The organism is Pseudomonas sp. LW8, assembly GCF_041956865.1.
GTDB classification, from domain to species: Bacteria; Pseudomonadota; Gammaproteobacteria; order Pseudomonadales; family Pseudomonadaceae; genus Aquipseudomonas; species Aquipseudomonas siliginis.
Map to the genome: position 1 here is coordinate 3,075,104 of NZ_CP168138.1, position 115,343 is coordinate 3,190,446.

Annotated in this window: 97 protein-coding genes, 1 tRNA gene and 1 pseudogene (1 of these 99 cut by a window edge); 56 read left to right on the plus strand and 43 right to left on the minus strand. The window is 59.4% G+C overall.

What is annotated here, in order from left to right; genetic code table 11:
- The first annotated feature begins 10 nt into the window (after positions 1-10).
- Together AB9L16_RS13905 and AB9L16_RS13910 are read left to right on the plus strand one after the other, a co-directional pair.
- Entirely contained in the window at positions 11-652 is a 642-nt protein-coding gene (locus AB9L16_RS13905; RefSeq protein WP_375122252.1) for a DUF1345 domain-containing protein, read from the plus strand.
- A 167-nt stretch (positions 653-819) separates the two neighbouring features.
- Complete coding sequence (locus AB9L16_RS13910; protein WP_315435125.1) at positions 820-1,329, plus strand: hypothetical protein; 510 nt, start codon at positions 820-822, stop codon at positions 1,327-1,329.
- Between the two features lie 49 nt (positions 1,330-1,378).
- On the opposite strand, the gene AB9L16_RS13915 is transcribed toward AB9L16_RS13910, so the two are convergent.
- The 3 genes from AB9L16_RS13915 to AB9L16_RS13925 form a co-directional block, all read right to left on the minus strand.
- Positions 1,379-3,820: an autotransporter outer membrane beta-barrel domain-containing protein gene (locus tag AB9L16_RS13915; RefSeq protein WP_375122253.1), complete on the minus strand. Its 2,442-nt coding sequence runs from the start codon at positions 3,818-3,820 to the stop codon at positions 1,379-1,381.
- Between the two features lie 249 nt (positions 3,821-4,069).
- On the minus strand, positions 4,070-6,154 hold the full coding sequence (locus tag AB9L16_RS13920) for a hypothetical protein (protein ID WP_375122254.1): 2,085 nt from the start codon (positions 6,152-6,154) through the stop codon (positions 4,070-4,072).
- Positions 6,155-6,259: 105 nt separating this feature from the next.
- Positions 6,260-7,105, minus strand: a complete 846-nt coding sequence (locus AB9L16_RS13925; RefSeq protein ID WP_375122255.1) for a hypothetical protein — start codon at positions 7,103-7,105, stop codon at positions 6,260-6,262.
- 237 nt (positions 7,106-7,342) lie between these two features.
- On the opposite strand from AB9L16_RS13925, the gene AB9L16_RS13930 reads away from it, so the two are divergent.
- The 5 genes from AB9L16_RS13930 (at position 7,343) to AB9L16_RS13950 (ending at position 12,647) form a co-directional block, all read left to right on the plus strand.
- A complete protein-coding gene (locus AB9L16_RS13930; RefSeq protein ID WP_375122256.1) occupies positions 7,343-8,371 on the plus strand; it encodes a LacI family DNA-binding transcriptional regulator in 1,029 nt (342 codons plus the stop codon).
- Between the two features lie 149 nt (positions 8,372-8,520).
- The gene (locus tag AB9L16_RS13935) at positions 8,521-9,303 is read left to right on the plus strand and encodes a sugar phosphate isomerase/epimerase (RefSeq protein WP_150740936.1); all 783 of its coding nucleotides are present in this window, start codon (positions 8,521-8,523) and stop codon (positions 9,301-9,303) included.
- A complete protein-coding gene (locus AB9L16_RS13940; RefSeq protein WP_375122257.1) occupies positions 9,296-10,315 on the plus strand; it encodes a sugar kinase in 1,020 nt (339 codons plus the stop codon). The genes AB9L16_RS13935 and AB9L16_RS13940 overlap by 8 nt, the downstream gene beginning before the upstream one ends.
- 57 nt (positions 10,316-10,372) lie before the next feature.
- Complete coding sequence (locus AB9L16_RS13945) at positions 10,373-11,671, plus strand: MFS transporter (protein WP_041480189.1); 1,299 nt, start codon at positions 10,373-10,375, stop codon at positions 11,669-11,671.
- Positions 11,672-11,684: 13 nt separating this feature from the next.
- Positions 11,685-12,647, plus strand: coding sequence for a 2-hydroxyacid dehydrogenase (locus AB9L16_RS13950; protein ID WP_375122258.1), 963 nt, complete (start codon positions 11,685-11,687; stop codon positions 12,645-12,647).
- A 149-nt stretch (positions 12,648-12,796) separates the two neighbouring features.
- Here AB9L16_RS13950 and AB9L16_RS13955 read toward each other — a convergent pair whose 3' ends face one another.
- The 4 genes from AB9L16_RS13955 to AB9L16_RS13970 form a co-directional block, all read right to left on the minus strand.
- Entirely contained in the window at positions 12,797-13,984 is a 1,188-nt protein-coding gene (locus AB9L16_RS13955; protein WP_252876395.1) for a pyridoxal phosphate-dependent aminotransferase, read from the minus strand.
- A 41-nt stretch (positions 13,985-14,025) separates the two neighbouring features.
- Positions 14,026-15,651 carry a methyl-accepting chemotaxis protein gene (locus AB9L16_RS13960; RefSeq protein ID WP_375122259.1) on the minus strand — a complete coding sequence of 542 codons (1,626 nt, stop codon included), beginning with the start codon at positions 15,649-15,651 and terminating at the stop codon, positions 14,026-14,028.
- A gap of 305 nt (positions 15,652-15,956) precedes the next feature.
- Positions 15,957-17,096 (minus strand): glycerate kinase, encoded by a 1,140-nt coding sequence (locus tag AB9L16_RS13965; RefSeq protein WP_375122260.1) that lies wholly within the window; start codon positions 17,094-17,096, stop codon positions 15,957-15,959.
- A 238-nt stretch (positions 17,097-17,334) separates the two neighbouring features.
- The gene (locus AB9L16_RS13970) at positions 17,335-18,456 is read right to left on the minus strand and encodes a sugar diacid recognition domain-containing protein (RefSeq protein ID WP_150635138.1); all 1,122 of its coding nucleotides are present in this window, start codon (positions 18,454-18,456) and stop codon (positions 17,335-17,337) included.
- Positions 18,457-18,627: 171 nt separating this feature from the next.
- Between AB9L16_RS13970 and AB9L16_RS13975 the strand changes: the two genes are divergently transcribed.
- Both AB9L16_RS13975 and rarD read left to right on the plus strand, forming a co-directional pair.
- Positions 18,628-19,938, plus strand: coding sequence for an MFS transporter (locus AB9L16_RS13975; RefSeq protein ID WP_039762752.1), 1,311 nt, complete (start codon positions 18,628-18,630; stop codon positions 19,936-19,938).
- A 288-nt stretch (positions 19,939-20,226) separates the two neighbouring features.
- Positions 20,227-21,108, plus strand: coding sequence for an EamA family transporter RarD (rarD, locus tag AB9L16_RS13980; RefSeq protein ID WP_056789655.1), 882 nt, complete (start codon positions 20,227-20,229; stop codon positions 21,106-21,108).
- A gap of 173 nt (positions 21,109-21,281) precedes the next feature.
- On the opposite strand, the gene hppD is transcribed toward rarD, so the two are convergent.
- Positions 21,282-22,358, minus strand: coding sequence for a 4-hydroxyphenylpyruvate dioxygenase (hppD, locus tag AB9L16_RS13985; RefSeq protein ID WP_016774910.1), 1,077 nt, complete (start codon positions 22,356-22,358; stop codon positions 21,282-21,284).
- Positions 22,359-22,709: 351 nt separating this feature from the next.
- Between hppD and AB9L16_RS13990 the strand changes: the two genes are divergently transcribed.
- Positions 22,710-24,245, plus strand: coding sequence for an EAL domain-containing protein (locus AB9L16_RS13990; protein ID WP_375122261.1), 1,536 nt, complete (start codon positions 22,710-22,712; stop codon positions 24,243-24,245).
- Positions 24,246-24,472: 227 nt separating this feature from the next.
- Positions 24,473-24,838 carry a histone-like nucleoid-structuring protein, MvaT/MvaU family gene (locus tag AB9L16_RS13995; protein ID WP_041480175.1) on the plus strand — a complete coding sequence of 122 codons (366 nt, stop codon included), beginning with the start codon at positions 24,473-24,475 and terminating at the stop codon, positions 24,836-24,838.
- A gap of 215 nt (positions 24,839-25,053) precedes the next feature.
- Here the strand turns inward: AB9L16_RS13995 and AB9L16_RS14000 are convergent, their stop codons facing one another.
- Positions 25,054-25,572: a DUF4946 domain-containing protein gene (locus AB9L16_RS14000; protein WP_095180140.1), complete on the minus strand. Its 519-nt coding sequence runs from the start codon at positions 25,570-25,572 to the stop codon at positions 25,054-25,056.
- A 137-nt stretch (positions 25,573-25,709) separates the two neighbouring features.
- Here AB9L16_RS14000 and gloA point away from each other — a divergent pair, with 137 nt between their 5' ends.
- Positions 25,710-26,231: a lactoylglutathione lyase gene (gene gloA / locus AB9L16_RS14005; RefSeq protein ID WP_039762746.1), complete on the plus strand. Its 522-nt coding sequence runs from the start codon at positions 25,710-25,712 to the stop codon at positions 26,229-26,231.
- A gap of 252 nt (positions 26,232-26,483) precedes the next feature.
- Here the strand turns inward: gloA and ahpF are convergent, their stop codons facing one another.
- The 3 genes from ahpF to AB9L16_RS14020 all read right to left on the minus strand — a co-directional run bounded on the left by ahpF (position 26,484) and on the right by AB9L16_RS14020 (position 29,810).
- Positions 26,484-28,046, minus strand: a complete 1,563-nt coding sequence (gene ahpF / locus AB9L16_RS14010; RefSeq protein ID WP_375122262.1) for an alkyl hydroperoxide reductase subunit F — start codon at positions 28,044-28,046, stop codon at positions 26,484-26,486.
- 124 nt (positions 28,047-28,170) lie between these two features.
- Positions 28,171-28,734, minus strand: a complete 564-nt coding sequence (gene ahpC / locus AB9L16_RS14015) for an alkyl hydroperoxide reductase subunit C (protein WP_016774916.1) — start codon at positions 28,732-28,734, stop codon at positions 28,171-28,173.
- A gap of 137 nt (positions 28,735-28,871) precedes the next feature.
- Positions 28,872-29,810 carry a site-specific integrase gene (locus tag AB9L16_RS14020; protein ID WP_252876399.1) on the minus strand — a complete coding sequence of 313 codons (939 nt, stop codon included), beginning with the start codon at positions 29,808-29,810 and terminating at the stop codon, positions 28,872-28,874.
- A 177-nt stretch (positions 29,811-29,987) separates the two neighbouring features.
- Between AB9L16_RS14020 and AB9L16_RS14025 the strand changes: the two genes are divergently transcribed.
- The gene (locus AB9L16_RS14025; protein WP_150740946.1) at positions 29,988-31,004 is read left to right on the plus strand and encodes a DNA-binding protein; all 1,017 of its coding nucleotides are present in this window, start codon (positions 29,988-29,990) and stop codon (positions 31,002-31,004) included.
- On the opposite strand, the gene gorA is transcribed toward AB9L16_RS14025, so the two are convergent.
- Together gorA and galU are read right to left on the minus strand one after the other, a co-directional pair.
- Positions 31,001-32,359: a glutathione-disulfide reductase gene (gene gorA / locus AB9L16_RS14030; RefSeq protein WP_375122263.1), complete on the minus strand. Its 1,359-nt coding sequence runs from the start codon at positions 32,357-32,359 to the stop codon at positions 31,001-31,003. The two genes, AB9L16_RS14025 and gorA, sit on opposite strands and share 4 nt — an antisense overlap.
- 129 nt (positions 32,360-32,488) lie before the next feature.
- Complete coding sequence (galU, locus tag AB9L16_RS14035) at positions 32,489-33,328, minus strand: UTP--glucose-1-phosphate uridylyltransferase GalU (RefSeq protein ID WP_024013124.1); 840 nt, start codon at positions 33,326-33,328, stop codon at positions 32,489-32,491.
- Between the two features lie 258 nt (positions 33,329-33,586).
- Between galU and AB9L16_RS14040 the strand changes: the two genes are divergently transcribed.
- Together AB9L16_RS14040 and AB9L16_RS14045 are read left to right on the plus strand one after the other, a co-directional pair.
- A complete protein-coding gene (locus AB9L16_RS14040) occupies positions 33,587-33,772 on the plus strand; it encodes a hypothetical protein (RefSeq protein WP_016774922.1) in 186 nt (61 codons plus the stop codon).
- Between the two features lie 140 nt (positions 33,773-33,912).
- Complete coding sequence (locus tag AB9L16_RS14045) at positions 33,913-34,200, plus strand: hypothetical protein (RefSeq protein ID WP_016774923.1); 288 nt, start codon at positions 33,913-33,915, stop codon at positions 34,198-34,200.
- Positions 34,201-34,203: 3 nt separating this feature from the next.
- Here the strand turns inward: AB9L16_RS14045 and AB9L16_RS14050 are convergent, their stop codons facing one another.
- Entirely contained in the window at positions 34,204-34,434 is a 231-nt protein-coding gene (locus AB9L16_RS14050) for a hypothetical protein (RefSeq protein WP_016774924.1), read from the minus strand.
- A 72-nt stretch (positions 34,435-34,506) separates the two neighbouring features.
- A complete protein-coding gene (locus AB9L16_RS14055; RefSeq protein WP_016774925.1) occupies positions 34,507-34,863 on the minus strand; it encodes a hypothetical protein in 357 nt (118 codons plus the stop codon).
- Between the two features lie 211 nt (positions 34,864-35,074).
- Here AB9L16_RS14055 and AB9L16_RS14060 point away from each other — a divergent pair, with 211 nt between their 5' ends.
- From AB9L16_RS14060 to ada, 4 genes are all read left to right on the plus strand, one after another.
- Positions 35,075-35,377: a DUF1883 domain-containing protein gene (locus tag AB9L16_RS14060; RefSeq protein ID WP_007912251.1), complete on the plus strand. Its 303-nt coding sequence runs from the start codon at positions 35,075-35,077 to the stop codon at positions 35,375-35,377.
- A 28-nt stretch (positions 35,378-35,405) separates the two neighbouring features.
- Entirely contained in the window at positions 35,406-35,576 is a 171-nt protein-coding gene (locus AB9L16_RS14065) for a hypothetical protein (protein WP_016774926.1), read from the plus strand.
- A gap of 7 nt (positions 35,577-35,583) precedes the next feature.
- Positions 35,584-36,255, plus strand: coding sequence for a DNA oxidative demethylase AlkB (gene alkB, locus AB9L16_RS14070; protein ID WP_375122264.1), 672 nt, complete (start codon positions 35,584-35,586; stop codon positions 36,253-36,255).
- 80 nt (positions 36,256-36,335) lie between these two features.
- A complete protein-coding gene (gene ada, locus AB9L16_RS14075) occupies positions 36,336-37,397 on the plus strand; it encodes a bifunctional DNA-binding transcriptional regulator/O6-methylguanine-DNA methyltransferase Ada (protein WP_375122265.1) in 1,062 nt (353 codons plus the stop codon).
- Here the strand turns inward: ada and AB9L16_RS14080 are convergent.
- Entirely contained in the window at positions 37,387-38,370 is a 984-nt protein-coding gene (locus tag AB9L16_RS14080; protein ID WP_375122266.1) for an MDR family oxidoreductase, read from the minus strand. The two genes, ada and AB9L16_RS14080, sit on opposite strands and share 11 nt — an antisense overlap.
- 206 nt (positions 38,371-38,576) lie before the next feature.
- On the opposite strand from AB9L16_RS14080, the gene AB9L16_RS14085 reads away from it, so the two are divergent.
- The 10 genes and pseudogenes from AB9L16_RS14085 (at position 38,577) to AB9L16_RS14130 (ending at position 45,899) form a co-directional block, all read left to right on the plus strand.
- Positions 38,577-39,641 carry an NAD(P)H-dependent flavin oxidoreductase gene (locus tag AB9L16_RS14085; RefSeq protein WP_375122267.1) on the plus strand — a complete coding sequence of 355 codons (1,065 nt, stop codon included), beginning with the start codon at positions 38,577-38,579 and terminating at the stop codon, positions 39,639-39,641.
- 133 nt (positions 39,642-39,774) lie between these two features.
- Positions 39,775-40,542, plus strand: coding sequence for a molybdate ABC transporter substrate-binding protein (gene modA / locus AB9L16_RS14090; protein WP_252876404.1), 768 nt, complete (start codon positions 39,775-39,777; stop codon positions 40,540-40,542).
- A complete protein-coding gene (modB, locus tag AB9L16_RS14095) occupies positions 40,543-41,223 on the plus strand; it encodes a molybdate ABC transporter permease subunit (protein ID WP_065616245.1) in 681 nt (226 codons plus the stop codon).
- 3 nt (positions 41,224-41,226) lie between these two features.
- Complete coding sequence (modC, locus tag AB9L16_RS14100; protein WP_375122268.1) at positions 41,227-42,306, plus strand: molybdenum ABC transporter ATP-binding protein; 1,080 nt, start codon at positions 41,227-41,229, stop codon at positions 42,304-42,306.
- A 71-nt stretch (positions 42,307-42,377) separates the two neighbouring features.
- Complete coding sequence (locus AB9L16_RS14105) at positions 42,378-43,415, plus strand: DNA topoisomerase IB (protein WP_056789610.1); 1,038 nt, start codon at positions 42,378-42,380, stop codon at positions 43,413-43,415.
- A gap of 161 nt (positions 43,416-43,576) precedes the next feature.
- Positions 43,577-43,807: a hypothetical protein gene (locus AB9L16_RS14110; RefSeq protein ID WP_076562638.1), complete on the plus strand. Its 231-nt coding sequence runs from the start codon at positions 43,577-43,579 to the stop codon at positions 43,805-43,807.
- Positions 43,808-44,116: 309 nt separating this feature from the next.
- Positions 44,117-44,233, plus strand: a pseudogene (locus AB9L16_RS14115) (general stress protein); the annotation flags it as partial.
- A 376-nt stretch (positions 44,234-44,609) separates the two neighbouring features.
- Complete coding sequence (locus AB9L16_RS14120) at positions 44,610-45,161, plus strand: ATP-dependent Clp protease proteolytic subunit (RefSeq protein WP_041480149.1); 552 nt, start codon at positions 44,610-44,612, stop codon at positions 45,159-45,161.
- A 232-nt stretch (positions 45,162-45,393) separates the two neighbouring features.
- A complete protein-coding gene (locus AB9L16_RS14125; RefSeq protein WP_041480147.1) occupies positions 45,394-45,651 on the plus strand; it encodes a DUF6555 family protein in 258 nt (85 codons plus the stop codon).
- Complete coding sequence (locus AB9L16_RS14130; protein ID WP_095180153.1) at positions 45,648-45,899, plus strand: hypothetical protein; 252 nt, start codon at positions 45,648-45,650, stop codon at positions 45,897-45,899. The genes AB9L16_RS14125 and AB9L16_RS14130 overlap by 4 nt, the downstream gene beginning before the upstream one ends.
- A gap of 12 nt (positions 45,900-45,911) precedes the next feature.
- On the opposite strand, the gene AB9L16_RS14135 is transcribed toward AB9L16_RS14130, so the two are convergent.
- The gene (locus AB9L16_RS14135) at positions 45,912-46,325 is read right to left on the minus strand and encodes a cupin domain-containing protein (RefSeq protein ID WP_056789598.1); all 414 of its coding nucleotides are present in this window, start codon (positions 46,323-46,325) and stop codon (positions 45,912-45,914) included.
- Positions 46,326-46,540: 215 nt separating this feature from the next.
- Between AB9L16_RS14135 and AB9L16_RS14140 the strand changes: the two genes are divergently transcribed.
- Complete coding sequence (locus tag AB9L16_RS14140) at positions 46,541-46,921, plus strand: RidA family protein (protein WP_024013136.1); 381 nt, start codon at positions 46,541-46,543, stop codon at positions 46,919-46,921.
- Between the two features lie 164 nt (positions 46,922-47,085).
- Here AB9L16_RS14140 and AB9L16_RS14145 read toward each other — a convergent pair whose 3' ends face one another.
- Complete coding sequence (locus AB9L16_RS14145; RefSeq protein ID WP_252876408.1) at positions 47,086-47,562, minus strand: hypothetical protein; 477 nt, start codon at positions 47,560-47,562, stop codon at positions 47,086-47,088.
- Positions 47,563-47,786: 224 nt separating this feature from the next.
- Here AB9L16_RS14145 and AB9L16_RS14150 point away from each other — a divergent pair, with 224 nt between their 5' ends.
- Positions 47,787-49,775: a U32 family peptidase gene (locus tag AB9L16_RS14150; RefSeq protein ID WP_375122269.1), complete on the plus strand. Its 1,989-nt coding sequence runs from the start codon at positions 47,787-47,789 to the stop codon at positions 49,773-49,775.
- 115 nt (positions 49,776-49,890) lie between these two features.
- Here the strand turns inward: AB9L16_RS14150 and AB9L16_RS14155 are convergent.
- Positions 49,891-49,965, minus strand: a tRNA-Gln gene (locus AB9L16_RS14155).
- Between the two features lie 306 nt (positions 49,966-50,271).
- On the opposite strand from AB9L16_RS14155, the gene AB9L16_RS14160 reads away from it, so the two are divergent.
- Complete coding sequence (locus tag AB9L16_RS14160; RefSeq protein WP_375122270.1) at positions 50,272-51,306, plus strand: alpha/beta fold hydrolase; 1,035 nt, start codon at positions 50,272-50,274, stop codon at positions 51,304-51,306.
- 219 nt (positions 51,307-51,525) lie between these two features.
- On the opposite strand, the gene AB9L16_RS14165 is transcribed toward AB9L16_RS14160, so the two are convergent.
- The 3 genes from AB9L16_RS14165 to AB9L16_RS14175 all read right to left on the minus strand — a co-directional run bounded on the left by AB9L16_RS14165 (position 51,526) and on the right by AB9L16_RS14175 (position 54,824).
- The gene (locus tag AB9L16_RS14165; protein WP_191636952.1) at positions 51,526-52,536 is read right to left on the minus strand and encodes a GlxA family transcriptional regulator; all 1,011 of its coding nucleotides are present in this window, start codon (positions 52,534-52,536) and stop codon (positions 51,526-51,528) included.
- A gap of 115 nt (positions 52,537-52,651) precedes the next feature.
- Positions 52,652-53,812 (minus strand): radical SAM protein, encoded by a 1,161-nt coding sequence (locus AB9L16_RS14170; RefSeq protein WP_375122271.1) that lies wholly within the window; start codon positions 53,810-53,812, stop codon positions 52,652-52,654.
- A 118-nt stretch (positions 53,813-53,930) separates the two neighbouring features.
- Positions 53,931-54,824 (minus strand): LysR family transcriptional regulator, encoded by an 894-nt coding sequence (locus tag AB9L16_RS14175; protein ID WP_252876409.1) that lies wholly within the window; start codon positions 54,822-54,824, stop codon positions 53,931-53,933.
- Between the two features lie 113 nt (positions 54,825-54,937).
- Here AB9L16_RS14175 and AB9L16_RS14180 point away from each other — a divergent pair, with 113 nt between their 5' ends.
- The 9 genes from AB9L16_RS14180 (at position 54,938) to AB9L16_RS14220 (ending at position 61,605) form a co-directional block, all read left to right on the plus strand.
- The gene (locus AB9L16_RS14180; protein WP_041480136.1) at positions 54,938-55,336 is read left to right on the plus strand and encodes a RidA family protein; all 399 of its coding nucleotides are present in this window, start codon (positions 54,938-54,940) and stop codon (positions 55,334-55,336) included.
- 157 nt (positions 55,337-55,493) lie between these two features.
- Complete coding sequence (locus AB9L16_RS14185; RefSeq protein ID WP_056789576.1) at positions 55,494-56,357, plus strand: putative selenate ABC transporter substrate-binding protein; 864 nt, start codon at positions 55,494-55,496, stop codon at positions 56,355-56,357.
- Complete coding sequence (locus AB9L16_RS14190) at positions 56,354-57,151, plus strand: phosphonate ABC transporter ATP-binding protein (protein ID WP_252867702.1); 798 nt, start codon at positions 56,354-56,356, stop codon at positions 57,149-57,151. The genes AB9L16_RS14185 and AB9L16_RS14190 overlap by 4 nt, the downstream gene beginning before the upstream one ends.
- Positions 57,145-57,972, plus strand: coding sequence for an ABC transporter permease (locus tag AB9L16_RS14195; protein ID WP_150635119.1), 828 nt, complete (start codon positions 57,145-57,147; stop codon positions 57,970-57,972). Before AB9L16_RS14190 ends, AB9L16_RS14195 begins: the two co-directional genes overlap by 7 nt.
- On the plus strand, positions 57,969-58,736 hold the full coding sequence (phnE, locus tag AB9L16_RS14200) for a phosphonate ABC transporter, permease protein PhnE (protein ID WP_252884320.1): 768 nt from the start codon (positions 57,969-57,971) through the stop codon (positions 58,734-58,736). Before AB9L16_RS14195 ends, phnE begins: the two co-directional genes overlap by 4 nt.
- A 178-nt stretch (positions 58,737-58,914) precedes the next feature.
- A complete protein-coding gene (locus AB9L16_RS14205) occupies positions 58,915-60,594 on the plus strand; it encodes an MFS transporter (RefSeq protein ID WP_038861763.1) in 1,680 nt (559 codons plus the stop codon).
- 108 nt (positions 60,595-60,702) lie between these two features.
- Complete coding sequence (locus AB9L16_RS14210) at positions 60,703-60,921, plus strand: hypothetical protein (RefSeq protein WP_042606898.1); 219 nt, start codon at positions 60,703-60,705, stop codon at positions 60,919-60,921.
- Positions 60,922-61,151: 230 nt separating this feature from the next.
- Positions 61,152-61,346 (plus strand): hypothetical protein, encoded by a 195-nt coding sequence (locus AB9L16_RS14215; protein WP_056789559.1) that lies wholly within the window; start codon positions 61,152-61,154, stop codon positions 61,344-61,346.
- Entirely contained in the window at positions 61,279-61,605 is a 327-nt protein-coding gene (locus tag AB9L16_RS14220) for a type II toxin-antitoxin system RelE/ParE family toxin (protein ID WP_375122272.1), read from the plus strand. Before AB9L16_RS14215 ends, AB9L16_RS14220 begins: the two co-directional genes overlap by 68 nt.
- Positions 61,606-61,661: 56 nt before the next feature.
- Here the strand turns inward: AB9L16_RS14220 and AB9L16_RS14225 are convergent, their stop codons facing one another.
- From AB9L16_RS14225 to gspG, 9 genes are all read right to left on the minus strand, one after another.
- Positions 61,662-74,147 (minus strand): filamentous haemagglutinin family protein, encoded by a 12,486-nt coding sequence (locus AB9L16_RS14225; protein WP_375122273.1) that lies wholly within the window; start codon positions 74,145-74,147, stop codon positions 61,662-61,664.
- 173 nt (positions 74,148-74,320) lie between these two features.
- Positions 74,321-75,424, minus strand: coding sequence for a substrate-binding domain-containing protein (locus AB9L16_RS14230; protein ID WP_150740966.1), 1,104 nt, complete (start codon positions 75,422-75,424; stop codon positions 74,321-74,323).
- A gap of 437 nt (positions 75,425-75,861) precedes the next feature.
- Positions 75,862-77,070 (minus strand): type II secretion system inner membrane protein GspF, encoded by a 1,209-nt coding sequence (gene gspF, locus AB9L16_RS14235; RefSeq protein ID WP_323620292.1) that lies wholly within the window; start codon positions 77,068-77,070, stop codon positions 75,862-75,864.
- Positions 77,070-78,476 (minus strand): type II secretion system ATPase GspE, encoded by a 1,407-nt coding sequence (gspE, locus tag AB9L16_RS14240; RefSeq protein ID WP_252876416.1) that lies wholly within the window; start codon positions 78,474-78,476, stop codon positions 77,070-77,072. Before gspE ends, gspF begins: the two co-directional genes overlap by 1 nt.
- 2,882 nt (positions 78,477-81,358) lie before the next feature.
- Positions 81,359-83,740, minus strand: a complete 2,382-nt coding sequence (gene gspD / locus AB9L16_RS14245) for a type II secretion system secretin GspD (protein WP_375122274.1) — start codon at positions 83,738-83,740, stop codon at positions 81,359-81,361.
- Positions 83,737-84,285 (minus strand): type II secretion system protein GspM, encoded by a 549-nt coding sequence (gspM, locus tag AB9L16_RS14250; protein ID WP_375122275.1) that lies wholly within the window; start codon positions 84,283-84,285, stop codon positions 83,737-83,739. The genes gspD and gspM overlap by 4 nt, the downstream gene beginning before the upstream one ends.
- Positions 84,278-85,399, minus strand: coding sequence for a type II secretion system protein GspL (gspL, locus tag AB9L16_RS14255; protein WP_375122276.1), 1,122 nt, complete (start codon positions 85,397-85,399; stop codon positions 84,278-84,280). The genes gspM and gspL overlap by 8 nt, the downstream gene beginning before the upstream one ends.
- A complete protein-coding gene (gene gspK, locus AB9L16_RS14260; RefSeq protein WP_375122277.1) occupies positions 85,396-86,316 on the minus strand; it encodes a type II secretion system minor pseudopilin GspK in 921 nt (306 codons plus the stop codon). Before gspK ends, gspL begins: the two co-directional genes overlap by 4 nt.
- Positions 86,317-86,363: 47 nt before the next feature.
- Positions 86,364-86,822, minus strand: a complete 459-nt coding sequence (gspG, locus tag AB9L16_RS14265) for a type II secretion system major pseudopilin GspG (protein WP_076562599.1) — start codon at positions 86,820-86,822, stop codon at positions 86,364-86,366.
- A 148-nt stretch (positions 86,823-86,970) separates the two neighbouring features.
- On the opposite strand from gspG, the gene gspI reads away from it, so the two are divergent.
- Positions 86,971-87,357, plus strand: coding sequence for a type II secretion system minor pseudopilin GspI (gene gspI, locus AB9L16_RS14270; RefSeq protein ID WP_375122278.1), 387 nt, complete (start codon positions 86,971-86,973; stop codon positions 87,355-87,357).
- A 366-nt stretch (positions 87,358-87,723) separates the two neighbouring features.
- Here gspI and AB9L16_RS14275 read toward each other — a convergent pair whose 3' ends face one another.
- The 4 genes from AB9L16_RS14275 to AB9L16_RS14290 form a co-directional block, all read right to left on the minus strand.
- Positions 87,724-88,083, minus strand: a complete 360-nt coding sequence (locus AB9L16_RS14275) for a DUF6124 family protein (RefSeq protein WP_375122279.1) — start codon at positions 88,081-88,083, stop codon at positions 87,724-87,726.
- Between the two features lie 422 nt (positions 88,084-88,505).
- Positions 88,506-89,219, minus strand: coding sequence for a hypothetical protein (locus AB9L16_RS14280; protein ID WP_375122280.1), 714 nt, complete (start codon positions 89,217-89,219; stop codon positions 88,506-88,508).
- Positions 89,220-89,433: 214 nt separating this feature from the next.
- Positions 89,434-92,046, minus strand: coding sequence for an AAA family ATPase (locus AB9L16_RS14285; protein ID WP_375122281.1), 2,613 nt, complete (start codon positions 92,044-92,046; stop codon positions 89,434-89,436).
- A 272-nt stretch (positions 92,047-92,318) separates the two neighbouring features.
- The gene (locus AB9L16_RS14290; RefSeq protein ID WP_375122282.1) at positions 92,319-92,750 is read right to left on the minus strand and encodes a type II secretion system protein N; all 432 of its coding nucleotides are present in this window, start codon (positions 92,748-92,750) and stop codon (positions 92,319-92,321) included.
- A gap of 120 nt (positions 92,751-92,870) precedes the next feature.
- Between AB9L16_RS14290 and AB9L16_RS14295 the strand changes: the two genes are divergently transcribed.
- Together AB9L16_RS14295 and AB9L16_RS14300 are read left to right on the plus strand one after the other, a co-directional pair.
- Positions 92,871-93,317 (plus strand): GspH/FimT family pseudopilin, encoded by a 447-nt coding sequence (locus AB9L16_RS14295; RefSeq protein ID WP_375122283.1) that lies wholly within the window; start codon positions 92,871-92,873, stop codon positions 93,315-93,317.
- The gene (locus AB9L16_RS14300; protein ID WP_375122284.1) at positions 93,314-93,922 is read left to right on the plus strand and encodes a prepilin-type N-terminal cleavage/methylation domain-containing protein; all 609 of its coding nucleotides are present in this window, start codon (positions 93,314-93,316) and stop codon (positions 93,920-93,922) included. Before AB9L16_RS14295 ends, AB9L16_RS14300 begins: the two co-directional genes overlap by 4 nt.
- 612 nt (positions 93,923-94,534) lie before the next feature.
- On the opposite strand, the gene AB9L16_RS14305 is transcribed toward AB9L16_RS14300, so the two are convergent.
- The 3 genes from AB9L16_RS14305 to AB9L16_RS14315 are packed head-to-tail and all read right to left on the minus strand — an operon-like array spanning position 94,535 to position 96,776.
- Positions 94,535-95,473: a FecR domain-containing protein gene (locus AB9L16_RS14305; RefSeq protein ID WP_375122285.1), complete on the minus strand. Its 939-nt coding sequence runs from the start codon at positions 95,471-95,473 to the stop codon at positions 94,535-94,537.
- A gap of 32 nt (positions 95,474-95,505) precedes the next feature.
- Positions 95,506-96,057 carry an RNA polymerase sigma factor gene (locus AB9L16_RS14310; RefSeq protein WP_041480103.1) on the minus strand — a complete coding sequence of 184 codons (552 nt, stop codon included), beginning with the start codon at positions 96,055-96,057 and terminating at the stop codon, positions 95,506-95,508.
- Positions 96,054-96,776 (minus strand): secretin and TonB N-terminal domain-containing protein, encoded by a 723-nt coding sequence (locus AB9L16_RS14315; RefSeq protein WP_375123772.1) that lies wholly within the window; start codon positions 96,774-96,776, stop codon positions 96,054-96,056. The genes AB9L16_RS14310 and AB9L16_RS14315 overlap by 4 nt, the downstream gene beginning before the upstream one ends.
- 164 nt (positions 96,777-96,940) lie before the next feature.
- Here AB9L16_RS14315 and AB9L16_RS14320 point away from each other — a divergent pair, with 164 nt between their 5' ends.
- The gene (locus tag AB9L16_RS14320) at positions 96,941-97,228 is read left to right on the plus strand and encodes a hypothetical protein (protein WP_375123773.1); all 288 of its coding nucleotides are present in this window, start codon (positions 96,941-96,943) and stop codon (positions 97,226-97,228) included.
- 180 nt (positions 97,229-97,408) lie between these two features.
- On the opposite strand, the gene AB9L16_RS14325 is transcribed toward AB9L16_RS14320, so the two are convergent.
- The gene (locus AB9L16_RS14325) at positions 97,409-97,849 is read right to left on the minus strand and encodes a carboxymuconolactone decarboxylase family protein (protein ID WP_375122286.1); all 441 of its coding nucleotides are present in this window, start codon (positions 97,847-97,849) and stop codon (positions 97,409-97,411) included.
- 444 nt (positions 97,850-98,293) lie between these two features.
- Here AB9L16_RS14325 and AB9L16_RS14330 point away from each other — a divergent pair, with 444 nt between their 5' ends.
- The 4 genes from AB9L16_RS14330 to AB9L16_RS14345 all read left to right on the plus strand — a co-directional run bounded on the left by AB9L16_RS14330 (position 98,294) and on the right by AB9L16_RS14345 (position 102,312).
- Positions 98,294-99,727, plus strand: a complete 1,434-nt coding sequence (locus AB9L16_RS14330; protein ID WP_375122287.1) for a PLP-dependent aminotransferase family protein — start codon at positions 98,294-98,296, stop codon at positions 99,725-99,727.
- A 123-nt stretch (positions 99,728-99,850) separates the two neighbouring features.
- Positions 99,851-100,144, plus strand: a complete 294-nt coding sequence (locus tag AB9L16_RS14335) for an antibiotic biosynthesis monooxygenase family protein (RefSeq protein ID WP_064363423.1) — start codon at positions 99,851-99,853, stop codon at positions 100,142-100,144.
- Positions 100,145-100,336: 192 nt separating this feature from the next.
- A complete protein-coding gene (locus AB9L16_RS14340; RefSeq protein ID WP_375122288.1) occupies positions 100,337-100,738 on the plus strand; it encodes a cupin domain-containing protein in 402 nt (133 codons plus the stop codon).
- Between the two features lie 275 nt (positions 100,739-101,013).
- On the plus strand, positions 101,014-102,312 hold the full coding sequence (locus AB9L16_RS14345) for a hypothetical protein (RefSeq protein WP_375122289.1): 1,299 nt from the start codon (positions 101,014-101,016) through the stop codon (positions 102,310-102,312).
- Positions 102,313-102,373: 61 nt separating this feature from the next.
- On the opposite strand, the gene AB9L16_RS14350 is transcribed toward AB9L16_RS14345, so the two are convergent.
- The 3 genes from AB9L16_RS14350 to AB9L16_RS14360 form a co-directional block, all read right to left on the minus strand.
- A complete protein-coding gene (locus AB9L16_RS14350; RefSeq protein ID WP_041480093.1) occupies positions 102,374-107,269 on the minus strand; it encodes an NAD-glutamate dehydrogenase in 4,896 nt (1,631 codons plus the stop codon).
- A gap of 479 nt (positions 107,270-107,748) precedes the next feature.
- Positions 107,749-109,143 (minus strand): hypothetical protein, encoded by a 1,395-nt coding sequence (locus tag AB9L16_RS14355; protein WP_252876434.1) that lies wholly within the window; start codon positions 109,141-109,143, stop codon positions 107,749-107,751.
- Between the two features lie 79 nt (positions 109,144-109,222).
- Complete coding sequence (locus tag AB9L16_RS14360) at positions 109,223-109,438, minus strand: hypothetical protein (RefSeq protein ID WP_252876435.1); 216 nt, start codon at positions 109,436-109,438, stop codon at positions 109,223-109,225.
- Between AB9L16_RS14360 and AB9L16_RS14365 the strand changes: the two genes are divergently transcribed.
- From AB9L16_RS14365 to AB9L16_RS14395, 7 genes are all read left to right on the plus strand, one after another.
- Entirely contained in the window at positions 109,437-109,793 is a 357-nt protein-coding gene (locus AB9L16_RS14365; protein ID WP_056789468.1) for a hypothetical protein, read from the plus strand. The two genes, AB9L16_RS14360 and AB9L16_RS14365, sit on opposite strands and share 2 nt — an antisense overlap.
- 519 nt (positions 109,794-110,312) lie before the next feature.
- The gene (locus AB9L16_RS14370) at positions 110,313-110,726 is read left to right on the plus strand and encodes a hypothetical protein (RefSeq protein WP_375122290.1); all 414 of its coding nucleotides are present in this window, start codon (positions 110,313-110,315) and stop codon (positions 110,724-110,726) included.
- On the plus strand, positions 110,692-111,498 hold the full coding sequence (locus AB9L16_RS14375) for a YcaO-like family protein (RefSeq protein ID WP_375122291.1): 807 nt from the start codon (positions 110,692-110,694) through the stop codon (positions 111,496-111,498). Before AB9L16_RS14370 ends, AB9L16_RS14375 begins: the two co-directional genes overlap by 35 nt.
- A 26-nt stretch (positions 111,499-111,524) precedes the next feature.
- Positions 111,525-113,231, plus strand: coding sequence for an ATP-binding cassette domain-containing protein (locus AB9L16_RS14380; RefSeq protein WP_095180311.1), 1,707 nt, complete (start codon positions 111,525-111,527; stop codon positions 113,229-113,231).
- A gap of 167 nt (positions 113,232-113,398) precedes the next feature.
- Complete coding sequence (locus AB9L16_RS14385; RefSeq protein ID WP_007913915.1) at positions 113,399-114,358, plus strand: MoxR family ATPase; 960 nt, start codon at positions 113,399-113,401, stop codon at positions 114,356-114,358.
- 5 nt (positions 114,359-114,363) lie between these two features.
- On the plus strand, positions 114,364-115,308 hold the full coding sequence (locus AB9L16_RS14390; RefSeq protein ID WP_016774988.1) for a DUF58 domain-containing protein: 945 nt from the start codon (positions 114,364-114,366) through the stop codon (positions 115,306-115,308).
- A protein-coding gene (locus tag AB9L16_RS14395; protein WP_065616204.1) for a DUF4381 domain-containing protein crosses the window boundary here: on the plus strand, positions 115,305-115,343 show its beginning. 459 nt of this gene lie beyond the right edge of the window; only the first 39 of its 498 coding nucleotides appear in the window; the start codon lies at positions 115,305-115,307; its stop codon lies off the right edge, out of view. The genes AB9L16_RS14390 and AB9L16_RS14395 overlap by 4 nt, the downstream gene beginning before the upstream one ends.

Sequence of the window (115,343 nt, forward strand, 5' to 3'; positions counted from 1 at the left end):
CCGAGCTTTCATGCCCTTCCTCGCCCGCACCCACCCTCGCCTCTCCGCCGCCGCTCTGCTCGGCCTCGCCAGCGGCCTGTTGGTCCCGGCCGGTTCCATCGTCAGCAAAATCCTCATTGGCTGGAACGTCGGTGTCTGGACATACCTGATTCTGATGTTCTGGCTGACCATACGCGCCAAGGCCCCGGACGTGCGACGCATCGCTGAAGTCGAAGACGAGAACGCCGGGCTGGTGCTGTTTGTGGTGTGCATTGCCGCGTTGGCCAGTCTCGCCACCATCACCCTTGAACTGGCCGGCAGCAAAGACCTGGAAACCTCACGCAAACTCATGCACTACGGGTTCACAGCGCTGACAGTGACCGGCTCATGGCTGCTGATAGGTGTGATCTTCTGTGTGCACTACGCCAGATTGTTTTACACCTGGGACGGCAAAGAGCCGGCGCTGCGTTTTGCTGAAGGACTGACCACCCCCAATTACTGGGATTTTCTGTACTTCTCGTTCACCATCGGCGTGGCTGTGCAGACTTCGGATGTGGGTGTTGCAACGCGGAATATTCGAAAGATTGTGCTGGCGCAGTCGTTGATCGGTTTTGTGTTCAATACGGCGATCCTCGGGTTCTCGATCAACATTGCAGCAGGATTGTTCGGCTGAAAAACACGGCTTGTTCTGGCAGTTCAAAGCTCACAAAAACGTACGCCTGTAAACTGTCAACACTGACAGTTTACAGGCGTACTGTATTCACGCTTCCATACAACATCCAGAAGTAGGACGGGTCAGTCTTTGGATGTCCCCAACCATATTGTATGGAGATAAAACTCATGAGCTATGCAGCCCGAGCCTACACGACGATCTCTCCGGTTTTAGCGCCGACCTATTTGTCAGCCACTATCAACGGCGATGCCAACCCAAACTACAGGTTTGTCAAAATCCCTCAATTCATGGAGTTTCGATCTACCTCTGTACCTTCCTTCGGGCCGAAGCCCTACCCGGAAGGCCTGCGTTACGTTCTGACAGCCGGACACACTAAGGATGGTGTGACGCGTACGCTTGAGTTTGTGTTCCCTTTTAAACCCCAATCGTCGACCTATGAACTCTCCAAAGATAGCGATGATGTCAGAAGTACCTACTATTCCAATCCTGCGACGGGTGATCTGCACGTCTCTGTGAGCGGGAGCCTGACATTGAAATATGACGACATTGAAAAAACCCTGAGTGGCACTTGGTCCGGCACATATGACCATGGTGGAGAGAGCGGCAACGAAGAGTTTCCGATCACTGGGGAGTTTGTCGCTAACGCAGACCTGAGCAAGAGAAAAAACGCTTACTGACTACGACAAAAAGGAAGCTGCGAGGCTTCCTTTTTTAATGCTGATGCAATCAGAAACTGAAGCTCAGCCCAACACTCCCTCCTAGCTCCTGGTCAGCTTTGCTGCCCCTGCTGGTCCCTATCTCGCCATACAGTTGCCATTTGTTATTGGCCGGAACCCAATTGAGGCCCCCGGTCAGTTCGAGGCTGGTGCTGGACAAATCGTTGTTGAATCCAGTGTCATTCACGCTGACACGATTATTGTTGACGAATTCATGACTTAACGCCGCGTGCAGCCTGGGTTGCAATTTTCCGCCATTGTTCAGCACCACCTCGCGACCAACGGTCATTCCGACCTTGCCGAGCAATGAGCGGGTCTCGTTGCTGTCTACCTGCAGTCCGTTGTCCAACTTGTAGTCCTTGCCTTTTACCGTCGCAACACCAACCTGAGCAGAGGGCTCGATGAAGTAACCTCGGTTAAAGACTATATGCTTACCCACTTCGACGGTTCCACTGATGCCGAGATTATCGAAGTCACCCTTTGTTCGAGTGTCATCGCTCAAGGTGACTTTGACGTCATTACTGAAACGGTTGATTTTGCCAACGGTATCCACGTAATACCCGGTCGTTTCGTCATACCAGGACAGATACATCCCGCCATAGGTGCTGTTGATCGTGCCGGCGCTGCCGCGGGCCAGGTTAAGGCGAGTGGTGCTGTAGCCACCAAAAACCCCGATCAACCATTGGCCATCACCTATCGGTAGTGGCGTGTCCACCCCCAATGAGACGCCAGTCTGATTTTGTTTATAACCATCACCGTAGGCATTCTTGACGTTGTACTGATTGGCATGAGTGCGTATCCACAGGCCGCTGGTCGCGTTTTGATTATCTGAGTCCAGTGCCGCAATCGATCGCGATCGCGGCTGAGTGCCGGCCATGCGACGGTCGCCGAGGCGAGTATTGAGAGTGGTCATTTCCGAATAGATAACCGTAGGAGCGGTACCGGCAATAGCCAATGCTGTTTGTGAACCTGTGCTCGGCGTTGTCCCATCAGTCCGCAGGAAAATACCTTCGCCCTCTCGCACCAGTTTGTACGCCAAAGCACCACGATCAACCTGACCGTTTCTCAGATCGAACTCAGCATCCCCGCCAGCGATGTTAGCCACTTGAAGCGGTGCACCGGTGACAGGTTCGCTGGCGCTTGCACCAACTACCAGCTCGTGACGGCCACTGGCTGATTCCGTGACATTGAGAAAGTCCGTTTCACCGGTGGACACGTCAGCATCCAAAAAAAACCGGCCGTTGCCTGACAGGTTGGCAACGTCCAGGCGGACGAACTCGGCGGGCGTGCCGAATCTGACGTTCCCGCCCTGCATTTCGAGATTCGATAACGAATTGCTGCCAACCAGGTTCCATTCAGCGCCACGCCCGATGGACATAGCGCTGACGCCAGTAACCGAACCGTGCAGGATCGAGTCGTTATCCAGCATCACGACGCCAGCCCCGGAGCCCTGAATGTTACCGGTGAGTATGCTTCGGGTATCGAGCGAAACAGAATCGACGTTGGTCAAATCGCCGTCAAGGCTGGCATTGTTTTGCAAGAAAACCGCGGCGGTCCCGCCGTCAGCAACCGCTACATTGCCGGTCAACTGGCTGTCGTCGATTTGAAAGCGCGCTGCTGCGCCATCCATGACCTCGAGGATATTACCGTTGCCGCCGATCAGATTCGAACGGTTAGCTATCTCGATCAATACCGGTTGATCGTCCGGCGTCGCAAAATCGACTTTGATCGCTGCGCCGGTGCGGCCCTGCACGGTTGACCCATCAATCTTCAGTACACTCTGTGCGGTGACATCGCTCGGGTTCAGGACAGTATCCTCGCCAAAGATGATCCCATCCAGTTCTCCGATGACCTCGCTGGCTGCACTGATGTTGGCGTTGCCGCCGTAAAGTTCGAGGCCAACACCGTCTGCGTCGGTCCCTTCAACCCGGCTGTCCACCAGATTCAACGTACTGAGGGATGTCACCGCTGCACCCGAAAAACCGCCTGTCAACGTACTGCCAGTGACGGTCGCTGTTGAGCCAACGGGTATATTCAGGTCGCGCGCAAGCGACATTGCTCTGCCATCGCTGGACAGCGTACTGCCGGATACCACTGCCGAGCTGTCGGTCAAGCTCAGCGCAGTGTCGAAATTGCTAGCCGTCACCGTTGCCGCGTCCAGAGACACTCGGGCGTCTGCTGAGGCTTCAATCTGTGAAGTGCTGGCGGAAATCGCGTTTAACGTCCCACCGCCGACAACGATGTTCAGCGTATCACCGCCATTGACGTTAAGCGTGGCAGTGGCAGGGATGAACCAGGCTTCTGGCGTAGCTCCGACGGATACGGTTTCGACTTCACCAGGATTGAGATTTCGGGAAAAGGCCGTCTCGGATATTGCGATCAGTAATGCTGCACAAGAGAGCGTGCCAGTGAGTTTCAAAACTGTCGGTCCCAAGCTATTTTCAAACGTCATATACACTTCTCGTTGAGGTTTATCGGGACGGAAGAAGGACGGTTCAGACGTACATATTCCATCAGACGACCTTTGTAGGCGACGCCGGAGAATACCTGCTAGTCTGGACTTTCTCTGTAGGACTAATCCTCTTAGTAGGTGGGCTTAATCGCCCACTCGCGACATTTCGAGATATTTCTTGCTTCCCCAATTAAATTGCATTGCCTGAAGAGGCTGGCTCTCCGGCAATGCAATGATCGCGAATGCCGTTTATGGAGCAGGCGCAGGATCCCAGCCCGGTTCCGATTCGCAGTACAAGAAGTCAGCATTGAGCAAGTAGACAATCATTTCCTGAACTTCTGACGTCGTTACAATTGGCGTCGAATACCAGATTTTTACATAACCTGCGTAAAAGTCGGTCGGATCAGGCGTGGTAGCAGGTGGACGAGGAAGATTGCGAATAAAAGGTGCGTTTGGCACTTCCCAAAGCATCCCCTCCGTTAGCTCGAGCGCAGTGATCGCACGAGTACGGGAAAAAACCGTATCCGACGGTGCGTCTATGGTGTATTTATCGTCATGCCAGCCTTGCCAATTGAATGTGATGTTCATCCCATCGGTGAAATGATCATTAGGTTTGATCTTGAACGTCGCAACGTGATCATCCCCCGTCAAGCTCTCGCAAATAATGTATGGATCTTCGGTGCCATCTGTCGGTGGACGTTGGAATTCCGGCTTATCGAGAACAATGACTACAGTATTGACAGTTACCGTCTCCTTTGCCGAGTCTTGAGTATTATTCCGGGCGGGGTTTTCATATGTCCACCAAGCCTCTTTAAGCCCGATACCACCCGGACCGACAACGGTATATGGCAAATCTACCTGAATGACTGTATTGATATTCGACGGAGTCATTTGAATGGAGTTGACGATAATTTCGCCTTGATCCCCGAGATACTTCAAAGTAACCAGATCGCCCGGTTCGGGATCGGGAAACGTCGTCCCGGCGGTGATAGGCGAGACATCGATGTGAGCCTTGGCAGTCTGGTCGACATCCTGAGGGCCCAGTAAGTTATCCGTGACAGGTGGCTGTCCGCGGACGATCAGTTTCCGGAATTCGGGATTAACTTCAGGGGGCGGGGTCGTCGGGTCGACGGTATAAGGCGGATGCGTCGAGAAATCTGTTTTTACAGTTGTTGTTCCATCGTCGATGGATAAGCCGCCACGCATCAAGTCAGCTTTGACGACCACGTCCAATTCGAAATTCGTACCCGTCTGGTTATCAAAGTATTGTTTGCTCAGACTCGACCAAGGAATGGTGAACTCCAGCTCCGTGAGTGCGTTGAATGGCAGATCCTGGGCTGGTTGAGCGCCGTATGTCAGGCTCACTACGTCGGTGCCGATTGTATCTACCAACCGGCTGACTTTTACCTTCACACCTGCACGCGCATCTTTTAAATCGATCAGACCGTCTTCGTTTGCCGGGACGGTAATGACGCCCAGTTTGGGCAGTGGCAGAAAACGCACGTTTTTGAAATACACGCCCCATGCGCTCTGGTTGCCAGCAGCGTCAGTAATGATGAACCAGATGAAGGCCCGGCCGCTCGTTACCTTGCGTAGCTCTGCGGTCGGGATGGACAGCTTGCCATCGGTGGGCATCGGTCCGTTGAAAAAAGGGGGCACCTGCGGAGGGTTGGTACGTGTACCTGCCACGTACAGGGTCAACGTGTCATCCGGCTGAACGTTGGCGTAGCCGGTATCAATTTGTACCTGCAATCCCCCTTCGTTACCTGGCTGACCTGCCCATGTGTCATCCAGATCCCCGGGGGCATTTGGAAACGTGGCTGGCGGAATTGTTCTGGCGCCTGGAACCTGTCCTGGATTTGTACCTGTTTGTGCAGGTTTCGCTTGCCAGGCACCAGTACGGTCGATAAAAAACTTCATCACCGGACCGGTCAGCGGGTTGAGCCCCCGCTCATACAGCACGCTACGCACCCAGATCGGCGTCGGCCCCACCGGGGTTGCATCCTCACCCAGAAATTCGGTAGGCACTGTGATCGGAAAATCTACAGGACGGCTGGCCACGTCGCCGAGGTTTACCCTGTTTAACCGCGTGAAGTCTGTCGGCAGCGGATTGGCAGGAGGCTGGGTTCGCGTAACGTCAAGGGCGATCTGATCTCTGCTGTTAGGATTCGACCACACATTGGTCTTGACCATAAGTGTCAGCGCGGCGCCCACAGGTATCGCAGCTATCGGAATGATGTCCTTGTTCGTGCCGCGCCCGTCTGGCAATTCGGGGGTAGGTGCGACCAGAACGCCCAAGGGTGTGCCTGACTCCGCAGTTTGAATACTTGTCATGTGCCTTCTCCATTGCGTAGAAAATGTTTTTTGATCCATGCATCTTCGACAATGGCGAATGTCGCCAACTGCAGTCGTAATATCGCTGCTACTGTTGCGGCCTGATCACTTCATCCAACTTGCATCCGAGCAATACTTGTTTTCTCCCGGAATTTTCCTGTCTACCTTCACCAGCCCGGTAAACGAGCGAAAGATAGGTACACCGTCGCGCAATAGCTGGTAATTAACTAAGGCCGAATCGTTTTCCTCCATGGGTTCTATATGTGAAGCAAATGGTCTGATTACGATCTTGACTGGCTCCTTGGTCACAACATCTGTCACAACCTCAGTAAAGTTAAACACCTGTGTCAAAGGGTTTCCCGACCCGTTTAAAGAATCCCATGCCTGCCAATCCAGGCTGAGGACATCCGCAAGCTGAAACAAGTCATCGAAAGGAATTTCGATACGTACCCCTTCCCAGATAAACAAGGCTTCCGGATCGCCGGGATGGTTCTTGTAACATCCGATATATCCCCAAGCATCCGCATCGGGAAAAGTAACCTCCTTCAAAAGTTGCGGCGGCTTAACTATCGCAAAAGTCAGGTGTCGTGAAGGTGACGTAGTAGGGTTGATCGAACGTACTGTGTAGAAAAGCTCAAACGAAGCCACATCCGGAAGTTTCTCGGGAGCTACTGGAATACGAAACTCCGGCGCATCGTCCGCGGCCCCATACTCGCCAAAGGCGACGAAATCAGGGTTACCAACAATGAAAATTTCAACACGATCTTTATTCACGCCTGAAACAGGAAAGTTCGGCCAGCGGTCAATAATACAAACGATGCCCACCTGTTTTGCGTCCGGCGGCAATGTTCCGGCCGGGTCAAGCGGATCGACGCCTTCCACTCGTGGCAGGCTCAGAAGCACGCCGGGATTCAATGGATTGCTGGAGGTAGTCGGCGTTTCGATCGGCATGGAATTTCTCACTGGCTGGTCATCTAGGCCTGAAAGAAATTAAGCGCTGGTATTGGAAAGATGCCTACTGTCAGATCTGACAGGTAAAGCAACCGTTTGTCGGAAATCCATTTTGCCGTGACTGCTTCCGCTGCATTTGAAGGTTGACGGCTCAAGGTCAGATAGTGTCTTCTGAAACCGGTTTCAGCGGTATCCATGCCGTTAAAACGCTACATTTCAAAAATAAGGTCTGACCCATTGAACGACTTCTCCGCCGCCCAGCGCAGCCGCGTGACCATGCTTGATGTTGCCGAACGCGCTGGTGTATCCAAGGCCAGCGTCTCGCGCTTCATTGGCGACGACCGCGCGCTGCTCTCCGATGCCATTGCCCGGCGCATCGAGCAGGCGATTGATGAACTCGGTTACCGCCCCAACCAAATGGCCCGTGGCCTGAAACGCGGACGCACTCGGCTGATCGGCATGCTCGTCGCCGATATCCGTAACCCCTATTCGATTGCCGTGATGCACGGGGTGGAAACCGCCTGCCGTGCGCACGGCTACAGCCTGGTGGTGTGCAACACCGACCGCGATGACGAGCAGGAACGCCAGCATCTGGCGCTGTTGCGCTCGTACAACATCGAAGGGCTGATCGTGAACACGCTGGGCCATCACCGTGACGAATTGCACGAGCTGCGCCGCGAGATGCCGCTGGTGCTGGTGGACCGCAAGGTCGACGGGCTGGACAGCGACATGGTCGGACTGAATAACCCGCAAGCGGTTGAAATGGCACTCACACACCTTGAGCAGCGCGGATATCGGGACCTATTGATGGTCACCGAACCGTTTGACGGCACCAGCTCGCGGATCGAACGGGTCAGCAGTTTTCAAGCGCAGATTGCCCAACGCTCGGCCCTGACCGGGGCGGTGCTGGAAACCGGCGATGATCTGAAGGCGCAACTTCAAACTTTTTTAAACACCCACGTTGACGGTCCGAAAGCACTGTTTTGCGCCAATGGCGTGGCGGCGCTGGCGGCGACTCACGCGTTGCGCGCACTCGGTGTGCGCTTGTTCGAGGATGTCGGGCTGATCGCCCTTGATGATCTGGATTGGTATCCGCTGGTGGGCAGCGGGATTACCGCGCTGGCACAGCCGACGCAAGAGATAGGCGCGCGGGCGTTTGAGTGTCTGCTCAAGCGCTTGCGCGGGGATGATGAGGTGGCGCGAATTGTGGATTTTGCGCCGGTGCTGATTGAGCGGGGTTCGACCCGAGGGATTGGCGGCGTCTGATCTGGCGCTTTCGCGAGCGGGCTCGCTCCCACAGGTGACCGTGTTGCAAATGTGGGGGCGAGCCTGCTCGCGAAAGGGCCTGCAAAAAACTACAGAATCACCTGATTTTTTTTGAACAAAAATGAAACCGGTTTCAGAGGTCAATAACAATGAATAAACCCGCCGTTTCCATCAGTTTGTCCAGCTACGGTGCCGAGCTCGTGCGCCAGCGTGGGCAAGATTGTTTTATCGACATCCTCGCGGCAGCCGGGGCGAATCGCATCGAGTGGCGTGAAGAGCTGCTGACCCGTGAAGACCCGGCGCAACTGGCTCAGGCTACCCAGGCGCAGGGCCTGCAAAGCATTTATTCCTCACCCACCGAACTCTGGCTCGCAGGGCAAGCGCAGCCAAATCCCGAACTGATTACCGCGCTGCAACAGGCCCAGGCATTCGGCTCGAAATGGCTGAAAGTGTCCCTCGGTTATTTCACCGACAACTCTGACTTGCAGGCACTGGCCGAGCGACTCAAGCAAAGCCCGGTGCAACTGCTGGTGGAGAACGACCAGACCTTGCACGGCGGACGTATCGAGCCGTTCCAGCGTTTCTTTGCCGCCGTCGAGCAGTACAACCTGCCGATCAAAATGACCTTCGACATTGGCAACTGGCACTGGCAGGACCAGTCCGCCGCCAGCGCCGCACGCGCGCTCGGCCGTCACGTCGGTTATGTGCATTGCAAAGCCGTTGCGCGCCGCGCCGACGGCAAACTGATCGCCGTACCGCCGGCCATCAGCGATCTGCATCTGTGGGAACAACTGCTGCGGCACATGGACCAAGGCGTTATGCGCGCCGCCGAGTACCCGCTGCAAGGCGATGATCTGGTGCAACTGACCCGCGAACACGTCGCCGCCCTCGCCCGCCTCGGTCAATCGCGCCTGGAGCCAGCTCATGTCTGAGATCGATATTCTTTCTTTCGGTGAAACAATGGCGATGCTGGTCGCCGAGCAGACCGGCGATCTGGCCAAGGTCGAGCAGTTTCACAAACGGATTGCCGGGGCCGACAGCAACGTCGCGATCGGCTTGTCGCGCTTGGGTTTCAACGTCGCGTGGCTGAGCCGGGTCGGTAACGATTCGCTCGGACGCTTTGTGGTCGAGACGCTGATCAAGGAAGGTCTGGATTGCAGCCACGTCGAAGTCGATAAAAACCATCCAACGGGTTTCCAGTTCAAATCGCGCAACGACGATGGCAGCGACCCGCAGGTCGAATATTTCCGGCGCGGTTCGGCGGCCAGTCATTTGTCGCCCAACTCCATCAGCGACAACCTGCTGAGCGCCCGTCACTTGCACGCCACCGGTATTCCGCCGGCGCTGTCAGGTTCCAGCCGGGAAATGTCCTTCGAGCTGATGACCCGGATGCGCAACGCCGGGCGCAGCGTGTCATTCGACCCGAATCTGCGCCCGAGCCTGTGGGCCAGCGAGGGCGAGATGATCCGCCAGATCAACCGCCTCGCCGCCCTTGCCCACTGGGTCCTGCCGGGGTTGAGTGAAGGTCGCTTGCTCACCGGTTTCGACGACCCGGCCGACATTGCTGCGTTCTATCTGGATCAGGGCGCCGAGGCCGTGGCGATCAAGCTCGGGCCTGCGGGTGCTTACTACCGCACGCAGCTGGATCAGGGCTTCGTTGCTGGCGTGCCGGTGAGCAACGTGGTCGATACCGTGGGCGCCGGTGACGGCTTTGCGGTGGGGATGATCAGCGCCCTGCTCGAGCATCAGAGTTTTGCCGAGGCCGTGCAGCGGGCGAACTGGATTGGCAGTCGCGCGGTGCAGAGTCGTGGCGACATGGAGGGGTTGCCGACCCGCCAAGAGTTATCGGTTGAATTTGAATCCGCCTTCGCGAGCAGGCTCGCTCCCACATTTGGAATGCAATCCTCTGTGGGAGCGAGCCTGCTCGCGAAGAGGCCCGCCTGATCACCGCAAATCAATGAACCTGCTGCGACAAAAACAACAAGCTCAGGAGTCACACCGATGAAAACCGCTACCCTCGCCACCCGCCGCTGGTGGTACATCATGCCGATTGTGTTCATCACATACAGCCTGGCCTATCTTGATCGCGCCAACTACGGTTTTGCCGCCGCATCGGGCATGGCCGAAGACCTGATGATTACACCGGGTCTGTCCTCGCTGCTCGGTGCGCTGTTCTTTCTCGGTTACTTTTTCTTCCAGGTTCCCGGCGCGATCTACGCGCAAAAGCACAGCGTCAAGAAGCTGATTTTCGTCAGCCTGATCCTCTGGGGTGGTCTGGCCACGTTGACCGGCGTGGTGTCCAACGCCTATTGGCTGATCGTCATTCGCTTCATGCTCGGCGTGGTCGAAGCGGCGGTGATGCCGGCGATGCTGGTGTATCTGTGCCATTGGTTCACCCGTGCCGAACGTTCGCGGGCCAATACCTTTCTGATCCTCGGCAACCCGGTGACGATGCTGTGGATGTCGGTGGTGTCGGGCTATCTGGTGCAGCATTTCAGCTGGCGCTGGATGTTCATCATTGAAGGTCTGCCGGCGGTGCTGTGGGCGTTTATCTGGTGGCGTCTGGCCGACGACCGCCCGGCCCAGGCCAAGTGGCTCAATGAGCAGGAAAAACACGATCTGGAAAGCGCGCTGGCCGCTGAGCAGGTCGGGATCAAAGCCGTGAAGAACTACGCCGAGGCGTTCCGTTCGCCGAAGGTGATCATCCTGGCGCTGCAGTTTTTCTGCTGGAGCATCGGCGTCTACGGTTTCGTTTTGTGGCTGCCATCGATCCTCAAGGCCGGCGCGCAGATGGACATGATCGAGGCTGGCTGGCTGTCGGCGCTGCCGTATCTGGCGGCGGTGATCGGCATGCTCGCGGTGTCGTGGGGTTCGGACAAGTTGCAGAAGCGCAAACGCTTCGTCTGGCCACCGCTGCTGATCGCTTCGATTGCGTTTTATGGCTCGTATGCCTTGGGCGCCGAACATTTCTGGTGGTCGTACACGCTGCTGGTGATTGCCGGCGCCTGCATGTACGCGCCGTACGGGCCATTCTTCGCCATCGTTCCCGAGATCCTGCCGGCCAACGTCGCTGGCGGCGCCATGGCGCTGATCAACAGCATGGGCGCGCTCGGTTCTTTTGGCGGCTCGTATCTGGTCGGTTATCTGAACAGCTCCACCGGCTCGCCCGGCGCTTCCTATCTGCTAATGAGCGGCGCGCTGTTGCTGTCGGTGGTGTTGACCATTTTCCTCAAGCCCGGCGCCAGTGATCGCGTCGTCGCCAAAGCCGTCGCCACACCGCGTGTGCCGGCGCATTCCTGAAAGGACTTTTGCCATGAAAAAACAGGTCGTGTTGTACAAGAAACTTTCGCCCGCGCTGATGGCGCGCCTGCAAGAGCAGTTTGACGTAACGCTGATCGAAAGCCTCGACGCCGATGGCCTCATGCAGATGCGCGATGCCCTGCCCCGCGCCCACGGTTTGCTCGGCGCCAGTCTGAAACTCGATGCCGCGCTGCTGGATCTGGCGCCGCAGCTGGAGGCGATTGCCAGCGTCTCGGTGGGTGTTGACAACTACGACATCGAGTATCTGAACCGGCGCAAGGTTCTGCTGACCAACACCCCCGACGTGCTCACCGAAACCACCGCCGACACCGGTTTCGCCCTGATCCTCGCTGCCGCGCGGCGGGTGGTCGAACTGGCGGACATGGTCCGTGGTGGGCAATGGAGCCGCAACATCGGCCCGGCGCATTTCGGCACCGATGTGCACGGCAAGACGCTGGGCATCATCGGCATGGGCCGCATCGGCGAGGCCCTGGCCCAGCGCGGGCATTTCGGTTTCGGCATGCCGGTGATCTACCACAGTCAGTCGCGCAAACCGGCGGTCGAGGAGCGTTTCGACGCACAATATCGCAGCCTCGAAGAGTTGCTCCAGCAGGCCGATTTCATTTGCCTGACCTTGCCGCTGACGGCGCAGACCGAACGCTTGATCGGCGCCGAGCAATTTGCGCTCATGCGGCCGGAAAGCATCTTCATCAATATCTCGCGGGGCAAGGTGGTTGATGAGGCGGCGATGATCGAGGCGTTGCGCAGCAAGCGGATTCGCGCGGCGGGGCTGGATGTGTTCGAGCGCGAACCGTTGAATCATGACTCGCCGTTGTTGCAGTTGAGCAACGTGGTGGCGACGCCGCACATGGGCTCGGCGACCCATGAAACGCGTGAGGCAATGGCGCGGTGTGCGGTGGAGAATCTGTTGGCGGCGTTGAATGGACAGCCGCCGGCGAATCTGGTGAATCCTTGATGCTGATCGTTCCCACGCTCAGCGTGGGAATGCAGCCCGGGACGCTCCGCGTCCCTTCCGAAAGTTGGAACGCGGAGCGTCCCTAGAGGCATTCCCACGCGGAGCGTGGGAACGATCAGCAAGGCGCCGGTTCAGGCAATGCAAGACCCTCAGGCACTGCGCGCCTGCAACAGCTGCACCGCACACAACGCAATCCGCGCGCAGGCATCCGCCAGTTTGACCCGATCCACCACCAGCCCGATGCGAATATGCCCCGCCGCGCTCGGCCCGAACGCTTCACCGGCCAACACTGACACCCCGTAACCTTCCAGCAAGCGCTCGGCAAATGCCTGGGCGCCGAGGCCAGTCTGGCGCACATCGACCATCACGAACATGCCGCCATCCGGGCGAATCGGCTGCAACCCAGGGCAACCGTGCAAACGTTCGCAGACCAGATCGCGGCGCAAGCGATACTCCTCGCGCATCTGAGAGACTTCCGGCAGATCACTTTGCAGCGCCACTTGCGCGGCCTTCTGTACAAAATCCGGCAGACCGAAGAGCATGCTCAGCGACAGATTCACCAGATGCTCGGCCAAGGGTTTCGGGCCGATCATCCAGCCGATACGCCAACCGGTCATCGCATGGGATTTCGACAGACTGTTGATCGTTGCGGTGCGCTCGGCCATGCCCGGCAGGCTCGCCGGGCTGATGTGCTCGCCTTCATATAACAGCTCGCTGTACACCTCATCGCTGATCAGCCACAGATCATGACGAATGCACAGCGCTGCCAGCTCCTGCCAGATCAGCAAGGGCAAACTCGCGCCGCTGGGATTGTTCGGACTGTTGAGCAGCATGGCGCGCGTTCGCGGGGTAATGCGCTCGGCAACATCGGCCGGGTCGACACGGAAACCGTTCTCCGGGCGCACCGGCACCGCAATCACCTTGGCACCGCAGGCGCCAAACACACCTTCGTAAGTGACGTACATCGGCTCGGCGACGATCACTTCATCGCCCGGATCGAGCAGGCACTGCGCCACCGAGTACACCGCGCATTGTGCGCCGGGCAGGACAATCACCTGATCAGGATCAACCCGTTGACCACTGCGCTGGCGATGACGCTCGGCAATCAGCCTGCGCAGCTCAAACCGCCCACGCACATCGGCGTAATGGGTATCGCCGGCCAACAGGCTATCGATCGCGCCATGGACGATCGGCAACGGCGTATCGAAATCCGGATCGCCGACGCTCAACAACAAAACATCAACGCCCTCGGCGCGCAGTTCCAGCGCTCGGTCGTGAATCTGCCAGGCAGCGGCACCCTCCCCGGCGATTCGTTGGGTCAAGGCTGAATAGCGCATGTACGTCTCCTGTTAGCGCGGTTTCCAGCCTTCACCGTATCTCAAATCACGAAACGCGCCACCATGGCGTTCAAATCCACTGCCAGTCGCGACAGTTCGTGGGTCGCGGCGCTGGTCTGGTTGGCGCCGGCGGCCGATTGCGTGGCGAGGTCGCGGATGTTGACCAGATTGCGATCGACTTCGCGGGAGACTTGCGCCTGCTCTTCCGAAGCGCTGGCGATAACCAGGTTGCGTTCGTTGATCTGGTGAATCGATTGCGTGATCTGCTCCAGCGCCACACCGGCAGCGCGGGCCATTTCCAGCGTGGACTGAGTGCGCTGATTGCTTTGCTGCATCGACGAAACCGCTTCACCGGTGCCGTTTTGAATGCCGGCGACCATTTTTTCGATTTCCTGAGTCGACTGCGCGGTGCGATGCGCCAAGGCGCGCACTTCGTCCGCCACCACGGCGAAACCACGGCCAGCCTCGCCGGCACGCGCCGCTTCAATTGCAGCGTTGAGCGCCAGCAAGTTGGTCTGCTCAGCGATGGCGCGAATCACGTCCAGCACCTTGCCGATGTCACGGCCCTGCGCGGCGAGGCCTTCGATCATCTGTGCGGTGTTCTGCACGTCGTGGGTCATGGTCTGGATTGCGTCGACGGTTTTCACCACCTGATCACGACCTTCGCGGGCGGCGTGGGTCGACTGGTTTGACGCTTCGGAAGTCGACACGGCGTTGCGCGCCACCTCTTCCACCGCAGCGGTCATCTCGTTGACGGCCGTGGCGGCCTGTTCGATTTCATTGTTCTGCTGCTGCAGCCCGCGCGACGCTTCTTCAGTGACGGCGCTGAGTTCTTCGGCAGCGGCGCCCAGTTGCGTGGCGGAACCGGCGATCTGCTCGATGGTTTTGCGCAGGTTGGACTGCATCGCTGCCAAGGCTTCAAGCAAGCGCGCCGGTTCGTCCTTGCCGTCGACTTCGATGGCTTTGCTGAGGTCGCCGTCGGCAATGGTTTGCGCAGCGAGCACGGCGCGGTTGAGCGGCGTGACGATGCTGCGGGTCAGCAACCAGGCGAGCAACACGGTGGCCAGTGCCGCAATCACGGCGACGATGATGATCCCGGTGATGGCGCTGTCATAGTTTTCACCGGCCTTGGTGGCAGCCGCTCTGGCCCCGGCGGTATTCATGCCGATCAGCTTGTTGAGCTGCTCGCCCATCTGATCGGTGCCTTCCTTGATGCGCGTGTTGATCAACGCACGCATCGCTTCCAGATCGCCCTTGCGCGATAGCTCAATCATCTGATTCTGCGCTTGCAGGTAATTATCGAGCGTCGTCGAAAACGTCTGGAAAACGGCGTGCTCTTCAGGACCTGCCGGCAACGCAGCGTAGCTGGCTTGCGCTTTGCGCACCTTGTCGACCAGCACCGCGATGCGGGTTTCTGCCTCTTGCAGGCTGGCCGGTTCGCGATTGACCAGCACACGGAACGAGAGAATGCGCATGCGCAGGACGTTTTCCGTGACCACGCTGAGGTGGGTCACGCTTGGCAACTGGTTGGTGTCCATGTCGATCGACGCCTGACGAATGACCGTCATGCGGCTGGCGGCAAACACGCCGAGGACAATCACCAGCAAGGCGATAAAGGCAAAACCGAGGAAAGCACGGGGCGCGATATTCAGGTTACGCAGGGACATGGTCGGACTCTCGAAAGAAAGAAACTGCGAGCGTCCATGCCGTGAGCACTGGCCCATAGCGGGCGACAGTCCGGCGGCACTGAGTTGTGGTTTTGTGTGCGCCTGACCGTTGTATCGGCCAGGCTTGAGGAAGGTTTCGGGTCTGCGGTAAATATTTTTCAGGACGTGGCAACAATCAAAAACTGCTCCGCTGCCCTTGGTAGGAGCTGTCGAGTGCAACGAGGCTGCGATCTTTTGATCCTGCTTTTAAAAGTCAAAAGATCGCAGCCTCGTTGCACTCGACAGCTCCTACATAGGCAAGCCGATCAGCGTTGGGCGGCGAGTTGCCAGACCCGAGCAATATCGGTGGCGCGTTCACGCAGCAGGCGCGGAGCTTCGGCGCAGGCTTGTTCGAGCGTCATCGGTCCGCTGGTCACGGCGAAAGCGGCGTCGATGCCGTGTTGATAGAGCTCCTGATAGCCCTCGCCCAAGGTCCCGGCAATCACGATCACCGGCACAGCGTGTCGTTTGGCAACTCGCGCAACACCGAACGGCGTTTTGCCGCGAAGGGTTTGCGCATCGAAGCGGCCTTCTCCGGTAATCACCAGATCCGCACCCTTGACCGCGTCAGCGAGCCCGACCAGTTCCGCTACCACCTCGACGCCCGCCTGAAACTGCGCACCGAGAAAAGCCTTGGCGGCAAACCCCAGACCACCCGCCGCGCCGCTGCCCGGTTCATTGCGCACGTCCTTGCCCAATGCTTGCGCGCAGAGTTTGGCAAAGTGCCCCAGCGCCTGATCGAGTTGCTCAACCTGCGCGGGCGAAGCGCCCTTCTGCGGGCCGAAAATGGCCGAGGCGCCATGGGGTCCGCAGAGCGGATTATTGACGTCGGCGGCGATGTCGAAACGCACATCGGCCAGACGTGGATCAAGTCCACTCAGGTCCAATCGCGCCAGTTGCGCCAAGGCCAGGCCGCCGGGCACCAGCGACTGATTCTGCGCATCCAGCAACTTCACACCCAATGCCTGCATCGCCCCGGCACCGCCGTCATTGGTCGCGCTGCCGCCGATCGCCAGGATCACTCGTTGCGCGCCGGCATCCAGCGCTGCACGAATCAATTCACCCGTGCCAAACGTGCTGCTGATGCAGGCATCGCGCTGTCCCGGCGGGACCAGTTGCAGACCGCTGGCCTCGGCCATTTCGATGATCGCGGTGTGGTTGTGCGGCAGCCAGCCCCATGCGGCTTCGACCGGCGCGCCCAGTGGACCGCGCACGCGGGTGCGGCGTAACTCACCTTCGCAGGCTGCGAGAATCGACTCGACCGTACCTTCGCCGCCATCGGCCATCGGGCATTTGATCAGCGTCGCCTGCGGCCAGACCTGGGCCAGTCCGAGGGCAATGGCTTCGGCAACGCCTTGGGCACTCAGGCTGTCCTTGAACGAGTCGGGGGCGATGACGATTTTCATGGGAGTTCTCCGGTTGCAGTGGCATTCATGCTGCCAGTCGGCCTGCGCCTTGACGCCGGTCGAGTGCACAAGTGGCGTCGGCGTTTATTGTTCATTTCCACAAAAGATATGTGTTGGTCGTACCGGCCTCATCGCTGGCAAGCCAGCTCCAACAGGGTTCTGCGGTGACTATGGACGTTATGAACGCCTTCTGACCTGTGGGAGCTGGCTTGCCAGCGATGGCGGCCTCAAGGACAACTCATGGCAATGGATCAGTCTGCGGCAGCAGCTGCACCCCCAGATACAACGCCAGCATCCCGTCCAGCTTCAACGGATCAACCCCGCTCAACTCGGCAATCCGCTCCATGCGATAACGCAGACTATTGCGATGAATGCCCAACGCCTCGGCGCAGGCCTGGCTCTGCCCGTCGTGCTCGCACCAACTGCGCAGGGTCGCCAGCAACTGGCCGTTGCTGTCCTTGGCGATGACCTGGCGCAGCGGCTTGAGCAGTTCGTCCAGCGCATCATCGTTGCGATGACGCCACAGCATGACCGGCAAGCGATAACGATTGAGCGTCAGCAGTCTCGAATTCGGCAGCACGTCACGACCATAAGCGAGCAAATCGCCGACTCGTCGGTAACAGCGACGCAACCCGGCCAGACCATCCGCCTGCCCGCCGACGGCGATGCGCAAAATCTTCCAGCCGAGGCCATCGAGTTTTTCCAGCAGGCGATCATGCTCGACGTTCTGGCTCGCCGGGCGACACCACAACAACGAAGACTTCGCCGAACTCACGCACCAACTGTCCGGGTAACGCGAGGTCAGCCACGCACTCAGTGCCTCGACGGTTTGCCCCGGGCCGTGCTCGAGCCCCAGCTCAAACAAATACGGCACCCGGGTCAATTGCGGCTTGAGCCCTAGTTGCTGCGCCTCATCGATCAGACGCGGCGAATCCCCCGCCTCGCTCAGCAGCAACGCCAGCAGATCATCGCAACGCTGCCGTCGCCATTGTTGCTCGGCCTGCTGGTTGCGCTGGCCGACCAGCATTTCAGCGGTCATGCGCACCAGCTCGGCGTAGGTGCGCAATTGCTCCGGCTCGCCGGTGATGCCGAGCACGCCGATCAAGCGCTGATCGAGCAGCAGCGGCAGATTGATCCCCGGTTGCACACCTTTGAGATGCACCGCCGTCTGCGCGTCGATTTCCACCACACGCCCGTTGGCCAGCACCAGTTGCGCGCCTTCATGCCGGGTGTTGATGCGCTCCGGTTCACCGCTGCCGAGGATCAGGCCCTGACTGTCCATGACATTGACGTTGTACGGCAAAATGGCCATGGCCCGGTCGACGATGTCCTGGGCAAGGTCGTGATCGAGTTCGAACATAGCGGCGGCAATCCTTCAGTTCAGGCACGAACGGTTGTTCAGCCGCACAGGGTCTGGCGGCAAACCCTGTGCTCAGGCACAAAGACAATCCGGCCAAAGGTGGCCGAGACTCTCAGGGCGATCAACGTTACCCTTTGCATCGCAAAAAATCATAATAAAGAGAGAGCCGCTATGTCGCAGAGCGCCGCAGCTACCCAGACCATCGACGACGGTAAAAACGCCGTCTACAAACGCATCACCCTGCGTTTGATTCCCTTCATTTTCATCTGCTATCTGTTCAACTACCTCGACCGGGTCAACGTCGGCTTCGCCAAACTGCAGATGCTCGATGCACTGAAATTCAGCGAAACGGTGTACGGCCTCGGCGCCGGGATTTTCTTCATCGGTTATGTGCTGTGCGGCGTGCCGAGCAACCTGGCACTGACCCGCTTCGGTCCTCGGCGCTGGATTGCCTTGATGATGATCACCTGGGGCACGCTGTCGACCTGCCTGTTGTTCGTCACCACCCCGACCGAGTTCTACACCCTGCGCTTTTTCACCGGTGCCGCTGAAGCCGGTTTCTTCCCGGGCGTCGTGCTGTATCTCTCGCAGTGGTTCCCGACCTTCCGCCGTGGCCGGATCATGGCGTTGTTCATGTCGGCAATTCCGGTCTCCGGTTTGCTCGGCAGCCCGTTTTCCGGCTGGATTCTCAACCACTTCGCCGCTGGCCAAGGTGGCCTGGCCGGCTGGCAGTGGATGTTCCTCCTGCAAGGCATTCCGACGGTGATCCTCGGCGCACTGGCGTATTTCCTGTTGAGCGACAGCTTCGCCAACGCCAAATGGCTGACCGCCCATGAACGTTCCGTGCTTGAAGCCGACCACGCCGAAGACCTCGCCAACAAACCGAAAACCGCGACCGACTCGCTGCTCGCGGTGTTCAAGAACCCGGCGATCTGGGCCTTCGGCCTGATCTATTTCTGCATCCAGAGCGGCGTGTACGCGATCAACTTCTGGCTGCCGTCGATCATCAAGAACCTCGGCTTCAGCGACAACCTGGTGATCGGCTGGCTGAGTGCGATTCCGTACCTGCTCGCGGCGGTGTTCATGCTGGTCGTCGGGCGCTCGGCGGACTTACGCAAGGAGCGCCGCTGGCACTTGGTGGTGCCGATGCTGATGGGCGCTGTCGGGCTGGTGATCGCGGTGAATTTCGCGGCCAATCCGGCGATTGCGATTCTCGGCCTGACCATCGCGACCATGGGCGCACTGACCGGCCTGCCGATGTTCTGGCCGGTGCCGACCGCCATGCTGAGCGCGGGCGCAGCGGCTGGTGGGCTGGCGCTGATCAACTCGATGGGGCAGATGGCCGGGTTCCTCAGCCCGTACCTGGTGGGTTGGGTCAAGGACAGCACGGGTTCGACGGATGCAGCGTTGTACGTGCTGGCGGCGGTAATCGTCGGCGGGAGTCTGCTGGCGTTGCGGATGACGCGGACGTTGCGGGCCTAATCAGACGCGCAGATCAAAAGATCGCAGCCTTCGGCAGCTACTGTGGAATGCGTTCCCTGTAGGAACTGCCGAAGGTTGCGATCTTTTGCGTTTAAGCGATGCAATCATGCATAGCGCCAGCCGACGCAACATCTATGCTGAATCTGCTGACCTCTTCGCGAGCAGGCTCGCTCCCACAGGTTTTGTGCTTGGCTCCAGGATGTGGGAAATAATGAGCATCCGCTCAATATTCAGCACAAAACCACGTATCCTGCGCGCCCCGTTCAACCATCACGTCGCGAGGACAGTTTGTCTAAAGGTATCGCTCTATCGGTTTCAGCCTCCGTGCTGTTTGCCGTCATGTATTACTACACGTCGCTGCTGACCCCTCTGAGCGGCGTGGAAATCTTCGGCTGGCGCATGCTTCTGACCGTGCCGTGCATGACGGTGTTCATGCTGGTTTCCGGGGAATGGCGGCGGGTGCTGGAGCTGTTCCGATTGATGGCAGCCAGGCCGAAGCTGATTGCCGGGCTGCTGGTTTCTTCAGCCCTGCTCGGGGTTCAGCTGTGGCTGTTCATGTGGGCACCGCTCAATGATTACAGCCTGGATGTATCACTGGGCTATTTCCTGTTGCCACTGGCGATGGTGCTGACCGGGCGGATTGCCTATGGCGAGAGCCTGTCTTACCTGCAGAAAATCGCGGTATTTTTCGCCAGTCTTGGCGTGTTGAACGAGCTGTATCAGGTTGGCGGATTTTCCTGGGCGACGCTGATGGTCGTGGTCGGTTATCCGCTGTACTTCGTACTGCGCAAATACCTGCAAACCGACAACCTCGGTGGCCTGTGGGTCGACATGACCCTGATGCTGCCGGTCGCCTACTGGTTTGTGCAGGGCGGCGAACAGGGCCTGGCCGTGTTCGATCAATATCCGGGGCTGATGTGGCTGATTCCACTGCTCGGCCTGATCAGTGCGTCTGCGCTGGTGGTGTATATCATCGCCAGCCGCTTGCTGCCGTTCAGTCTGTTTGGGTTGTTGAGTTATGTCGAACCGGTGCTGTTGCTCGCGGTGGCATTGTTGCTGGGAGAGAGCATCAAGTCGGGCGAGTGGCTGACTTACATCCCGATCTGGCTGGCGGTTGTGGTGCTGGTGTTCGAAGGCTTCAAACACTTGATGCGCCAACGCCGCTCTTGAATGCAACACAAGACAAATGTGGGAGCGAGCCTGCTCGCGAAGTCGTCAGACCAGTCAACATGAGTGTTGAATGAAAGTCCGCATTCGCGAGCAGGCTCGCTCCCACAGGTTTTGTATGAAGCAAAAAAATCCCGGCCCTGCATTTCTGCAGGCCGGGATTTTTTCATTTCAGATTACTCGGTGGTCAACACACCACGACGCACCTGGTCACGCTCGATCGATTCGAACAAGGCCTTGAAGTTGCCCTCGCCGAAACCATCGTCGCCCTTGCGCTGGATGAATTCGAAGAACACCGGCCCCATCAGGGTTTCCGAGAAAATCTGCAGCAGCAGACGCTTGTCGCCCTGCTCCGATGCGCCATCAAGCAGGATGCCGCGCGATTGCAGCTGATCGACCGGCTCGCCGTGATTCGGCAGGCGACCTTCGAGCATTTCGTAGTAGGTATCCGGCGGCGCGGTCATGAAGCGCATGCCGATTTTCTTCAGTTGATCCCAGGTCTTGATCAGGTCGTCGGTGAGGAACGCGACGTGCTGGATACCCTCACCATTGAACTGCATCAGGAACTCTTCGATCTGCCCGGCGCCCTTGGACGACTCTTCGTTGAGCGGAATGCGGATCATGCCATCCGGTGCGGTCATGGCTTTCGAAGTCAGACCGGTGTACTCGCCTTTGATGTCGAAGTAACGGATTTCACGGAAGTTGAACAGCTTCTCGTAGAAGTTCGCCCAATAGGCCATGCGACCGCGATAAACGTTGTGGGTCAGGTGGTCGATGATCTTCAGGCCGGCACCGACCGGGTTGCGATCAACGCCTTCGATGAACACGAAGTCGATGTCGTAGATCGAGCTGCCTTCACCGAAACGGTCGATCAGGTACAGCGGCGCGCCGCCAATGCCTTTGATTGCCGGCAGGTTCAGTTCCATCGGACCGGTCTCGATGTGAATCGGCTGGGCGCCGAGCTCCAGCGCGCGCGAGTAGGCCTTCTGCGAATCCTTCACGCGAAACGCCATGCCGCAAACGGACGGGCCGTGTTCGGCGGCGAAGTACGAGGCGACGCTGTTGGGTTCGTTATTGAGGATCAGGTTGATTGCGCCCTGACGATACAGGTGCACGTTCTTGGAACGGTGGGTCGCGACTTTGGTGAAGCCCATGATCTCGAAGATCGGCTCCAGTGTGCCAGGAGTCGGCGCTGCGAACTCGATGAATTCAAAGCCCATCAGGCCCATTGGGTTTTCGTATAAATCTGCCATGGTGACGCCTCATCATTTCTTATCAATTAACCAGGGTTATTTGTCAGGAAAGTGATGTGGAGGGCGGCGCACAGGAGATGCCACGCACGCTGCGCGCGAGGAAGTCTCCGTAGATCAGTTGAAACCCGAATATCTTCATTGTCGACCCAAGGCTCTTGCGGGCGAGGCTTCTGCTGCCAGAAGACGATTATTATTGTATGCGTAACCCGATTCTACACAGCGTAACCAGACCTGTCTGCCCTCTGTATAAAATCCTCTTTTTTACCTACGGCGCAAGCGCCATCAGCCATCTATTCTCCTCTCTGGCTCAATTGTTTATCGGGTCAGATTTCTAAACCACAGGATGTGTCCATGCCACTGACCCACCGATCCCGCCGCAAACGCAGCACCCGAATCGCCGTGACTTTGCTCAGCGGTCTGCTGCCAATCGTTCTGGGCAGTGGGATTCTTTATATGCAGGCAAAACGAACGCTGGAGCAAAGTGCCGGGGAAACGGCCGAACAAGCGTTGCAACAGTTCGATCTGATGCTCGACAACACGGCAGAAGCCGCTCGGGTTCTGCTGCCTCTGGCCGGGAAAAATTGCGAAGACGTGAAACTGGCCCTGCGCGAACAAGTGACCCGCCGCCCCTTCGTGCGCTCGACCAATCTGGTCTGGGACAACACGCTCTACTGCAGCTCACTGTTCGGGCAGTTCAAGGAAGCGGTCAATGCCGGGGACTATCATCAAGGCAAACTGTGGTTGATGAACGGCAATCCCGTCACTCCCGACACGGCATTGTTGATCTACCGCCTCAGCGACGGTCGTGGCGGCGCGCTGACCACGCTTGATGGTTATCACCTGAGCAACATCCTGCGCCTGATCGGCCGCCAGACATTACTGATGTTGCAAGTGGGCGATAACTGGCTGTCCGCCGACGGCAGAGTGCATCAAGGGCCCCTGCCCGCTTTGCCAGTCGCGCATAGCATGCTCGAATCCGAACGATACGGTTTCAACGTGTCGGCGGGTTTCCCCGAGGGAGAAACCTGGCGTTACATGGCGGCCAATTATCCGCCGTTGTTCAGCCTGCTGATATTTTTCGGCGTGATCTCGGGCGCCATCGGCCATGTCGTGCAGAAACGCTCGAACTCGCCCAGTCACGAAATGCTTCGCGCACTCGAGGCCGGGGAATTCATTCCTTATTTCCAGCCGGTGGTTCACGGTGACAGCAAGCAGTGGTCCGGCGCTGAAGTGCTGATGCGCTGGAATCACCCGAAAGAGGGCCTCGTACGCCCGGATCTGTTCATTCCATTTGCCGAGCATTCAGGCTTGATCGTGCCGATGACCCGCGCGCTGATGCAACAGACTGCCGCCCTGCTGGGACCGCATTCTGCGGCCTTCGCCAAACCTTTCCATATCGGCATCAACATCACTGCCAGCCATTGCAAGGATCTGGAACTGGTCGAAGACTGTCGCGACCTCCTGGCGGAGTTTGCGCCCGGCAGCGTCGAACTGGTGCTGGAATTGACGGAGCGCGAGCTGATCGAACCGAATGAGATGACCCTGCAACTGTTTGAGCAATTGCACGCACTTGGAGTGAAAATCGCGATCGACGATTTTGGTACTGGCCACTCAAGCCTCGGCTACTTGCGCGCCTTCAAGGTCGACTTTCTCAAGATCGATCAGAGCTTTGTCGCCATGATCGGCATCGATGCGCTATCACGACATATTCTCGACTCCATCATTGAACTGTCGGCAAAGCTGGATCTGGCCATTGTTGCCGAAGGTGTCGAAACACAGGCCCAAGCCGATTACCTGACGGAGCATCAGGTGGATTTCATGCAAGGCTATTTGTTTGCCAAGCCAATGCCGGCAGCAGATTTCATCAGCGCATTAAGTGATCGTTAACTCATTAGCATAGCCCGTCCAACAACCGCACCAAATTGATACAAAAAGTCATTGTTGTTACATGGCGACAACATCAGGATTTACTCTTGTCGCATTAACTACTACAATTTTTTCAACCTGAGCCAGACTGACAGGTGAGCCAATTATCACCGAGTCGCTTCCAGGCTCTTGGCTTATAGCTTTGTTTGCGGTTGGTATCAGCCAAACACACTATTGGAGTAAAGATATTGTCCAGACTCGCTGAATTTCGCGCAGCTGAAAAGGCCCTTCAGGAACAGCTCAAACAGCTGGAGTCACTGAAGAATGACGCCGGGCTCAAGAAAGAAATCGAATTCGAAGAAAAGCTCCAGGGACTGATGAAAACCTATGGCAAAGGCCTGAAAGATATCATCGCTATCCTCGACCCGAACCCGGCGAAGTCCGGTCTGCAGGCCGCCCCAGCGCCGAAGACCCGCCGCGCCCGCGTCGTCAAGGTTTACCAGAACCCGCACACTGGCGAGCTGATCGAAACCAAGGGCGGCAACCATCGCGGCCTGAAAGCCTGGAAAGAACAGTACGGTGCGGCCACCGTGGATTCATGGTTGCGCGGTTAATCTGACGCCAACAAAAAGCCCTGCGCGATGCAGGGCTTTTTTATTGACAATATCTAACAAATGAAATGATTTTCATCGAACAAGTTGGAAAATTGTGTAACGTTACTGAGTCATCACGCTAAACATTTTGCTGCGCGATGTTGCTGCAAACGATGAATCAAACTTTGTGCTTAATCCTTTCCGGCATTCAAAACACCGCGAGTTAGTACGGACGTTTATAATTTCAGGCTGTTACGTGCCGCCTCTATGTCGTCGGCGCTCGCCTTATAAACCTCAGCCTGACCGGCATATGAAAGTACATAAGCCTTGTCTGTTTCCACGGCAGCCACCAGCGTTTGTGATAATACGTGCCGGCCGTTCTCGGTGATCGTGCAAGTCGTCTCCAACCCGGTCAATGATCCGAACGCAGCCGGATGGATTCGGTTGCAGACGCTCTGATAACCACTGCGGAAGAAATCCTTCTGGATGGATTTACGCATCTCCAGCAGCACGCCTTGCAAATTGACCTGATGCCCCGCCTCCACTTGCGTCATGGTCAACTCCATCACCATCACCTGATTGCCGTCGGCATCGAGCTTCACTGCCCTTTGCCGCGAGACTGGCGGCGCGGTATCCGGCAACACTTCAACCTTCCAGCCCGCTGGCCAGGTGATGCTCGGTTCGGCCATGGCCGGGAAAACCACGGCCAATGACAAAGCAAAAAAAACAAACACGGATTTGAACAGTCGGATCATTGCCGGACGCACTCGAAGGTAGAGAGCAAAGTCTGAGCCCCGCCCTCGCGCAGGGCAAGCCCGCCTTGCATTTGGCGATGCCGGCCGGCATGCGTATCATTGCGCCCATTCACTCGCCCATTGTTATTGGAGGGCCCATGAGCCTCAACGAACTGAACACTTTCCCCGGCGTGACCGCCACGCCAGACAGCGCAACCCGCAACTTCGTGTTCAACCACACCATGCTGCGCGTGAAGGACATCACCAAGTCGCTGGATTTCTACACCCGCGTCCTGGGTTTCTCGCTGGTCGAGAAGCGTGATTTTCCGGAAGCCGAATTCAGCCTGTACTTCCTTGCGCTGGTCGATAAAGCGCAGATCCCGGCCGATGCTGCTGCGCGTACCGAATGGATGAAATCGATTCCAGGCATTCTCGAATTGACCCACAACCACGGTACCGAAAACGATGCCGACTTCGCCTATCACAATGGCAACACCGATCCGCGTGGCTTTGGTCACATCTGCATTTCGGTGCCGGACATCGTCGCAGCGTGTGCACGCTTTGAAGAGCTGGGTTGCGATTTCCAGAAGCGCCTGACCGACGGCCGGATGAAGAGCCTGGCGTTCATCAAGGACCCGGATGGCTACTGGGTCGAGATCATTCAGCCTGCGCCGCTGTAAAAGCTGAAAGCCCCTCACCCTAGCCCTCTCCCAGAGGGAGAGGGGACTGATTGCGGGATGTTGGAGAATTACGCCGACTTGAACGATTGGCGGTGAATCCATAATCGACCGGCTCTCTCAGGTCGATGGATGACTTCAGACACCTCGGTCGGCTCCCTCTCCCTCGGGAGAGGGCTGGGGTGAGGGGTGGCTTTCCACGCGCAATAAAAAACCCATGATCGCTCATGGGTTTTTTCGTTTTCGACCTGGCAGTTACGCCGGCGCCGAAGTCCGGATCAAGTGATCGAACGCACTCAGCGAAGCCTTGGCGCCCTCGCCTACCGCAATCACGATCTGCTTGTACGGCACAGTCGTCACGTCACCCGCTGCAAAGATCCCCGCAATGGAAGTCTCGCCACGGTTGTCGACAATGATCTCGCCACGCGGCGACAGCTCAATGGCGCCCTTCAGCCAATCGGTGTTCGGCAGCAGACCGATCTGCACGAAGATGCCTTCCAGCTCAACCGTGCGCAGTTCATCGGTAGTGCGGTCCTTGTAGCGCAGGCCGTTGACCTTCTCGCCATTGCCGGTGACTTCAGTGGTTTGCGCACTGGTGATCACGGTAACGTTCGGCAGGCTGTGCAGCTTGCGTTGCAGCACGGCGTCGGCGCGCAGTTGCACGTCGAATTCCAGCAGCGTTACGTGCGCCACGATACCGGCCAGATCGATCGCCGCTTCAACGCCGGAGTTACCGCCGCCGATCACCGCTACGCGCTTGCCCTTGAACAGCGGGCCGTCGCAGTGCGGGCAGTACGCCACGCCTTTGTTGCGGTATTCCTGCTCGCCCGGAACGTTCATTTCGCGCCAGCGTGCGCCGGTCGCGAGAATCACGCTCTTGGCTTTCAGGGTTGCACCGCTGGCGAAGTGGACTTCATGCAGCTCGCCATTCTTGCCCGAGATCAGCTTGTCAGCGCGTTGCAGATTCATGATGTCGACGTCGTACTGCTTGACGTGTTCTTCCAGCGCCGTGGCCAGTTTCGGCCCTTCGGTTTCCTGCACGGAAATGAAGTTCTCGATGGCCATGGTATCCAGCACCTGACCGCCGAAGCGCTCAGCCGCGACACCGGTGCGGATGCCTTTACGTGCGGCGTAGATAGCGGCCGAAGCACCCGCCGGGCCACCACCAACGACCAGCACGTCAAAGGCTTCTTTGGCGCTGATCTTCTCGGCCTGACGCTCAATAGCGCCGGTGTCGAGTTTGGCGAGAATTTCCTCCAGGCCCATGCGGCCCTGACCGAAGTTTTCGCCATTGAGGTAGATGCTCGGCACAGCCATGATCTTGCGATCGTTGACTTCGTCCTGGAACAGCGCGCCGTCGATGGCGACGTGGCGGATATTCGGGTTGAGCACGGCCATCAGGTTCAGCGCCTGAACGACGTCCGGGCAGTTCTGGCAAGACAGCGAGAAGTAAGTCTCGAAGCTGAACTCGCCTTTGAGCGAGCGGATCTGCTCGATCACTTCAACGCTGGCCTTCGACGGGTGGCCACCGACTTGCAGCAGAGCCAACACCAGCGAGGTGAATTCGTGGCCCATTGGAATGCCGGCGAAACGCAGGCTGATGTCGGCTCCAGGGCGATTGATCGAGAACGATGGCTTGCGGGCATCGTCACCGCTGTCGATCAGAGTAATCTGGCTCGAAAGACTGGCAACGTCTTTCAGCAGTTCCAGCATTTCACGGGATTTCGCACCGTCGTCGAGGGATGCAACGATCTCGATCGGTTGGGTGACCCGTTCCAGGTACGATTTCAACTGGGCTTTAAGATTGGCGTCCAACATACGGGCGATTTCCTTTATTTGAGGCGAAAAAAAGCCCGAGCGAATCTCGCCCGGGCATTTTTATTGGGCGGTGCAGCTAACTTAAGAAGGTGCGGCGTGCCGCCCTGCGTTGCATGTCACAGACTTAGATCTTGCCGACCAGGTCCAGCGACGGAGCCAGAGTGGCCTCGCCTTCTTTCCACTTGGCCGGGCAAACTTCGCCTGGGTGTGCAGCGACGTACTGAGCAGCCTTGATCTTGCGCAGCAGCTCGGAAGCGTCACGGCCAACGCCGCCATCGTTCAGTTCAACGATTTTGATCTGGCCTTCAGGGTTGATCACGAAGGTGCCACGGTCAGCCAGACCAGCTTCTTCGATCAGCACGTCGAAGTTGCGGGAGATGACGTGGGTAGGGTCGCCGATCATGGTGTATTCGATTTTGCCGATGGCTGGCGAAGTGTTGTGCCAGGCAGCGTGAGCAAAGTGGGTGTCGGTCGAAACACTGTAGATTTCCACGCCCAGCTTCTTGAACTCAGCGTAGTTGTCAGCCAGGTCTTCCAGCTCGGTTGGGCACACGAAGGTGAAGTCGGCTGGGTAGAAGAACACTACGGACCACTTGCCTTTCAAGTCAGCATCCGAGACTTGAACGAAGTCGCCGTTTTTGAACGCGGTAGCTTTGAACGGTTTTACTTGGCTGTTGATGATAGGCATCGATGACTCTCCGTCAGGGGTTATGAAGTTGATGGGTGAATCCTACCCACTCACTCGACGGAAGGCTCATTGGCAAACCTGATACTGCTGATTTGTTTTCGCTATTAGCTGACTGTATTAATAGAAGAAAACGATCTCTACGGCTGATCCGGCTTATCCATAATCCGAGCCATTCCCTGGAATGGGCTGACCTCAACATAGCGCATGGCGGATTTCATGTCCTTCCAGCCAACATAACTCATCAACGATTTCAGATCCCAGCCGCTCTGATGCGCCCAGGTTGCAAAACCGCGTCGCAACGAGTGACTGGTATAACCGGCGGCGACAATCCCGGCGCGCTGCAACGCCTGGCGGAGCAGCGGAATAATGCTGTTGGCGTGCAGGCCCTCCTCGCTCAGATTGCCCCAGCGATCAATGCTGCGGAACACCGCGCCGCGCACCAGCGCAGCTTCTGTAATCCAATCGATATAGGCCTGCACCGGGCACAACTTCAACAGCGCCGGGGCCTGGTAGGTCTGCCCGAGGTTTTCCCGGTCGCCCTTGCTGCGCGGCAGATACAGAGTGATGCCCTTGCCAGCGCTCGCCTGCACATGCTCGATTTGCAAACGGCACAATTCGTCGCTGCGAAAGCCGCGCCAGAAGCCCAACAGAATCAGCGCGCGATCCCGATACGCCTTGAGCAAGGTCGGGCGGTCCTGTTCTTCCCGGGCCGTCTGCGCCTCCTGCTCAAGCCAATCGATCACGCGCTGCAGATCCTGCAATTGCAGCGGCTCAGCCTGTTTTTCCTGCGCCGGGTGCAAAGCACGAATGCCCTTGAACACCTTGCGCACCACTGGCGCCTTGGTGGGATCGGCAAACCCCTGACTGTTGTGCCACTGCGCCAGCGCCGACAGACGCAGCTTCAGCGTGTTGATCGACAGCACGCCAGCGTGCGCCACCAGATATCGCGCAACGCTGTCGGCAGTAGCCGGCAGAAATCCGCCCCACGTCACCTCGAAGTGCTCGATGGCCATGCGATAGCTGCGGCGAGTGTTGTCCCGGGTGGCGGCTTGCAGATATCGATCAATGTCGCTCATGGGCAGTTTTCTCGCTGGCGTACGGGTTCAGGCATGCAGGTGCGCATTTTGCCCCCTGACATTGGGTAATACCAGTATATCCCGCCTGTTTTATCTCAAAGATTTACCTATATTTTCAGCATGGTACACTGCGTACTTTAGTGGCATGTACCACAGTACGTAAACGTAGGAGTTCACATGGCCCGTGGCGGCATTACCAAAGCACTGGTGCAAATCGCACGCACAGCGATCCTCGCTCGCGGCGAACACCCAAGCATCGATGCAGTACGCATTGAAATGGGCAACACCGGCTCGAAAACCACGATCCATCGCTATCTGAAAGAACTGGACGACGGTGCCCAGCCGAATGAGGCGTCAGCAGAACCGATCGATGATGAGCTCACCGCCCTCGTCTCTCGACTCGCCCAGCGCCTGAAAGAACAAGCACAGGAACCCATCGAGCAAGCCCGCGAACAGTTCGAGGAGCAACGCGAAGCACTGGAAACCGAGCTGAAACAGGTTCGCCAGGCGCTGGAAAAACTCGAGCACGACCACGACATTCAAGGCGCCGCGCTGCAACGCGAATCCGAAGCGCTGGGCAACACCCGCTCGATGCTGCAAACCGAACAGACGCGCAACGCCGGCCTCAACCAGGCATTGGCCGACTTTGAATTGCGCTTGCAGGACAAGGACGAACAGATTCGCTCACTGGAAGAGAAGCACCTGCACGCCCGCGATGCGCTTGAGCATTACCGTAACGCAACCAAGGAACAGCGCGAGCAGGAGCAGGCCCGCCATGAAGGGCAACTTCAGCAGATACAGGCAGAATTGCGTCAAGCCCAGCAGAGCGCGTTGGTGCGCCAGGACGAGATCACGCAGTTGCACCGCGACAACGAACGCCTGCTCACCGAAAACCGTGGCACCCAGCGCGAGCTGAATCTTGTGCAGGATCAGCTCAAGCACAGCAATCAGCGTCAGGATCAGTTGCTCGAGCAGGCCACGCGCATGGATAGCGAGCGCACCCTCCTCCAGGAACGTCTGCGCGTGGCGGCACTGGAAAGCCAGGCGCTCAAGCAGAGCGTCGACGAACAAACGCAGCTCAATCAGTCATTGGAAAAGGAATTGCTCAAGGTTCAGGCAAGCCTTGAAGACAGCCAGCGTCTGGCGGCTACCGTTGCGGCAGCGCCAGACTCGGCCAAAGCGACAGACGCTTAAGCGCTGACCGGCGTACGCATGGTGACGAACTCTTCGGCGGCCGTCGGGTGCACCCCGATGGTGTCGTCGAAGTCGCGCTTGGTTGCGCCAGCCTTCAAGGCGATCGCCAGACCTTGCACGATCTCGCCAGCGTCCGGGCCGACCATGTGGCAGCCAAGCACCCTGTCGGTTTTGGCGTCGACCACCAACTTCATCAGGGTTTTCTCCTGACAGTCAGTCAGGGTCAGCTTCATCGGCCGGAAGCGGCTCTCGAAAATAACCACCTCGTGGCCGCATTCGCGCGCTTCCTCTTCGCTCAAACCGACCGTGCCGATGTTCGGCAGGCTGAACACGGCGGTCGGAATCATCTTGTAGTCCACCGGACGGTATTGCTCCGGCTTGAACAGACGCCGCGCCACGGCCATACCTTCGGCCAGAGCGACCGGGGTCAGTTGCACGCGACCAATGACGTCGCCCAGCGCCAGAATCGACGGCTCGGCGGTTTGATACTCGTCGTCGACTTTGATAAAGCCCTTGTCGTCGAGCTGCACATTGGTGTTTTCCAGGCCCAGATTGTCCAGCATCGGACGCCGGCCGGTGGCGTAGAACACGCAGTCGGCTTCGAGTACGCGACCATCCTTGAGCGTCGCCTTCAAGCTACCGTCGGCCTGCTTGTCGATGCGCGCAATGTCGGCATTGAATTGCAGATCGAGGCCACGCTTGGTCAACTCCTCTTGCAGATGCTTGCGCACCGCACCGTCGAAGCCGCGCAGGAACAGATCGCCGCGATACAGCAGCGTGGTGTTGGCGCCGAGGCCATGGAAAATTCCGGCGAACTCGACGGCAATATAACCGCCGCCGACCACCAGCACACGCTTGGGCAGCTCTTTGAGGAAGAACGCTTCATTCGAACCGATCGCATGCTCATGCCCCGGAATTTCAGGGATCTGCGGCCAGCCGCCGGTGGCGATCAGAATGTGCTTTGCGGTGAAGCGCTCGCCATTAACCTCGACCTCGTGCGGCCCGACGATTTTCGCGTGCGCCTCGTGCAGGGTCACGCCGCTGTTGACCAGCAGATTGCGATAAATGCCGTTAAGGCGATTGATCTCGCGATCCTTGTTGGCGATCAGCGTGGCCCAGTCGAAGTTGGCTTCGCCCAGGTTCCAGCCGAAACCGGACGCCTGCTCGAAGTCCTCGGCAAAGTGCGCGCCGTAGACCAACAGCTTTTTCGGCACGCAGCCGACGTTGACGCAGGTGCCGCCCAGGTAACGGCTTTCGGCCACCGCCACTTTCGCCCCGAAGCCTGCGGCAAACCGCGCAGCCCGCACACCGCCGGAACCGGCACCAATCACATAAAGGTCAAAATCGTAGGCCATTTCTATCTCCTCGGCAGGCCATCAGCATACCCGCAGCCATTCATTGGGCAAGCACTGCCATCCATATAAGGGCGGAAAATGAAAAAGCCACCCGAAGGTGGCTTTCTTTTGCAGACGAGGCGAAGACTATTAGTAAGCCTTGCCAGTCTTGTAGAAATTTTCGAAGCAGAAGTTGGTCGCGTCGATGTAGCCTTCAGCACCACCGCAGTCGAAACGCTTGCCCTTGAACTTGTAGGCCATGACGCAGCCGTTCTGGGCCTGCTTCATCAGGGCGTCGGTGATCTGGATTTCGCCGCCCTTGCCTGGCTCGGTCTGTTCGATCAGGTCGAAGATGTCCGGGGTCAGGATGTAACGACCGATGATCGCCAGGTTCGACGGCGCGTCTTCCGGCTTTGGCTTCTCGACCATGCTGTGCACGCGGTAGATGTCGTCGCGGATCATTTCGCCAGCGATGACACCGTACTTGTTGGTTTCCTGCGGATCGACTTCCTGGATCGCGACGATCGAGCAGCGGAACTGCTTGTACAGCTTGACCATCTGGGTCAGTACGCCGTCGCCGTCGATGTTGACGCACAGGTCATCCGCCAGGACCACGGCGAACGGTTCGTCACCGATCAGTGGGCGGCCAGTCAGGATTGCGTGGCCCAGACCTTTCATTTCGGTCTGACGGGTGTAGGAGAACGAGCACTCGTCCAACAGCTTGCGGATACCGACCAGGTATTTTTCCTTGTCGGTGCCCTTGATCTGGTTTTCCAGCTCGTAACTGATGTCGAAGTGGTCTTCCAGAGCACGCTTGCCACGGCCGGTGACGATGGAAATCTCAGTCAGGCCCGCGTCCAGTGCTTCTTCAACGCCGTACTGGATCAGTGGCTTGTTTACCACCGGCAGCATTTCTTTAGGCATGGCTTTGGTCGCTGGGAGGAAGCGAGTGCCGTAACCGGCTGCTGGAAACAAGCATTTCTTGATCATATAAGTCCTTGAAAAGGCTGTGTGTACGAGTTTCGGGGCAGTCTAATCAGGCGGCGTGCGCCTTACAATGCCCCGCGCTGGCTAACCGATGCCAACATAGAGAAATATTCGCGCGGATAGTTCCATCCGGGTATTTCAGCGGCGGAGTCAGCGTAGCTCAAGATCCGGGCAAACAGGATCACCATACGCTTATCAGCCCCCATTGCGAGCATTTGCCGCTATCATGGCGCCTTTGAACCAGCGAATGAGACAGACTAGATGGCTGCGGTAAAAATCATCAACGGGTATGTGATCGACAAGAAAGACGGCAAGTGGACGCTGACCACTACCAATGGCGAACATATCGCCGGGCCTTTCGACAGCGAGCAGATGGCGACAGATGTGGCCTCGGTGTTCACTGATACGCCTGCTTCTTCCAAGCGCCGAGGCAAAGATCAGGACTGATCCTTTTAGCACTTGCGCCAAGCCCTGCCAGCATGCAGGGCTTTTTTGTGCTTTGTTGGCAAACAAGTGGCCAATCGCTATAACCTTTTCATCGCGGCGCTGTCAGAGCAACCAGTCCCCCACTTGAAGACCTCGCAACCATGAACCTGAACAAACTGCAGCCGCTTTTCGCGGTATTGGTACTGAGCGGCTGTGCCACTTCGCAGCCCACCTATCTGAACAATGGCGAACAGGGTCTGAGCATCGACTGTTCCGGCGAAGCCAACTCATGGGCCATGTGCTACGAAAAGGCCGATGCATCCTGCGCCGGCACCGGCTATCGCATCGTCGGCACTGATGGCACACCGGCGCCCAAGGAAGATGACAAAACCCTGGGCGTTGACGTTGGCAACTACAAGACGCGCAACGTCGTGGTCGTCTGCAAGTAAGCCTTACATGTGGATTTCGGCGAATTTGATCCCGAGGCCACGGACGACCTCGATCAGGTCGTCGAGCCGATTGAAGGACTCGACTTCATCATTGTCATCCACCAAAAAGTAGCTGCGCCCTGCACTCTTCTTGAAAAACACGATCCATTCACCCGGATTCGCCGGGTTCTGGATGACATGAGTGGCAGAGATAAGGCCCTCTGCGTGGCGCTCCCGCACGTGCTCTCGCTTCATTGCGACTCCATAAATGACAATGCCGCCACAGCAGGACTGTGACGGCATCGGGTGCTGATGTTCGATAGTCTATCAGCCGGAAATACAGGCGTTCGCAGCTTTCTGTACATCGCGAGGGCGAACCGGCACGTTGGACATGCGCTCATGCAGCTTGATGCTGCTGCCGCCGGCGCGATCTTCGATATCAAACACGGCTGCCGGGCCTGACGAAAGTTTGCCGGGAACGATGACTCGTACACCGTCCTTCTGCGGCTGGACTTGCAACGCACCACGACTGTCAGCGAGCTTGTCGGTCAGACACTGCGCATACTCCTGGGGCTTTTTGCCGGAGATCACGCTCATGGTTGGCAGCGTTTCATTGATTTCGGAAACATTTGCACAACCGGCCATCGCCAGAATCAACGGCACACACACCACACCCCACTTCATAGAAATCCTCCGTTAAAGACCGTCCGACAGCACAAATGCCGCTTTTCTCCGGGGCCTTGTGCATTTAACCCGCCCGCCATGGCGAAGTTCTGTTCAAAATTTGTCAAAGCAACGCCCGACGGCCAGATAATAACCCGTGCGGGCTGATAAACTGCGCCCATCGACAAGCTATCGTTTTGATTTAGTAGAAAAAGCCCTTCTGGAGGCGCCCATGAAATTCATTCACCAGCGCGAGCACCTCAACGAAGACGACATCGTCGTCATTCAATGCTCGCAGATGTGCAACATCCGTTTGATGAACGACGCCAACTTCCGCAGCTTCAAAAACGGCGGCCGTCACACCTACCACGGCGGCGCGTTCGACACGTTCCCGGCACGCATCACCGCACCGAGCACCGGCTTCTGGAACATCACCATCGACACCGTCAACCGCCGCGCAATCAGCGTGACGCGCAAGCCGACGCTGACCCACTCGATCAAGATCATCCGTCGCTCCAGCACTAAACTGAGCTGAGACGCGCAGCCTATTCTGAAAGGGAAACATGACCGTGGCGCAAAAAACCAAATACGTGATCAAGTACAAACTGGACGGTGAACAGCGTTTCGAATTCGCTGAACTGGAAACCGGCACTGACGAGGAAGCGAAAGCGGCGCTGAAGAAAATGCACGCTGACGAAGAACTCAGTGACATCAAGGTCAGCAAAGCGCTGTAACCGAGTCATGCAACCGACCACGTTTGACCTGTTCGCCGACAACGAACCCGTACAGCAGCCCCGCGCCGAGCAGATCGGCGAACAATCGTGGGTGCTGCGCGGATTCGCCTTGCCACAGGTCGAGCAACTGCTGACCGAGCTCGACGCCATTCTTGCCGCCGCCCCGCTACGCCACATGGTCACGCCCGGCGGTTTCAGCATGTCGGTCGGCACCAGCAGTTGCGGACAGCTGGGTTGGATCACCGATCGCAGCGGTTACCGTTATTCCAGCGTCGATCCACTCAGCGGCTTGCCGTGGCCGTCGATGCCGGCGGTGTTTGCCGAACTGGCACACCAAGCGGCTGAGCGCGCCGGTTTCCCGGATTTTCAGGCCGACTCCTGCCTGATCAACCAGTACGTCCCCGGCGCCAAGATGTCGCTGCATCAGGACAAAGACGAAAAAGGTTATGCCGCGCCCATCGTTTCGCTGTCGCTAGGTTTGCCGGCAATGTTTCTGTTCGGCGGCTTCGAACGCAGCGATAAAACCCAGCGCATTCCGCTGTTGCATGGCGACATGGTGGTCTGGGGCGGCGTGGACCGCCTGCGCTATCACGGCGTGCTGCCAATCAAACCTGGCCATCACCCGCTCTTGGGCGAACGGCGCATCAACATCACCTTCCGCGTTGCTGGCGATCAATGAAAGTTTGACCGCAAGGCGCGGAGTGTTGCGGGTTACGATGCTGGTTAACCTGACTCAAACAGGTCAACGGATCCCCTCTCATGGACAAGCTTTCGAAGACAATCAGCATTGAACACGATCCCCGCTGGGCCGCTGTGGTGGCGCGCGATCCGCGTGCCGACGGGCAATTTGTCTATGCGGTCAAAACCACTGGCATCTACTGCAGACCGAGCAGTCTGGCGCGCCTGCCGAAACCGCAGAACGTCGAGTTTTTCGACACCGCCGAACTGGCCGAAGCTGCCGGATACCGGCCGAGCAAACGCGCCAGCAAGGACCAGAATGATGCGCAGCACGCGGCGATCATCGCAGCGGCATGCCGGCAAATCGAAGCGTGCGAGACATTGCCCGCGCTCGACAGCCTCGCCGCCAGCGCCGGCCTTAGCCCTTTCCATTTTCATCGAGTATTCAAAGCCGCGACCGGCCTGACGCCCAAGGCTTACGCCACGGCGCATCGCTCACGCAAACTGCGTGCGCGCCTGGCGGACGGCGGCTCGGTGACCGACGCGCTGTATGACGCTGGCTTCAATTCCAACAGCCGCTTTTACGAATCAGCCGATCAACTGCTGGGCATGAAGCCCACCGACTATCGCGCTGCCGGGCAGAACAACGACATTCGCTTTGCCGTTGGCCAATGCTCGCTGGGGGCGATTCTGGTGGCGCAAAGCGAACGTGGGATCTGCGCGATTCTGCTCGGCGACGATCCGCATCAGCTGGTCTGCAACCTGCAGGATCAGTTTCGCAAGGCCAACCTGATCGGCGCCGACCGCGAATTTGAACAGTTGATCGCCAGCGTCGTCGGCTTTGTCGAAGCGCCCGCGACGGGCCTGAAATTGCCGCTGGATATACGCGGCACAGCGTTTCAGGAGCGCGTCTGGCAGGCGCTGCGCGAGATCCCGCCAGGCAGCACGGCCAGTTACGCCGAGATCGCGCAACGCATCGGCGCGCCGACTTCGATGCGTGCGGTGGCCCAGGCTTGCGGGGCCAACCGTTTGGCGGTGGCGATTCCCTGCCACCGCGTGGTGCGCAGTGACGGCAATCTTTCCGGCTACCGCTGGGGCGTCGAGCGCAAACGCCAACTGCTTGAGCGCGAACTCAACGATTGACGTCGACCACCACCCTGCCCCGCAGTTGCCCGGCGAGTAATCTGGGCGCGGCCTCAAGGGCTTCGCTCAAGCTGATTTCGTGACTGATCAATTGCAATAACGAGAAATCCAGATCCTTGGCCAGTCGGCCCCAGGCCTCGATACGGCGCGCCTTGGACTGGGTCACGCTGTTGATCCCGGCCAGCGTTACGCCGCGCAGAATGAACGGTGCTACCGAGGCCGGGAAATCCATGCCTTGCGCCAACCCGCATGCCGCGACCACGCCTTCCGAGCGTGTGCTGGCGCAAGCATTCGCCAGCGTATGACTACCGACCGAATCGACCACCGCCGCCCAGCGCTCTTTCGCCAACGGCTTGCCCGGTTCGGACAAGGTGGCTCGATCGATGATGTCGGCAGCACCCAATTGCTGCAGGTATTCATGCTCGGACACCCGCCCCGTGGACGCCACCACCCGATAGCCCAAATTGCTGAGCAAGGCGATGGCAAAGCTACCGACCCCGCCATTGGCGCCGGTGACCAGCACTTCGCCGTGATCCGGTGTCAGGCCATGGCGCTCCAGCGCCAGAATGCACAGCATTGCCGTGTAACCTGCGGTGCCGATGGCCATGGCTTGCGCCGGCGTGAAAGCTTCGGGCAACGGAATAAGCCAGTCACCGTTGAGCCGGGCCTTTTGCGCCAGTCCGCCCCAGTGGCTTTCACCGACGCCCCAACCGTTGAGCAGCACCCGATCGCCCGCCTTGAAATCGGCATGCGAACTGGATTCGACAGTCCCCGCCAGATCGATCCCCGGCACCATGGGAAACTTGCGTACCACCGGGCTACTGCCGGTGATGGCCAGGCCGTCTTTGAAATTCAGGGTGCTGTACGCGACGTTCACGCTGACGTTGCCTTCGGGCAGTTGCTGCTCATCGATTTGCTGCAGATTGGCGCGATAACCGCTGTCGTCTTTGTCGATCAGAATGGCATTGAACATGACGGCCCCTCGAAAATAATGGGAAGAAAGCGTGCCCTGAAATAACACATCGCAACACATTGCCACACTCGACTTTCGCTAAGCCACCCGCACCGACGCTGAAAAACTGCACGTAATGTTCAGAATTTCAGACTGGCCCCGCAGCCGGTTTTGCTGCTAAAACCGCTTGCCGTCCCTGCCCGTTTCATCGTTCGGAGAATTGCTTTATGAGCCAGTGGCCAGACACCCGTATCCTTGATCTTCTCGGTATCGAACTGCCGATCATCCAAGGCCCGATGGCCGGTGCGACCAATTCTTCGATGGTGATTGCCGTGTGCAATGCCGGCGGCCTCGGTTCAATGCCGGCAGCGATGCTGAGCATCGAGCAACTGCGCGAAGAACTGAAGACGATTCGCCAGCACACCACCAAGCCGTTCAACGTCAATTTCTTCTGCCATCAGCCACCGGCGCCTGATGAGCAGCGAGCCCGGGACTGGAAAAATCTGCTCGAACCTTACTACCGCGAACTCGGTGCCGATTTCGAGGCGCCGACGCCGGTGTCCAACCGTGCTCCGTTCGACGAGGCCGCGTGTGCCGTGCTCGAAGAATTCCGCCCCGAAGTGGTGAGTTTTCATTTCGGGCTGCCGGAGAAAAATCTGCTCGATCGGGTCAAGGCAACCGGGGCGAAAATCCTTTCGTCTGCCACCACGGTCGAAGAAGCGATCTGGCTGGAGCAACACGGCTGCGATGCGATCATCGCCATGGGTTATGAGGCGGGCGGGCATCGCGGGATGTTTCTCAGCGATGATCTGAGCAGCCAGGTCGGCACCTTTGCACTGGTGCCGCAGGTGGTCGACGCGGTGAAAGTGCCGGTGATTGCGGCGGGCGCGATCAGCGATGCCCGGGGTGTTGCGGCGGCGTTGATGCTCGGCGCCTCGGCGGTGCAAGTCGGCACGGCGTTTCTGTTTACCCCGGAGGCGAAGGTCAGCGCCTCGCACCACAAGGCCCTGCGCACCGCCAAGGAAAGCGAGACCGCCATCACCAACATTTTCACCGGACGTCCGGCGCGGGGCATTGTCAATCGGGCGATGCGCGAACTCGGCCCGATGTCAGCGCAAGCGCCAGCCTTCCCGTTGGCCGGCGGTGCGCTGATGCCGCTGCGGGCCAAGGATGACGCCGATTTTGCCAATCTGTGGGCCGGTCAGGCGCTGACGTTGGGCAAGGATATCGGCAGCGCTGAACTGACCCGGCAACTCGCCGAGGGCGCATTGGCGAAACTCAACCGTCATTGAATCTACGCGGCGAGCGGATTTATTCCCTCGCCACTTGGCGGCATATCGCTATATATTTCCGTATACAGCGATTGCGCCCGTGTATCGGCGTTATCCAAAGCAAAGCATTCAATGCCGATCACGGAGCCTTTACATGACACCTGCTGCCACACGCCTCGCCCCTGCCTGTCTCGCCTCATTCCTCACATTTTTCAGCATCAGTGCCGCGCAAGCTGACGAAGTGCAAGTGGCGGTCGCCGCCAATTTCACCGCGCCAATCCAGGCCATCGCTGCCGATTTCGAAAAAGACACCGGGCACAAATTGGTTGCTGCTTACGGCGCAACCGGCCAGTTCTACACCCAGATCAAAAACGGCGCGCCCTTCCAAGTGTTTCTCGCAGCTGACGACAGCACCCCGGCAAAACTCGAACAGGAAGGCGAAACCGTCAAAGGCTCGCGCTTCACCTACGCCATTGGCACCCTGGCGCTGTGGTCGGCAAAAGAAGGTTATGTGGATGCACAGGGTGACGTGCTGAAAACCAACCAATACCAGCACTTGTCCATCGCCAACCCGAAAGCCGCGCCATACGGTCTCGCCGCCACCCAGGTGCTGGAAAAACTCCAGTTGAGCGAAGCCACGAAAAGCAAAATCGTCGAAGGCCAGAACATTACTCAGGCCTACCAGTTCGTCTCCACCGGCAACGCCGAACTAGGCTTTGTGGCGCTGTCGCAAATCTTCAAGAACGGCAAAATCAGCAGCGGCTCGGCATGGATTGTTCCGGCCACCCTGCATGATCCGATCAAACAGGACGCGGTGATCTTGAACAAAGGCAAGGACAGCGCTGCTGCCAAGTCCCTGATCGATTATCTCAAAGGGCCGAAAGCCGCTGCGGTGATCAAGTCCTTCGGATATGAACTGTAAATGTCGCTGACCAGTGCCGACTTCGCCGCGATCTGGCTGACGCTGAAACTGGCGTCGCTGACCACCGTGATCCTGCTGGTGATCGGCACACCGATCGCGTTATGGCTGTCGCGCACCTCGTCGTGGTTGCGTGGCCCGATTGGCGCCATCGTCGCCCTGCCGCTGGTGCTGCCGCCGACGGTAATCGGTTTTTATCTGTTGCTGGCGCTGGGGCCGCACGGTTTTCTCGGCCAGTTCACTCAATGGCTGGGGCTGGGCACGCTGACGTTCAGTTTCACCGGGCTGGTGATCGGCTCGGTGATCTATTCCCTGCCGTTCGTGGTGCAACCGCTGCAAAACGCTTTCTCGGCAATCGGCACCCGCCCGCTGGAAGTCGCCGCGACGTTGCGCGCCAATCCTTGGGACACGTTCTTCAGCGTGATCCTGCCGCTGGCGCGACCCGGCTTCATCACCGCAGCGATTCTCGGCTTCGCCCACACCGTCGGTGAATTCGGCGTGGTGCTGATGATCGGCGGCAACATTCCCGACAAGACCCGCGTGGTCTCGGTGCAGATTTACGACCATGTCGAAGCGCTGGAATATGCCCAGGCGCACTGGCTGTCCGGGGCGATGCTGGTGTTCTCGTTTCTGGTGTTGCTGGCGCTGTATTCCAGCCGCAAAACCCGCGCAGGCTGGAGCTGATCGATGATTGATGTACGCCTGAAACGCACTTATCCGGGGTTCGAACTGGATGTTGATCTGCAAGTGCCGGGCCGGGGCGTCACTTCGCTGTTTGGCGATTCCGGCTCGGGCAAAACCACTTGCCTGCGCTGCATCGCCGGGCTGGAGCGCGCCGAGCAGGGTTTTGTGCAGATCAATGACGAGATCTGGCAGGACAGCGCCAACGGCATCTTCGTACCGCCGCATAAACGTGCGCTTGGCTACGTGTTTCAGGAAGCCTGCCTGTTCCCGCATCTGTCGGTGCTGGCCAATCTGGAGTTTGGTCTCAAACGCATCGCCAAGTCGCAACGCCGGGTCAATATCAACCAAGCGACCGAACTGCTCGGCATCGGCCATTTGCTTGAGCGTCACCCGCAGCATCTGTCCGGCGGCGAACGGCAGCGCGTCGGCATCGCCCGCGCCCTGCTGACCAGCCCGAAACTGCTGCTGATGGACGAACCACTGGCGGCTCTCGACAGCCGGCGCAAGAGCGAAATCTTGCCGTACCTGCAACGCCTGCACGACGAACTGGATATTCCGCTGCTGTACGTCAGCCATGCCCAGGATGAAGTCGCGCGTCTGGCTGATCATCTGGTATTGCTCCGTGACGGCAAAGCCCTCGCCAGCGGCCCGATCGGTGAGACCCTCGCACGCCTGGATCTGCCCTTGGCAATGGGTGATGACGCCGGGGTGATCATCGAAGGTCAGGTCAGCGCCTACGACGCCACCTATCAATTGCTCAGCCTGCAACTGCCAGCTACCGAAATGAACATTCGCGTCACCCACGCGCCGATGGCCGTGGGCCAAGCCCTGCGCTGCAAGGTGCACGCCCGTGACATCAGCCTGGCGCTGAACAACGATGCAGCCAGCAGCATTCTCAATCGTCTGCCCGTTACCGTCATCAGCGAACAGGCCGCTGACAACAGTGCCCATGTGCTGATCCGCCTCGATGCGGGCGGCACGCCGCTGCTGGCGCGGATCACCCGCTTCTCGCGTGACCAATTGGGCGTGCACCCGGGCCAGCGGCTGTGGGCGCAGATCAAGGCAGTGGCGGTGCTCGCGTAAATCATTCGGCACGACGGCCAGCGACTGCGGTCAATCAGTTACAGACTGCCGTATGACCGAAGGAAACCGCCATGCCCGATACCGTGCTGACAGATGCCCTGCCCGCCGATCTGCATTACGTCGATGACACTCAGCCTGGTATCACCCGGAAAAAACTGCGCGGCAAGTTCGTCTATTTCGAACCGTCGGGCCAGCGCATCAGCGATCCGGACGAAATCAAACGCATCAATGCCCTCGCGGTGCCGCCGGCTTACACCGATGTGTGGATCTGCGCCGACCCGTGCGGTCATCTGCAAGCCACCGGCCGCGATGCGCGCGGGCGCAAGCAATACCGTTATCACGCACGCTGGCGCGAAGTGCGCGACGCCGACAAATACTCGCGCCTGCGCGAATTCGGCCTGGCCCTGCCCAAACTGCGGCGCCAGCTTGAGGCGCTGCTCGACGCCCCGGGCTTCAGCCGCGACAAGGTCATGGCCACGGTCATCACCTTGCTCGACGCCACGCTGATCCGCGTCGGCAATACCCAATATGCGCGGGACAATCGCTCTTATGGCCTGACCACGTTGCGCAGCCGGCATGTCGAGGTCAATGGCAGCGCGATCCTGTTCCAGTTCCGTGGCAAGAGCGGCATCGAGCACCAGATCACCGTCAAGGATCGGCGTCTGGCGCGAATCATCAAGCGCTGCCTGGAGATTCCCGGGCAAAACCTGTTTCAGTACCTTGATGAACACGGCGAACGGCACACTGTCACCTCCTCCGACGTAAACGCCTATCTGCAAAAGCTCACCGGCGCTGAATTCACCGCCAAGGACTACCGCACCTGGGCGGGCAGCGCATTGGCTTTGGCAGTGCTGCGCGAGCTGCAGCATGAGTCGGAAACCGAGGCCAAGCGCCATGTGGTCGAAGCCGTGAAGAACGTCGCCAAACAGCTGGGCAACACGCCAGCGGTGTGCCGCAAATGCTACATCCACCCTGCGGTGCTCGAACATTTCATGCTCGGCGCGCTCGCCGAACTGCCCCGCCCGAGAGTGCGCAAAGGCCTGCGCGCTGAGGAAGTAGCCTTGGCGATGTTTCTCGAGCGGATGTGTGAGGTGAGCGAGGCGTCCTGAGTCGCACAAACCCCCTGCAGGCTCACTCCTACAAGATTTGCCGATGAGCTGAGCCGGGTATTTTTTGCACGATCGCGCAGGGCTTCTATAGTTGATCTGAAGGTTCGCGCCATGCGGGCTTTTTGTTGCAACTCAGCCGTTTCAGCGAACGGAGGTGTTTCATGTCCGAGAAAGAGTCCATCACCACCCTCCTCACCCTGCTCGACGCCCGCCAGGCGCGCCTGGCAGCCGCCTGCAAAGAGATCGCCGACTGGGTTGATCATCAAGGCGGGCATCCGACAGCACTGCGCATCCGCGATCGACTGCACGACATCGAGAAAGATACGCCGCTGATTCGCGATACGCTTTCGACGCTCAAGCCAATTGATCGGCCGTTGCCACGATTCAGATAGTCGAGGTTCAATTAACTTCAACAACCGGCTCGGCATCGGTGTAAGTGTTTTTCTTTATTATCCAATGCGATTGAGCGTAGCCCTTTTAGTTATATATGCACTACTGGCCGATACAAGTTGAAAGTGCAGGCACCGCTCATCGGATCAATTAAAAAAAATCAAAACACCGTGAACCGATATGTAATCGAAGTAGGTGTCCATGACGAAAACGGACATCACTAGCGAAACGTTAATAGATATCGGAGAGCTATCATGACCACCGGAAATAAAAATACAGGTAACGCCGGCAACGATCGTGACAAGATGCAAGAGTCCGGGAAAAAAGGCGGACAGTCTGGCGGCAACTTCGCCAACGATCGTGAAAAAGCATCCGAGGCTGGTCGCAAAGGCGGACAATCCAGCCACAGTGGAGGTCGCAAGTCGTAAATGAGCGGTACAAGGGCAGCCTCGCTGCCCTTGTAATATTCGACGGAGCGCATAGATGACCACCTCCATACATACTCCTCCAAGCCAGTTACACCAACACGAAGGCGCTGAAGTTGTACAAGAAGCGACGCGCAGCTCTCCGGAGAAACTGCCGGACGACGCTGGGTCTTCGTGCATTGAAAGAAAACCTGGCCACCCGCAGCACAGCGATCGTGCACAACATGAATGTTACGAGCGCAGGCAGTTGAACGTTGACTCTGAAAACTCTCGAGAAACGCAAACGACGCCAACGTACGAACGCTGCTCCTGACTGACGGGCACCAGTCCTTGCGCAAAGAGCCCGTTCGCAGAGCCCCGGCCCGTCGAGGAAATTGCCATGCCTGTTCACGTGATTAACTTTACCGGCCCGATCAATGCTTCAACCTGCGGTCAGCTGATTGACAGAGCCTCGCGTGCGGTAAAGGAAGATGCACCCAGGTTGATTCTGAACATCGCTACCATGGGTGGCGAATGCAGTTACGGTTTCACGATGTACAACTTTCTGATGGCGCTGCCCGTCCCGGTACACACGCATAACCTGGGAACGGTCGAGTCGATGGGCAATATCGTTTTCCTCGCCGGCCAGCGCCGCACTGCGTGCACTCATAGCAAGTTTCTGTTTCACCCTTTTCATTGGCACTTGCAGGGAGCGGTTGATCATTCGCGCATGTCGGAATATGCCATGAGCCTGGATTACGACTTGCATCTGTACGCGCAGATTGTCGCCGAGCGTACCAGTAACGGGAAAAATGCGTTGGAGACAGAAAAATACCTGACAGCGGCTCCGCGCATTATCAATCCTGAAGAAGCTTTGCATGCCGGGCTGATCACAGCGGTTGAAGACACCGAGATTCACGCCGACTTTGTCTGCTCATGCATTTACTCCTGAAGCCCCTCCTGAATAACGCGTCGTTTTAGATGCGTTTCATTCTATTCAGATCGCCACTCTCAGCAGCGACATTACAAGATCATGTAGTGCATTGGCGCCTCAACTTGTACACGCCCCAACGCGCGGTATAACGCTAAACAAGCGGCGTATGCCGGTCATCCCAGCCAAAAGAATTTTCTCTGAATTATTCATTTCGCCAGACATCCCTCTTTTTAACAGACGGAGGAAATGTATGAGCGCAGTGGACTTGTACGTGATCGAGTACCTGTTACATGGAAAGCCCAGGTCATTCGTCATTCGCACAAAAAACATGAACAACGCCGAAGCGTGGCAGTGGGCAAGTTGCGACGCAGGAATCGCGCCCATCCCGCGCCCCGGTCGGCCTCCGTTGAAACGTTTTTCCAAACCAATGGCGGAACGCTTCGGCGTAACCGAGGTGCAATGGCGCGAGTCGGTGCCTCTGGTGTGGGAGGAGGATCACGCAAAATGAATGAGCGCACGTTGAAATTCGGTTTCGGCCGATCGTGGGATGACGAGATGGCAGAAAACGCCGCGATGTTCCGCGAGGCCGACCTGCTGGAAGAGGCGGCCTACAGAATCATTGAGCATGACGCCGACAGCCCTGAGTCTTGGGCTCGCTTCAGCGAAGCAAAAGCCTTGGCCGACGCCAAGCGAACGGCGGCCTATCAGGATTGGATGCGCATCAAGCGCGCAATGAGCAAGCCGCGCTCGAAATAGCAGCCTGGCAGGTCATGGTTTGAGGATCAGCAGCGGCTCGCCTTTCGGCACGACGTAAGTGGCCAGTTCCACGCCCTTTTCGCTGCCAATGTTTTTCGCCACATGCGCCACGCCCGCCGGAATGAACAACGAATCACCGGCCTTGAGTATTACCGGCGCCCGCCCTTCGAGCTGATACTCGAACGTGCCGCTGATGACATAGGCCACTTCCACGCCGGGATGAGCATGCCGAGGCGAGGTGACGCCAGCGTCGAAATCGATACGCGCCTGAATCACCTCGCGATTGTCAGCGCCGAGATCCTGGCGAACCAGATCAGTACGGCTCAGACCTTTCTGCCAGCTCGTCGCCGGCGCATCTGCCGCATGGGCGAAACCGGCAAGGGAGGCGAAGACAACGGCAGAAGCCAGAAACAGTGGACGGTACATGGTGGTGCCCTCTTGAACGTAGTGTTGGTGTGAGGGCTACTTTGGGCTCGGCATGTAAGGCGGATGTGTCTCGAAAGCGCAGTTTGGTGTTGCCGTGTGTATCCGCTGAGGGCTGATACACGCTTATACAAACGTGTCGCGGTCCCCGTCCGGGCCATGGTGGGAAAGAATCTGTAAACTGCCGCAATCTTCATTCACCCAAACAAGAGATGCCCATGGCCAATCAAGACATCATCTTCACGCCTGATCCGGACACCGATTCGATTTCTTCCGACGTCGCCACCTTTGGCGGGATCATGGTCTCGACGCAAATCCCGACCCGCGCCGATGGCAGCCTGGAACTCGGCGGCATCACCGAGCAAAGCGAGTGCACGCTGCAAGCGCTGAAAGTCGCCTTGGAACGTGCTGGCAGTTCGATGGACCGGGTGCTGCACCTGACCATTTACCTCACCGACATGGGCGATCGCGGGGCTTTCAATGAAGTGTACAAACGCTATTTCGCCAAGCCTTGGCCAGTGCGGGCAGCGGTGGGCGTCGCCTCGCTGGCGGTTGAAGGGATGCGTGTGGAGGTGACGGCGATGGCGGCCAAGGGCTGATTTGCGGAAATACTGCGTAGGCTGCCGCCACGATTCCGGTTGCGGCGTACGCAGTGAAATACTCAAGGGCGCGCGCCAAACACAGCAGCCACCAGGATGCGGCCGTTTGGCATGCGCTGGCTCGCTCGTTGAGCGAATTGGCGTCAACGGTCTATTCACAAAACTTAAAGGGGACCACTAGCTATAACAAACAGTTTACCTTCTGATACCCGGTATGTTTGCCCGCGGTGCTCGATTTCAAAATTGAATGTTGCCGTAATCGAATCGATGCCTTCTTCGTGTTTGCGAGCAAACTCTATTGTTCCTGTTTTCGCATATAAAATTTCATGCGACATAGTCATCAATCCCGCCACAGGGCTTCCGAACCCGCCAACTTCATGTCTACCGTCCGCAAGGGAGCGATCTATCACAAATGAAATAATCTCACCCACCTCGTCCGTAAAATATTGACCAATAACGCTGAACGTCTCCTTTGTGCCGAAATAGAGATGCCGAGTAGCGGAGAATATTGGCTTGCCTATGCCCGGATGATCGGGTGAAACGACCGCTTTGTAATACACTTCGGCCTTCTTCTGCGGACGCGATTTAAACGACGCGAAATCCGAGATACCAATCGTCGCGAAGGCGTTATTACCTTTCATGATATTAATCTCCAATGTCTTGCGTGATATAGGCCAGAGCGACTTTCCCGCTCCCACCTGATGTTCACGCTTTGGACGCGGACGGACAACTGACAGACTTTACAGTTATGCATTGCCTCGTATTGTGCTAGGTCCTTCGTACCTGATATCGGCACGCTGATGCCGCCCAGGTGTTTCACAGGTACAATGCGCCCCTTGCCCGTGACCGCCTGACTAAAAAAACTATGTCCTTGCCCAAGCATCACCTGGAATTGCTCAGCCCTGCCCGCGATGTCGCCATTGCCCGCGAGGCCATCCTGCATGGCGCTGACGCCGTGTACATCGGCGGCCCGAGCTTCGGCGCACGCCACAACGCCTGCAACGAAGTCAGCGAAATCGCCGAACTGGTCGAGTTCGCCCGCCGTTACCACGCGCGTATTTTCACCACCATCAATACCATCCTGCACGACAACGAACTGGAGCCGGCGCGCAAGCTGATCCATCAGTTGTACGACGCCGGTGTCGATGCGCTCATCGTCCAGGATCTGGGCGTGATGGAGCTGGACATTCCGCCGATCGAGCTGCACGCCTCGACCCAGACCGATATCCGCACGCTGGAGCGGGCGAAGTTCCTCGATCAGGCCGGTTTCTCGCAGCTGGTATTGGCCCGAGAACTGAACCTGCAGGAAATCCGCGCCATCGCCGATGAAACCGACGCGGCCATCGAATTCTTCATTCACGGCGCGCTGTGCGTGGCCTTCTCCGGTCAGTGCAACATCTCTCACGCGCAAACCGGCCGCAGCGCCAACCGTGGCGACTGCTCCCAGGCTTGCCGCTTGCCGTACACCTTGAAAGACGAAAAGGGTGGCGTGATCGCTTACGAAAAACACCTGCTGTCGATGAAAGACAACAACCAGAGCGCCAACATCCGCGCGCTGGTCGAAGCAGGCGTGCGTTCGTTCAAGATCGAAGGTCGCTACAAGGACATGGGCTATGTGAAGAACATCACTGCCTATTACCGCCAGCGTCTGGACGACGTGCTCGAAGACCGCCCTGACCTGGCCCGCGCCTCCAGCGGCCGGACCGTGCATTTCTTCCTGCCCGACCCGGAAAAGACCTTCCACCGTGGCAGCACCGATTACTTCGTCACCGATCGCAAGATCGACATCGGCGCCTTCGATTCACCAACCTTCACCGGGCTGCCGGTCGGCACGGTGGAAAAAGTCGGCAAGCGTGACATGCAGGTTGTCACTCACGAGCCGCTGTCCAACGGCGACGGCCTGAACGTGCTGGTCAAGCGCGAAGTGGTCGGCTTCCGCGCCAACATCGCCGAGGCCAAAGGCGAGTTCGAAGAAGACGGCGAGAAGCGCTACCGCTACCGCGTCGAGCCGAACGAAATGCCCGAGGGCCTGTTCAAGCTGCGTCCAAGCCACCCGCTCAATCGCAACCTTGATCACAACTGGCAGCAGGCGTTGCAGAAAACTTCTTCGGAACGTCGCGTAGCCCTGAGCTGGTTCGCCCGCCTGCGCGAAGAACAGCTGGAAGTGACCGCGACCAGCGAAGAAGGCATCAGCGCCAGCGTCACCCTCAACGGGCCGTTTGGTGTCGCCAACAAGCCTGAACAAGCGCTGGAGCAATTGCGCGACCTGCTTGGTCAGCTCGGCACAACCCAGTACCACGCCACCGACATCAAGCTGGATGCGCCGCAAGCGTTCTTCATTCCCAACTCGCAGCTCAAGTCCCTGCGTCGCGAAGTGATCGAAGCGCTGACTGCGGCACGTGTCGCCGCGCATCCGCGTGGCAGCCGCAAGCCCGAGACCACGCCGCCGCCGGTGTACCCGGATTCGCACCTGACCTTCCTCGCCAACGTCTACAACCAGAAGGCGCGCGACTTCTACCACCGTCACGGCGTCAAGCTGATCGACGCGGCGTACGAAGCTCACGAAGAGCCAGGCGAGGTGCCGGTGATGATCACCAAGCACTGCCTGCGTTTCTCCTTCAACCTGTGCCCGAAGCAGGCCAAAGGCGTGACCGGCGTGCGCACCAAGGTCGCGCCGATGCAGTTGATCCACGGCGATGAAGTGCTGACGTTGAAGTTCGATTGCAAGCCGTGCGAGATGCACATCATCGGCAAGATGAAAGGCCACATCCTCAACCTGCCGCAGCCGGGCAGCGTGGTCGGCCACATCAGCCCTGAAGACCTGATGAAAACCATCCCGCGCGCACCGCACTAAGTGGCCGGCGTGCGCGGTGCTTCGGCATCGCGCACGCCTGCTTGGCTCCAAACGCGGTAAATCGCAGGCATAAAAAAACGCCAACTTCTTGCGAAGTTGGCGTTTTTTTCGTAGATGGCAGGGGCGGCTGGATTCGAACCAACGCATGGCAGGATCAAAACCTGCTGCCTTACCGCTTGGCGACGCCCCTGTAGCTCTGTCAGCGGCTCCGTTAGGATCGCTGTGAGAACGGGGCGCAATTTAACAATATTCATTTCATTTGGGAAGCCCGAAATAAATTTTTTTTTGTTTTAAAACAGCCACTTATTATTTTCGCGCGAAAACTCACCGTTTCATCGCCATGTATCACACTGTGTACGCGCCCCGCTGCTACACAACCCAATGCAAAAACGCTCTCTGGCGACACAGAGCAGATACCTCGCCACGCTTCAATGCACCCAGGGTTTCAAGGGTTCATCCAGCCCCTTGGCCACAGGCTCGCAAAGGAGACGTCAGCATGAAACAGGCTCTGCACACCTCTAAAATCACCGCCGCGCTCGGCTTGTCAGTCCTGGCGCTGTCACTGTTCGGCGCCGTCGGCAGCGCTCAGGCGCAAACCACAGAACCCGCCGCCGTCAGCTATTCCGCACCCTCGCCCTTCGGCGCGCTGAAGCACATCAAGGCTGGCTTGCTCGACGTAGCCTACGCCGAAACCGGTCCTGCCGATGGCCCGGTGGTGATCCTGCTGCACGGCTGGCCCTACGACATTCACAGCTACGACGATGTCGCACCACTGCTCGCGGCCAAGGGTTACCGCGTGCTGATGCCGTATGCACGGGGTTATGGCGACACGCAGTTCCTGTCCAAAAACACCCTGCGCAACGGCCAACCGGCGGCGCTGGCCAGCGACGTGATCGACTTCATGGATGCGCTGAAGATCAAGCAAGCAGTGCTGGGCGGCTACGACTGGGGCGCGCGTTCGGCGGACATCGTCGCAGCATTGTGGCCGGAGCGCGTCAAGGCGTTGGTGGCGGTCAGCGGCTACCTGATCGGCAATCAGGCCGCCGGGCAAAACCCGCTGCCGCCGAAAGCCGAATTGCAGTGGTGGTACCAGTTCTACTTCGCCACCGAACGCGGCCGTGCCGGCTATGAAAAGAACACCCACGACTTCGCCAAACTGATCTGGCAGCTGGCTTCGCCGCAGTGGAAGTTCGACGACGCCACTTTCGACCGCAGCGCCCAAGCGTTGCAGAACCCCGATCACGTCGAAATCACCGTGTTCAACTACCGCTGGCGGCTGGGCCTGGTGCAGGGCGAGGCGAAATATGCCGCGCTGGAAGAAAAATTGGCTACTGCGCCTTCGATCAGCGTGCCGACGATTACCCTGGAAGGCGACGCCAATGGTGCGCCACATCCCAAGCCTGAGGACTATGCCAAGCGTTTTACCGGGAAATATCAGTTCCGGTTGATTGAGGGTGGGGTTGGGCACAATTTGCCCCAGGAAAGCCCGGCGGCGTTTGCGCAAGCTGTAATCGATGCTGATCGTCTCTGACAGACCCGCCCTCAATACCCCTCACCCTAGCCCTCTCCCGGAGGGAGAGGGAACTGATTGGGGGATATTCGAGATTTACGCCAACCTGAAAGCGCTGTATTGAATCCAAAGTCGACGTCCATCTTTCAGGTCGATGTACAGCGCAAGATACCTCGGTCGGCTCCCTCTCCCTCTGGGAGAGGGCTGGGGTGAGGGTTTTTGGGGATTGCACCGGTCGATCTATTTAACCAGCCGTTTTTCCTTCGAAGGCCGATAACCAAAGTACGAGCTATAGCACTTGCTGAAATGGCTCGGCGAGACAAAACCACACGCCACCAGCACTTCCACCTGCGACAGCTCGGTATGTTGCAGCAGGCGCCGTGCTTCGGTGATGCGCAGTTCCAAATAGTAGCGCTGCGGCGTGGTGCCCAGTTGCTCCTTGAACAAGCGCTCGAGCTGGCGCCGCGAGCGGCCGGCGTAGACCGCCAATTGTTCCAGCTCCAACGGTTCTTCGAGGTTGGCGTCCATCAGCTTGATCACTTCCCGCAACGGCGCGCTGACGCAGATGTTTTCATCCGGCTTGATCCGCCGGTAGCGCGATTCCTCAAACGCCAGAATGTCCTCGACACCCTCGACCAGCGCTTTGCCGTGCAGGCTTTTGATCCAGTCCAGCGCCATGTGGAAAGCCCCCGATGGGCTCGACGCGGTGAGACGGTCGCGGTCGATCACATAAGGCTCGCTGCTGACGTGCGTAGCCTTGGCAATTTCCGTCAACGCGGGGCGATGTTCCGGGTGAATCGCGCAACGGTAGCCGTCGAGCAACCCGGCGCGCCCGAGAAACCACGAACCGTTCCACAACCCGGCCAGACTGACGCCCCGCTCCGCCGCGAGTTTGAGCAAGTGCACAAACCCATCGCTCGCTCGCAGTTCAGTGCGATAACCGCCGCAGACCACCAGCAGATCCAATTCCTCGAGCGCTGCTGAGTCCAGACGCGCATCGGGGCGGATCACCAGCCCCAGGTCGCTGATGACCTCGCCCTCACCCAGCCCGAAGGTGCGCGAGGTAAACAGCCCCGGGCGCAACAGATTGGTAGTCACCACGGCGTCCAGCGTCTGCGTAAAGGCCGGTAGCGAAAAGTGTTCGAGCAGCAGAAAACCGGTGCGCGTCAACTGCGCGTTATCGCTTTGCTCATTCAGATAGCGGAGGTTTTTCCCCTTCATGCCTCCGCTGAATTGGCGTCGTTCGGTCAAGTTTCAATCCATCGGTCACATTGTTGTGCGCCGATAGTTGGCCGGAACCGGTAAAGAGTCAATCACGTCATCAGGCCACACCTTCAAACAACCCATGGCCGTCGCCCCGGGTATCTCAAACGATCGTATTCAACCCCGCCCCGAGCCGACCTTCGAGGCGCCCAAACAGGACGTAGTGTTGATAGCCACTGGAGAAGGCGCCTGTGGCGATTGCAGTCTTTACGTCGGCATTGAGGCGCAAATATTGCTCCTCATCGAAGTGCTCGGCGCTGACTTCACCTGTACGGCCCAGACGTTCGCTATCGATCGGCTGTTCGAGAATCGTGCGTCGTTGAAAGTCGATGATGCGATTGACCGCATGACTTTCCAGCGGCCCCTTGTTGGGCGAGGCGGAGTAGATGTGCAGACCGTTCTTCGCGCAGCGGTTGCACAAGTCCACGCAGTTCTTTTGCGTGGATTTGCGACTCATCAATTCCTGTACCGGCATGTCCAGATACTTGCCGACGCTGTATTCCGCCTGATTGAAAATCGTGCAGCACAGCACGGTATTGCCATTGCAATCGAGTACCAGCCAATCATCTTTCAGGGTGCACGCCTGTTTGGGGTATTGCTTGACCAGATTGACCAGGTCTGCATACGGTGGCAACGCCAGGCGCTTGAGGGTTTCCCGGTCCGTGTCGGTGACCGAGGCATCGTCTTCGACGATAGCGAAGGTTTTTTCCAGCGGCATCATCACCGAGTAGCCGGTGGAGAAATTGAAACCCAGGCGCTCGCTGAACTCGCGCATCAGCCCCTCTTCTTCGAGGTTATCCAGATAGCGGTGGTAATAGACCTCGATAAGCGTATTCAGGCCGTGACGCTGCTTGAGGTCATGCAGCTTGATCATGTTCTGCTTGACCACTTCGATGTCGCCGCCGACATGCCCTTGGCGGTAGGTATCCTGGTGGAACCCGGACAGGGAGACACGGAAGAACCAGGGATTGGCGAGCATCGCGCTTTCAATGTTCTTGGCCAGGTTAAGGTTGGAGCTGATGCCGCTTTGCAAACCTGCAGCGTTAATGATTTCGACGAACTCACCAATGCGCGGGTGAATCAACGGCTCGGTCCAGTTGTACAAAAAGATCGCCTTGACCCCTTCACGCCGTGCCTTGTCGACAATCTGCGTGAACATATCGAGCTGCATGGCTTTCTTGAAATTGGTATTTTCCGAATTACCCATCGGGCATGACGGGCAGCTCAGATTGCAGGCGCCGACGATATCGATGTACATATTCATTACGCGCATAGCTCCTTGGGTCGAACGTGCGCCTCTCATCACGAGCACGTTCGGGTCGTCGGGTTGGTTGTTTTTCTGACGACCTGCCTTCACGTAAAGCAATAAGCGCACCAGAGCCCTACGCCATTAACGCCACAATCCAGTCGATAAACACCCGCAATTTCAAGCTGACATGCCGGTTCGGCGGATACGCGACGTAAAGCGGCATGCTTTCCAGGCGCCAGCCCTCAAACAACGGCACGAGCTCGCCGCGCGCGACATGCGCATCGGCCATATACGTCGGCAACCACAGCACACCCATGCCCGCCAGTCCCGCCGCCAGATAGGCATTGCCGTCATCCACCGCAAGCACATGCCGACCCTTGATCTGCAGGCGCTCGGTGCCATTGTGCAACGTGTACGGAAGAGGTTTACCAGTGCGAGCCCAAAGAAACGCGACCACCCGATGATGGGAGTCTTCCAGTTCGCGTGGATGATCGGGCGTACCTTCGCGAGCCAGATAAGCCGGCGCGGCAAATACCCCCAAGGGCAGATCGGCGAGCTTGCGCGCCATCAGCGATTGATCGAGCAATTCACCGCCGCGCACCACGCAATCGACGTTCTCATCGATGATGTCGACGATGCGGTCGCTGACGCCCATGTCGATCTGAATGTCCGGGTAGCGCGCATGAAACTCCGGCAAGGCTGGCACCAGAATATGCCGCGCGAACGGGCTCGGCACGTCGATGCGCAAGCGCCCCCGTGGCCGTGCGGCGGCACCGGGAAGGCTGGTTTCGGCGTCGTCCATGTCGGCCAGCAACTTGATCACCCGCTCGTAATACGCCGCACCATCGGCGGTGACGTTGACCTTGCGCGTGGTGCGATTGAGCAGCTTGACCCGCAGCCGCGCCTCCAACTGCTGCACCAGTTGCGTCACCGTGGTCTTGCTCATGTGCAGGGTTTCGGCAGCTTTGGTGAAACTCCCCGCCTCGACCACCCGGACAAAGGCCTGCATCGCATCGAACCGGTCCATCCGCGCCTCTCGATTGTTTGGAATTTGCAAACAGTGAACGCCAAGCTTGCGCGTTTATCCAGCAGCTGCAAATACCTAAAGTCACTCCATCAACCACTGATGGAGTCAGCCCCATGTCCAAGCGCGATGTAGTGTTCCCACCCGCCCGCCACGCCCTGTATGAACGTCACCGTTACTCGCCGGCGATTCGCTCCAACGGTTTCCTGTTTGTCTCCGGACAAGTCGGCAGCCGTGAGGATGGCTCGCCCGAGGCCGATCTGCGCGATCAGGTGCGCACCGCCTTCCACAACCTCAACGCGATCCTCGCTGCGGCCGGTTGCAGCTTCGATGATGCGGTGGATGTCACCGTGTTCATGGTCGATCCGCACTCGACGTTCGAAACGATCTGGACTGTGGTGCCGGAGTTTTGGGGCGAAGCGCCGTTTCCGACCATCACCGCTGTCGGCGTGACCTGGCTGGCGGGTTTCGATTTTGAAATCAAGGTGATTGCCAAACTGCCGGAAGCGGCTTGACCGCAACCGTACACAAACAGACACACCGCGCCGGCACGGAGGCTGGCCAATCTCCTCGCGAATGCGTATAACCTCGCCGTTTCGTCTACCCTGACGTGGCGCGCCGCCCGGTAGCGGCTGCCCTTCGAATGTTGACGCTTACGAAACGGAGAATTCTATGTTCAAGCGTACCCTCGCCCTCACCGCCGGTCTGGCGCTGTCCTTTTCTGCCCTGATGACGCAAGCCGCTGATGTCCTGCGCGTCAGCGCGATTCCCGACGAAGCCCCGACCGAGCTGCTGCGCAAGTTCGAACCGCTGGGTGCCTACCTTGAGCAGCAGTTGGGCATGAAGGTGCAGTTTGTGCCTGTCGCCGACTACCCGGCGGTGGTTGAAGCGCTGGCCACCGATCGCCTCGACATGGCCTGGCTCGGCGGTTTCACTTTTGTGCAGGCTCGTTTGAAGACCGACGCCACTACACCAGTGATCCCGCTGGTGCAGCGCGAACAGGATGCGCAGTTCACCAGCAAATTCATCACCGCCGACCCGAACGTGAAAAGCCTCGCCGACCTGAAGGGCAAGACCTTCGCCTTCGGTTCGGTGTCGTCCACCTCGGGCAGCCTGATGCCGCGTTACTTCATGCTGAAAAACGACGGCATCAAGCCTGAAGGCTATTTCAGCCGCGTCGCCTACTCCGGCGCGCATGACGCCACCGTTGCCTGGGTGCAGGCCGGCAAGGTCGATGCCGGGGTGTTGAATGCCAGCGTCTGGCAGAAACTGGTCGACGCCGGCAAGGTCGACACCAGCAAGGTCAAAGTCTTCGCCACCACGCCGACCTACTTCGATTACAACTGGACCGTGCGCGGCACCCTTGATCCGAAGCTGGCCGCGAAGATCAAGCAAGCCTTCCTCGACCTCGACCCGGCCAATCCTGAGCAGAAGAAGATCCTCGATCTGCAGGCCGCCAGTCGCTTCATCGAGACCAAGCCCGAGAACTACAAGGGCATCGAGGAAGCCGCCCGCGCCGCCGAACTGCTGAAATGACCCTACGCCTCACCCAGGGCAGCCTGCGCCATGCCAATGGCGTCGATGCCCTTCGTAACATCGACGTGCAGATTGGCGCTGGCGAACAGGTCGCAATCATCGGCCCGTCCGGCGCTGGCAAGTCGAGCCTGCTCAATCTGCTGGCCACCGCGCTCAAGCCCAGCAGTGGCGACATCGAAGTGCTTGGCGAACGCGCCTGGCACTTGTCGGCGCACCAGCGGCAGCGCCTGCGTGCGCGCATCGGCCTGGTGCATCAGGCGCCGCCGATTCCGCCGCGTCAGCGGGTCATTACGGCGGTGCTGGCCGGCAAGCTCGGTCAGTGGAGTCTGGGCAAAAGTCTGCTGAACCTGCTGCATCCGCTGGATGTGGCGGGCGCTCGCGCGGCGTTGGCGCGGCTGGATCTGGGCGACAAACTCTTCGCCCATTGCCAGCAGTTGTCCGGCGGGCAGTTGCAGCGCGTCGGCATTGCGCGGGTGCTGTATCAGGCGCCGGAAATATTGCTCACCGACGAACCTGTCTCGGCCATGGACCCGGTGCTTGCCGGCCATACGCTGTCGATCCTTTCGCGCCATGCCCGCGAGCACAACGTCACGCTGGTGGCGAGCCTGCACGCGGTGGATCTGGCGCTGGAACACTTTCCACGGATCATCGGTTTGCGCGACGGGCAGATTCTTTTTGATTGCCCATCCGATCAAGTTAGCCGCGACAAGCTCGATGCGCTGTACGCCAATGAACAACTGCAATCGCCAGCGCCGGCGGTCGCGCCTTTGATTGTGCAGATTCCGCGATGCTGAAAGCCGATTCACGGGACCCGGCGGCGTGGCCGCGATTGTTGCTGACGCTGCTGGCGCTGGCCCTGCTGTGGCCGGGCATTCAGCTCAGCGAGCTGGACCTGGGCGTGCTGTTTCAGGCCGATAGCCAGAACGAAATGGGCCGTTTCGTTTCGGCATTCTGGCCACCCGCGCATGATCAAGCGTTCCTGCAACTGCTGCTCAAAGCCACCCTGCAAACCCTGGCGATTGCCACGGCGGGCATGGCCTTGGCGTTGCTGCTGGCGGTGCCGGCGAGCCTGATCGCCAGTCGCGCGTTGTCGCTCTCGGCGGCGTCACGGGGCGGCGTGCCGAGCCTGCCCGGGCGCTTGCTGCGCTGGCCGGTACGCGGCTTGCTGATCTTTTTGCGCAGCGTGCCGGAGATCGTCTGGGCGCTGTTGTTCGTGCGCGCGGTCGGCCTCGGCCCGGCGGCTGGCGTGTTGGCCATCGCCATCACCTACAGCGGCATGCTCGGCAAGGTCTACGCAGAAATTTTCGAATCCACCGACCAACGCCCGGCGCACGCATTGTTGCAGGCCGGCAGCGGTCGACTGGCGGCGTTTGCCTACGGCACGCTGCCGAATGTCGCCGCCGAACTGCTCTCGTACACGGTGTATCGCTGGGAGTGCGCGATCCGTGCCTCAGTGGTGATGGGCTTTGTCGGTGCCGGTGGGCTGGGGCAACAGATCGACCTGTCGATCCGCATGTTCGCCGGCGGTGAAGTCGCCAGCATGTTGCTGACGTTCCTGCTGCTGGTGCTGTGCGCCGATCAACTCAGCCGCTTGCTGCGCTGGAGGCTGGCATGAGGCGCCTGATCAACCTGCTGCTGCTCGCCGCCATTGCGGTCGCGGTGGTCGCCTCTTTTGCCTATCTGGAACTGGATCTCGCCGAACTCGGCAGCGCCAACAGCCTCAAGCAGATGGGCAGTTATGTGCAGCGTTTTCTAAGTCCCGACTTGAGCGCCGGTTACCTGAAAGCCATTGCCCACGGTTCGCTGGAAACTCTCGCTATGTCAGCCCTCGGCACCCTGCTTGCGGCACTGTTCGGCATCGTTCTCGCGCTGCCCGCTGCCGGGCGTTTCGGCTGGCCGCTGCAAAGTGCAGCGCGCCTGCTGCTCAACGGCTTGCGGGCGATTCCAGAGCTGGTTTGGGCCGCGCTGATGGTGCTTGCCGCCGGTCTCGGACCGAACGCCGGCACCCTCGCCCTTGCCCTGCACACCACTGGGGTGCTCGGTCGGCTATTTGCCGAAGCATTGGAAAACACTCCGCCACAACCGGCCGAGGCGATCCGTTTGCAGGGCGGCAATCCGATCCTCGCTTTCTGCTACGGCACCCTGCCTAACCTCGCCCCGCAACTGCTCGCCTACTGCCTGTATCGCTGGGAAAACAACATCCGCATGGCCAGCGTGCTGGGCTTTGTCGGTGCTGGCGGCCTGGGCCAGATGCTGTATGTCAGCTTGAGTCTGTTCCAGGAAGCCCAGGCCAGTACGGTGATTCTGGCGATGCTGTTGCTGGTGTTTCTGGTCGATTGGTTGAGCGCCTGGAGCCGGCAGCGTTGGGTCAACGCGTAGGCCAAGTGGATATTCGCCAAAAGCTGATTATGCTTCAGGAAACCTTGCAGCCCTGCGAGGCGGTCAGACTGTGCAAGCTTCACGCTAGAGCAACGGCGGCAGATGCCAACGGGCCAGAGTGCGACAGGCAGTAACGGGGGACTCCGGCCTACAACAATAAGCACGACGGAGAACACCCATGGCCACAATCGACACAGCATCCACCGGCACACCGCCCCGCAGCGGCGGTATCACGAAGGAGGAGCGCAAGGTCATCTTCGCTTCCTCGCTGGGCACGGTTTTCGAGTGGTACGACTTTTACCTCTACGGCTCGCTGGCGGCGATCATCGCCAAACACTTCTTCGCCGGCGTCAACGAAACCACCGCATTCATCTTTGCCCTGCTGGCCTTCGCCGCCGGGTTTGCGGTGCGGCCGTTCGGCGCCATCGTCTTCGGGCGTCTGGGTGACATGATCGGGCGCAAGCACACGTTTCTGATCACCATTGTGATCATGGGCGTGTCCACCGCAATCGTCGGTCTCCTGCCCGGCTACGCCACCATCGGCGTCGCTGCCCCGGTGATTCTGATCACCCTACGCTTGCTGCAAGGCCTGGCGCTGGGTGGTGAATACGGCGGCGCGGCGACCTACGTCGCCGAGCACGCGCCACGCAACCGCCGTGGCTTTTTCACTTCGTGGATTCAAACCACCGCCACCCTCGGTCTGTTCATGTCGCTGCTGGTGATTCTCGCCTGTCGCACCGCGCTGGGTAACGAGGCGTTCGAGGCTTGGGGCTGGCGGATTCCGTTTCTGCTGTCGATCATTCTGCTGGCCGTGTCGGTGTACATCCGCCTGCAACTGAGCGAGTCGCCGGTGTTCCAGAAAATGAAGGACGAAGGCAAGGCCTCGAAAGCACCGCTGACTGAATCCTTTGCGCGCTGGGACAATCTCAAAGTGGTGATCATGTCGCTGCTGGGCGGCACCGCCGGGCAAGCAGTGGTCTGGTACACCGGGCAGTTCTATGCGCTGTTCTTCCTGTTGCAAACATTGAAGATCGACGCGCAGACCGCCAACCTGCTGATCGCCGGATCGCTACTGATCGGCACACCGTTCTTCGTGATTTTCGGCAGCCTGTCCGATCGCATCGGGCGCAAACCGATCATCATGGCCGGGTGCATTCTGGCTGCTTTGACCTACTTTCCGATCTTTACTGCGCTGACCCAGTACGGCAACCCGGACGTGTTCGTCGCTCAGGAAAAAAATCCGGTCAAAGTGATCGCCAATCCTGATCAGTGTTCGTTCCAGTTCGATCCGGTGGGCAAGGCCAGATTCACCAGCTCCTGTGACTTGGCGAAAACCTTGCTGGCGAAACGCGCGATCCCGTACGAGAACGTCGCTGCCGAACCGAACACGGTCGCGCAGGTGCGCATAGGTGATCGCGTTGTCGAGAGCTTCGAAGGCAGCGCCCTCACCGCCGCCGACTTCAAGGCCCGCAACGACGCCTTCACCGCCAACCTCGGCGCGGCGTTGAAAGACGCCGGTTACCCGGAAAAAGCCGACCCGGCGAAAATCAATTACCCGATGATGCTGCTCCTGCTCACCGTGCTGGTGATCTACGTGACCATGGTTTATGGCCCGATCGCCGCGTGGCTGGTCGAACTGTTCCCGACGCGCATCCGCTACACCTCGATGTCGCTGCCCTACCACATCGGCAACGGCTGGTTCGGCGGCTTCCTGCCGACCGTGGCGTTCGCCATGGTCGCCGCCACCGGTGACATCTACTACGGGCTGTGGTACCCGATCGTCATTGCAGTGGCGACGGCAATACTCGGCACGTTCTTCCTGCCGGAAACCAAGGATCGCGACATTCTCAAGGACTGAAAAAAGCCACAGTGCCCTCTCCTGCCGGAGAGGGCCTCGCAGCTGAAAAATTTCGAACGTCTGCCGCCGCGCTGTCTCCAATGTGTACACCCACAGGAGGCCAGCGCCATGAACCCCAACGACGACAAAACTCCCAACGCCCCACCCACCGATGCCAGCGGCAAACCGGTGAACGTGGTCGAGCGCGATCTGCAGGACCGCGACGGCAAAACCGAAGGCGTGGACAAAGTCATCACGCCGTCTTCCACTCGGGTCAAAGAGCAGGAAGCTGAAGAGCTACAGCGCAAAGTCGATGAGATCGAGCGTAAGGTTGCAGACGGTAACTGAGTGCAGCGTGGCTGTGGCCGCAGCTTTGAGCGGCGGCTGTCAGCCCGATGACCAAAAGCTGATTTCCTACAGAATTGAACTACACAGCTGATCGACTTCACGTGCATCACAAGCGAAGCGTCTGACAGATTTGCATCGTCTGTTTGCGGATGATGTCTCCCTCGTCCCGCCAGTGACGACAACGAGCCCACATCCCCTTAGACTGCTTCACATTGATCATGGAGGTCATGATGAGCGCTGAACTTTCACTTATCGTTTCAGACTTCGAAACCGAAGAAGAGGCTGCGGATTACGATCTTTGGTATCGCGCCAAGGTACAAGCCGCACTTGATGATCCACGTCCGCCTATCCCCCACGATGAGGCAATGGTGCTGCTGGGTCAGATGCTGGAAGAGAGACGCAAGAATCGACGCGCTGCCGGTTAGCTGGAGTAAACCGGCTCTTGGAGACCTGGCTGACATCATCGAATACGTAGAACAACGCAACACTGTCGCTTCAGTTGCACTGCACCAAAAGCTCAGCGCCGCAGCGCGAAGGCTTTCCTGGATACCGCATGGTTTCCGCTCCGGCCGAATACCGGGCACTCGCGAAATGGTCATCAACTCGAATTATTTACTGGTCTATCAGGTGACAGACCACATCAAAATTCTGACCGTGCTGCACGCCCGAAAAAAATATCCATAACCATTCATAAAAAAAGGCGGCCAACCGGCCGCCCAAACGTACTGCACGAGAGTCTTTTACAACGTCAGCTGCCCACGCTCCTCTTCGGTCAGCTGCTGCTTCGCCTGTTCATCCAATGCCCCGGCGCCGAGCACCTGCACCGGGCTGTCCGGGTTGTAACCGGTCGCTGGCGCGCGACTGGCACCATCGCGCGACGGTGCCAGTTGCTCGTTGCCGAAGCTGAGTACCTGCACAGTGAACACCGAAGCCTGGTTCTGCCGCGCCGCTGCCTGTTGCTGCCGGGCGACGTCTTCCGCCGCTTGCGTAGCGGAGGATGCCGCCGAACTGGCCGAGGTGATTGCGCCGGTATTCACCGCGGACACCACCGGCACGCCGGTCGCTTTGCCCTGCACCGAAATGTTCGCGGCGTTGACCACCGTCAGCGCGGCGATGTTAACGTTGCCCGACACGCGAATCCCCGCCTCGCCGGCATCGATGGTGCCCAGTGGCGCAATGAGGTCGATGTTGCCCGGCGCCACTTCGGCGATCGGGTTGAGCGTGGCGATACCGGCACCGGTACTCGGCACCGACGGCGACAGCGTGACGTTGCCCCAGTTGTCGTAGACACGTTTTGGCGGCGTGTAGACCACGGTGGTTTTCGAGCCGCGACCGGCGTTGATATCGCCCTCGGCGGACCAGCCGAGAATCGAGCCGCCGAAGGTGGTCATGATCCGGCTCTGGCCGAGCAGAATGCTGCCTTGCGAGTACAACTGAATGTCGCCCGAACCTTGGGTGATGATCCCCGCCGTCGACGGCGGCGCCGCGCCTTCAATACCGAACACCTGACCACCGCCCGGCGTGAGCATCTGGATATCGCCGCCAAACAGCGTCTTGACCCCGGCGCCACCGTACATCGTGATATCGCCGTCGTAACGGATCGGATTGCCGGCGACATCAGTGGTCGGGAACAGCGCCGCAATGGCGTTGCGACCGCGCAGGTAACTGCCAGTGCGCGGACCACTGGCATCGGTGTATTCCAGGCCGCCGGCGCGCAATTCGGCGAAGTACACCTGGCGGGCGAAGATCGCCTGTTCGGTACTCGGCAGTGCGGCGAAGAACGCTTGCGCCTGTTCGTCGCCACCCTTGAAGCCATAACCCAGGCTCAGCCAGCTCTGCAGTTCTTCGACGAAGGTCTTGACCACTTTGCCCGGTTGCGCGCTCAGAGCCACCGCTGAATCCGCTACGTTTTGCGGGTTCAGATAACGCGCAATGAACCGTGAGTAATCCGGCCCCTGCGCGCCCGCACTCGCTTGCATCACGATGCTCGCACCGGGGCGCTGATCGCCTGCCACGACAGGACCGAGGCTGGTGATGCTGGCGCGATCTTCCATCAGGATATTGCGCCCGGCATTGACGTCCAGAACACCCGGGCCGGCAATGTCGAAGCTGCTGTAGAGAATGTCTCGCCCGGCCGAAATCCGCGAAATGTCGCGCGCATCGTTATGCACGAACAGATTGCCGGTAGACGCGATCTGTTCGTTATTGCGACCCATGCCCCCAACGGGCGCAAACGTGGGTTGCCCCAAATTGGTACCGGACGCCACGATGTCACGCCCCGCCACCATCCACACCGGGCCTGCCGATTCATACCAGGTGCGCTTCGTGGTCGCGAACGCCAGCGTTTCGCCCGTGCGAATTCCTACCAGGTCACCGGTCAGTGCATAGAAGCGCGCCGGCCCCTGAACCCTGCTCAACCCCGAGTAGCTATCGGGACCAAAGGCAAACAGTGGATAGCGCGAATTGGTTTGCGCCAGCACACCATCGCTGCCGGCGTTGGTCGTAATCGGCCGAGCGGACTGGTTGTTGCCGTAGCCATTGAACGCGGGTGCAAACGGTGTGGCGAGCGCCGCCGGGCTGGCCCCTGACTGGTTGATGGCGTAGCCGCCGGCATAGATCGAATCCCCAGCGATCAGTTCAAGCTGCCCCGCGCTGGAAGGTGCCAACAGCAATGACCAGGCCAGAGCCGGCGCCGGGTTGCCTATGCCGTAGGCCGCTGATGGTCCCGCATAAATCGAGCCCTGGCCGGCCACGGCACGCAATATCGAAGGAAAGACGAAGCGGTCATCGGTCGGTGACCCGTTAAGCCCGGCGACGGGGTCCTGCCCGGTGGTTTCCATCAACTGGGTGCTGGGCGTCAGGTTGCCGCCGGCCGAGAACAAATCGATGGCCGTGTGATCGGTCCACAGCGAGAAACCACTCAAACCGCCACCGGCATGGTAAACGCCATCCGCCGTGGTAAACGGTGTGGAGTTCTGCAACCGCACGCGGCCCGGATCGGCGGCGCCACCCAACACCAGATCGCCGCGGGTGTTGAGGCGCATGCCGGAGTCACCGGGAATCAGCACCAGCCCGCCACTGGCATTACTGGCCGTCGAGTTGAACGGGTCGAAGGCGCGCGTTTCCCGTGGGTCATGAAACAGCGCCGAGGCGCCGTACTGCAGATTGATACCGCCCAACGCGGCGCCCGTCAGTTGCGCCGCACCGCGCAGGTTGATGAGCGCGCCCTGCAAGTCGTGCGTCGGCGTGCCGGTACCCGCCAGGCCGGCACGTGCCTGCAGAGACGGATTAAGGACACCGCCCAGACGAATATCAAGGTCTCCGCCACCGGTCAGTTGCAAGTTCCCGTCACTGTCCACGCGGCCCGTACTGCCGACAGCCACGATCAACCCCTGACTGCGAGGGTACGACGCATACCTGTCGTCGCCCATGGCCTTGAGCATGCCAGCATCCCCACCGGCGCTCAGACTGATGTTGCCGCCGCCCAGCGTACCGAACCCGGTAAAGCCCACCAGATAAGGTCTGGTTTCCTCGCCCAGCGCTGGCAATGGCTGCGCAGCGTAGCTGCCGAAATTGATCCACCAGGCAGTCGGTACATCGTTGTTGCCGGTACCTTGGCACCAGAGCCAATTGCCCACCGCCACACTCGGCACCTGCTCCCGCGTACCGTCGCCCGTGGCGACCGAGCGACGGCCAAGCACGTCACCCGACACAGACCCGCCGGCATTGATCGTCAGGTTACCGCCCATCTGCGGATACCAGGCCTGATAGAGGCTGGCACTGCCGCCATCGACCCATTTTTCGTAATCGCTGCCAGCGCTGCCCAATGCCGAGCCATCAGCCGACAGCCTTCCGCGGGGCTGGTTATAACGCGCGTCGACGTCTGCCGATTGGGTGCCGGCGGTGTAGACGCCGAAAGGTGAGGCCATGCTCAGGTTACCGGCCGCCATCAAATCCAGGTCGCCGGTGCCAGTACGCAAAACGCTGAACATCTGCGTGTGGGCCTGGGCGCTCTTGCTCGGATTGTTTTCAATGCACAGTGCCGGGTCGATGGAGCACCAGAACAATTCGTCATCGTTCATCGGTGTGTAATCCGGCATGCCCATCCAGTTGCCAGGCGCCCACACACTGCGCGCCATGGGCGCGCAAGAACCGGGAGCGATATCACAGAGCACAAGGTATTCCTCGGGAACCGGTTCGTACGGTGTAAAGCCATACTCGTTATCCACCGCCCAGACCAGTTTGCCGGCCACCTCGATCATGCTCACACCATAGTGAGTGTCGGCCATCTGCAAGTTGCCAACGCTGGCCTGAGGTTTCACGCTACGGCTGTCGGCCGCGGTCAGATCGGCCCCTGCCACCATGCGCATCGACCACGACGCACTGCCCGCCGGCAGCATGCTGGCGATCGCCCAGTTTCGACCTTGCTGGTTTCCATTGGCAGGACGCAGGTCGAGGAATACCGTGCCATCGGCGAGCTTCACGTTGGTCATGGAGGGGATCAGCGAACCCCGCAACAGCGCCAACGTTCCGTTCAACACCACACCCACCGTTTTATTGTCGGCATCAACCGCACCCGGCAGCGGCACGCCTTTGGGCCAGAGCAGGGCCTGCAGTGCGGTGGCGTTGTTCAAGCGGATACCTGCACCCAAACGACTGCCGGCCGGCAGGGTCACAGCGTTGTCGAGCAACGTACCGGCGGCATACATCAGGTTACCCGCCGCGTCATGCACATCGCCGGCCAGCACCGTTCCACCCTGTAACACGTAAGGTGCGGCCAAAGTGCTCTGAACCGGCAACACCGTGCCCGCGGCCAGTGTGGCGGCTTGAATCGGCAGGTCGTAATTCAAGGTGGCGCCAACCGGAAAGAGCGTCCCTTCGGCAAGGCTGACACCACTGCCCGGTACGATCAGGTCACCGCCGAAAGGCTGTATCCCCGGCAACAGTTTCCAGCCAGCGTCGTCCACGGTTTCCGGCGGCGGTGCGAAACCGTCGTTGATGCTGCCGTAGATATCGAGGTTGCCACCGGCACGGATCACCAGGCTGCCCGCTTCCCCGCTGCCATACACCGAGGTCCGGCGAGTGTGCGGGTTGAGGCTGGCGTAACGGTAGCCGGACAAGTCGAGATCGCCCTGCACCACCAGATCGCCGTCAGCGGTTTTGCTGACGATTTCCACCCCCGGGCGCAGATGAAACGCATCGGCATAGGTCGCATTGTTGAGGCCGGCCAGTTTGCGTTGTAGCAGATCACTGTTACCCAGCGCCGCATCGATAAAGCCGCTGCTGTCTGAGTGAATGCGATCCAGGTAGGCTTGATCGATCACTTGATACGGGCGACCGCTGGCCGCCGGATCGGTGCCATCGGCAGCATCACTGTAACTTCGCACGGCATTCAGCCCGATGGAGCGCGCACCTTGAATACTCAACGTACCGCTGGCATCCACCGCAATGTCACCGCCGCCCAGGCGCGGTGCATTCAGCTCCAGCGTCCCACGCAATACGTCATCGCGTTGTCCCGCCTGGTTTCCAGGCACTGCATCGGTGCCGTGACGCAGATCAATCCGTGCACCAGCGGCCAGCGTCAGCACGCCGTCACCTGAATTGAGTTCAACCATGGCGCGATTCGGTGCGTCGATGATTTTGCCGTAGCTGTCGACGCGCAGTACGCGGCCATGGGCATCGAGCAGCGCGTTGCCCGTCAGGTTCAAACCGTTTTTGCCGGCAAGGCGAATGCTGCCGACCCGTTCACCACTGGCATCGATCACCCCGTCCACGGTCAGGTTGCCGTTGTCCACCGAGACATTGACTTCGCCCGCTTTGAGTTCGTTACCGATACGCAGATTGCCCTGCTTGAACTGGAAGCTTCGACTGCCCACTACCCCGCCGGCATTCAAGCGCAGGTTAAGGCTGGCAAAGGCCTGGCTCAAATCACCCGCCAGGCGCTGGGCGCGAATGTCCACGCCACCGGCCTTGTACGGCACCCACGTACCGCCCGCGTCGTAATAGCCACTGCTGCTGCCGACAATCTGCCCTTGCAGATCAACCTGTCCAGCGTCAGTGGCCAGGGCCACAACGCTCAATTGGCCGGCCTGATTGTTGACGGCGGACAGATCGATTCGCGAGCCCGCCAACTGACGAATATTGCCGTTGTTGCTCTGCAACGACACGTCGCCGCCCCAGCTGTATTTCTGCACATCATTGAACGGCAGAACCCGGCCCGCCATGTCCACCTGCGCGCCGCTGCCAAGCAGCAGATCATCCTCGGCATTGACCAGCAGCTTGCCGCTGGCGAGGACGATGCGACTGTCGAGCACAACACTGCGTGCCGTCAGGCTCAGTTGCGCACCGAGGGCATCCGCGGCAGCCGTTGTGGCGCTACCACTCAGAGTCAGGTTGTTGCCCGCCTTGAGTTCACTGACCGAGGCGGCCTCGCCGGTCAGCAATGGCGTGCGCAGATTGAGATTGCCGCCGCTGTAGCTGAACCCCTTGACCGCGTCATAAGCTCCTTGGGATTCGTACACCGCCAGACTGCCCTTGTGGTTGGCGGTGATGCGCTCGCTGGCGTTGAAGTTGACGTTGGCAAACCCCAGGGCCAGTCGGTTATTGCGATCCAGGCCATTGGGCTGCGGGTTCGGGCCATAACCCAATTCGATCCGCTGCGCCTGAATATCCAGCGTGCCGTGCCCGTTGCCGGCGCCGTCGTTGACCACCGTACCCGGGGCCTGAGTCGCCCCGTTCCAGATCAGATTGCGGGTGCGGATCGTCGCGACATCGGTGGCAGCGCCCGAGCCGTAGATAGCCGGGCTACCCAACACCAGATTCTGCAAACGGCTCTGGCCGGTCTGCGGATCAATGGTGTCGAGGGTCACGCTGCCGAAAAAGTTGAACGCATCGCGGGCCACCAGACTCAGGGTTTCCAGGGCGGGGGCGCCAGATTGCGTGTCGCCCTGCAACAGGCGATCCAGCACGTTCTGGTTAAGCGTCAGGCCCGCGGGTGTGCGGCCGCTGGCTGCGGCCAGTGCTTGCGGACTGCCGGCATTGACCACACCGACTGAAAGCCCGAGTTGGCGAGTGCCAAAGCGCACGCTTTCGCCCAGTTCGAAGTTTTTGTCAGTGGCGGCGATGATGCTGCCGTTGGAGTACAGCAACGCCGCAGCGGTGCAATCGGCCGTCGGACAGTTGCCGATACGAATGCTCCCGCCCCCGCCATCGGAGGGCGCAAGCACCGGCGTCCAGCCGTTGGACACCACCAGCAGGCTGGAGCGCCCCGGTTCGTAGACGAAACCGGCTGCGGCATCATACGGAACGTTACCTCGCCCCAAGGTAATGACCCCCGCTCCCGCATCGATGGTGATGCCGCCATTGGCGCTGTTACTGCTCAACACAACCTCTGGCGCCGATAGGATCGCGCCTTCGCGCAGACGAATCGCCGAGGTATTGCCGATCACCTTGATCGAGCCGCCCTCCGAACCGTAATACACGGTTGGGGTGCCACCGATGGTCAAACGTCCGGCATTCAAGCGGTTGAGGGTGTCGGCGTACAGCGATACACCGTCGAACCCTGGCGTTCGCGTATGCCCGGCACCGAGAATTTCAAACTCTGCGCCGGTATAACCGCCCTGAACGACCGCCGTACCAATAACCCCGCCGCTGGCAGGTTTGAACAGCACCTGCCCGTTGAAATCCAGGGCTGAGTCGTGCTCGCCGCCACTGACCATGCGCAGGTGCAGCGTGTTGCCGTCCAGCGGCGTGCGGGCGCGCGGCAGACCGCGGCGGGCAGCATCGTTGAGCACAAATTGGCTGAACCCGGTTTCGTTGTACTGTGAATAGCGCCGCAGCACATCGGCAGACGTCACGATGACCTGGCTGGGCAAACTGTCGCGGATACCGGTGTTGGCAATCGACAGCTGTCCGGCCGTGGTCCACGAGCCATTGCGCAACTTCAACGCACTGTCCATCGGCCCCGCAATCGCTTGACCATTGATTTCGACCCGGAAGGCGCCCGGTAACAAGGCAAAGGTCGATGGCAACAAGGTGTAGGTGCCGGGTGCCAGTCCGGCAACGCCGGTCCCGAGGGTGATCTGCTGGCCGATACGCGGATCGACCGCGCCGGCCTCGGCCAGCATCGGCGCATAGCGGCTCTGGTCACCGGCCACGATTGCATACACGGGGTTATTGGCCAGCCCCGGCAAACTGAAGGTGCCATCGGTGGCATTGCGTACCAGCGGATTGAAACGCGCATCGGTGGAGCCACCTCGTCCGGAGACAAAACCGGCACCGCGCAAATCGCCGCCGCCCGAAAGGTCGATCACCGCCCCGGCCTGCACATTGGTGTATTGCGCATCAAGGATGACCCCGGAGGTCGCTCCGGCAATGCCATTCAACATCACCGACTTACCGTTGTACCGATAGTCGATACCGTCGGTGGTTCCTCCATAGGGCATGACCAGTCCGGCGGCGCTGACTGAAGTCACGCTGCCCGGCAGAAGGTGAAGTTCACGGGTTTTGACAATGACGTCATCACCCAGGGATATCAGCCCCAAAGGCGCACGAATGACGCCGCCCTGCTCGATCTGTCCCGCACTGAGTGTCAGGCTGCCGAACACCGAGTAAGGCAAAGCGGTCGGCGCCGCCCCGTGATTGCCGATACGCAACGTATGCTCCGGCACCGATCCGGCCATACTTTGATAGCCCACTCGCACCTCAGCCGAGACGCCACTGGCCGGGTAGATCTGCGCAGCCCGCATGTGCATGTCACCCGCAGTCCACAGACGGCTGCGCTGCTGTTCATCGGTTGGCGCGAGGAAGCGCAAGTCGCCCTGGCTGTCGAGCGTGACCAGACCAAAGCCACGGCGGCTGACCGCCAGCGCCGGTGCGGCCGATTGCACAAGAGTCCCTTCGGTGCCGAATGAAAGCGAGTTGCCCACGTCCAGCAGGTTCGCGCTGGCGGTGAATTGCGCGCCGGACAACTGCGCTGTCGGATTGCTCATCACCCGCGGACGCACTTTGACTTCCGAGCTCAAATAGGTGCCCAGCCCTGACAGGCGCAGGTAAGGTGCGCTGAGGTTGACCCGGGCGCTGTCACTCGCCGACTCGGCCAATGAAAGAGAACCGGCGAACAGGCTCAGGCCCTGCCCCATATGCAGGTCGACATCGCCGTCGAACGTCATCAGACCGTTGCTCAGCAGACTCACGCTGCCGAAGCCACCGCTCATCAGTTGATCGGCACTCAAGCGTGCACGCCCGTAGCGTAAAAGTGGCGAAGCCACACCCGCTAGCAGCGGCTGCGGCAGTGCCGGCGCGGGCCCTTGGCCAATGATCATTTCACGTGGCACGCGCACCGCATTGCTCAAGTTCGCGGGACCGTACGCCGGTGTATCCAGAGCGATCTCCAGACGCCCGCCCGCCGCACCTGCACCGCCAGCACTGGCCTGCAGACTGCCCTCGATGAACAGACCATTGTAGGAACTCAGGGTGATCCGTCCGCCATCGGTGGCCACACGAGCGGGGCCTTGCCCACCGCTATCGAGCACGGCTTGCGCACCGGACGCTTCCAGTCGCGCACCTTGGCGGACGATGACGTAAGCATCGGCAGCGGTCGCCGTGATTTTCTTCACATCGATCTCGCCACCGACAATGATCGAGCCACCCTTGCCGACCTGGCCGTAGACGCGGCCCAGCGCATCGACGGCGGTCGCTGCCCGACCGGCGACATCGATCAAGGCATGTTCACCGATCCAGATCGAACGGTTGTGCGGGGTCGGATCGGCCTCTTGCAAGGACGTCGCCACATCAATCGCGCCGAACTGCTGTTGACGGATATCGACAATACCGCCCCAGGCGTTGAGTTCACCATCAAGCGTGATCTGGCCTGCCCCGCGCAAACCGATGCGCTGGCCGGGATCGACACTGATCCGTGAGCCTTCGCCAATCGACAACGGACTGCTGGCGGGATCTATCAAGCCAGCAAGCGTCGCGCCGGCCTGCAATGCGACAGAAGCGCCGGCCCTTTGCGTCAAGACGCCCTTGAGCGGGTCTTCCTGAAATAGCGCAGGCGTCCATAGCTCCAGCGCAGCGCGCGGCGACATACCGGAGACAATGGTCGAGGCGGATTCGCCAAATCGATAGACCGGCATCTGCACATCGATCGCGCTTTGCGCGGCGACCTCCAGCCCCTTCAGACCGATGATGTTGTAGGCGCTGAACCCCGTGCGGAACAGCTCCGGCGTCAGGCGCAGGGTCTGTTCTTCGGCCACTTCGCCGGAAGCGCCGATCCGCACCTTGCTGGCCTGCACGGTCAAGGTGCCGCCGCCGTTCACGCCATAGCCCTGCACCTCGCCATCGAGCACCATGCGCGACAGGCCCGGCGCACTGTTGGCGCTGGATTCAAGCGTCACGTCGCCACCCTTGCCGCCACGCGTCTTGCCGTTGGCCAATACCGCACCGCCCGACGAAACATCGACCAGACTGCCACTGGCCAGCAGAATATCGCCGGTACTGCGGATCGACACCGTCCCGCCATTGAGGTACGCCAGGCCGCCCGCGTCGTCCGGGTTACTCGACAGGTTGCTCCACAGACCGCGTGTCTGCAGCTGCACACCCTGCGCAACCGTCACTCGCGCTTGCTTGCCTGCTGAAACCTGGAGAATGGTGTCATCACGCCGATCGGTGGCGAGCTGGTTCAAAACGTTGCCCAATTGCAGGCTGCCGCCTTGCGCAATCAGATCGGCATTGACCTGCACGTCAGGGCTGAACAGGGTGATGTTGCCACCGTGATCCACGGTCACATCTTCATTGACTTCAATCGTGTTTTTTGCCGAGATCTTCAGCGCGCCCAGCGCGAAACCATTGAGCAGCCCGGCATCGAGGAACAGTTTGCCTGCGCGTTCTGCCGCGACCGCGTCGGTCAGCCCTGCGTTCGCTACGCTGGCATGCGCGCCCCCCACTTGCACCTGATCGAGCAACGGGTCGAGTTGATAGAGCAGGCCTGCACTGGCAGCGACATAAGCAGCATCGTAACTGCCAACCACCAACTGCCCTCGCCGCGCCCGGGCGGTCTGGGTCTGGGCATAGCCGTCCAGACCTGCCCGCGGTGCCTGGATTTGCCGTTCGCCCTGAAACACCTCACCCAACAGCTGGCCTTCCAGCACGGCGTTGCCCGTGGCGATCACCAACTGGCCGGCATCCCGGCCAACGGTGTACCCCGCCTCCTGGCGACGCGTCGGCGCGATCAGCGGGCTATAGAAATAATCCGTCTGGCCCCAGCGCTCGCTGTGACTTTCGTAACCTTTGTAAAGACCGTTGTAGAGAATATCGCCCGGCGCACGCGACACTTCGTATAACCGCCCGTCCGCACCGCGCAGCCAGCTCTGGCGAATCTCGCCGCCCTGCACATCAAGCGTGCCGCCGGACACATTGATCAGCGAACCTTTTTCGCTGATCACGTCCTTTCCGGAAAACCGCACCTCACCGCCCTGCGCCATCCATTCACCAACGCCATGGCCCTGAGTGCCGAGGTATCCGCCGACCTCCAACAACCCACCGGCGGTGTACCAGCGGTCGGTGGCGTAACCGTTGGTGCCCGCCGGCACGAATACCAGCTCACGGACATCGACCCAGATGTCGTTACTGTTGAGCGCGCCGTTCTCGCGATTGACCGGCGCATCACGCTGCTCGTTGCCCTGGACGTTGATCTTGATGTTGTTGTTTGCCATCGCCACTTTGACGCCGAGGGCGCCGGACACGTCGATCACCGCCCCCTCGCGCAATAGACTGCGTTGTCCGGCGGCAACTGCCACCTGCCCACCGGTGGCAAGGGTGATCGAGCCGCTTTTGAATTCGACGGTGCCGCCGCTGCCGACGTCGATGCGTGACTGATCGCTGCGGATCCGGTTGTTGGCATTGACGCCGGTCAGCGCGGCCTCGCGCTGGCTGTCCAGGGCCGTGAGATCACTGCTGTCGAGCAGAATCGCACTGACACCATGTTCGCCCAGGGTCACAAGGCCTTGGGCATCGCTGGCCGGATTGAGCAGATGCACGGTGCCGCGCGTCGCCACCGAAGTGCTCGCCAGCAGCACACCGTTTTGCACAACGTCGCGGCCGGTCAGGGTGATGTCGCCGGTGGATGCCTGGATCAGGCCGGTGTTGCTGACCTTGCCCGAGCTGTCAGCCTTGAAACCGGGAATGACTTCACTGCCGAAGGTGGTTGAATAACCATTACCGTCGGTGCCCGAGCCCTTGCGGATATAGAAACGGTCCCCCGCACCCAGCACCGTCTGACCTTTGGCCGTACTGATCGAGCCGTCGTTGTGCACGTCCTGGCCGAGCAGCAAGGTATAGCCGCCGGCGTCGGTGGAGAGCGCAGGTTGGTGCGTTTGTATGGCTGCGCCACGCTCCACCAGGACTTTGCCAGCAGCGTCGGTGAAGGTTGGCTGACTGCCGGTGCTGTCGAAATACAGACCCCGATCGCGAAATTGTGCATCGGTCATGTTCGCGGCTGCCGCTACCAGATTTCGCACATTGACCTGGCTGCCACCGCTGAAGACGATGCCGTTGCGGTTGATCAGCATCACCGTGCCGTCCGCTTTGATCTGCCCCTGGATCTGGCTGGCCCGTGCGCTCGGATCGTTGACGCGATTGAGCACCGCCCAGTTGGCCTGCTGGGCAAATTCCACTGTGGTATTGCGGCCGACGTTGAACGTTTCCCAATTGAGAATCGCCTTGTCGGCGGTCTGCTCGATCTTCACCGTGGTCTTGCCGTCGGCCTGGGTTTGTTGCGGGCCTTTGGCGTTCATCCAGCCCTGGCTCAGGCTGTTATCGATCTTCAGGCCGCCCTCGCCCAATCCGTCAGGAACCACTTGCACACTGCCCAATGCGGCGGCACGTCCAGCGGCTTGTGCGGCCTGCTGAGCGGCAATCGCTGCCACGGTGTTATTGAGTGTCTGCAAAGAACGCTGCAACTGCTGGCTGGCCCGTTGCTGCTGTGCCAGCGGTGGGGTCATCCCCGGCAGACCACCCCCTCCCGGACGCGACGCCGAAGCCTGCTGCGCTGCGCCCTTCGCGGCAAACCAGGTGGAACTGAACGCTGTCGCCGCCTCGGCACTGCCCGCCACCAGACACAAGGCGACAGCTTGCGCCAATGGCTTGAGCAGCCACTGTGCGGGATCGCCCGCGCCACGTTTGATCGGCCGGATACGGTTACTGTGACGGGAGGTGCGAGCAAGCATCACTACAGGTCCTTTTGGGTGGCAGGTCGGATCAGCCCTGCTGTTACGACATAGGCAGTTGGCGAGCCTCACGACCGAACGGATGTCACACAAACTTCATGTTCGAGGAGTAAATCGGCAAAAAAAACAGCAGCCCGAAGGCTGCTGCCGTTTCATTGCAGTTGAGACAAGGCTTACAAAGGACGACCAATGCCGTTGCAGGCGTTGGCGTTGTTGATGTCCAGGTTATTGCCCGAGGTGTTGGTGATGAAGTTGGCGGTCACAGCGGTTTTCCAGTTGTTGGGAACCGGCGTGAAGCTGTGGGCGACGGTGGCGACGTTGTTGCCCGGGTTGCTGTAGTGGGTGGTCAGGAAGTTGCGCACGGCGGTGGCCACGGCTGCATCTTTGTAGCACTGGCCGAAGATGAAGTTGGTGTAAGCCACAATCGGGTAACCGCTTGCCGGGTTAGGCACGACCGGGGCCCAGCCAGCCGGGTTGGCAGGTGCGCTTGGCACCGGTGCAGTGCTCAGCGCCAGCGTCACGTTAGCGTTGGTTGGCTGGACGCCATTGACGCGGGCAACCACAGCGTTGCTGGTGGCGTTCACGCCGTCCGGACCCACATAGCCGATCGAACCGTCCACGGCGTTCACCGCAGTGGCCACATCAGCGGTGTTGGCTACGCCGACCCAAGTCGATGGCAGCGCGGAACCGGCCGGCAGACGAGCGTTGGTGAAGGTGGAGTTGACGGCGAATTTGCCTGGGCAAACGGCGTTCAGGTGGCGACTGAGGATTTCAGTGGTGCCACTGGACACGCTGCGGTAAACCACACGGATCGGCGTGCTGTCGGCGTTACCCAGCAGAGCGCCCCAAGTGGTGGCGGTGCCCGACAGCGCATCGCACAGTTGAGCGCTGGTCAGGTTGAGCGCGGTCTGACCGGATTTTTTGTACGGAATGGCAACCGAAGTGGCCACCGATGGCAGCTGGATCAGCGGGCCGTACGAAGCACCGAAGTTGCTGGTGTAGGTGCTGAGTTCCGAAGCGCTGAGGATCGAGTCGCTAGCGGCGAAGTGCACAGTGCCGGTGGTGCTGAACTGGGCAGCGTTGTTGGTCAGGAAAGCGCTTTTGCCAATGCCGCTACCGGTTACGGCGTAGCTGAAGTTGGCAGGCAGGATGCTGTTGGCAGAACCTTTGTACAGCGCGGCAGGCAGCGAGGCGCCACCACCGGTTACGGCCATGGCCTGGGCGGAAGCCAGAGCGGCGACGGTCAGTGAGGCGGCGATCAGAGTGCGCTTGAACATGAAGAATCTCCTTTTCAACTTGGTTTGGAACACAGGTTTCGGAAGGCTTGCATGACACCGGGAGGGTCCACCGCAGTGGAGCCGCAGGAAGAAATTCGCAGCTTCCGGTGACAGATAAAGGAAAAAACCTCGGGAGCTGCGGGGGGATTTTGGTGCGGATTTCTCGGGTGTTTGCGCGGTGTCGCGGCACGTCTGGATCGGGGGTTTGGCTGAATCGGGCTGGAGCCGTTGGCGGGTGGTTGCAGATGACAGAATGGAGAACCCGAGGATGATGGGATCAGGACTCGGGTGAGGGTCAGGCCGGTGCAAAATATTTGAGTTTTGTGTTGTCGGGATTGGCGCTTTCGCGAGCAGGCTCGCTCCCACAGTTGAAATGCGTTCCTCTGTGGGAGCGAGCCTGCTCGCGAAGAGGCCAGCCCGGCCAACATCAAAAGCGGCTACTGCACCAACTGGTTGATCTCAATAATCGGCAACAACACCGCCATCACAATCACCAGAACCACCCCACCCATCACCACAATCATCAGCGGCTCGAGCAGCGCGGTCATGCCCATCGCTCGCCGTTCGATATCCCGCGACAAGGTCTGCGCCGCGCGCTCGAGCATCGGTGGCAGCGAGCCGGTTTTCTCGCCGCTGGCGATCAGGTGAATCAGCACCGGCGGAAAGACATTCTCCACCCGCAGCGCGGCGGCGAGGTTGACGCCTTCGCGCACCTTCGCCGTGGCCTCGCTGACGCTCAGGCTCAAGCGGTCGTTGGACAAGGTCTGCCGCGCTGCTTCCAGCGCACGCAACAACGGCACCCCGGCACCGCCGAGAATTGCCAGCGTGGAGGCGAATCGCGCGGTGTTCAGGCCGAGAATGAAACGCCCGAACAGCGGCAGCTTCAGCACCCGGTGATGCCAGCTCAAACGCGCCGCCGGATTGCGCAAATACAGCCGCCAACTCCAGAACGCCCCGGCCATGAGCGCCGCACACAACCAACCCCAGGCGCGAATGAAATCACTGGCGGTGAGCATCGCCAGGGTCAACCCGGGCAAATCCTGCCGCGCCTGAGAAAACGCGCTGACCACCTGCGGTACCACGTAGCTGAGCAGGAAAATCACAATGCCGATCGACACCAGCCCGACCACGCCCGGATAGATGAACGCGGTAAGAATCTTGCCGCGCAGGTTGTTGCGTTCCTCGATGTAATCGGCCAGCCGTTCCATCACCTGCGCCAGATCGCCGGACTCTTCGCCAGCGGCAATCAGCGCGCGGTAAATCTCGGGAAAATCCCGTGGCCGCGACGCCAGCGATTCCGCCAGACGCATGCCGCTGCGCACATCGGCGCGCACGGCGCTGAGGGTCTGGGCGATGTGCTTTTTCTCGGCCTGCTCGACTGTGGCGCTCAGCGCTGCTTCCAATGGCAGGCTGGCGCCGAGCAGGCTCGCCAGTTGCCGCGTGGCCCAGGCGAGGTCGTTGTCGGAGAGTCTGGCGCTGAACAAACCGCCGCCGTGTCGGGCGACGTTGCTTTCCTCGTGCACCGACAGCGCCGTCAGGCCACGCCCGCGCAAGGCACTGAACGCTGCGCTCTGGCTGTCCGCCTCAAGGTGCCCGGACTCGATTTTCCCGGTGGTATCCGCCGCTTCAAAGCGATAGCGATTCATCAGGCGTCCCGTGTCACACGAAGGATTTCTTCCGGCGCGGTGGCACCGCTGCGAATCCAGCGCTCACCGTCCTCACGCAGGCTGAACATCCCCGCTTTCGACGCCGCCGCGCGCAAGGCCTGCTCCCCTGCCCCTTGGTGGATCAGCGTGCGGATGTTGTCGTCGATGCAGAACAATTCGTGGATGCCGGTGCGGCCGCTGTAACCGGTGTGATTGCACGCCGCGCAACCGACCGGACGCCAGGTGCCGGGCGTGGCCGGGTCTTCCTGTTTGCACTGATTGCACAAGCGCCGCACCAGGCGTTGCGCGAGGACGCCGAGCATGGATGACGCGAGCAAGAACGGTTCGACGCCCATGTCGATCAGGCGATTGACCGCCGACACCGCGTCGTTGGTGTGCAGCGTCGCCAGCACCAGATGCCCGGTGAGCGAGGCCTGCACGGCGATTTGCGCGGTCTCGAGATCACGGATCTCGCCGATCATGATGATGTCCGGGTCCTGGCGCAGAATCGCCCGCAGCGCGAGGGCAAAGGTCATGTCGATCTTGGCGTTGACCTGAATCTGGCTGATCCCCGGCAAATCGTATTCCACCGGATCTTCCACGGTGAGGATGTTGCTGGTGCTCGCATCCAGCCGCGCCAGCGCCGCGTAGAGGCTGGTGGTCTTGCCGCTGCCGGTCGGCCCGGTGACCAGGACGATGCCGTGGGGCTGGCGAATCAGGTGGTCGAGCTTTGCCAATACCTGCGCATCCATGCCGAGGGTTTCCAGATGCAAGCGCCCGGCCTGTTTGTCGAGCAGGCGCATCACCACACGCTCGCCGTGGCCGGTGGGCACCGTCGACACCCGAATATCGATCGGCCGCCCCGCTACGCGCAAGGCGATACGACCGTCCTGCGGCAGGCGTTTTTCAGCGATATCGAGCTGAGCCATGATCTTGATCCGCGACACCAGCGCACCGTGCAACGCCTTGCGCGGCGAGACCACATCACGCAGGGTGCCGTCGACCCGGTAGCGCACCACCGAATGGGTTTCGAACGGCTCGATATGAATGTCGCTGGCTTCATCGCGCGCGGCCTGGGTGAGCAAGGCGTTGATCATGCGAATCACCGGCGCGCCGTCCTGGGTGTCGAGCAGGTCGGTGATTTCCGGCATGTCCTGCATCAGCCGATCGAGGTCGACTTCGTTTTCCGCAGCACCCACCACCGCCGCCGCACTGCCGGTATCGGCGTAAGCGCTGGCGAGCAAACCGTCGAGCTCGTCATCGCGCACCCGCTCGACCTGCGTCGCGCCGAACTGCCGACGCACTTCGCTGATCGACCAGCCGGGCGTCGATGGGCACACCGTCAACACGCCATCGCGCAAAAGAATCCGCTGCGCCTTGGCCCAGGCATACGGCAACACACTCATCGCCCACCCTCCCCAGAATCCACCGTGGTAATGGGATCCCTTGTGGCAATGAGATCCCCTGTGGCAATGGGAACCTCTGTGGCGAGGGGATTTATCCCCGTTGGGCTGCGAAGCAGACCCAAAACCTGAGAACCGATTTCTCCAGGAAAATCGCGTGTGCCCGGTTTACGACTGCTGCGCAGCCGAGCGGGGATGAATCCCCTCGCCACAATCATCATCTCAGTCAAAACCGGGTGCTCCCCTTCAATCGGTACCGTGGCAATGGGATCCTCTGTGGCAATGCGATCCTCTGGGGCAATGCGATCCCCTGTGGCGAGGGGATTTATCCCCGCTGGGCTGCGAAGCAGACCCAAAACCTGAGAACCGATTTCTCCAGGAAAATCGCGTGTGCCCGGTTTACGACTGCTGCGCAGCCGAGCGGGGATAAATCCCCTCGCCACAATCATCATCTCAGTCAAAACCGGGTGCTCCCTTCAATCGGTACCGTGGCAATGGAATCCTCTGTGCCAATGCGATCCTCTGGGGCAATGCGATCCCTTGTGGCGAGGGGATTTATCCCCGTTGGGCTGCGAAGCAGACCCAAAACCTGAGAACCGATTTCTCCAGGCAAATCGGGTGTGCCCGGTTTACGACTGCTGCGCAGCCGAGCGGGGATGAATCCCCTCGCCACAGTCATCATCTCAGTCAAAACCGGGTGCTCCCTTCAATCGGTACCGTGGCAATGGGATCCCTTGTGGCAATGGGATCCTCTGGGGCAATGCGATCCTCTGTGGCAATGAGATCCCCTGTGGCGAGGGGATTTATCCCCGTTGGGCTGCGAAGCAGACCCAAACCTTGAGAACCGGTTTCTACAAGCACATCGCGTGTACCGGTTTTACGACTGCTGCGCAGCCGAGCGGGGATAAATCCCCTCACCACCGTCATCATCTCAGTCAAAACCGGGTGCTCCCTTCAATCGGTACCGTGGCAATGGGATCCCTTGTGGCAATGGGATCCTCTGGGGCAATGCGATCCCCTGTGGCAATGGGATCCTCTGGGGCAATGCGATCCTCTGTGGCAATGAGATCCCCTGTGGCGAGGGGATTTATCCCCGTTGGGCTGCGAAGCAGACCCAAACCTTGAGAATCGGTTTCTCCAGGCAAATCGCGTGTACCGGTTTTACGACTGCTGCGCAGCCGAGCGGGGATGAATCCCCTCGCCACCGTCATCCTCTCAGTCAAAACCGGGTGCTCCCTTCGATCGGTACCGTGGCAATGGAATCCTCAGTGACAATGCGATCCTCTGTGGCAATGAGATCCCTTGTGGCGAGGGGATTTATCCCCGTTGGGCTGCGAAGCAGACCCAAAACCTGAGAACCAGTTTCTCCAGGCAAATCGCGTGTGCCCGGTTTACGACTGCTGCGCAGCCGAGCGGGGATAAATCCCCTCGCCACAGTCATCATCTCAGTCAAAACCGGGTGCTCCCTTCAATCGGTACCGTGGCAGTGGAATTCCCTGTGGCAATGAGATTCTCTGGGGCAATGCGATCCCCTGTGGCGAGGGGATTTATCCCCGTTGGGCTGCGAAGCAGACCCAAACCTTGAGAACCGGTTTCTACAAGCACATCGCGTGTACCGGTTTTACGACTGCTGCGCAGCCGAGCGGGGATAAATCCCCTCACCACCGTCATCATCTCAGTCAAAACCGGGTGCTCCCTTCAATCGGTACCGTGGCAATGGGATCCCTTGTGGCAATGGGATCCTCTGGGGCAATGCGATCCCCTGTGGCAATGGGATCCTCTGGGGCAATGCGATCCTCTGTGGCAATGAGATCCCCTGTGGCGAGGGGATTTATCCCCGTTGGGCTGCGAAGCAGACCCAAACCTTGAGAATCGGTTTCTCCAGGCAAATCGCGTGTACCGGTTTTACGACTGCTGCGCAGCCGAGCGGGGATGAATCCCCTCGCCACCGTCATCCTCTCAGTCAAAACCGGGTGCTCCCTTCGATCGGTACCGTGGCAATGGAATCCTCAGTGACAATGCGATCCTCTGTGGCAATGAGATCCCTTGTGGCGAGGGGATTTATCCCCGTTGGGCTGCGAAGCAGACCCAAAACTTGAGAACCGGTTTCTCCAGGCAAATCGCATGTGCCCGGTTTACGACTGCTGCGCAGCCGAGCGGGGATGAATCCCCTCGCCACAATCATCATCTCAGTCAAAACCGGGTGCTCCCCTTCAATCGGTACCGTGGCAATGGGGTCCTCTGTGGCAATGCGATCCTCTGGGGCAATGCGATCCCCTGTGGCGAGGGGATTTATCCCCGTTGGGCTGCGAAGCAGACCCAAAACCTGAGAACCAGTTTCTCCAGGCAAATCGCGTGTGCCCGGTTTACGACTGCTGCGCAGCCGAGCGGGGATAAATCCCCTCGCCACAGTCATCATCTCAGTCAAAACCGGGTGCTCCCTTCAATCGAAACCGTGGCAATGGGATCCCTTGTGGCAATGGGATCCTCTGGGGCAATGCGATCCCCTGTGGCGAGGGGATTTATCCCCGCTGGGCTGCGAAGCAGACCCAAACCTTGAGAACCGGTTTCTCCAGGAAAATCGCATGTGCCCGGTTTACGACTGCTGCGCAGCCGAGCGGGGATGAATCCCCTCGCCACAGTCATCATCTGAGTCAAAACCGGGTGCTCCCCTTCAATCGGTACCGTGGCAGTGGAATTCCCTGTGGCAATGAGATTCTCTGGGGCAATGCGATCCCCTGTGGCGAGGGGATTTATCCCCGTTGGGCTGCGAAGCAGACCCAAAACCTGAGAACCGATTTCTCCAGGAAAATCGCGTGTGCCCGGTTTACGACTGCTGCGCAGCCGAGCGGGGATAAATCCCCTCGCCACAATCATCATCTCAGTCAAAACCGGGTGCTCCCTTCAATCGGTACGGCTTTGATCGTGGCCCGTGGGCCTGATGTCGGCCCCGGCGCTGGCACGCCTTGCGCAGCGCTCGGCAATTGCGGCGCCTGCATGTCGGGCATCGCCCAGCTGCGTTCCGGTTGCAAGCCGCCCTGGGCGCGGCGCATGAAGTCGTAGCGGTTGAGGGTGATGCTGCGCCCTGCTTCGCTGTCGCGGATGATGTACGGGCGCAGGAACACCATCAGGTTGGTCTTGGTGATCGCCCGGCGTTCGTTGCGAAACAGCGCGCCGATGCCCGGCAAGCTGCCCAGCCACGGCACGGCATCATTGCTCTGGCTGTAGCCGTCCTGAAGCAAACCACCGAGGACCATGATCTGCCCATCGTCGAGCAGAATGCTGGTGTCGATCGCCCGTTTGTTGGTGACGATGCCCGCCGCAGTCACGCTGTTGGACGCGCGCTCATCGATGCTGCTGACTTCCTGATAGATATCCAGCTTCACCGTGCCGCCCTCGGAAATCTGCGGGCGCACGTTGAGCTTGAGGCCGACCTCTTCGCGGGTCACGGTCTGGAACGGGTTGTTGCTGGTGCCCCCGCCGCCAGTGACGTAGCTACCACTGACAAACGGGATGGTCTGGCCGACGAAAATGCTCGCCGCTTCGTTGTCCAGGGTCAGCAGGTTCGGTGTCGACAGCACGTTGGTGCCGCCCTTGCTCTTCAGCGCCCGGGCCAGCACTTTCAGGTCGAGAATCTTGCCGATGCCGGGGATGTCGACCGTGCCGTTGACATAGCCAAGGTTCAAACCCTGCGGCAGTACGTCGATGCTGTTCTTGGCCCCCGTGTTGAGACCCGCGCCACCGAGATTGGCGCCACCGATCACGCCCTTGCCGCCGAGGTTACCGGTCTGCCATTGCACACCGAATTCGCTGGCATCATCCTCGCCGACCTCGACGATCAGGCTCTCGATCACCACCTGCGCACGGCGCTGGTCGAGCAGATCGATAACCTCACGCAAATTGCGATACAGCGGTTCCGGCGCAGAAATCAGCAGCGTGTTGGTGGTGGCGTCAGCCTGAATCGTCACCCCGCCAGCGCTGAACGCAACGTTCTGTTCGCTGCTCTGCGTACCGCCACTGCTGCTGCCGCCACCACTACCCTGCGCATAACTGCCGCCGGTTGCGCCGCTGCCAGTCGTCGTTGAAGTGCCAGTGCTCGGCGTGCTGCTCTGGCCGTTCTGCCCGGCACTGCCGCCGGTGCTGCTGCCCATCGCGCTGAGCACCGACCGCGCCGCGTCGCTGCTGCCGCTGTCACTCTCGCCGGTGAGCAAACCGCGCAACGCCTGCGCCAGTTTCGCCGCTTGGGCGTTGCGCAGATAAACCACGTGCAGATTGCTCGGATTGCTCTGCGCGTTGTCGAGTTTGTAGATCAGGTTACGCGCCAGCTCGGTACGCTCGGGGCTGCCGGCGCGGATGATGATGGTGTTGGAGCGCGGGTCGCCGATCACGGCGATTTTCTGCGTCGGATCATTGCCCGGCGCGTCGAGCAAATCCGCCACCATCGGCGCGATATCGGCGGCGATGCCATTCTGGATCTGCACCACATCGGTGTCGATCGCGCTCGGCGTGTCGATGCTCTCGATCAACTGCGCGACACGGGTGAGGTTCTCGGCGTAATCGGTGATCACCACCGTGTTATTGCCGGGGTAGGCATTGATCGGATTGTTCGGCGAGACAATCGGGCGCAGCACCGGGATCAGGTTCACCGCGTTTTCGTATTGCAGGCGAAACGTGCGCGTGAGCATGCCGTTGCCGGCCGGTTTGTCGGCGCTGTAGATCGGCCCGCCGAGCAGTTTCGCGTCGGCCTCGGGAACCACCTGCGCCACGCCGCCGACATCGACCACGCTGAAGCCTTGCATGCGCAACGCCGCGAGCAGCATGTCGTAAGCCTGACGGGCCGGCACCTGACCTTCCGAGACCAACGTCAGATTGCCCTTGACCCGTGGATCGACGAGAAACTGCTGCCCGGTGGCCCGCGACAGCGCCCGTACCACCGCCTGAATATCTGCCTCGACAAAATTCAGCGTCACCGGTTGCTCGCCCAAGGGATTGCGCGCAACCGTGTTGCTCGGCACAGCACCACCACTGCGCCCGCGCTGACTGATGTTGTGCAACTGCTTGGGCACCGGCCGCGCCTGAGCCTGCGCCCGTTCGCGATCGGCCACCGCATCGCCGCTGCGCTGGGTGTTGGCCAGCGGCCGCCCGAGTTCGCTGTCGACCAATAGCGGCGGCTGATTCTGCGGCGCCGTGGTGCTGTTGCACGCGCTCAATGCCATCAGCAACAACGGCAGCGCCAGACGTGCCGGTTTGCAGCGTGACTCCTTCATGAAGCTTCCTTAGCGCCCTGCGCCTGATCCATGCGAACGGTGCCTGACAAAGTGCCGGCGGTGACATCGGTCGAGGCCGCGCTTGCGCGTTGCAACTGCGCCTCGACCACCTGCAGAGAAAGTTGTGATGGCTGGCTGAGCAGCCAGTCGAGCAGCGCATCGGCCGGCGCGGCGTCGACATTCAACTGCCACGCACCGCCCTCCGCCGCTTGTAATTGGTAATGCCCGGCCAGCCCCGCCGCTTGCAGACTTTGCTCCAGCGACTGGCCAACGCTTTGCCCCTGCGGCCGCACATTGACGCTGCGCAACAGCACTTCCAGCGCCTCGGTTTGTGCGCGCAACTTGGGCGTTTCGCTCTGCCAAAAAGTGATCCTGGCCAATGGCGGCTTGACCAGCGTCAGCCAGATCAGCAGACCGACAAGCACCAGCGCCATGCCAGCGACCATGCGTTTCTCACGCAGCGCCAACGGCTGCCAACGCGCCTGCAACTGACTGCTGAAGCGCTGCCAGCGTCCACGGTAAATCGCCAGCGTCGCCCTACTCATCGTCTGCTCCGCTGTCGTCATCTGCGTTGGTGTTGGCGCTGGATTCATCGCTCGGGCGCAAGGTCCAGCCTGCGTCATCGGCAGTGACGCTGATGCCGGCCTGGGCCAAGGTGCTTTGCCAGTCCTTGTCGTTGCCGCCACGGTTTGCATCGCTTAGCAAGGCCAGCTGCAAGACGCCGTCGCGATAGGTCAGACGCTCGACACTGCCAGCCATGAACGGCATGCCGGTGCCGGCCTGCAACACCAGTCGATTGAAATTTTGCGCCGGGTCATCGACCGCGCCTTTTTGCCGCTGCTCGAGTTGCTGACGCGCCTGTTGCAGCGGGTTGAGAATCACCGGCAATTCCGGGAACGCCTGCTTCACCCGCTGGCTCATCTGCGCCTTGAGCTGCTGGCCCTGCCGCGCTTCGCGGGCGGCGTAGAGATTCAGGCCAATCACCCAGACCACCACGGCCAAAGCCACACACCCGACAGCACGACCCCAGCCACGTTGCTCGCCGCCGGCTTGCTGCAAACCCCCGAGCAACCCCCAACCGGGCAAAGGACCGATCCAGCGTTGTGTCGCGTCAGCTGCGAACGATGCCTCATCAACTTCGTCACCGAGCAACGGCTCAACCTGCGCACTGTTCAAACTCTCGCGCCGGAGCAAATGCCCGTCCGCCACACAAGCGACAACCCCCGGCAGCACTGGCAGGCTGTAGGGCGCCGGATACAAACCGAGCAGCGTCAACCCCGCCTGCTTGAGCACCGCAGCCAGACGCTGCAAATGCTGCCGCGAGACCCAGGCAATCTGCACCTGCCCACTCGCATCACGAGGGCTGTGGCCGATATGCATTTGGCTGCTGTCACCGAGCATCAGCGCCTGCGCCGCGCACTGCACAGCGGCCGCCGTTTTGTTCGCGGGCAGCGGCGGCAGATCAATGCTGGCGAGCAGGCTGTCGGCCGGATGCAGAAAACACAGCAGCGGTGGTTGCTTCGGCCGTTGCCCCAACTGACTCAAAGTGAGCCGTTCCTCACGACTGACCTGCCCCTGACGATCCAGCCAGGCGCAGCTCACTTCGCTGTGCAACTCCAGCTCCGCCAGCGGCGGCAACGCGACGCGCAACTGGCTCATGCGCCCACCCGCGACCAGATCACCTGCGGCAGCCGATCCTCGCTGCGATGCAACAAAGCATCAAGGCTGACCCGACGCTGATCCCGCCGCGCCTCACCGCGCAAACGAAACCAGTCACTGGTTATGCCGACTTTGACGCTGCTCATTTCCAACTGCGGCATGCGCAAGCGGTTCACAAAATCGCCGCGATTGATAAACCAGCGCCCCGCGTCACGCTCGGCAATCAACGCCGTCGCCCGCTCCAGCGAAAGCCCCGGCACATACGCCGCCAGCACCTGCGCCGTGGCGGTGTTGCCGTTGATCCACGTCGCCGCCGGAATCACCGTCACGTACGGCGCCAGTTGGCCGAGCAGGGCATCGGTGATGCCTTCGACGCTGCGCAAATCATCCAGCGTGCGCAGCATCGGCAGCTTCGGCGGTGGCGGTTTGTGATCGGCATCGGGCGAAGTCGCTCGGCCGCTGTCGAAACCTGCTTTGCCCGTCGCGCCAATCTGCGCATTGAGCAAATGCGGATACCCGGCAATCACCCGCTGACGGATGCGCTGGCCGACAACGGCACTCACACCGATCAACTCGCACAACCGCTCGAACGCCTGCACTTGCGCCTCATCGATGCGCTCGTTGACGACGAGATTGCGCAGGTTGAACTTGCCCTGCTCATCCTCCAGCCGCCCGGCAAAACCCGCCGCCAACAACGGCTGCGCCCAAAGCTGATCACGCCGGGTCAACGGATCACGCAGGCGCGCATCCCAGAGCAACTGCCGGCTGATCTCCAGACCACCCTGCGCCACCCAACGCCCCTGCACCCGCTGCTGATCGGCCTCCAGCGCCCGGGTCGCCACGCTCTGACGCGTCAACATCCCCGCCGCAATCACCGCCACCACGGCGGCAATCAACAACGCGCTGATAATCGCCATGCCCCGTTGCTTCGCCCCGTTGAGCGAACCAGTTTTCACGGCCGGCCTTACAACTGCCAGGAACCGATATCGGCATTCACGCCATCGCCGTCAGGCTGGCCGTCGGCGCCGAGGGAAAAGATATCGACCTCACCATTTGCGCCCGGGTTGAGGTACTGATAAGGCCGGCCCCACGGGTCATTCGGCAAACGCTCCAGATACGAACGCCAGTTGCTGTTTTTCGCATCCGCCGGCCGCTCGACCAACACCTTCAGCCCCTGATTCATGCTCGGATACGTGCCGTGATCGAGGCGATACAACTTCAACGCCTGCATCAACCCACCAATATCCTGCTTCGCCGCCGTCGCCCGCGCCTGATCCGGCCGGTCAAGCACCTTGGGCACCACCATCGCCGCCAGAATCCCCAAAATCACCACCACCACCATGATCTCAATCAAGGTAAAACCCTGCTGCCCACGCGGCATGCGCGGCGACTGACTGAGCGTGTTCAAAGGTGCGATATCCATCTCGACATTCCCTGGCTTGATCCGAATTCGACGCGCAGTGTTGCAAGAAGATATGTCAGGGATGTTGAAAAACCTCGGGTGTTTCCGTCGTCAAGCCGTCAAGGACGGGGGTTAGCGTCGAGGGCTGGGTTTTGGTTTTGGGCCATGTATGCGCGCGCGAACGCGAGAGGAAGGATTCACCCTGATTGAAGTGCTGGTGGCACTGGCGATCATCGCCGTCGCCATGTCCGCCGCCGTGCGCGTCGCGGGGTTGATGACGCAGAGCAGTGGGGTTTTAAGGGATCGGTCGGTGGCGATGATTGCGGCGCAGAGTCGGATGGCTGAGCTACGCCTTGAAGGTCGGTTGCCGAATGGGATGAAGGCTGTTGAATGTGATCAAGGACGGCTTATGTTGCGCTGCGAACAGGTGATCGCCAGCGCAGAAAATGGACGGCTGCTCAGGATTGGAATCCAAGTATTTGATCGCAACCAAGATGCGCCGCCGTTGGCCAGACTGGAGACCCTGTTGCCACGGCCAGGAAGCCCCTCACCCTAGCCCTCTCCCGAGGGAGAGGGAACCGATTCGGGGATGTTCCAGAGATACGCCGACCTGAACGCATCGCTCTGAATCCAGCATTGCTGAAGCCCAGCAAAGCCATAGCCGCTAAGGTCTTCCAGGTCGATGTATAACGCAAAACACCTCGGTCGGCTCCCTCTCCCTCCGGGAGAGGGCTGGGGTGAGGGGCTCTTCTGCTGCGGTGCATAAGCATCAAAAATCCATAATCAACACGCTCGTCCAGGTCGATGCACAACGCAAGACACCTCGGTCGGCTCCCTCTCCCTCCGGGAGAGGGCTGGGGTGAGGGGCTTTTCTGCCGCACCTAAAATCCCAAGGCCCAGCGCCGGAACAAGGCCAACGACATCACCCCGCCACCTCCAAATTTTCCATCACCCGATTCACCGCCAGCTCCCCCAGCATGATCAGTTGGGCAACCCCCAACAACGCCCGACGCTGCGGTGCCGGCAACAGACTGGAAATGTCCTGAGTAATCGTCTTCGCCGAAGCAAGCGTTTCACTCGCATCCGCCAGCAGTTCTTCATTCTTGGTATCCGCCGTCACCGCATACATCCCACGCGCCTTACGCGGCGGAGGCAGGAGATTGTTTGGCGACAGGTAATGATCAAGCGCGCGGTCAGCGGCTTCGTGGAGTTTGTTGGAGTCGAGGGATTCGTAGGGAGACGTGGGATCGGTTTCGGGCGGGTTGGGTGTTGGTTTGATCATGAGTGAATCTCCAAATCATAGAAAAGGAGCCATCATCTTTTCGCTACCAAACGAAGGGGTGGTGGCCATACGAAGGTTGGTAGACCGGCGACTTGGAAAACCGGCGCGCCCGAAGACGCCCTGCGCATGGCCACCATAAAAACACAGCCCCAAAAAGGACTGAATCGGGTGACGCTATGCGCCAAGTCTAAGCCGGGCTACCAAACCCGATCGCTGATTCGTCAGCGACCGCACCACAATAGAACCCGCCCCCAAGGCGCACAAGCCGGCGGATTCTGGCGTAGCTGTAGGCAAAGGCGCAAGGATATGTAGCCTGAGAGCGTGACTGGAGATGTCTTTTTAAACACTGGTGTTTATCGACTTCTCAACACCTACCGCTCACTGAAATTCGTCCCCTCGCCGAAGAAGTAATACAAAGAACTTCATAGCTCGGCATATGCGGCTTCAAAATTTTTCAGTGCTTGTTCTACTTTGTATCGAAGCATCAACGATGCAGAAAGCTTCACCATTGCCTCAAACAGGACATGCCCCGATTGAATCTGACATTGATCAACACAACGGCCCGCATATTCGCCAGGTTCATACGCGTAGACGGTGTAAAAAACCCTACCTGATTCCCGCCTCAAACCTGCGGTGAGATGGGTGACGGAAACATCTGAAGAAACGGAATCAGGCCGTGAGAACTCCAAAACGTCGTCGAACGGTATAAACATAGCTGAGGCGGACATCACAAATAAACTTGCGATATCCAAAGCCTCCTCAACGCTTTTGAGCTCAGGCGCAGCGTACTCGTGCTCAAGAAAATTTCTCATATCAACAACTTTTCGCAACAAACTGGGCACCAATAACCCAAGTGCTCTTACACGCTCAATCTTTTTCGGCACGTTCCATCGCAGCGATGAGTAACCGAAAGAGATCAGCAACTGATCAAGCTGACAGACAATAGCTCGCTTCACATTCGTCGTCGCGTTAATAAGAGCCGGCAGTCCTCCCCGCTCAAAATCCTCTTCTGCCAAGGTCAAAAATTCAATGGGGGAAATTTCCAGATCCGTCATTCCGAAACTACCGCCGCCCAACGCTACGCCGCTTTTAACCAAATCGAATCCATGCGCGACGCAAAGCTGTTTGATTTCCATCTCACCTCCTAGTTGTTGGTGGTTAACAGGCACGTTGGAAATCAGTGTATCAGCGCCAGAATGGCATGTTCGGACAGTCAGCACACGTTCTGCGCACCTTTGGTGTGCCTTTGGAAACGGATTAAATTTAGGGAAGATCCGTCCCCTTACGCGTCCATGAGCAAAATAGCTCAGCCATCCACTTCATTTTGTTTAACGTTGGGCAAACCAAAATCTAGCCTCTTGCTTTCGATATTTCTTTCGAGCGTTTATCTAAAGCGCCCCGCCACGTCGCGAGTCTCTCGATATCCACCTCCAGTTCGTCAGGCTCTGGTATTGGGATCCTACCAACATGCGTCGCCGCGTCGTGTTCGAATTTGGAGCTTTTGGACATCCCGCTGTCCACCTCCCGGTAATCTTCGTCAGTGACAATTACCGACTTCAAACGTTGCGTCGAGACTCCTTCGCCGAATCTTTGGACTGCACCATTCAAAAGCACCTCCTCAACGCATCTCTCCCACGCTAAGCGCAAACGACCATAGCACGCAGCAGTCAAACGACGTTGCTCGTCTTCATCTCCACTCTTTTGTGCTTTACGAACTTCCACCAATTCTTGCCGAAGCCTTGCCAGTCGATCTTTGGTACCAACGACGTCGAACGGTAGATCCTGCGAATGCACACCAAAACCATCTGCGGTGCGACGAATATAGTTCTTGGTTAATTGCGCCCCGGACTCCTCAGCTTTCTGCTCCAAGATGCAGAGAAAATAGATGTCGTGCGTGAAGATGATCACCTGCCGGTTAAGCGCTTCTAATGCCAAGCGTTCTGCAACTTCCCAACGACGTCTATGATCGAGTGATGACACTGGGTCATCTAAAACTATTCCACCACGACCTTTGCCTAGCTTAAGCTCGGCAAGAAAGGATGCGATTGCAATTGCTCGTTGCTCCCCCTCGCTCAAAATGGCTGCGGGAGTACCCCCACCGGGCAGCTGTAGGACAAGCTTAAATTGAGTCTTACCTCCGGGAGACTCTGGTTTCATCACAATTTTTAGCTGATGCACTTTGAGGCGTTTGAGTTCCTCATTCAGAGCATCTGCCAATTCCTGACTGGCGGTCGTCCGAGAAAGCTCAGTGGATTTTCTAGAAATGCCTCGAGTATCGAATCCATCTATGCATAGTTGAAGCTTGCGACTCGTCTCGTGCTTGGCGATCACTTCCAAAACAGCGGCTTTGATCTCGCCCAGCCGCGCCCGCGCATCAAGTTCTAGCTTCTCCGCCGTCATCTGAGCCCGGGTTTTTTCGTCGGCCGTTGCGTCCAAAGCTTTGGATTGATGTAGGATGCGTTGGATCACAACGGCTAGACCCGGGCATGGGTCAGTCCCTAGAGGAACTACTTCTTCCCATTTAAGTTCACCCGCAGCGGCTTTGAGTATCGATGTCTGCCGGTTATTTAGGCATATCTGCATGGAAGAACAGCCAGCAGCGAGCTCGGGATCGAGTTCGGTTAATTCTTCCACCAAGCCGTCACGGAACATCACATCGATTACGGCCTTTTGAACCATTCTATAGGCCACCGTCGCTGCATCGCGAGCCTCCTTTGCTGCCTTTTCGGCAGCATGTTTGACGAACGTATCAAAGCGCGTTAGATGCGCAACACCTTCAGGGCCGAGGAGGTTTTGACAGAGAGGACATACAGAGTCTTCCGGTATCTTTGGAAACTCATGACCTGGATGACTCACTTGCGCAAAAACTCTGGCCGCGTCGAATAGTGCCTTCCATTCTTCACCTCCCGTACCAGCAAGTTGACCGGCGGTTTGTTTGAACTCTTGAGCAGCCAATTCCGCTGCAGCTTTCGCAGTTTTTGATGCTTCAATTAGCTGTTTGAGCTGACCCGCCGTCCTATCGTCGATCAGTGCAATTGCCGCCACCAATCGATCTTTTAAACCGTTGAAGCGCGCGGCCTTTTGACGCAATGCTTGTGCTTTTTGCCTCGGATCTGCCTCAGCGAGCGTTTGAGTCAAGAGCGATAATCGATCCAAGTCGATTTTCGTGAGTGCGGCTAGAGCTTCTATTTGCTCAGGGACGGTAGATTTAGGGATGCCGAGTAATGCAGCAGCCACCTGTGTTTTATCTCTCGTAAGGGCGGCGTAAACTGCGTCAGTTGGAGCATTTGCAACCATCTCTTGCGAGGCGCGTGTCTTAAGCTTAGTGCATACGCTTGCCATCCCTTCCAATATATCCAGCCCATATGGTGCATAAGCGAAGTCACCATGATTATCAATATAAGCACGAGCGCAATAAGTATCGAAGATGGCAATGTCTGAAAGAGGTTCGGGAGCAACAGTCCCGTATTGCCAAAAAAGATCAGTAGTTACACCGTCTATAACAGTTTCAAATACTGCTTGGGCTACGCCTGCAGTTTTAGGGTCTAGGTTTGCATTAGGGAGAATCGGCTCGCGCCGGTCGCGCGCGCGGCAAGCATGTTTGAATACCCGGGAATACCCTGACTTCCCAGCGCCATTTTCGCCGTAGATTACCGTCAGGCCAGTCAACGAGATCGGAACACTTCCCCCGTTAGCTAAAGCATTGACGTTAACAATTTGTTTGATCGCAGCCAACTGTACTAAGCGTGCGGGATCATTGGGCTGAGCGATCAACGCGTCATCAAGCCTCTTAGGGCTTCGGCCCTCAGGATCTGGAATACCAGACTCGGCTTTGGCTAATGCGTAGAGTTCGTCAAGATCGGCTGGGCTGAGACTACGGTTTTGGTAAAGGCGAGCAATTGCGTCTTGCTGCCACGCAGGCAGTCCCTTCGACCATGCGTGAATTTCCTGAATAATCGTCACCTACCTACTCCTTGGCATAGTCCAACCACACCGATGAATAAAAGAGGAAGTTGCTTTGAGTATGTTTAGCAGACTAAAGCGAATAAGGCAGGTGGCGGTAGAATATTTCGAATTAGCACCCCGTATTCGCGAGCTAGAAATGCAGCTGTCTTTCAAGGCTAAAAGGAAAATTTTGTAGCTTTTTAGTTTTCTTCATGTACAGAACCGACTGATCCTACAATCTAGATGCGATTTCAATTGAAACACTAAAATTCGTCCTGCTACTGCCGGAATCATGGCCTCACCAACCTCGGCAAAACCACCCCCTCCCCCAACCTCTCAACCCCCAACCTCACCCTCTCCCCACCCTGCTCAATCACCACCCCATCCCCCTCAACCCCCACCAACTTCACCCCTACCCCAACCTTCTCCCCCACCAAAAAACTCCTGGGCGGCCCATCATTCAAACTCAATATCGCCACCGTCCCGCTCCCGCCCGCGATCACCCCGCTCACCTTGATATCCACCGGGGCGGTCTCATTGGAAAACCACTGCAACGCCGGGCTATCGCTCCTCGCCGCGAGTACTTGCGGGGCGGCTGCGGGTGTGTGGGATTCCGCCGTGGTCAGCAGCAGCGACGACCACGTCGCGACGCCAACCAGGGCGGCGAGCAGGGCCAGGGCCTGGACGGTTTGCGCCGGGGTGATCCGTGCGGTGAATTTCATGGGTTGTCGCTCCTTGTTGTCCCTGTTGCCAGCCTACGCGGCAATTCTCTCCGTTTTATTTCACATGCCTTACATGTTCGCCGGGCACGATGGGGTGGGACGCCAAGGAGCGCTTGGGTGATGAGCAGGCAGCAGGGTTTTACGTTGATCGAGTTGATGGTGGTGCTGGTGATCATCGGGATTGCCAGTGCGGCGATCAGTTTGAGTATCAAGCCCGATCCGTTGCAGTTGTTGCGCAAGGATGCCGAGCGGGTTGCGCAGTTGCTGCAGGTGGCGCAGGCCGAGGCTCGCGCGGATGGGCGGCCGATTGTGTGGGTGGCGGATGCCAAGGGGTTTCGCTTTGGTCGGCATGGGGATGATGGCGTGGGGTTTGAGTCGTTCAAGGAGGATGCGCAGTTGCGCCCGCGTGTGTGGCAGAGCCCGAAGGTCGAGGTGCGTGTGGAGCCTCGGCAGACGGTGGTGCTGAATGCCGAGTGGATCAATCCGCCGTTGCGGCTGATTTTGTCTGATGGGGCCAATCGGCTGAGTGTGCTGCGCGATGGCAGTGGGCGGATCAGTATTCAATGAAGACTCAGCAAGGGTTCACTCTGATTGAGGTGATGGTCGCGATTCTGCTGATGGCGGTGGTGAGTCTGATCGCCTGGCGCGGGCTGGACAGTGTGACGCGGGCGGACAGTCATTTGCAGGCGAGCAGTGAGCAGAGCGACGGGTTGTTGCGGGTGTTGAATCAGTTGCAGCGGGATGTGGACCTGCGCGCCGGGGTGGAGTTGAGCGAGCCGCGCAAGGTTGGGGCTGAGGATGAGGCGTCGACTGCGCCGCCAGCGGTGACGGTGCGCAGTAGTGACACCAAGGGGTTTCGGCTGGACATTATTCGTAGCGCGGCGGATCAGCCGGGAGCGTTGCAGCGGGTTCGGTGGTGGGTCAAGGGGGATACGTTGTATCGGGCGGTGGCTGAGGCGCGCAGTCGCTATCCGTTGCCGGCGCCTGGGAATGGGGTTGCGGTGTTGAGTGAGGTGAGTGATGTGCAGGTGCGGGTTTGGGAGGTGGATAAGGGATGGCGGCAGCTGAGCGGGAATCGGCGGGAGGATCCGTTGGGGTTGGAGATTAGTTTGAGTCGGCAGACGGCGCAGGGGGTTGAGCGGTATCGGCAGGTGATTGGGTTGTTGCAATAGCCGGGGTCACCGCAGCTTTTTTTGTAGGAGTGAGCCTGCTCGCGATTGCGGTGGGTCAGTCAATATTGTTGTCACTGGTAGACCGTTTTCGCGAGCAGGCTCGCTCCCACAATTGGGTTGGGGGCGGTCAGTTGCAGGTTGGTTGGCTGTTAGGCCGTCATCGCTGGCAAGCCAGCTCCCACAGGGATTGAGTGCAATCGTTGGATATTGGTCTGCCGGGAAACTGCTTTCGCGAGCGGGCTCGCTCCCACAGAAGGCACCGGGGGGAAGGGCCAATAGATCAAAAGCCACATCAAGAGCCCCTCACCCTAGCCCTCTCCCAGAGGGAGAGGGGACTGACCGAGTTGTACAGGCGAAGTACGCCGACTTGAGATACCGAGCCGAATGCAAATTCTGAAAAGCCCCCAAATCGACCCCCTCTCCCTCGGGAGAGGGCTGGGGTGAGGGGTAGCAACAACGCAAATCAAAAGCCGAACACCCCACGCTTTCACCATCCGATAGGCCGAGTGTCAGCTCGCCTGCTTTTTTGATCTTGATCCACGGGCGACATCGGAACGAAGGAACCCCGAGCTTTAGCGAGTGGGCCGAACGTTGGAGCAAGCCTTTCTGGCGCTAGCTGAGAACGACCACGCCGCCCGGCAGTTCGGTGCATTTGACGCCGTAGGCGTCGCGGATCAGCAATGCGACGCCGGCGAGTTGGTCGAGGTTGAAGCGGGCCTGGACGCGGCGTTGGCCGAGTTCGCGGTTGAGCAGCAGGAGCATGCCGGGGCGGTAGCGGTTGATTTCGTCGATCATCTGGCTGAGGGTCGCGCCGTTGAACACCAGCACTTGTTGGCGCCAGTTCATCACGGCGGCGGTGTCGACGGTTTGCACGTTGCCGATTTGCCTTGTGTCGTAGGTGACTTGCTGGCCCGCTTCGAGGCGCAGATTGCGGCCGTCGATGGCGACGTCGACCGTGCCGTCGAGGCAGGTCACGCAGACTTGCTGGTCGGTGTTGCGCAGGTTGAAGCGCGCCTGACTGGCGCGCAACCACCCTGCCCCGGCCTGCATCGCCAGCGGCAGGCGTGCGGTTTGCACTTCGACTTCGCCGCTGACCAGTTCAAAGCCCTGCACGCCGTTTTCGACGCTGCGCTGGTTGATGCGGGTCCGGGTGTTGAGTTCGAGGCTGACGCCTTGCGCCGGTTCGACCCGCCGTTGCTGGCCGACTTCAGTGATGTAGTCAGCGCCCAGCCCTTCGAAGCCACCGGGAATCGTGCCGCGCACCAGCAGGAATGCGGCGGATGCGGCAATCGCACCGCCGAGAAATGCCCGTCGACCGAAGCTGCGTCGGCCCTGCACGGCTTCGGCGGCCGGTTGCAGGTGATGCCACAGCTGCTTGGCCTCTTCGAAGGCCCGGGCATGTTCGCCACTCTGCGCGCACCATTCGCGCAGGGCGCGGGCGTCGGCGACGGTGGCGCGGCCCGAGGTCAGCAGGATCAGCCAATCTTGGGCTTCGCTGTGCAGAGACTCGGTGGCCGAAGGCTCGGCGGGTTTCAGTCGAAAGATGTTCAAACGCGCAAATTCTCAACGGATTAATCGGGTCACTATTCGCTAGACGGTTTTCCGGCCCCGCGACCGAACCGCTGAAACACTTTTCTTTCCAGTTTCGCTGCGCAGAAGCCCAGCGCGGCTTTGATTTCCTTCTCGACCATGCGCGTGGAAATGCCGAAACGCTGGGAGATTTCCAGGTGTGGCGCCTCTTCCAGCCGCGCGGCGATGAAGATCCGCCGACGCCGTGCGGGCAGTTCGTACAAGGCGCTGAGCAGGGCCTGCATCTCCTTTTGCCCACCGACCACCCGCGCCGGGTCGAGGGCTTCGTCGCCCAGTTGCAGCAGCTCTTCGACCTCAGTACCGGTGAGCAGGCGCGCATCGGCCTGACGGCGGTCGGCGGCGATGTTCAGGGCCATGCGATACAGGTAGGCGTTGGGCTTGAGCAGGTTCGGCGGGGTTTCCATGCGATCGACCCGCAGCCAGGTCTCGTGCAGCACGTCATTGGCCAGATCCTCGGAACCTAGGCGGCGGCGCAAGCGCACGCGAAAGTCCTCGTAGGAGCTGAGGAACAGCTGGCCCATCGTGCTTTGTCCGGCGTCTTTCATCCCCCGGAAACTCCTTCCCATCTCGTGCATTCCATGCGCTTCCCTGACGACTCCGGTAACAACAGCAACGTGACCGGCTGGCGCAAGGCGCTGGGCGTCGGCCGATCGATTGTGAGGTTGCGAAAACTTTCCACCAGCGCGTTATCGCGCCGTACATCGCCGGTCGAAGTGACCAACCGGTTGTGCTGCACCACGCCGTCGCGCCCGACCCACACCTGCAACACCGCGCGATAACTGCCCGGGCGGGTCAGCGGCGAACGACACAGCTTGCGCTCGATCGCCGCTTGCACCGCCGTCGCGTAACTGCGGTTGACCGCGACAACGGCCGGCGTGGGTTTGTCCGTCGGCACCGGCAGATCTTCCACCTGCGCCGCTTGTAGAGTGAACGCATCGGCCCGGGCGTAACGCGCCATCAACCCGGTGCCGCCGAGCAAATGGCGCAAGGCATCGGCGGCGGTGTATTCGCCATCCACAGCGAGGGAGCGGCGGCCCCGGCTCAACTGGCTGTCGACCAGCACCGCGACGCCCGTGGCGCGGCTGTATTGATCCAGCGCCCGAGCGAGCTCCTGCGCCGGGATGTGCAAGGTCATGCGCATGTCTGCCGCTGCCGGATCAGCATTGGCCGCGCAGGTCAGCAGACCGAGCAGCCACCCCAGACCCGCGCGGCGCACAAGCGTCGCCGAGCGCTGAAGACTGATCCGCGAACTGCCTCGCTGCACGACTGGCGCACCCCTGAAAATCGCTATCCTGCGGGGCATTTATGACTCTGGTATGACGGGCGGTGCAAAAAAACCATCACGGGTTTTGCGGCGCGCTTGCACTAGACTCAAACCCATAGCGGCCCATTCGGGCGGGCCAGGAGGCGGACATGAAAACACGGTGGATGTGGGTCTTGCTGCTGATGGTGAGTGCGGCGCAGGCGGAAGAGCCGCTGGGCTGTGTCGAGGTCACGGTCGGCGGTTACAAGGCGCCGAATTACGATTGCCTGAGCCAGCAGATGGGCAACAATCCCGACGGCGCGGCGGCGGCGCAGAAGAACATGGAAGCGTTGAATGTGCCGGTGCACAAGCGCGCGCCGAATCAGGTCGGGCTGGCGACCCCGGCGGCGACGAGTACGCGGATGGGCAATACGTTTGGCACCTCGGTGAAGCCGCAGCGGCCGCCGAATTGAATCGCACTGTGGGTGCTGAGGGATTTAGCACCTGTGGTGAGGGGATTCATCCCCGTTGGGTTGCGCAGCAGCCCCGAAGTCGCCTGACTCTGATCTGTCAGATAAACCGATTTCACCGTTTTGGCGTCTGCTGCGCAGCCGAACGGGGATAAATCCCCTCGCCACAGGGAGGGGGGCTTTTCAGTCACTCGGGGTCTGGCGGAAGCTGACGGCCAGGCGATTCCAGCTGTTTATGGCGCTGACCGCAACCGTCAAGTCCACCAGTTCACCTTCATCAAATTGCTCGCGCGCCTGCTGGTAGACGTCATCCGGCACGTGGCTTTCGGCCAACAGCGTCACCGCCTCGGCCCAGGCCAGCGCCGCGCGTTCGCGAGGGTTGAAGAAGTTGCTGTCGCGCCACACCGCGACCGCATACAGGCGCCGATCACTCTCCCCGGCCCGCCGCGCGTCCACCGAGTGCATATCGGTGCAGAATGCGCAGCCGTTGAGTTGCGAAGCGCGGATCCGGATCAATTGCAGCAGCGGCGCTTCGATGCTCAAGTTGGCGGTCAGCGCCTCCATGGCAATCATCGCTTTCATCGCCTTGGGCGAAGCGTTGTAGTAATCCAGACGCAGGGACATGGCGCGGCTCTCGGCAGGCGGAATGATGAGTTTCACAGTAAGGGCTGCGCAGGCTGTGTTACAGCCCCAATTCCATGAATTCCGGCTACACCAATGAACCTCGGCCAAACGCAATACCTGTGGGAGCGAGCCTGCTCGCGAAAGCGGTTTCCCAGACAAATATTCATCCACTGCACCACCGCCATCGCTGGCAAGCCAGCTCCCACAAGGTTTAACGTCGTTCACAAGATTTGTGCACGCCGCGAAAACTGTGGGAGCTGGCTTGCCAGCGATAGCGGAGTGTCAGACAACGAATCTGTTCAATGACAGACCGCTTTCGCGAGCAGGCTCGCTCCCACAGGGACTTGCGCCAATTTGCGGTTTTTACTCCACGCAACTACTGCCAAAAGCCCAACAACGCTAATCTGACCGACACTTCACTCAACACCCGGGAGCCTCGTCGGTATGGAACTTCATGTCGTGATCAACGGCCGCAAGGATCTTGCCGGTCAGTTGTATCAGCAGCTGCGCGCGGCGATTGAATCCGGGCGGTTGGCGGCGGGTACGCAGTTGCCGCCGAGCCGCTTGCTGGCCGAGCAATTGGGCATTTCGCGCAAGACCATTTCCGACACTTATGCGCAGCTGACCTACGAAAACTTCCTCACCGGCGTGATCGGCAAAGGCACCTACGTCAACGCCCGACCGGCGCAGGTGCAGCGCAAGCAGAGCCACACCGAGCTGGCCAGTGCCGAGGTGATCGAGAGCTGGCGCAATCTGCCGGTGTTCCTCCGTCACCCGACGCTGCAAGGTTCGCTGCGCTACGACTTCATCGGCGGCGCCACCAGCAAAGGCCAGTTCCCCCACGACGACTGGCGCCGCTGCGTCGCCCACGCGATGCGGCAGATGGCGCAGTCGAAAGGTTTCTACAGCGTCGCCGAAGGCTTGCCGGCGCTGCGCAATGCGATCGCTCGGCACATCGCGTTTTCCCGTGGCATCAACTGTCAGGACGAGGACATCGTCGTATGCAACGGCGCGCAGCAGGCGCTGGACCTGATTGCCCGCGTATTGACCCGTCCCGGCAGTCTGGTGGCCATGGAAGACCCCGGCTATCCGCCCGCGCGCTTGTTGTTCGGCACGCATGGCGCGGAGGTGGTCGGGGTGCCGGTGGATGCCGAGGGCATTCAGGTCGAGCACATTCCCGATGGCACCCGGCTCATCTATGTGACGCCATCGCATCAGTTTCCGCTGGGCATGGCGATGAGTCAGGCGCGCCGCGAGGCCCTGCTTGCCCGTGCCCACGAGCTCGGCGCGATCATCATCGAAGACGATTACGACAGTGAATTCCGCTACGAAGGCCGGCCTACGGATTCGCTGTACAACCTCGATCAGCGCGGCATCGTCGCCTACGTCGGCACCTTCTCGAAAACCCTGCTGCCGGAGTTGCGCCTGGGCTACGCGATGCTGCCGCCGTCGATCATCGAGGCGGTGATCCGCGCCAAACAGCTCACCGATCTGCACGCCTCGACTCTGCCGCAATGGGCGCTGGCCAAGTTCATCGCCGAGGGTTGCCTGCTCAAGCACATCCGCCGCTGCCACACGATCTACACGCAACGCCGCGAACGCATCCTGGAGCGCATGGCGACTGACCTTGCACCGTGGCTGCAAGCCGTGCCGGCCAGCGCCGGGTTTCACATGGCGGTGTTCTGCAAGGTGCCGATCGATTTGCCGTTGGTCATCGAGCTGGCGAAAAAGGTCGAGGTCGGTCTCTATGCGATCAGTGGTTTCTACTACCAGCAGCCGGCGAAAGAAGGCCTTTACTTCGGTTTCGGCGCCATCGAAACCCTCGACATCGACATTGCCCTCGATCGCTTGCGCGACATCCTCGAGCAGCTGTCATGAGCCGTTGGTATAAGGCTTTTACCGCCGATTGGTTATTGGTGATTCATGGCGGCAGGCCTATTCTGCACAGGCGTTATCCCTCAGTGAGCAGGATTCGTCCGGCCTGATTCAGGAGTGTGAGCAATGTCCAACGAAGTGATCAACACGGTTCAGGTGAAGGCTGTTGCGGGCCGCTCGGAAGAGCTTGGCAAGCAATTGCAGAAGATCGTCGATACCCTGCGCGAAACTCCGGGCTGCGATTCCTACCTGGTCGACCGCTGCCCCGAGGACAGCCACCGCTGGACGGTCAGCGCGCGCTGGCAGTCGGAAGCGGCGATGCAGGCACATTTCAACCGGCCCGAGGCGCAGGGGTTTATCGACCTGATCGATAGCCGCCTGGCCAATAGCGTCGATTTCAACAGCTTTCCTATCGTCTAAAAGCAAGATCAAAAGATCGCAGCCTTCGGCAGCTCCTACTCTGGAATGCGTTCCCCTGTAGGAGCTGCCGAAGGCTGCGATCTTTGCTTTTGAACCAGAATTGGTCACCTGATCTTCGCGAATATTGGCCGTTTGAACCGGCCACATTGCGGCCTACTGTGAGCACACCCCCACCATCACAGGTAACCCGCCATGAAAGCCCTGCACCTCGTCGCCGCCGCCCTCGCCTTCAGCCTTTCCGCATCGGCGATGGCTCACGACCCATCCGAAAAAATCACCGTCCTGCAGGAACAACTGCTGAAAAACGCCCCCGGCAAGAAAGCCATGATGATCGAAGTCGACTACCAGCCCGGGCAATCCTCGATCGCCCATAAGCACGAAGGCACGGCGATGGCTTACGTGCTCGACGGCGAGGTGATTTCCCAAGTCAAAGGCGAACAGGCGATCACTTACAAAAAGGGCCAGTTCTGGTACGAGCCGGCCGGCTCCGAGCATCTGGTGTCGAAAAACGCCAGCTCAACCAAGCCTGCCAGGTTGCTGGTGTTCATGGTGATGGCCCCGAACGAGCAGGTGCTGATCCCGCTGGAAAACTGATGGCTGCCTGATCACATTTGGAATGCGATCAACCGTGGGAGCGAGCCTGCTCGCGAAGGCGCCAGACCACACACCACAAAAACCCTCAGACATTAAATCCCCGGCAAGACAGGCCATCCCGTCTTCCAAATCCACAATCATCCGCCGCTGTCCACTGTCAGGTCTGACAGTGGACAGCGCGACCGAAAGCTCCCCAAATACCAGCACTGCGTTGATTTGCCGGTCCCTATCGACTGATCGCTTTACGCAAAAACAGCGTATTCGAGGAGCAGACCATGACTGAAGTAAAAGACACCGCTGTGCATAATCTGGACCCCACTTTCGGCCCCGATAAAAATGGCCTCACCTGGTTTAAATATCCCGATCAGGAAAACGGCTTCGCCAACGCAGTTGCCGTCGCGGCGGACGGCAAGCTGCTGATCGCCGCAAGTCCGGGCAACAAGTTCGCCATTGTGCGATTGAAGCCTGATGGCACACAGGACACTTCGTTTGCCCGGGATGGCGTGGCCAGCGGGGTTTTCGCTCCGGGCTATAAATCCACGGGTGGCAGCATCAGCATCCTCAAGAACGGAAATCTGTTGCTTCAGGGTGCCTTTTATCTACACGAATACGCACAGCCACAACGCTGCCTGGCAATGTTTCGCAATGACGGAACGCCCGAGACCGCATTTGGCGTCAACGGCGTAGTCTTCGTTGATCCGATTCCGGTGCCCGCGCTCACGTCGTCCGAGATCGAACTTGGGCAAAAACGCACTACGGCATCCGATTACAGTGGCCATGCCATTGAACTGGACGACGGAAAACTGATGGTGTTGAGCAACCATCGATATTCCCCCAATGACCAATGCGGTCTTTTGATCAGACTGCAAAGCAACGGGGCTCTGGACACTGCGTTTGGCCAGGGAAAGGGTTACGTCGTGATTCGATACCTGGCCAACTTCACGTGGGCTGGCTCACTAATCCGGCTCCAGGACGGCAAATTCGCCATCGCAGGTTACGTTTCACGTGAAAACCGCTACCGCGCAATGATCGCCCTCTTCGACGCCACAGGTAAGCCTGTCAGCAGCTTTGGCGATAACGGTTTTGCCCTGTTCGACCGCCTGGACAAGCTCAGTCAGATCAACCAACTGGTCGAAATGCCTGGTGGCAACATCCTTGGCATCGGTAGCGCCACCTCGAAGGATTTTGTTCACCAGGGCGTCCTGGTTTGTGTCGACAGGAACGGGAAATACGCCATCGACTTCAATGAAGGGAGGCCAGTCCTGACGTCCTATCCAAAAGCCCTTTTCGGCATCCAATGGACTGCTGGCACGCTGAGGGACGGACACATCGTCGTGCTTTCCAGCACCCACGGCGAACAAGACTCGGAAATCGTCATTGCCCAGTTCAAATCGGACGGCTATCCAGATAGCGATTTTGCCGACGACGGTGTGCTGGTCATCAATCTGACCGCCGTGCTCGACATGGCGGGAGGCCTTGCCATTCAGGACAATCAGATTGTCGTAGCCGGAACATCCCTGCCCCGTACGGACGGCGTCGGTAGCTTCGCCTTTCGCTGCGCCGATACGTTCTGAATGACAGACAAGAAAAAGCCCCGCCTCTTTCGAGAGCGGGGCTTCTTCATTCAGCCACTACTTACGCCAGTTCAAGCTCGGCATTCGCAGTCACCGCAGGCACGATTGCTTGCCCGCTCAACGCCAGATCCAGCAGTTCACGGTTGGCCACCGCGTACATGGCGTAGTCCGTACCGCTCGCAGCACGGATTTCCACCAGCATGGCGCGCCAGCGTTCGATCATGCTTTCGTGCTGGGCCATCCACAGCGCCAGGCGTGCTTCCACGTCCTGCGAGCCGTCGCCCTGTTGCAGGACGGAGATGGTGATCGCCCGTTGCTGCCAGTCGACGTCATCACGGAACGCTTCACGGGCCAGAGCCTGCCAGTTGTTTTCAACCGGCAGAGCGCTGATCTGTTGCAGGTACCAGGTGATGTCCAGTGCAGAGCCGACGGCGAAGTAAGCCTTGGCCACTTCGGCCGGGTTCTGCCCGGTGACGTCTGCGGCTTCGATGATCGGCAGCAGCGTGTACAGGTGCGAAGTACCCGCAACCATTCGCGCCAGCAATTCCGGCACACCGGCTTCGACGTACGCCTGATAGCGCGACTGCCAGTTCTCGCGGATTTCGCCGCTGAGCAGTTCGTCGAGTTTCAGACCCAGTTCTTTCAGGTGCGGACCGAAATGCGCGACGTCACGGGCAGCGTTCTGCTCGTTGCGGCGGGCACGCAGGAACCAGCGCGTGGCGCGACGACCCAGACGCATCAGCTCGTCCATCAGCTCCAGCTGCACGTCAGCGGAAACCTGATAGTCCAGCGCTTCGATCTGACGGAACCAGTGCGGGAGGTGGAAGATGTCGCGCACGATCACGTAAGCGCCAGCCACGTTCGCCGGGCTCATGCCGGTCGACTCTTTGAGTCGCTGCACGAAGGTGATGCCCATGTGGTTGACCAGATCGTTGGCGATCTGCGTGCTGACGATCTCGCGCTTCAGACGGTGGCGACGCATGGCTTCGGAGAACTTGCTGACCAGGGTCGGCGGGAACGCCGTTTCCATGTCGCGGGTCAGGTAGTCGTCGTCCGGCACCAGCGAGCCCAGCAGTTGCTCTTTGAGGTCGATCTTGCTGTAGGAAATCAGCACCGACAGCTCAGGACGGGTCAGGCCGTGGCCCTCAGCGACGCGCTCGGTCAGTTGCTCTTCGGTCGGCAGGAACTCGATGGCACGGTCCAGCTTGCCACGGCCTTCCAGATCGCTCATCAGACGCTTGTACTCAGCGATGCGCGCGTAGGCACGGCGCGCCGCCAGGGACAGGGCCTGAGTCTGCTTGTAGTTGTTGCCCAGCACCAGATTGCCGACTTCGTCGGTCATGCTCGCCAGCAACTGGTTGCGTTGCTTGTCGGTCATGTCACCGGCCTGAACCACTTCGTTCAGCAGGATCTTGATGTTCACTTCGTGGTCGGAGCAGTCCACGCCACCGGCGTTGTCGATGAAGTCGGTGTTGGAACCGCCGCCATTGAGACCGAATTCCACACGACCCAGTTGGGTCATGCCGAGGTTACCGCCCTCGCCCACGACTTTGCAGCGCAGCTCGTTGCCGTTGACGCGCAGTGCATCGTTGGCCTTGTCGCCGACATCGGCGTGGCTTTCGGTGCTGGCCTTGACGTAGGTGCCGATGCCGCCGTTCCACAACAGATCCACAGGCGCCTTGAGCAAGGCATTGAGCAGTTCGGTCGGGGTCAGCTTGTCAGCCTGGATGTCGAAGCGTTCTTTCATCTGCGGCGAGATCGCGATGCTCTTAGCGCTGCGCGAGAAGATACCGCCACCTTCGGACATGATGCTGGTGTCGTAGTCGGTCCAGGCCGAACGCGGCAGGTCGAACAGACGCTGACGCTCGACGAAGCTGGTCGCCGGGTTCGGGTTAGGATCGATGAAGATGTGCATGTGGTTGAATGCCGCGACCAGTTGCAGCTTGTCGGACATCAACAGGCCGTTACCGAACACGTCGCCGGCCATGTCGCCGACACCAACCACGGTGATGCTGTCTTCCTGGACATTGATGCCGCGCTCGCGGAAGTGGCGCTGTACGCCGACCCACGCGCCCTTGGCGGTGATGCCCATTTTCTTGTGGTCGTAACCGGCCGAACCACCGGACGCAAACGCGTCACCCAGCCAGAAGCCGTAGTCGATGGCGATGCCGTTGGCGATGTCGGAGAAGGTCGCAGTGCCCTTGTCCGCCGCGACCACCAGGTACGGGTCATCATCGTCATGACGCACGACGTTGACCGGCGGCACCAGGGCGCCGTCCTTCAGGTTGTCGGTGATGTCCAACAGGCCGGAAATGAAGATGCGGTAGCAGGCGATGCCCTCGGCCGCGATTTCGTCTCGGCTGCCGCCCAGTGGCAGACGACGCGGCAGGAAGCCGCCCTTCGCGCCCACCGGCACGATGACCGAGTTCTTCACTTGCTGGGCTTTTACCAGGCCGAGCACTTCGGTGCGGAAGTCTTCTTCACGGTCGGACCAGCGCAGGCCACCACGAGCGACGTTGCCGAAGCGCAGATGCACGCCTTCGACGCGTGGCGAGTAAACGAAGATTTCAAACTTCGGCACTGGCTTTGGCAGCTCAGGGATCGCATGCGGGTTGAACTTGAAGCTGAAGTACGACTTGTTCTGGCCGTTGGCATCCGTCTGATAGAAGTTGGTGCGCAGGGTGGCTTTGATCAGGTCGAGGTAACGACGCAGGATGCGGTCTTCGTTGAGCACCTGAACATCGTCCAGTGCAGTCAGAATCGCTTGTTCCAGACGCAGTTGCTTGTCTTCCAGATCGTCGCTGCCGAGCTTGCGCGCCAGGTAGAAACGGGTCTTGAACAACCGGGTCAGTTCGCGAGCGATGTCGGTGTGGTTGTTCAAAGTGCTGGCGATGTAACCCAGATCGAAGCCCAGACGAATCTGCTTCAGGTAGCGGGCGTAGGCACGCAGCAGCGCCACGTCGCGCCATGGCAGACCGGCGGTCAGCACCAGACGGTTGAACGCATCGTTCTCGGCATCGCCGCGCACGATGTGCACGAACGCGTCCTGCAGGGTGTCGTTGAGTTGCTGGATGTCGAGGTCGAGACCTTCAGCGGCGGTGAATGCGAAATCGTGAATCCAGAATTCGCGGCCGTTGGTGTGGCGCAGGCGATACGGGAATTCACCCAGTACGCGCAGGCCGAGGTTTTCCAGAATCGGCAGGACGTCGGACAGCGCCAGCGGCGTGTCGGCGTGATACAGCTTGCAATGCAGCTCGCGCTGGCCGGAGACCTGACCGAGCGGCTGATAGAAGCTCATCACCAGCGGATTTTTTTCGTTGAGGCTCAGCAGGTGCTGCATGTCGACCACGGCCGAATGCGCGGCAAAACGCTCGCGGTAACCGGCCGGGAAGCCTTTCGGGAAGTCGGCCAGCACGTTGGTGCCGTGGGCTTCGCCGAAGCTTTCGACGGTCAGTGCGGCGTAATCGTCCTGCCAGCTGCGGCACGCTTGTACGACTTCTTTTTCCAGCAGCAGCGGGTCGATGTCGAGACGGTTCTTCGGATCGACGCGCAGGATCAACTGCACGCGGGCCAGCACGGATTCCGAGAAGAAGGTCCAGAACTCGCAATCGGACGCCTTCAGGCGCTCCATCAGCACTTGCTGGATCTTCTGGCGCACTTCGGTGGAATAAATGTCGCGCGGCACGTAGGCCAGGCAGTAGCAGAAGCGACCGTACGGGTCTTTGCGCAGGAACACGCGGATCTTGTTGCGTTCCTGGATCTGCACGATCGACATCACGGTGGTGAACAGTTCGTCGACCGGGGTCTGGAACAGGTCGTCACGCGGCAGCACTTCGAGGACCTGTGCCAGTTCCTTGCCCAGGTGAGCCTTGGACTGGAAGCCGGAGCGGCGCTCGATTTCTTCGACCTTGCGGCGGATGAACGGGATGACCCGCACGCTCTCGCCGTACACCGACGAGGTGTACAGGCCCATGAAGCGGTGTTCCTTGATGACTTTGCCGTCGGCGTCGATTTCACGGATCGACACGTAGTCCGGGTAAGCCGGACGGTGCACACGGCTCGGGTGCGCAGCCTTGGCGAACGACAGCAGGGTCGGTTCGCGCAGGTAGGACACGGCGTAGTCTTCGATGCGCAGGTCTTCGTAGGTCAGGCCGGTGCGCAGCAGTTTGGTCAGGCCGAGGAAGGAATTCCGGTCGTACTCGATGTGGCCGCCATCGGCTTGATCGGTAACCACGAACTCTTCGTAGCCGAGGAAGGTGAAGTGGTTGCCCACCAGCCATTCCAGGAAGCTCTTGATTTCGTTCTTTTCGTCGGCATCGACCGGATAGGCGCTGTTGTCGAGCTGGGTGAGGATGTCCTGCACCTTGGCTTTCATCGGCTCGAAATCAGCGACGGCGACGCGCACTTCACCGAGCACCTGCTCAAGCTCTTTGCTCAGCACGTTCAGTTCGGCCGCGTTGGCGCAACGGTCGATTTCCAGGTACATCAGCGATTCGTGCAGCACGCCTTCGCCGGTGCTGCCTTTTGGCAGGATTTCCAGCAATTCGCCCTTGCTGCCACGACGCACGCTGAGCACGGTGGTCTGCAGGGTATGAATGCTGTAGCCGCGACGGTTCAGCTCGGTACGCACCGAGTCGACCAGAAATGGCAGGTCGTGGTGCAGCACTTCGACCGCGGTGTGGGTCGACTGCCAGCCGTGGCGTTCGTAATCGGGGTTGTAGACACGCACTTGCGGTTGCGCGTGATCGAAGCGCTCAAGCAGGCGCCACGCAGAGAGAGTACAGCCAGCGAGGTCGGAGAGGCGACGTTGAGTCAGCTCGTCCAGGGAAATGATGCCGAAGAATTGTTCAGCGAACAGCGCCACTTGTGGCAGTGCCTGTTCACTGATGTGCTGCGCCAGTGCCGCTTGCAGTTGGTGCTGGAAGTCGGCTTTGCTGGCTGCGGTGAAGAACGCCATCTGTGGTACTCCGCTTAAGCTTGTTATTGATGGAAAGCGTCGCGTGCAACACCCCTTTCGGGGCTGGTGTCGCCCTGTTCCTGATTCTCGGGCAGAGGAAACAGGGAGACAGGTGGGTGAAGCTGGACGGGACACTCAGGTCACATTCACCTTCCATGAATGAGCATCTGCAAAAGCGACTGCCAGCACTGCCGACAATGCCTTTACGGGTGCTCATCCGTTGCGCAGCTTAATGGGTGCGACAATGTGTCTGCTTGCGGTGCTGCGACATATTCGGTCATTGGCACGTAAATGCAGGGTTTGGCCTGCATCAACACTAGCAGGCGTGAGCTGAAATGCAGGCTCGATACCCCGGTTTCACGGGACTTTCGTGCCAGGACAATCCTTGGGAACGTTACATATCCGGAAACGAAAACGCCCAAGGCCCTGTTATCGACCCTGAGCGTGGCATCCGGTTCAGCGCTGGCGGTTGACGCGGATCAGTCCGGCAGTTCCTCAAAGGCTCTGAATTTGCTCACCGTGGCGCAGTCGTAGCACATCGTCTGCAGGATCTGCTTGTCCATGCTGGCGTCAATGTTGCTCGAATCGCATTCGCGGCAGAACAGGCGCAGATTGCCCAGCAAGTCGCTGTCGAACGCTACGGCGCTGAAGAATTGCGGAACCAGTTCGTCGCGCCAGTACATGCCCGGCGACTTTGAGAATCCGGCGCCGCTGTCCTTCAGCACTACGTCGTAAAGCAGTCGCTGCAAGGCTGTCTGCGGCACCCGCGCATCACGATGGCCGTTCTTGCGCCAGTTACGGACGAGCGCGTCCTGCGCCGTGCCCAGCATGTTGCGCGGAATGGTGTTGGAGGCGTGACTGCGCCCTTTGGAATTGCCGGTGGCATAAAAGTGCGCGGCGTTTCGTACCGCCAAGCGGGCGAAGTAATACAACTGACTCACCGAGAAGTCCTGCAACAACTGCCCGACCACCTCATCGGCACGGGCTTCGGCCGTGAAGGCGAAATCCACCTCACTGGCCAGCACACGAATGTATTGAAGCGACTCTTCGCGGGCGAGACTGAAGACCAGCGAATAGATTTCGCTCTTCCAGGCAGCCTTTACGCTGCCCGACAATTCCTGATACAGCGCCAGATACAGATTCTCTCGGTTACTGCGCGCCGCGCCATCCAGCGTGACGTTGGGCAGCCAGCGCACGGCGCTGTACTCGCGAATACTGCAACCCTCGCTGCGATCGAAGGCGTTGATATCGGATTCGGTGGAAACCGCCAGCACCCCGGCTTCGTGCAGGTCTTTGAGCAACTCTTCCCGCGCCTCGAAGGTCAGGGCGAGCAGCTCCTCTCGGGATGGCGCGTTCAACGGCGCAATCCATTCAACGTTTGCGCCGTAGCCATCATCGAGCAAGGCAAGCAACGTCAACTTCTGCACAAAGCCCAGATTGGCGTAAGGCACTGCAGGGAGTTGCGCGCCATATCTGGCCTGCAACTCCAGACGGTCCCGCGCTGCCCGGGCGGCCAGTTGCTGCTGGCGAACCTTGAAACATTCTGTGCAGTTGCACGCTGCGTGGCGGCCATTGGCGCCGGGGACACTGTGCTGGTGCTCACAGCGGACGCATTTGAATGCACTGCGCAACGAAAGCGGAGTTCCCCTGGCGTAGCGGCGCATCCACATCGGCAGTTCACAGTAAGGACAGGTGAGGTCTGTGCTGACGATCGGTGGCAGAACTTTTAGCAGACTGCGCACCGTGGAAGGAATCTGGAATTGCGCCATCAGCTGCGAAGTTTTCTCACCTTCCAGATAGCGCTTGTAGATCTCCTCGATCTGTTCGTCAGACAGGTGGCGAATTTCTTCGGCGCGTTCGAAATATTGAGTCATGGCAAAGGTCCTTTTTCGGGGTTTTGGTAACGCACTCCGTTGCGCAAGAGCGGCGAAACTAACGGCAAAACGGTGGCGATCACAAGCGAAAAATCGCAATTTCGGGTGGATTTTGCGCATCCGGTAATTGCCTTACGCTGGCGTCGGATTTTCCCTTCTCGCTACTCGGAACCGGGCGACGGAAATGTCCTGCTTTGCGACTTTTTGCCGATGCAGGCAGCGCGAACGAGCAGAGACTGGCAAAATCGCGCCTTCGAACAGATTCACCGCCGCCACTGCCCAGGATTTCACCCATGCAAATGACCACCGCCCTACTGATCGTCAACCCGTGCGACGACGAAGAAGACAACATGGCCATGCTCTGCTGCCACAGCGACAAGGGTGAGATGTTCCTGATGAGCCGTTATCCGGATGAGGATGAGCTGGAGATCACCCTGGATGGCGAGCCGTCGACGCTTGACGGCGTGAAGGTCACGCTGACGTCGGAACTGCTGAAGATCGAGATTGCTGCGGCGGATGCCGATGCGTTGAATGGGGATGATGTGCTGGAGATCGCTTTCAACCCGGATATGGTGGATATGGAAGAGGTTGTTGAGACCTTGAAGAATATTCTCGATGGGACAGGAACTTTTGTAATTAATCTGGAATAACCAGGTCGGCTCGCATGACAAGATAAATGACGACGGCATTTGATCGCCCCTTATGCCATCGTCATTAATTCCACGCTGATCGATACCTCTACAAGCTCTAAACACCTGAAAACCATAATTCGCGCTAATTTTCCGCATAGAACGCCGCTGTGTTTAACAGCACGAAGTTCGATCCTACTACTCCTCAAGAAGTGCCCTACGCAATCATCGGAAGCCGTCTGATTGCGGGCCCACCCCTCCCTTGTTATTACTCGTTGCGCTTGCAAAAAAACATGCAAGCTCGGCGCACAAAAAAGTGCCGACAACGTGATATTCAATGGAGTCATATGTAATGGGTAGAAAACGTTCTGAAATAAACACCTTCGAGGATTTGCCTTATGGCTCGGGCCACTTTGAAGGTTTCCTGGCGACGGAACTGGACTTCTTCGCCTCACTGACCCGCTGACTCGGCCTCCCGATCAGCCAATCCTGAAAATGCCGAAAGTCGATCTTTCGGCATTCAAGCCTACGAGGCTCACCATGTCAGAGCGTGAGATTTCATCCAGCGAAGCGTTTGTCCGAATAAACAATGTTATCCAGACACTGGGTTTGAAAGCGCGAGTGCGCTATGTCGATGACGGTAATCTGGTCGCTACTGCCGAACTCTATAACGAATACGACACGCTGATTGAATCAGGCGCAGGCAAAGGTCCCGACGCGCTTGTAGGTGCACTTGCTGAAAGCCTTGAGCACTACGCGATGTTTCACGCCGAGCCGCCATTTTGCACAACGCTTGGTTGCAGTGACATCGCTTCGCAGAACGGGGTCGAGTCGGACGGCATTTACAAGTCTGCGAAAAAACATCGAGCCTCTACAGTGTCTGCAGCTTGCAGCACTCGACGGCTGCGCCGGGCTTTTTGTGCCATGCGCCCTGCTGTATCCGGTCAAAGATGAACGTAAAACAACGAGTCAACCGACGCGCTTTTTAAATCGCTACGCCTCTAACTCAGGAACTGCTTTCGGCTGCACGAAATCAGAAGCACTGCTGCACGGTACCCTGGAACTGATTGAGCGACACCTGTTGTCCCGGTTTTTCATGGCCGTCTGCAGACTGATACCTGCGATAGATCTCTACTCACCGTCGGCGCCCCTGCTTGCGCAAGCCCTGTTCAACAACTCATACGCGCTACGGGCTGCCGAAGCTTTGCAGATCATCATTATCAAAGACGAGTCAGAAGTTTATCTGGCGGTTGCATTCCCACGAACCGGCCCCGGCGACCGACATATATCCGCAATCGGCTCCGGCTGTTCTTTGGACATATTTATCGCCATCCAAAGAGCGGTAACGGAGCAATTCCAATCAAACGCCTTATACGACGCCAACGATGAAATCGCGGACCGAAAGGTACTTGATGTGCTTTGTCAATCCGAGAAACTGAAACAGCTGATAGACTTTGCACCCGTTAAAAACTTGAAACTCAATACCCTGGCGCCGCCAAAAAGCCTGCTTGCACTCTCTGTTCCTGAACAACTTGCCTTGCTCCGAAAAAACCTGAGCGGTATGAACAAAGTCCTATTTTTCAGAACAGTCATGGAGTACCCGGGGACCAACGTAGTTACCCAGACTTATATCCCGGGTCTCGACCGATTCAACATAATCAGAAATGGCCAACCCGTAGCTCTTCAGCACATTTTGCTCGGCACCAGGAGCACGCCAACGGCGTGATCCAAAACGACCACAGGCCCATACTCATGCAGACATTTATAAGAACAGCCTGCGAGAAACATCGACTCCTGCTGGTGATGACAATAGGCGCGACCATCACCCTGAAAATCCTGGCCCTGGCCCCTCCTTTGTTATTGGGCAAGATCGTCGATTCACTAAACGATGCCGATCACACAACGCTGCGTACGCTGCTTTTTTTCACCGCAGCTTTTACGCTGGCCGGTTGCATTCAGTCGATGACCACCCCCCTGCAAACGCTGCTGCTCTCAAAGCTCGTCCAGCGAATTGTCATGGATGCTTCCATCAATTGGATGGCGCGGTTGATGGGCAAGGATTTTTCCCAGTTTGGCACGTGGCGAGTAGGACACTTCATCAAGTCGGTCGAGCGCGGAATCACTGCCCACGAACAGTTGCTGATGTTCTTCGTCACTACGGGTTTTCCCCTGTGCCTGGAATTTCTTATTGTGGCCGGCGCATTCTGGTATATGGGCGGAGCCTGGGTTTTCTGCGCGCTAGCTGGCCTCGGTGGCTGTTATCTCTATGCAACTCACCGGATCATTCGATGGCGCAGAAAACACATCGATGCTGTTAATGACCAGGAGGATGAGCTGAGTGCAACCTTGGTCAATACTTTGAGGGCTGGTAAATCGATAAAACTGGAACGCGCCGAACGCACGGCCCTGCAACTCTTGAACCGAGCGTTTGAGCGCTACGCCAATGCTGCGGTGACCGTAGCAGGCTCGGGCGGACTGTTGAGCGCGGCGAAGATTTTGTTTATCAGCCTGTCCACCGGCGGTTTGTTGGCTTGGGGAGTCATGGATCAGACGTCCGGACAAGCAAGTATCAGCGTCGGTCAGTTGGTGGCCATTTCCTCTATTGCTGGTACGTTCCTGTTGAATGTATCGGCGCTGACCGAAGGCTATCGGGTGCTGGATCAATTTTCGGCTGATCAACGGCGACTCAAAGAATTACTTGCAACTGCTGACTTCGATAACGATCGCCGCAATGACTCTGATGCGTTGCATAACCTATCAACATTACGGCTCGAGCCCTGCGAGATCACCCATAACGGTGTTGCGCAGCTATCAATTGCCAGCCAGATCAGCTTCCGACAGGGCCAATCCGTTGCGATCATCGGGCCCAGCGGCGCTGGCAAATCGACGTTACTCGAAGCGCTGGCAGGACTGGATTTTTCGGTGCGGCCCCGGCTGTTCATCGACGAGCTGTGCATAGATCGCTTAAATGCTCGCGTTCATCTGGAAACGGTGCGTTACAGCCCCCAGTCTCCGCAGTTCCTGGAAGGAAGTTTTGAACAGTCCGTACTTTTCGGTGTTGAGCAGTCGAAAACATTGAACGAGGCAATTCAATGCCTCCAGCTTGATGAAATCATTGGCCGAGGTCACATCGCTGAAAACGCCACCAATATCTCCGGAGGTGAAGCGAAGCGGCTTTCGTTGCTGCGACTTCTGAATCGACCGGGCAAATTCAATCTGTTTGATGAGCCGAGTGCTTCGATTGAACCGAAACTCGCTACACCAGTGTGGGATTTGCTATTCAAGACATTCGCTGGACAGGGCCTTATATGTGTCACCCATGATGTTGAACATCTCCATCGTTTTGACCGCGTGCTCGTCATGCAGCAAGGCGCCATCGTTGATGAAGGCAAATGGTTCGAACTGCTTGAGCGCCCCGCCATCAAGGTCATATTGCACAGCTTGCACACGCAGACCTGAATCGCAAAAACGTCCAGAAACGGCCCCACGCAGTGCAAACGAGGGCCGATACTGACAAATCGCGCAAATGCCGTTAGTCGCCGCCCCCCACGATGGATTAAAGTAACGCCCCCAGCCCCGGCGTTATCCGAACGCCCCGGCCACCCCCTTTCCAGGAACAGTCACCGATGGAACATCGTGAAGCGCTGCTGGCGCTGCGAACCTTTCTTTCAACGCAGATTCTCGGCCAGGAAAAACTCATCGAGCGTTTGCTCATCGCCCTGCTCGCCGACGGCCACATGCTGGTTGAAGGCGCTCCCGGTCTGGCCAAGACCAAAGCGATCAAAGAACTCGCCGAGGGCATCGAAGCCCAGTTCCATCGAATTCAGTTCACCCCCGACCTGCTGCCGGCCGACATCACCGGCACCGAAATCTACCGTCCGGAAACCGGCAGCTTCGTCTTCCAGCAAGGGCCGATCTTTCACAACCTTGTGCTGGCGGACGAAATCAACCGTGCGCCGGCCAAGGTGCAATCGGCCTTGCTCGAAGCGATGGCCGAGCGTCAGGTCAGCGTCGGGCGCAGCACCTATGAGCTGTCGCCGCTGTTTCTGGTGATGGCCACGCAGAACCCGATCGAACAGGAAGGCACCTATCCGCTGCCGGAAGCCCAGCTCGACCGTTTCCTCATGCACGTCAAGATCGGCTTCCCTGACGCAGCCGTCGAACGGCGCATCCTGCAACAGGCGCGCGGCGAGGCGTTGAACGGCGAGACCAAGCCCGAGCGTCGGGTCAGCCAGCAGGCGATCTTCGCCGCGCGCAAGGAAATCCTTGGTTTGTACATGGCCGACGCCGTGGAGGAATACCTGGTGCAACTGGTCATGGCCACGCGCAACCCGGCCAAGTTCGATCCGGAAATGGCCGAGTGGATCGCTTACGGCGCCAGTCCGCGCGGCTCGATCGCCCTCGATCGCTGCGCCCGCGCCCACGCCTGGCTGGCCGGTCGCGACTTCGTCAGCCCGGAAGACATTCAGGCCGTGCTGTTCGACGTGTTGCGCCACCGCATCATTCTGTCGTTCGAAGCCGAAGCCGCTGGCATCGATCAGGATCGCGTGGTGCAGCGGATTCTCGACGTCGTCGCCGTCGCTTGACCCCCATGAACGCCGCCCTGCCCTCCGAACCCGGTATCCGCATCAGCCTCGCCGAGCTGATCGAGATGCGTCACCGCGTGCGCGAGGTGCAGCTGTTTTCCACGCCGAGTCAGCGCAGCCCGCTGATCGGCCTGCATCACTCGAAATTCCGTGGCCGTGGCGTCGACTTCGATCAGGTGCGGGTGTATCAGGCCGGTGACGATGTGCGCACCATCGACTGGCGCGTCACCGCGCGCACGCAGGAACCGCACACCAAGCTGTTCCACGAAGAGCGCGAGCGACCGATTTTCATCATGGTCGAGCAAAGCACGCGGTTGTTTTTCGGCTCGGGACTGATGTTCAAATCGGTACTGGCGGCGCAGGTCGCGGCGTTGATCGGCTGGGCCGCGCTGGGGCACAACGACCGCGTTGGCGGGCTGGTGTTCGGCGACAACGAGCACTACGAAATCAAGCCTCGGCGCAGCAAGCAGAGCCTGCTGCAATTGCTCAACCGCTTGGTCAAGGTCAATCAGTCGCTGCACAGCGAGCGCGAGCCAGATCGCGATGCCTTCGGCGTGGCCCTGCGCCGCGCGCGGGAAGTGCTGCGGCCGGGCAGTCTGGCCATCGTCATTTGCGACGAACGCGCGTTGTCCGACAGCGCCGAGCAGCAATTGAGTCTGCTGGCGCGGCATTGTGATCTGCTGATGTTGCCGCTGTCCGACCCACTCGATCACGCTCTGCCCGCCGCCGGCCTGCTGCGCTTCGCCGAACGTGGCGCGCAACTGGAGATCGACACGCTGAACTTCGACCTGCGCCAGACCTACCGCGCCCAGGCCGAAGCGCGCATCGCCCGTTGGGAATTGCTCGCGCAAAAGCTGCGGGTGTTGCTGATGCCGTTGAGCACGCAGAGTGAAATGGTCGAGCAGATGCGCGAGTTCCTTAACCCGCAGCGTCCGGGGAAAGGTCGATGAACGGCCTCGAACAACTGCAACCGCTGATCTCGCCG

Coding starts and splice junctions, on each gene's coding strand:
- AB9L16_RS14215 (WP_056789559.1), top strand. CDS start 61,152: ATGAGCGCTGAACTTTCACTTATCGTTTCAGACTTCGAAACCGAAGAA.
- AB9L16_RS14110 (WP_076562638.1), top strand. CDS start 43,577: ATGTCCGAGAAAGAGTCCATCACCACCCTCCTCACCCTGCTCGACGCC.
- AB9L16_RS13960 (WP_375122259.1), bottom strand. CDS start 15,651: ATGTCCCTGCGTAACCTGAATATCGCGCCCCGTGCTTTCCTCGGTTTT.
- AB9L16_RS13955 (WP_252876395.1), bottom strand. CDS start 13,984: ATGCGCTATTCAGCCTTGACCCAACGAATCGCCGGGGAGGGTGCCGCT.
- AB9L16_RS14105 (WP_056789610.1), top strand. CDS start 42,378: ATGCCCGATACCGTGCTGACAGATGCCCTGCCCGCCGATCTGCATTAC.
- AB9L16_RS13970 (WP_150635138.1), bottom strand. CDS start 18,456: ATGTTCGAACTCGATCACGACCTTGCCCAGGACATCGTCGACCGGGCC.
- AB9L16_RS14085 (WP_375122267.1), top strand. CDS start 38,577: ATGAGCCAGTGGCCAGACACCCGTATCCTTGATCTTCTCGGTATCGAA.
- AB9L16_RS14065 (WP_016774926.1), top strand. CDS start 35,406: ATGACCGTGGCGCAAAAAACCAAATACGTGATCAAGTACAAACTGGAC.
- gspE (WP_252876416.1), bottom strand. CDS start 78,476: ATGAGTGTGTTGCCGTATGCCTGGGCCAAGGCGCAGCGGATTCTTTTG.
- AB9L16_RS14140 (WP_024013136.1), top strand. CDS start 46,541: ATGGCCAATCAAGACATCATCTTCACGCCTGATCCGGACACCGATTCG.
- AB9L16_RS13945 (WP_041480189.1), top strand. CDS start 10,373: ATGAAAACCGCTACCCTCGCCACCCGCCGCTGGTGGTACATCATGCCG.
- gspD (WP_375122274.1), bottom strand. CDS start 83,740: ATGAAGGAGTCACGCTGCAAACCGGCACGTCTGGCGCTGCCGTTGTTG.
- AB9L16_RS14020 (WP_252876399.1), bottom strand. CDS start 29,810: ATGAGCGACATTGATCGATATCTGCAAGCCGCCACCCGGGACAACACT.
- hppD (WP_016774910.1), bottom strand. CDS start 22,358: ATGGCAGATTTATACGAAAACCCAATGGGCCTGATGGGCTTTGAATTC.
- AB9L16_RS13920 (WP_375122254.1), bottom strand. CDS start 6,154: ATGACAAGTATTCAAACTGCGGAGTCAGGCACACCCTTGGGCGTTCTG.
- AB9L16_RS14045 (WP_016774923.1), top strand. CDS start 33,913: ATGAACCTGAACAAACTGCAGCCGCTTTTCGCGGTATTGGTACTGAGC.
- AB9L16_RS13915 (WP_375122253.1), bottom strand. CDS start 3,820: ATGACGTTTGAAAATAGCTTGGGACCGACAGTTTTGAAACTCACTGGC.
- AB9L16_RS14175 (WP_252876409.1), bottom strand. CDS start 54,824: ATGGACCGGTTCGATGCGATGCAGGCCTTTGTCCGGGTGGTCGAGGCG.
- AB9L16_RS14350 (WP_041480093.1), bottom strand. CDS start 107,269: ATGGCGTTCTTCACCGCAGCCAGCAAAGCCGACTTCCAGCACCAACTG.
- ahpF (WP_375122262.1), bottom strand. CDS start 28,046: ATGTTGGACGCCAATCTTAAAGCCCAGTTGAAATCGTACCTGGAACGG.
- AB9L16_RS14150 (WP_375122269.1), top strand. CDS start 47,787: ATGTCCTTGCCCAAGCATCACCTGGAATTGCTCAGCCCTGCCCGCGAT.
- gspK (WP_375122277.1), bottom strand. CDS start 86,316: ATGGCGATTATCAGCGCGTTGTTGATTGCCGCCGTGGTGGCGGTGATT.
- AB9L16_RS14335 (WP_064363423.1), top strand. CDS start 99,851: ATGTCCAACGAAGTGATCAACACGGTTCAGGTGAAGGCTGTTGCGGGC.
- AB9L16_RS14275 (WP_375122279.1), bottom strand. CDS start 88,083: ATGATCAAACCAACACCCAACCCGCCCGAAACCGATCCCACGTCTCCC.
- AB9L16_RS14230 (WP_150740966.1), bottom strand. CDS start 75,424: ATGTTCAAGCGCACTCTGATCGCCGCCTCACTGACCGTCGCCGCTCTG.
- AB9L16_RS14340 (WP_375122288.1), top strand. CDS start 100,337: ATGAAAGCCCTGCACCTCGTCGCCGCCGCCCTCGCCTTCAGCCTTTCC.
- AB9L16_RS14225 (WP_375122273.1), bottom strand. CDS start 74,147: ATGCTTGCTCGCACCTCCCGTCACAGTAACCGTATCCGGCCGATCAAA.
- AB9L16_RS13950 (WP_375122258.1), top strand. CDS start 11,685: ATGAAAAAACAGGTCGTGTTGTACAAGAAACTTTCGCCCGCGCTGATG.
- AB9L16_RS14180 (WP_041480136.1), top strand. CDS start 54,938: ATGTCCAAGCGCGATGTAGTGTTCCCACCCGCCCGCCACGCCCTGTAT.
- modC (WP_375122268.1), top strand. CDS start 41,227: ATGATTGATGTACGCCTGAAACGCACTTATCCGGGGTTCGAACTGGAT.
- AB9L16_RS14220 (WP_375122272.1), top strand. CDS start 61,279: ATGAGGCAATGGTGCTGCTGGGTCAGATGCTGGAAGAGAGACGCAAGA.
- phnE (WP_252884320.1), top strand. CDS start 57,969: ATGAGGCGCCTGATCAACCTGCTGCTGCTCGCCGCCATTGCGGTCGCG.
- AB9L16_RS14170 (WP_375122271.1), bottom strand. CDS start 53,812: ATGAATATGTACATCGATATCGTCGGCGCCTGCAATCTGAGCTGCCCG.
- AB9L16_RS14300 (WP_375122284.1), top strand. CDS start 93,314: ATGAAGACTCAGCAAGGGTTCACTCTGATTGAGGTGATGGTCGCGATT.
- AB9L16_RS14195 (WP_150635119.1), top strand. CDS start 57,145: ATGCTGAAAGCCGATTCACGGGACCCGGCGGCGTGGCCGCGATTGTTG.
- AB9L16_RS14310 (WP_041480103.1), bottom strand. CDS start 96,057: ATGAAAGACGCCGGACAAAGCACGATGGGCCAGCTGTTCCTCAGCTCC.
- galU (WP_024013124.1), bottom strand. CDS start 33,328: ATGATCAAGAAATGCTTGTTTCCAGCAGCCGGTTACGGCACTCGCTTC.
- AB9L16_RS14160 (WP_375122270.1), top strand. CDS start 50,272: ATGAAACAGGCTCTGCACACCTCTAAAATCACCGCCGCGCTCGGCTTG.
- AB9L16_RS14355 (WP_252876434.1), bottom strand. CDS start 109,143: ATGACTCAATATTTCGAACGCGCCGAAGAAATTCGCCACCTGTCTGAC.
- AB9L16_RS13940 (WP_375122257.1), top strand. CDS start 9,296: ATGTCTGAGATCGATATTCTTTCTTTCGGTGAAACAATGGCGATGCTG.
- AB9L16_RS13965 (WP_375122260.1), bottom strand. CDS start 17,096: ATGAAAATCGTCATCGCCCCCGACTCGTTCAAGGACAGCCTGAGTGCC.
- modA (WP_252876404.1), top strand. CDS start 39,775: ATGACACCTGCTGCCACACGCCTCGCCCCTGCCTGTCTCGCCTCATTC.
- AB9L16_RS13935 (WP_150740936.1), top strand. CDS start 8,521: ATGAATAAACCCGCCGTTTCCATCAGTTTGTCCAGCTACGGTGCCGAG.
- AB9L16_RS14050 (WP_016774924.1), bottom strand. CDS start 34,434: ATGAAGCGAGAGCACGTGCGGGAGCGCCACGCAGAGGGCCTTATCTCT.
- gspF (WP_323620292.1), bottom strand. CDS start 77,070: ATGAATCGCTATCGCTTTGAAGCGGCGGATACCACCGGGAAAATCGAG.
- AB9L16_RS14385 (WP_007913915.1), top strand. CDS start 113,399: ATGGAACATCGTGAAGCGCTGCTGGCGCTGCGAACCTTTCTTTCAACG.
- alkB (WP_375122264.1), top strand. CDS start 35,584: ATGCAACCGACCACGTTTGACCTGTTCGCCGACAACGAACCCGTACAG.
- AB9L16_RS14205 (WP_038861763.1), top strand. CDS start 58,915: ATGGCCACAATCGACACAGCATCCACCGGCACACCGCCCCGCAGCGGC.
- AB9L16_RS14330 (WP_375122287.1), top strand. CDS start 98,294: ATGGAACTTCATGTCGTGATCAACGGCCGCAAGGATCTTGCCGGTCAG.
- AB9L16_RS14295 (WP_375122283.1), top strand. CDS start 92,871: ATGAGCAGGCAGCAGGGTTTTACGTTGATCGAGTTGATGGTGGTGCTG.
- gspI (WP_375122278.1), top strand. CDS start 86,971: ATGCGCGCGCGAACGCGAGAGGAAGGATTCACCCTGATTGAAGTGCTG.
- AB9L16_RS14290 (WP_375122282.1), bottom strand. CDS start 92,750: ATGAAATTCACCGCACGGATCACCCCGGCGCAAACCGTCCAGGCCCTG.
- AB9L16_RS14325 (WP_375122286.1), bottom strand. CDS start 97,849: ATGTCCCTGCGTCTGGATTACTACAACGCTTCGCCCAAGGCGATGAAA.
- AB9L16_RS13990 (WP_375122261.1), top strand. CDS start 22,710: ATGCCACTGACCCACCGATCCCGCCGCAAACGCAGCACCCGAATCGCC.
- AB9L16_RS13905 (WP_375122252.1), top strand. CDS start 11: ATGCCCTTCCTCGCCCGCACCCACCCTCGCCTCTCCGCCGCCGCTCTG.
- AB9L16_RS14125 (WP_041480147.1), top strand. CDS start 45,394: ATGAGCGCAGTGGACTTGTACGTGATCGAGTACCTGTTACATGGAAAG.
- gloA (WP_039762746.1), top strand. CDS start 25,710: ATGAGCCTCAACGAACTGAACACTTTCCCCGGCGTGACCGCCACGCCA.
- ahpC (WP_016774916.1), bottom strand. CDS start 28,734: ATGCCTATCATCAACAGCCAAGTAAAACCGTTCAAAGCTACCGCGTTC.
- gspG (WP_076562599.1), bottom strand. CDS start 86,822: ATGGATATCGCACCTTTGAACACGCTCAGTCAGTCGCCGCGCATGCCG.
- AB9L16_RS14190 (WP_252867702.1), top strand. CDS start 56,354: ATGACCCTACGCCTCACCCAGGGCAGCCTGCGCCATGCCAATGGCGTC.
- AB9L16_RS14370 (WP_375122290.1), top strand. CDS start 110,313: ATGTCAGAGCGTGAGATTTCATCCAGCGAAGCGTTTGTCCGAATAAAC.
- AB9L16_RS14280 (WP_375122280.1), bottom strand. CDS start 89,219: ATGGAAATCAAACAGCTTTGCGTCGCGCATGGATTCGATTTGGTTAAA.
- AB9L16_RS14060 (WP_007912251.1), top strand. CDS start 35,075: ATGAAATTCATTCACCAGCGCGAGCACCTCAACGAAGACGACATCGTC.
- AB9L16_RS14365 (WP_056789468.1), top strand. CDS start 109,437: ATGCAAATGACCACCGCCCTACTGATCGTCAACCCGTGCGACGACGAA.
- AB9L16_RS14120 (WP_041480149.1), top strand. CDS start 44,610: ATGCCTGTTCACGTGATTAACTTTACCGGCCCGATCAATGCTTCAACC.
- AB9L16_RS14360 (WP_252876435.1), bottom strand. CDS start 109,438: ATGGGTGAAATCCTGGGCAGTGGCGGCGGTGAATCTGTTCGAAGGCGC.
- AB9L16_RS14000 (WP_095180140.1), bottom strand. CDS start 25,572: ATGATCCGACTGTTCAAATCCGTGTTTGTTTTTTTTGCTTTGTCATTG.
- ada (WP_375122265.1), top strand. CDS start 36,336: ATGGACAAGCTTTCGAAGACAATCAGCATTGAACACGATCCCCGCTGG.
- modB (WP_065616245.1), top strand. CDS start 40,543: ATGTCGCTGACCAGTGCCGACTTCGCCGCGATCTGGCTGACGCTGAAA.
- AB9L16_RS14135 (WP_056789598.1), bottom strand. CDS start 46,325: ATGTACCGTCCACTGTTTCTGGCTTCTGCCGTTGTCTTCGCCTCCCTT.
- gspM (WP_375122275.1), bottom strand. CDS start 84,285: ATGAGTAGGGCGACGCTGGCGATTTACCGTGGACGCTGGCAGCGCTTC.
- AB9L16_RS13925 (WP_375122255.1), bottom strand. CDS start 7,105: ATGCCGATCGAAACGCCGACTACCTCCAGCAATCCATTGAATCCCGGC.
- AB9L16_RS14210 (WP_042606898.1), top strand. CDS start 60,703: ATGAACCCCAACGACGACAAAACTCCCAACGCCCCACCCACCGATGCC.
- AB9L16_RS14320 (WP_375123773.1), top strand. CDS start 96,941: ATGTGGGTCTTGCTGCTGATGGTGAGTGCGGCGCAGGCGGAAGAGCCG.
- AB9L16_RS14080 (WP_375122266.1), bottom strand. CDS start 38,370: ATGTTCAATGCCATTCTGATCGACAAAGACGACAGCGGTTATCGCGCC.
- AB9L16_RS14380 (WP_095180311.1), top strand. CDS start 111,525: ATGCAGACATTTATAAGAACAGCCTGCGAGAAACATCGACTCCTGCTG.
- AB9L16_RS14345 (WP_375122289.1), top strand. CDS start 101,014: ATGACTGAAGTAAAAGACACCGCTGTGCATAATCTGGACCCCACTTTC.
- AB9L16_RS14185 (WP_056789576.1), top strand. CDS start 55,494: ATGTTCAAGCGTACCCTCGCCCTCACCGCCGGTCTGGCGCTGTCCTTT.
- AB9L16_RS14055 (WP_016774925.1), bottom strand. CDS start 34,863: ATGAAGTGGGGTGTGGTGTGTGTGCCGTTGATTCTGGCGATGGCCGGT.
- gorA (WP_375122263.1), bottom strand. CDS start 32,359: ATGGCCTACGATTTTGACCTTTATGTGATTGGTGCCGGTTCCGGCGGT.
- AB9L16_RS13910 (WP_315435125.1), top strand. CDS start 820: ATGAGCTATGCAGCCCGAGCCTACACGACGATCTCTCCGGTTTTAGCG.
- gspL (WP_375122276.1), bottom strand. CDS start 85,399: ATGAGCCAGTTGCGCGTCGCGTTGCCGCCGCTGGCGGAGCTGGAGTTG.
- AB9L16_RS14025 (WP_150740946.1), top strand. CDS start 29,988: ATGGCCCGTGGCGGCATTACCAAAGCACTGGTGCAAATCGCACGCACA.
- AB9L16_RS13975 (WP_039762752.1), top strand. CDS start 18,628: ATGTCGCAGAGCGCCGCAGCTACCCAGACCATCGACGACGGTAAAAAC.
- AB9L16_RS14040 (WP_016774922.1), top strand. CDS start 33,587: ATGGCTGCGGTAAAAATCATCAACGGGTATGTGATCGACAAGAAAGAC.
- AB9L16_RS14130 (WP_095180153.1), top strand. CDS start 45,648: ATGAATGAGCGCACGTTGAAATTCGGTTTCGGCCGATCGTGGGATGAC.
- AB9L16_RS14390 (WP_016774988.1), top strand. CDS start 114,364: ATGAACGCCGCCCTGCCCTCCGAACCCGGTATCCGCATCAGCCTCGCC.
- AB9L16_RS14145 (WP_252876408.1), bottom strand. CDS start 47,562: ATGAAAGGTAATAACGCCTTCGCGACGATTGGTATCTCGGATTTCGCG.